The 115,343-nt window shown below is 34.4% G+C and carries 95 protein-coding genes, 1 tRNA gene and 4 pseudogenes (2 of these 100 running past the window's edge); 46 read left to right on the plus strand and 54 right to left on the minus strand.

Translation table 11 applies throughout. The annotated features are described in order from the left end of the window. The 9 genes from M9897_01015 to M9897_01055 all read right to left on the minus strand — a co-directional run. On the minus strand, positions 1-635 hold the 5' portion of the coding sequence (locus tag M9897_01015) for a trypsin-like peptidase domain-containing protein (GenBank protein ID MCO5267460.1). It extends 487 nt beyond the left edge of the window; 635 of the gene's 1,122 nt are visible here — the first part of the coding sequence; its start codon is at positions 633-635; its stop codon lies beyond the left edge, outside the window. Continuing rightward, the gene (locus tag M9897_01020; GenBank protein ID MCO5267461.1) at positions 632-2,125 is read right to left on the minus strand and encodes a hypothetical protein; all 1,494 of its coding nucleotides are present in this window, start codon (positions 2,123-2,125) and stop codon (positions 632-634) included. Before M9897_01020 ends, M9897_01015 begins: the two co-directional genes overlap by 4 nt. An 11-nt stretch (positions 2,126-2,136) precedes the next feature. Then, on the minus strand, positions 2,137-3,246 hold the full coding sequence (locus tag M9897_01025; protein ID MCO5267462.1) for a trypsin-like peptidase domain-containing protein: 1,110 nt from the start codon (positions 3,244-3,246) through the stop codon (positions 2,137-2,139). Between the two features lie 9 nt (positions 3,247-3,255). Continuing rightward, on the minus strand, positions 3,256-4,557 hold the full coding sequence (locus M9897_01030) for a hypothetical protein (protein ID MCO5267463.1): 1,302 nt from the start codon (positions 4,555-4,557) through the stop codon (positions 3,256-3,258). 49 nt (positions 4,558-4,606) lie between these two features. Next, positions 4,607-4,945 carry a hypothetical protein gene (locus M9897_01035; protein MCO5267464.1) on the minus strand — a complete coding sequence of 113 codons (339 nt, stop codon included), beginning with the start codon at positions 4,943-4,945 and terminating at the stop codon, positions 4,607-4,609. A gap of 241 nt (positions 4,946-5,186) precedes the next feature. Then, positions 5,187-7,301: an OmpA family protein gene (locus M9897_01040; protein MCO5267465.1), complete on the minus strand. Its 2,115-nt coding sequence runs from the start codon at positions 7,299-7,301 to the stop codon at positions 5,187-5,189. Positions 7,302-7,492: 191 nt separating this feature from the next. Then, positions 7,493-9,223, minus strand: coding sequence for a single-stranded-DNA-specific exonuclease RecJ (gene recJ, locus M9897_01045; protein MCO5267466.1), 1,731 nt, complete (start codon positions 9,221-9,223; stop codon positions 7,493-7,495). Between the two features lie 54 nt (positions 9,224-9,277). Continuing rightward, positions 9,278-9,754 (minus strand): ribonuclease HI, encoded by a 477-nt coding sequence (rnhA, locus tag M9897_01050; protein ID MCO5267467.1) that lies wholly within the window; start codon positions 9,752-9,754, stop codon positions 9,278-9,280. A 10-nt stretch (positions 9,755-9,764) separates the two neighbouring features. Continuing rightward, the gene (locus tag M9897_01055; protein ID MCO5267468.1) at positions 9,765-10,889 is read right to left on the minus strand and encodes a glycosyltransferase family 4 protein; all 1,125 of its coding nucleotides are present in this window, start codon (positions 10,887-10,889) and stop codon (positions 9,765-9,767) included. Positions 10,890-11,144: 255 nt separating this feature from the next. Between M9897_01055 and M9897_01060 the strand changes: the two genes are divergently transcribed. Both M9897_01060 and M9897_01065 read left to right on the plus strand, forming a co-directional pair. Next, entirely contained in the window at positions 11,145-11,999 is an 855-nt protein-coding gene (locus tag M9897_01060; GenBank protein ID MCO5267469.1) for a T9SS type A sorting domain-containing protein, read from the plus strand. A gap of 193 nt (positions 12,000-12,192) precedes the next feature. Further along, positions 12,193-13,668 (plus strand): oligosaccharide flippase family protein, encoded by a 1,476-nt coding sequence (locus M9897_01065; protein ID MCO5267470.1) that lies wholly within the window; start codon positions 12,193-12,195, stop codon positions 13,666-13,668. Between the two features lie 12 nt (positions 13,669-13,680). Here M9897_01065 and pth read toward each other — a convergent pair whose 3' ends face one another. The 6 genes from pth to M9897_01095 form a co-directional block, all read right to left on the minus strand. Continuing rightward, on the minus strand, positions 13,681-14,301 hold the full coding sequence (gene pth / locus M9897_01070; protein MCO5267471.1) for an aminoacyl-tRNA hydrolase: 621 nt from the start codon (positions 14,299-14,301) through the stop codon (positions 13,681-13,683). Continuing rightward, on the minus strand, positions 14,301-15,470 hold the full coding sequence (locus M9897_01075) for a sigma-54 dependent transcriptional regulator (protein MCO5267472.1): 1,170 nt from the start codon (positions 15,468-15,470) through the stop codon (positions 14,301-14,303). Before M9897_01075 ends, pth begins: the two co-directional genes overlap by 1 nt. Positions 15,471-15,610: 140 nt before the next feature. Continuing rightward, complete coding sequence (locus tag M9897_01080) at positions 15,611-17,770, minus strand: tetratricopeptide repeat protein (GenBank protein ID MCO5267473.1); 2,160 nt, start codon at positions 17,768-17,770, stop codon at positions 15,611-15,613. Positions 17,771-17,971: 201 nt separating this feature from the next. Further along, a complete protein-coding gene (locus M9897_01085) occupies positions 17,972-20,491 on the minus strand; it encodes a tetratricopeptide repeat protein (GenBank protein ID MCO5267474.1) in 2,520 nt (839 codons plus the stop codon). 137 nt (positions 20,492-20,628) lie between these two features. Next, complete coding sequence (locus tag M9897_01090; GenBank protein ID MCO5267475.1) at positions 20,629-22,884, minus strand: tetratricopeptide repeat protein; 2,256 nt, start codon at positions 22,882-22,884, stop codon at positions 20,629-20,631. Between the two features lie 67 nt (positions 22,885-22,951). Further along, complete coding sequence (locus M9897_01095) at positions 22,952-23,620, minus strand: uracil-DNA glycosylase family protein (protein MCO5267476.1); 669 nt, start codon at positions 23,618-23,620, stop codon at positions 22,952-22,954. A gap of 123 nt (positions 23,621-23,743) precedes the next feature. Here M9897_01095 and M9897_01100 point away from each other — a divergent pair, with 123 nt between their 5' ends. Then, positions 23,744-27,100, plus strand: coding sequence for a lamin tail domain-containing protein (locus tag M9897_01100; GenBank protein MCO5267477.1), 3,357 nt, complete (start codon positions 23,744-23,746; stop codon positions 27,098-27,100). 58 nt (positions 27,101-27,158) lie between these two features. On the opposite strand, the gene gcvP is transcribed toward M9897_01100, so the two are convergent. Continuing rightward, complete coding sequence (gcvP, locus tag M9897_01105) at positions 27,159-30,038, minus strand: aminomethyl-transferring glycine dehydrogenase (protein ID MCO5267478.1); 2,880 nt, start codon at positions 30,036-30,038, stop codon at positions 27,159-27,161. A 163-nt stretch (positions 30,039-30,201) separates the two neighbouring features. Between gcvP and M9897_01110 the strand changes: the two genes are divergently transcribed. Both M9897_01110 and M9897_01115 read left to right on the plus strand, forming a co-directional pair. Next, positions 30,202-32,337: a histidine kinase gene (locus tag M9897_01110; protein MCO5267479.1), complete on the plus strand. Its 2,136-nt coding sequence runs from the start codon at positions 30,202-30,204 to the stop codon at positions 32,335-32,337. 7 nt (positions 32,338-32,344) lie between these two features. Then, positions 32,345-33,091, plus strand: coding sequence for a LytTR family DNA-binding domain-containing protein (locus M9897_01115; protein ID MCO5267480.1), 747 nt, complete (start codon positions 32,345-32,347; stop codon positions 33,089-33,091). A gap of 100 nt (positions 33,092-33,191) precedes the next feature. On the opposite strand, the gene ssb (M9897_01120) is transcribed toward M9897_01115, so the two are convergent. From ssb (M9897_01120) to M9897_01150, 7 genes are all read right to left on the minus strand, one after another. Continuing rightward, positions 33,192-33,512, minus strand: coding sequence for a single-stranded DNA-binding protein (gene ssb, locus M9897_01120; GenBank protein MCO5267481.1), 321 nt, complete (start codon positions 33,510-33,512; stop codon positions 33,192-33,194). 44 nt (positions 33,513-33,556) lie between these two features. Further along, a complete protein-coding gene (ssb, locus tag M9897_01125) occupies positions 33,557-33,883 on the minus strand; it encodes a single-stranded DNA-binding protein (GenBank protein MCO5267482.1) in 327 nt (108 codons plus the stop codon). 64 nt (positions 33,884-33,947) lie between these two features. Further along, entirely contained in the window at positions 33,948-34,313 is a 366-nt protein-coding gene (ssb, locus tag M9897_01130) for a single-stranded DNA-binding protein (GenBank protein ID MCO5267483.1), read from the minus strand. A 263-nt stretch (positions 34,314-34,576) separates the two neighbouring features. Further along, the gene (locus tag M9897_01135) at positions 34,577-36,406 is read right to left on the minus strand and encodes a T9SS type A sorting domain-containing protein (protein MCO5267484.1); all 1,830 of its coding nucleotides are present in this window, start codon (positions 36,404-36,406) and stop codon (positions 34,577-34,579) included. A 311-nt stretch (positions 36,407-36,717) separates the two neighbouring features. Further along, the gene (locus M9897_01140) at positions 36,718-37,650 is read right to left on the minus strand and encodes a T9SS type A sorting domain-containing protein (protein MCO5267485.1); all 933 of its coding nucleotides are present in this window, start codon (positions 37,648-37,650) and stop codon (positions 36,718-36,720) included. 60 nt (positions 37,651-37,710) lie between these two features. Next, positions 37,711-38,226: a hypothetical protein gene (locus tag M9897_01145; protein ID MCO5267486.1), complete on the minus strand. Its 516-nt coding sequence runs from the start codon at positions 38,224-38,226 to the stop codon at positions 37,711-37,713. Between the two features lie 200 nt (positions 38,227-38,426). Continuing rightward, entirely contained in the window at positions 38,427-39,188 is a 762-nt protein-coding gene (locus M9897_01150) for a hypothetical protein (protein ID MCO5267487.1), read from the minus strand. Between the two features lie 252 nt (positions 39,189-39,440). Here M9897_01150 and M9897_01155 point away from each other — a divergent pair. Together M9897_01155 and M9897_01160 are read left to right on the plus strand one after the other, a co-directional pair. After that, positions 39,441-39,740, plus strand: a pseudogene (locus M9897_01155) (hypothetical protein). A gap of 214 nt (positions 39,741-39,954) precedes the next feature. Beyond that, on the plus strand, positions 39,955-41,466 hold the full coding sequence (locus M9897_01160) for a C10 family peptidase (GenBank protein MCO5267488.1): 1,512 nt from the start codon (positions 39,955-39,957) through the stop codon (positions 41,464-41,466). Between the two features lie 8 nt (positions 41,467-41,474). Here the strand turns inward: M9897_01160 and M9897_01165 are convergent, their stop codons facing one another. Both M9897_01165 and M9897_01170 read right to left on the minus strand, forming a co-directional pair. Continuing rightward, on the minus strand, positions 41,475-42,290 hold the full coding sequence (locus M9897_01165) for a cyclase family protein (protein MCO5267489.1): 816 nt from the start codon (positions 42,288-42,290) through the stop codon (positions 41,475-41,477). A 595-nt stretch (positions 42,291-42,885) separates the two neighbouring features. Beyond that, a complete protein-coding gene (locus M9897_01170; GenBank protein ID MCO5267490.1) occupies positions 42,886-43,440 on the minus strand; it encodes a hypothetical protein in 555 nt (184 codons plus the stop codon). A gap of 939 nt (positions 43,441-44,379) precedes the next feature. On the opposite strand from M9897_01170, the gene M9897_01175 reads away from it, so the two are divergent. From M9897_01175 to M9897_01190, 4 genes are all read left to right on the plus strand, one after another. Continuing rightward, entirely contained in the window at positions 44,380-45,078 is a 699-nt protein-coding gene (locus M9897_01175) for a reverse transcriptase domain-containing protein (protein MCO5267491.1), read from the plus strand. A gap of 130 nt (positions 45,079-45,208) precedes the next feature. Then, positions 45,209-45,607: a hypothetical protein gene (locus M9897_01180; protein ID MCO5267492.1), complete on the plus strand. Its 399-nt coding sequence runs from the start codon at positions 45,209-45,211 to the stop codon at positions 45,605-45,607. A gap of 125 nt (positions 45,608-45,732) precedes the next feature. Further along, positions 45,733-46,257, plus strand: a complete 525-nt coding sequence (locus tag M9897_01185; GenBank protein MCO5267493.1) for a hypothetical protein — start codon at positions 45,733-45,735, stop codon at positions 46,255-46,257. A 283-nt stretch (positions 46,258-46,540) separates the two neighbouring features. Then, entirely contained in the window at positions 46,541-46,801 is a 261-nt protein-coding gene (locus M9897_01190) for a DDE-type integrase/transposase/recombinase (protein ID MCO5267494.1), read from the plus strand. A 744-nt stretch (positions 46,802-47,545) separates the two neighbouring features. Here the strand turns inward: M9897_01190 and M9897_01195 are convergent. From M9897_01195 to M9897_01205, 3 genes are read right to left on the minus strand one after another with little or no spacing between them, the layout of a single operon-like run. After that, positions 47,546-48,352 carry an ImmA/IrrE family metallo-endopeptidase gene (locus tag M9897_01195; protein ID MCO5267495.1) on the minus strand — a complete coding sequence of 269 codons (807 nt, stop codon included), beginning with the start codon at positions 48,350-48,352 and terminating at the stop codon, positions 47,546-47,548. Continuing rightward, complete coding sequence (locus tag M9897_01200) at positions 48,336-48,731, minus strand: hypothetical protein (GenBank protein MCO5267496.1); 396 nt, start codon at positions 48,729-48,731, stop codon at positions 48,336-48,338. Before M9897_01200 ends, M9897_01195 begins: the two co-directional genes overlap by 17 nt. Beyond that, positions 48,728-49,252: a sigma-70 family RNA polymerase sigma factor gene (locus M9897_01205; GenBank protein ID MCO5267497.1), complete on the minus strand. Its 525-nt coding sequence runs from the start codon at positions 49,250-49,252 to the stop codon at positions 48,728-48,730. The genes M9897_01200 and M9897_01205 overlap by 4 nt, the downstream gene beginning before the upstream one ends. 137 nt (positions 49,253-49,389) lie before the next feature. Here M9897_01205 and M9897_01210 point away from each other — a divergent pair, with 137 nt between their 5' ends. From M9897_01210 to M9897_01230, 5 genes are read left to right on the plus strand one after another with little or no spacing between them, the layout of a single operon-like run. After that, positions 49,390-49,872 carry a multiubiquitin domain-containing protein gene (locus M9897_01210; GenBank protein ID MCO5267498.1) on the plus strand — a complete coding sequence of 161 codons (483 nt, stop codon included), beginning with the start codon at positions 49,390-49,392 and terminating at the stop codon, positions 49,870-49,872. Beyond that, positions 49,847-50,311 (plus strand): hypothetical protein, encoded by a 465-nt coding sequence (locus tag M9897_01215; GenBank protein MCO5267499.1) that lies wholly within the window; start codon positions 49,847-49,849, stop codon positions 50,309-50,311. The genes M9897_01210 and M9897_01215 overlap by 26 nt, the downstream gene beginning before the upstream one ends. Next, positions 50,304-51,044 carry a ThiF family adenylyltransferase gene (locus M9897_01220; protein MCO5267500.1) on the plus strand — a complete coding sequence of 247 codons (741 nt, stop codon included), beginning with the start codon at positions 50,304-50,306 and terminating at the stop codon, positions 51,042-51,044. Before M9897_01215 ends, M9897_01220 begins: the two co-directional genes overlap by 8 nt. After that, complete coding sequence (locus tag M9897_01225) at positions 51,025-51,387, plus strand: DUF6527 family protein (protein MCO5267501.1); 363 nt, start codon at positions 51,025-51,027, stop codon at positions 51,385-51,387. The genes M9897_01220 and M9897_01225 overlap by 20 nt, the downstream gene beginning before the upstream one ends. Positions 51,388-51,440: 53 nt before the next feature. After that, a complete protein-coding gene (locus M9897_01230; protein MCO5267502.1) occupies positions 51,441-52,415 on the plus strand; it encodes a hypothetical protein in 975 nt (324 codons plus the stop codon). Here M9897_01230 and M9897_01235 read toward each other — a convergent pair whose 3' ends face one another. From M9897_01235 to M9897_01245, 3 genes are all read right to left on the minus strand, one after another. Beyond that, positions 52,416-55,085 (minus strand): site-specific DNA-methyltransferase, encoded by a 2,670-nt coding sequence (locus M9897_01235; GenBank protein ID MCO5267503.1) that lies wholly within the window; start codon positions 55,083-55,085, stop codon positions 52,416-52,418. It abuts the gene before it with no gap. 499 nt (positions 55,086-55,584) lie between these two features. Then, a complete protein-coding gene (locus tag M9897_01240) occupies positions 55,585-57,240 on the minus strand; it encodes a T9SS type A sorting domain-containing protein (protein MCO5267504.1) in 1,656 nt (551 codons plus the stop codon). A 23-nt stretch (positions 57,241-57,263) separates the two neighbouring features. Then, positions 57,264-57,710, minus strand: coding sequence for a hypothetical protein (locus tag M9897_01245; protein MCO5267505.1), 447 nt, complete (start codon positions 57,708-57,710; stop codon positions 57,264-57,266). A gap of 465 nt (positions 57,711-58,175) precedes the next feature. On the opposite strand from M9897_01245, the gene M9897_01250 reads away from it, so the two are divergent. Next, positions 58,176-59,159: an IS110 family transposase gene (locus M9897_01250; protein ID MCO5267506.1), complete on the plus strand. Its 984-nt coding sequence runs from the start codon at positions 58,176-58,178 to the stop codon at positions 59,157-59,159. A 27-nt stretch (positions 59,160-59,186) separates the two neighbouring features. Here M9897_01250 and M9897_01255 read toward each other — a convergent pair whose 3' ends face one another. Next, positions 59,187-60,176 (minus strand): hypothetical protein, encoded by a 990-nt coding sequence (locus tag M9897_01255; protein ID MCO5267507.1) that lies wholly within the window; start codon positions 60,174-60,176, stop codon positions 59,187-59,189. 755 nt (positions 60,177-60,931) lie between these two features. On the opposite strand from M9897_01255, the gene ltrA reads away from it, so the two are divergent. After that, positions 60,932-62,227, plus strand: a complete 1,296-nt coding sequence (gene ltrA, locus M9897_01260) for a group II intron reverse transcriptase/maturase (protein MCO5267508.1) — start codon at positions 60,932-60,934, stop codon at positions 62,225-62,227. Between the two features lie 78 nt (positions 62,228-62,305). Here the strand turns inward: ltrA and M9897_01265 are convergent, their stop codons facing one another. From M9897_01265 to M9897_01300, 8 genes and pseudogenes are all read right to left on the minus strand, one after another. Beyond that, a complete protein-coding gene (locus tag M9897_01265) occupies positions 62,306-62,911 on the minus strand; it encodes a hypothetical protein (protein MCO5267509.1) in 606 nt (201 codons plus the stop codon). Between the two features lie 29 nt (positions 62,912-62,940). Next, on the minus strand, positions 62,941-64,044 hold the full coding sequence (locus M9897_01270) for an AAA family ATPase (protein MCO5267510.1): 1,104 nt from the start codon (positions 64,042-64,044) through the stop codon (positions 62,941-62,943). A gap of 426 nt (positions 64,045-64,470) precedes the next feature. Next, positions 64,471-64,689, minus strand: a pseudogene (locus M9897_01275) (hypothetical protein). Positions 64,690-65,784: 1,095 nt separating this feature from the next. Then, positions 65,785-66,129, minus strand: a pseudogene (locus tag M9897_01280) (DUF4236 domain-containing protein). Between the two features lie 90 nt (positions 66,130-66,219). Continuing rightward, positions 66,220-66,459, minus strand: a complete 240-nt coding sequence (locus tag M9897_01285; protein MCO5267511.1) for a hypothetical protein — start codon at positions 66,457-66,459, stop codon at positions 66,220-66,222. 117 nt (positions 66,460-66,576) lie between these two features. Further along, positions 66,577-67,737, minus strand: a complete 1,161-nt coding sequence (locus M9897_01290; GenBank protein MCO5267512.1) for an IS91 family transposase — start codon at positions 67,735-67,737, stop codon at positions 66,577-66,579. Continuing rightward, complete coding sequence (locus M9897_01295; protein MCO5267513.1) at positions 67,734-68,585, minus strand: site-specific integrase; 852 nt, start codon at positions 68,583-68,585, stop codon at positions 67,734-67,736. The genes M9897_01290 and M9897_01295 overlap by 4 nt, the downstream gene beginning before the upstream one ends. 154 nt (positions 68,586-68,739) lie before the next feature. Then, positions 68,740-69,477 (minus strand): 1-acyl-sn-glycerol-3-phosphate acyltransferase, encoded by a 738-nt coding sequence (locus tag M9897_01300; GenBank protein MCO5267514.1) that lies wholly within the window; start codon positions 69,475-69,477, stop codon positions 68,740-68,742. Between the two features lie 150 nt (positions 69,478-69,627). Between M9897_01300 and M9897_01305 the strand changes: the two genes are divergently transcribed. Together M9897_01305 and M9897_01310 are read left to right on the plus strand one after the other, a co-directional pair. Beyond that, complete coding sequence (locus M9897_01305; GenBank protein MCO5267515.1) at positions 69,628-70,599, plus strand: polyprenyl synthetase family protein; 972 nt, start codon at positions 69,628-69,630, stop codon at positions 70,597-70,599. Position 70,600: 1 nt separating this feature from the next. Then, on the plus strand, positions 70,601-71,365 hold the full coding sequence (locus M9897_01310) for a methylated-DNA--[protein]-cysteine S-methyltransferase (GenBank protein MCO5267516.1): 765 nt from the start codon (positions 70,601-70,603) through the stop codon (positions 71,363-71,365). A gap of 65 nt (positions 71,366-71,430) precedes the next feature. On the opposite strand, the gene M9897_01315 is transcribed toward M9897_01310, so the two are convergent. Beyond that, positions 71,431-71,778 (minus strand): hypothetical protein, encoded by a 348-nt coding sequence (locus M9897_01315; protein ID MCO5267517.1) that lies wholly within the window; start codon positions 71,776-71,778, stop codon positions 71,431-71,433. 215 nt (positions 71,779-71,993) lie between these two features. Here M9897_01315 and M9897_01320 point away from each other — a divergent pair, with 215 nt between their 5' ends. From M9897_01320 to M9897_01375, 12 genes are all read left to right on the plus strand, one after another. Continuing rightward, positions 71,994-72,473 carry a MarR family winged helix-turn-helix transcriptional regulator gene (locus tag M9897_01320; protein MCO5267518.1) on the plus strand — a complete coding sequence of 160 codons (480 nt, stop codon included), beginning with the start codon at positions 71,994-71,996 and terminating at the stop codon, positions 72,471-72,473. A 10-nt stretch (positions 72,474-72,483) separates the two neighbouring features. Beyond that, the gene (locus tag M9897_01325) at positions 72,484-73,836 is read left to right on the plus strand and encodes a TolC family protein (GenBank protein MCO5267519.1); all 1,353 of its coding nucleotides are present in this window, start codon (positions 72,484-72,486) and stop codon (positions 73,834-73,836) included. 21 nt (positions 73,837-73,857) lie between these two features. Beyond that, entirely contained in the window at positions 73,858-74,919 is a 1,062-nt protein-coding gene (locus M9897_01330; GenBank protein MCO5267520.1) for an efflux RND transporter periplasmic adaptor subunit, read from the plus strand. Positions 74,920-74,994: 75 nt separating this feature from the next. Then, complete coding sequence (locus M9897_01335; GenBank protein MCO5267521.1) at positions 74,995-78,153, plus strand: efflux RND transporter permease subunit; 3,159 nt, start codon at positions 74,995-74,997, stop codon at positions 78,151-78,153. 284 nt (positions 78,154-78,437) lie between these two features. Continuing rightward, complete coding sequence (locus tag M9897_01340; GenBank protein MCO5267522.1) at positions 78,438-79,616, plus strand: DNA cytosine methyltransferase; 1,179 nt, start codon at positions 78,438-78,440, stop codon at positions 79,614-79,616. A 10-nt stretch (positions 79,617-79,626) separates the two neighbouring features. After that, positions 79,627-79,878: a hypothetical protein gene (locus M9897_01345; GenBank protein ID MCO5267523.1), complete on the plus strand. Its 252-nt coding sequence runs from the start codon at positions 79,627-79,629 to the stop codon at positions 79,876-79,878. Then, positions 79,875-80,648 carry an HNH endonuclease gene (locus M9897_01350; protein MCO5267524.1) on the plus strand — a complete coding sequence of 258 codons (774 nt, stop codon included), beginning with the start codon at positions 79,875-79,877 and terminating at the stop codon, positions 80,646-80,648. The genes M9897_01345 and M9897_01350 overlap by 4 nt, the downstream gene beginning before the upstream one ends. A gap of 139 nt (positions 80,649-80,787) precedes the next feature. Continuing rightward, the gene (locus tag M9897_01355; GenBank protein ID MCO5267525.1) at positions 80,788-83,076 is read left to right on the plus strand and encodes a Z1 domain-containing protein; all 2,289 of its coding nucleotides are present in this window, start codon (positions 80,788-80,790) and stop codon (positions 83,074-83,076) included. Continuing rightward, a complete protein-coding gene (locus M9897_01360; protein MCO5267526.1) occupies positions 83,063-84,058 on the plus strand; it encodes a PD-(D/E)XK motif protein in 996 nt (331 codons plus the stop codon). Before M9897_01355 ends, M9897_01360 begins: the two co-directional genes overlap by 14 nt. Positions 84,059-84,065: 7 nt before the next feature. Continuing rightward, positions 84,066-84,317 carry a hypothetical protein gene (locus M9897_01365; GenBank protein ID MCO5267527.1) on the plus strand — a complete coding sequence of 84 codons (252 nt, stop codon included), beginning with the start codon at positions 84,066-84,068 and terminating at the stop codon, positions 84,315-84,317. Then, positions 84,308-86,386 (plus strand): AIPR family protein, encoded by a 2,079-nt coding sequence (locus M9897_01370; GenBank protein ID MCO5267528.1) that lies wholly within the window; start codon positions 84,308-84,310, stop codon positions 86,384-86,386. The genes M9897_01365 and M9897_01370 overlap by 10 nt, the downstream gene beginning before the upstream one ends. Positions 86,387-86,772: 386 nt before the next feature. Continuing rightward, positions 86,773-87,183, plus strand: a complete 411-nt coding sequence (locus tag M9897_01375; protein MCO5267529.1) for a hypothetical protein — start codon at positions 86,773-86,775, stop codon at positions 87,181-87,183. A gap of 1 nt (position 87,184) precedes the next feature. On the opposite strand, the gene M9897_01380 is transcribed toward M9897_01375, so the two are convergent. From M9897_01380 to M9897_01400, 5 genes are all read right to left on the minus strand, one after another. Next, on the minus strand, positions 87,185-88,171 hold the full coding sequence (locus tag M9897_01380) for an acyl transferase (protein ID MCO5267530.1): 987 nt from the start codon (positions 88,169-88,171) through the stop codon (positions 87,185-87,187). A gap of 431 nt (positions 88,172-88,602) precedes the next feature. Further along, positions 88,603-89,880 (minus strand): M28 family peptidase, encoded by a 1,278-nt coding sequence (locus M9897_01385; protein ID MCO5267531.1) that lies wholly within the window; start codon positions 89,878-89,880, stop codon positions 88,603-88,605. After that, positions 89,870-90,589 (minus strand): hypothetical protein, encoded by a 720-nt coding sequence (locus M9897_01390; GenBank protein ID MCO5267532.1) that lies wholly within the window; start codon positions 90,587-90,589, stop codon positions 89,870-89,872. Before M9897_01390 ends, M9897_01385 begins: the two co-directional genes overlap by 11 nt. Positions 90,590-90,681: 92 nt before the next feature. Beyond that, positions 90,682-91,836 (minus strand): 4-hydroxyphenylpyruvate dioxygenase, encoded by a 1,155-nt coding sequence (gene hppD / locus M9897_01395; GenBank protein MCO5267533.1) that lies wholly within the window; start codon positions 91,834-91,836, stop codon positions 90,682-90,684. A 37-nt stretch (positions 91,837-91,873) separates the two neighbouring features. Further along, a complete protein-coding gene (locus tag M9897_01400) occupies positions 91,874-93,034 on the minus strand; it encodes a homogentisate 1,2-dioxygenase (protein ID MCO5267534.1) in 1,161 nt (386 codons plus the stop codon). Positions 93,035-93,375: 341 nt separating this feature from the next. Between M9897_01400 and M9897_01405 the strand changes: the two genes are divergently transcribed. From M9897_01405 to M9897_01435, 7 genes are all read left to right on the plus strand, one after another. After that, on the plus strand, positions 93,376-94,335 hold the full coding sequence (locus M9897_01405) for an NAD-dependent epimerase/dehydratase family protein (GenBank protein MCO5267535.1): 960 nt from the start codon (positions 93,376-93,378) through the stop codon (positions 94,333-94,335). A gap of 99 nt (positions 94,336-94,434) precedes the next feature. Then, the gene (locus M9897_01410; protein ID MCO5267536.1) at positions 94,435-95,331 is read left to right on the plus strand and encodes a hypothetical protein; all 897 of its coding nucleotides are present in this window, start codon (positions 94,435-94,437) and stop codon (positions 95,329-95,331) included. A gap of 90 nt (positions 95,332-95,421) precedes the next feature. Then, a complete protein-coding gene (cysS, locus tag M9897_01415; GenBank protein MCO5267537.1) occupies positions 95,422-96,900 on the plus strand; it encodes a cysteine--tRNA ligase in 1,479 nt (492 codons plus the stop codon). Then, the gene (locus M9897_01420) at positions 96,885-98,315 is read left to right on the plus strand and encodes an aminotransferase class I/II-fold pyridoxal phosphate-dependent enzyme (GenBank protein MCO5267538.1); all 1,431 of its coding nucleotides are present in this window, start codon (positions 96,885-96,887) and stop codon (positions 98,313-98,315) included. The genes cysS and M9897_01420 overlap by 16 nt, the downstream gene beginning before the upstream one ends. Before the next feature lie 116 nt (positions 98,316-98,431). Next, positions 98,432-98,845, plus strand: a complete 414-nt coding sequence (locus M9897_01425; GenBank protein MCO5267539.1) for a hypothetical protein — start codon at positions 98,432-98,434, stop codon at positions 98,843-98,845. Position 98,846: 1 nt separating this feature from the next. After that, complete coding sequence (locus M9897_01430; protein ID MCO5267540.1) at positions 98,847-99,284, plus strand: hypothetical protein; 438 nt, start codon at positions 98,847-98,849, stop codon at positions 99,282-99,284. Continuing rightward, positions 99,239-102,571, plus strand: a complete 3,333-nt coding sequence (locus M9897_01435) for a PKD domain-containing protein (protein ID MCO5267541.1) — start codon at positions 99,239-99,241, stop codon at positions 102,569-102,571. The genes M9897_01430 and M9897_01435 overlap by 46 nt, the downstream gene beginning before the upstream one ends. Before the next feature lie 52 nt (positions 102,572-102,623). On the opposite strand, the gene M9897_01440 is transcribed toward M9897_01435, so the two are convergent. Together M9897_01440 and M9897_01445 are read right to left on the minus strand one after the other, a co-directional pair. Beyond that, positions 102,624-105,119, minus strand: a complete 2,496-nt coding sequence (locus M9897_01440) for a tetratricopeptide repeat protein (GenBank protein MCO5267542.1) — start codon at positions 105,117-105,119, stop codon at positions 102,624-102,626. Then, positions 105,120-105,290: a hypothetical protein gene (locus M9897_01445; GenBank protein ID MCO5267543.1), complete on the minus strand. Its 171-nt coding sequence runs from the start codon at positions 105,288-105,290 to the stop codon at positions 105,120-105,122. It abuts the gene before it with no gap. Between the two features lie 77 nt (positions 105,291-105,367). Here M9897_01445 and M9897_01450 point away from each other — a divergent pair, with 77 nt between their 5' ends. Further along, entirely contained in the window at positions 105,368-106,210 is an 843-nt protein-coding gene (locus tag M9897_01450) for a 1,4-dihydroxy-2-naphthoyl-CoA synthase (protein MCO5267544.1), read from the plus strand. Positions 106,211-106,216: 6 nt separating this feature from the next. Continuing rightward, on the plus strand, positions 106,217-106,837 hold the full coding sequence (locus M9897_01455; GenBank protein ID MCO5267545.1) for a suppressor of fused domain protein: 621 nt from the start codon (positions 106,217-106,219) through the stop codon (positions 106,835-106,837). On the opposite strand, the gene M9897_01460 is transcribed toward M9897_01455, so the two are convergent. After that, positions 106,827-107,033: a hypothetical protein gene (locus tag M9897_01460; protein MCO5267546.1), complete on the minus strand. Its 207-nt coding sequence runs from the start codon at positions 107,031-107,033 to the stop codon at positions 106,827-106,829. The two genes, M9897_01455 and M9897_01460, sit on opposite strands and share 11 nt — an antisense overlap. Positions 107,034-107,153: 120 nt before the next feature. On the opposite strand from M9897_01460, the gene M9897_01465 reads away from it, so the two are divergent. Continuing rightward, positions 107,154-107,738 (plus strand): YdcF family protein, encoded by a 585-nt coding sequence (locus tag M9897_01465; protein ID MCO5267547.1) that lies wholly within the window; start codon positions 107,154-107,156, stop codon positions 107,736-107,738. Between the two features lie 35 nt (positions 107,739-107,773). Here the strand turns inward: M9897_01465 and M9897_01470 are convergent. Both M9897_01470 and M9897_01475 read right to left on the minus strand, forming a co-directional pair. Then, a tRNA-Leu gene (locus M9897_01470) sits at positions 107,774-107,858 on the minus strand. 74 nt (positions 107,859-107,932) lie between these two features. After that, a pseudogene (locus M9897_01475) lies at positions 107,933-108,921 on the minus strand (IS30 family transposase). 178 nt (positions 108,922-109,099) lie between these two features. Between M9897_01475 and M9897_01480 the strand changes: the two are divergent. Both M9897_01480 and M9897_01485 read left to right on the plus strand, forming a co-directional pair. Next, positions 109,100-109,414, plus strand: a complete 315-nt coding sequence (locus M9897_01480) for a hypothetical protein (protein ID MCO5267548.1) — start codon at positions 109,100-109,102, stop codon at positions 109,412-109,414. Between the two features lie 347 nt (positions 109,415-109,761). After that, positions 109,762-109,986: a hypothetical protein gene (locus M9897_01485; protein ID MCO5267549.1), complete on the plus strand. Its 225-nt coding sequence runs from the start codon at positions 109,762-109,764 to the stop codon at positions 109,984-109,986. Positions 109,987-110,034: 48 nt separating this feature from the next. Here M9897_01485 and M9897_01490 read toward each other — a convergent pair whose 3' ends face one another. Further along, positions 110,035-110,664 (minus strand): class I SAM-dependent methyltransferase, encoded by a 630-nt coding sequence (locus tag M9897_01490; GenBank protein MCO5267550.1) that lies wholly within the window; start codon positions 110,662-110,664, stop codon positions 110,035-110,037. 192 nt (positions 110,665-110,856) lie between these two features. On the opposite strand from M9897_01490, the gene M9897_01495 reads away from it, so the two are divergent. Continuing rightward, positions 110,857-112,272 (plus strand): DUF4301 family protein, encoded by a 1,416-nt coding sequence (locus tag M9897_01495; GenBank protein ID MCO5267551.1) that lies wholly within the window; start codon positions 110,857-110,859, stop codon positions 112,270-112,272. 38 nt (positions 112,273-112,310) lie between these two features. After that, positions 112,311-112,862: a hypothetical protein gene (locus M9897_01500; GenBank protein ID MCO5267552.1), complete on the plus strand. Its 552-nt coding sequence runs from the start codon at positions 112,311-112,313 to the stop codon at positions 112,860-112,862. Here the strand turns inward: M9897_01500 and M9897_01505 are convergent, their stop codons facing one another. Further along, positions 112,863-114,488: a glycosyltransferase gene (locus M9897_01505; GenBank protein ID MCO5267553.1), complete on the minus strand. Its 1,626-nt coding sequence runs from the start codon at positions 114,486-114,488 to the stop codon at positions 112,863-112,865. 206 nt (positions 114,489-114,694) lie between these two features. After that, positions 114,695-115,343 carry the 3' portion of a hypothetical protein gene (locus M9897_01510; protein ID MCO5267554.1) on the minus strand. It continues 200 nt past the right edge of the window, so only the last 649 of its 849 coding nucleotides appear in the window; its start codon lies beyond the right edge, outside the window — the gene reads right to left on this strand; the stop codon is at positions 114,695-114,697.

Consider the following 115,343-nt stretch of genomic DNA (forward strand, 5'->3'; position numbering starts at 1 on the left):
TTAAAATCGTCTATAAAATTACGATGAACTGGTGTATGACAACCTGGACATGCGATAACTGCTTTATATAGATTTTCATACGTATATGCCACATTTATAGTACCTACAATGTAATTCAACCAAATAGCATAGCCATAATCATCTTCATTATTCTCCATAAATACATTCATTCCAATAATGACACCGTTAGCGTCTATCAAAGGACCACCACTGTTTTCCGGAGTAATTTTTGCACTTGTTCTAATATAAGCTATTCCATTCCGTAAGCGATTTTTTTTAGACAGTGTCCCCACAGAAGCAGTAAATTCTTCTCCATAGGCATATCCAAGAGCTATGGAAGGAGCCTTTTCCACAATAATTGAATTGATACTACCTACAGGATAATTTAATGGTTTTATACTTTGAGATAATTTGATAACAGCAATATTCCAAACAGGGTCTATATAAAGTACTCTTGCCGCTTGATTTTCAATATAAGAACCTTCTACAGTAACAACCCAGTAATCTTCAACTAAATCATGAGTAGTTATAACATATTCATATTCATGGTAATAAAATCCTGAACCTCGTTTTTCACCTGCTAGGATTTGAACCACAAACTTTTTAGCAAACTGTATAGCCTCAGCTGTATTCATGATTGTTTATTTTTTTGTAGTGAAATAGTTAAGGGTAACATTAATTCACAAAGACTCATACAAAAGTCGTAAACTGAATTATAGTTTAAATCTGAAATAGTATAATCAATCAATTCTGAAGAAGTATCTTTATTATTTTCATGGATTGCATGAAAATAATTCTTTACATAAACTTCTTGAGGAATACCGTTTTCATTTAAAGCATTATCTGGCAAAATCCCAAGCTCTTTAAAGTAATCGGCATGGATTACCATAAGTTCTAAATGACAAATACCTCTTAGGAAATAAGAAATTTGAAAGTTATGGAGCAAATAAATCATGGCAGATTCTAGTAGATATAGGCTGTAATCAACTTGTCCTCGTTTTGATGCATTTTTTGCAGCATTCACAATAAAATCATATCCGAATCCTTCAGATGCCTCTTCGTAAGAGAATTTCTTATATACTTGAAATGTTGAGGTTACACGTACGAAAGATGCTTTTAACTGCTCATCAGAGATAACCTTTATTGCCTCCATTTCCTTCATGGACAGTTTATAAAGTTCGTCCACACTATATCCTTTTCTAATCTCTACTCTATATAACGGATTATCTACCTTATACAAAAGAGATCTCAACGGATCAATGGGTCCGCACAAATACATGATTCGTCGGATTAACAACCCCGGCAAATAAGTATTCATATTTTTAAAATCCTTTTGTTGGTGAGCATCCAAGAAACTGGTTATTTCTCCAATCCATTTTCTAGTGTAAAAACACTTTGTTTCAACCTCTTTCTCAGGTAAGGAGATTCTGAGTGACTCATCGAAAGGTAGTACATCCTTTTTAAACTCTTTTTGTAGAAGATATTGAACATCCTCTACACCATATACAAGTTCTATAAATGCTTCTATCAATGTTTCTGGACTAATAGCCGTAGTACGTAGGTTCAGTACATTCACAATTTCATCCTCATTTTGTATAGCTATACGACAATATCTCATACCGTCGTTTCGATATATAAGCCGTTTCATTAAATAGGGATCATTCTCTTTTTTACGGGCAATAAGTGTGGATGCATGCAACACTTTTCCATCAAAGAAACCTTCAACTTTACAGAGTTCGTGTATGATCTCAAAAGACAAGGTTTCATCCTCTCTAACGGTGTATTTTACATTAGTTTTCTCTTTATTTTGGAGAAAAAACAATATTCCTTCAAGGGCCGAATTATAATTTTCTAAATCTGCAAAAGTCCAAAAGAGTCCATACGCTGTATTTTGTTTCTCTGATTTAAGATATGCGGGATAAGATCCAAGCTGAATACCTGTTAATTCTGGAAGCGGAAGGTACTCGAATTCACTTGGAGAAGTATCTAAAATAGGACCTTTGTAAAGATTTTGATTCTTGCTTGTATCATTATGGTTTTCCCCTTGCTGGATTTTATCAGACGTCTCAACTAAAAAGCCTTTAGTAGTATCTTCTTCCTTACTAAATAGTGATTTCCATTTCATAATTACCTCTTTTATGTGTCAAGAAACACCGTTGGTTCAACTCCAAAATGGTCTCTGAGTATTTGAAAATAATCATCACATTTCTCAAAAATATGTCTAAAAATATCGTGACATTCTTGTGCTGTTATTTCCATATTTGGAATAGCAGCCGAGATATATACGTTTCCTTGTACGGTAAAGAAGTAATACAAATCATCATTATCATTCTCACGCAACATATATTCGTATAAATCTCCAATATTCTCCTTAGGAATTTCTCCCATAGTTCCATCAACATAGATTGTATATTTGTGTGGCTGGTAGAAGATGTTGATAGTTGTATCTCCAAACGTCAATGTCCATCGATTTTCTCCGTTCCTACACTCTATTGGTGAACATCTCATCAATTCTAAGGCCTTTTCAATAACAGATGCTACATCTCCTTTAACCTCTGTGATAGTCTCTTGTTGATTACCAGGTAATTCTACTTCAGTACCACAATTCATACAATACTTTTCCATATCTACACAGCCTTCAAAAACAGGAACTAGACATGAAGGACAGACAGTTGTAGTTGCTCCTCTGAACTGTAAACAGGTGTTTAATGCTTCATTAATATAGCTATATGGTAGTGCAAATCCAATATTATTCGCATGATCAATAATAAAGGTATTCATTCCTATAATTTTACCATTCAAATTAATTAAAGGTCCTCCGCTATTTCCAGGATTTATTGGCGTATCAGTCTGAAAATAAGTCATACCTTCGTACTTGCGGTTATTTCTACTAATTACTCCTTGTGTAGCTGAGTAAGTAAGCCCAAATGGATGTCCAATAGCGATCACAGAATCACCCTCTCTAACTAATATCTCTTGTTTCGTTAATAAACTTTCTTGAACTCCAATTGGCGTTTCTATCTGAAGAAATGCAATATCCCAACGAGGATGCGTGAAAATTACTTTAGCAGATTGACTATCTATTAATTCGCCTCTTACAGTTACCACCCAATTTCCTTTAATAACATGATAATTGGTTGCAATTAATTGGTGCTCGGCAATAAAGAATCCTGTTCCTGTTGAGCTCCCTGTGGCAATTTGTACCACATACGAGCGGTATTTTTCAATAATATCTTGTGCGTTCATATAAAAAGTTTATTCGTAAATAGATAACATCTTAGAAGTTGAAGTACAAAGACTCATGCAGAAAGTCAACTTATTTGTATAATCGATACTTGAATAATCAAAAACTATTGGATCTGGGGATAATTCTTTATGCTTGTCCACCACTTCTTTGATATAAGATTCTACAAAATCTTTTTTGAAAACCCCATTATTATCTATTAACTCAGGAGAGATTATATCCAATTCTTGAAAGAAATCTTCGTGTATTAACATCATCTCTAAATGGTAAATTTTATTGATTATATTGAGTGTGTTATAATCAAATAACAAACAGCCGAAGGTATATTCTGTGAGATATAAAGCGTGACTATGGAAATTATTATTTTGTAAATATTTGATCATATCTATTCCCCAATCTAAGCTCTCTTTGATACTTTTAAAATTCATGACATTTCCTTTATGAAAAGAATCTCGTGTACGATAGAGACATGCTTTAAATTCTTGCTCAGGAATATTTTGAATTTCATGAATTTTTTGAATCATTTGACTCATAAGAGTTGATTGTGGCTGTGTTCCATCTTGAGAATTAATCCAATATGAACTTGAAATCTCTATCAGTTTTTCTTCTAGAAATGACTTAGGTGCACATAAATAAGAAATTCTTGTAACCAGCGTTAAGAGAATATACACGTTATAATTAGCAAGATCAGGTCTATTAAAGGTATTCAGATATTGAAGTGTTTCTGTTATCCATTTTTGTGCATACTTGTATTTTAAATCTATCTCTTGTTCAGGAATTTGTAGTTTTAATGAGCTATCGGCTTCAGATACAGCATTTCCAAAATTTAAAATAAGGAAATCGTCTAATTCATCAGCTAATAATAATAATTCTCTCAAGCCATAATAGATAACATCTGGTTTAAGCATTTGCACGGTATAGCTCATAATGGCTGATAGAGTTTTATCAGTTTTTAAAGCAATACGAGAAAACAACAATCCTTGATTCCTATCTAGTAGTTTACGCATTACAATGGAACTAGCTTTCTCTAATTTAGTAATAACAGCTGATGCATAAAATCGATTTCCATCAAAGCTTCCTGTTAATTTAGCTGAACCTTGATACATTTCAAAAGAAAGTGAACCATTCTCATTTGAGATTATTTGTAAGTTACCTTCGTTTTCATCCTTTAAATAAAAAAGGATATTTTCTACACCTTGGAAATAATTCTGTGCATCAAAATCCTCCCACGCTTGATTATACGCTTCAAGTTGTTTTCTGTTCTTGTTGTTGTCACAATATGCACCAAATTTTAGGGCTGACACATCACTCATTATCATATATTTATAACAAATTAATTGGATTTATACTTTTATTCGCTCCCTAATAATCATCATCATCTTCTAAAGCTGCTTCATCTATCTCTCGTATAAGTTCGTCATCTTTATCGAATAATTTTTTGGTTTCCATTTCTTTAATTTCTTCCTCAGTAAAGAAGGGATTATCAGGATTTAGTTCGCTTATTGTGCCATCTTGATATAATTTTAATGTAATATATCTCCCTACTATAAAAATTACTGTAAGAACTAAGGAGAATAGAAAAGCATAGTCTTGAAATATTCTCACATCAGTAAAAAATCTAAATAAAAGATAAAGTACAATAAACAATACGAAACCAATCCCAATGTTCTTAATTAATGGTTTTTTAAAGAATTCATTCATAAGCAATTATTTTTTTGTAAAGGTAGGGGATGTATAGTATTACACAATCCCCAAAAAAGGGGAGAGCCTTGCTCATAATCTAAGCTTGATTATTGAAATTATGTGTAAAAAGAACTTAGGTTAAAATGATTGAATGAGATTTCTCATTCTGATATTCGTGTTACAAAATTACCTATCCCAATAAGGGATATAAATAAAAAAGGGACTATTTCTAGTCCCTTTTCAATTCTATTTATAAGATTTATTTATTCTCAGTTTTCTCAGTTGGAGTCTCATTTGATTGACCTGGCTTATAATCCATTCTCACTACATCTGCTTCCGTTCTACGGTTAAACTGGTGGAGTTTCTCAAATAATTCCTTATCTGATTTTTGGAATTTATTAATATAAGCTTCAGTTAATTTAATTGGTTCATAGTCACCTACTGGTTTCTTAGCATAATAAACCCCATCTTTTAAATAAACTGTACGAGGAGCATTCTCACCCATACCAACAGCAACTAATCTATTTGGATCAACACCTTTTTCTTTCACTAAGTAATCTACACAAGACTGAGCTCTTCGTTTTGCAAGATCTTCGTTAGATTTAGCAGAACCACGAGAGTCTGTGTGAGAAAGTAGCTTCAACACCATTCCAGGATACTCGTTTAATAGTTCAACTACATAATTTAAAGAGTCTTTAGAATTAATAACTCCGTCGATTACTTGTAGTACTGCTGAACCTAAATCGTAACGAACCTCTGGAAGAACGATTGGAGTTTTTGGAAGTAAACTCATCTCTAAGATAAAGTTTTGGTCGTATTCCAATCCTTTGGTAGAAAAAGATTCTACGTTATCACTTTCGTGGAATCCTTCTTTAGGTAATACTTTTACAGTATATTCAGATTCTTCATTGATAAATCTATCTCCATCTGGTTTTTTGTCCCAGAAAATAACTCCATCTTTATTAGTAACTCCAGTAAATTTACCACCACCAACGGTAGTCACCTCTACTGTTGCTCCAGCAATTTTAGTATCTTCTCCTACTTCGGAAACGATTACTTTTAAATCAAATAAGTTTGGAGGTAATTTATAAGACCATATATCAGGAAGGTTATTATTTCCTTTTGAACCAGTTCTGTTAGATGTAAAGAAACCATTTTTAGAATCAATTTCTGTCAAATGATAATCATCAGCATCTGAGTTAAGCGGTGTTCCTAAGTTCTTAACATCTGTAAATTTCTTTGGATCATCCGTTTTTGTTGCACGATACAAATCTAAACCACCTAATCCTTGGCGACCATTTGAAGAGAATAGTAAATCTCCATTTAATGCATACGTTGGGAATAACTCATCGCCTGGGGTGTTAATCTCTGCACCTAAGTTAACTGGAGCACTCCATGATTTACCTCTTTTATCATATTGAGTAAACCAAAGATCTTTTCCACCAAAACCACCTGGTAAATCAGAAGCAAAAATTAAGGTTGTACCATCTTCGTTTGGAAGTGGATGACCTACACTAATAGTATCACTTGATGCCAACATAATTCTTTCAGGCATAGAAAATTTTTGTCCTTTTTTCTCTGCCGTCCAAATTTGGCAACCTAAATCTTTTTTCTTAATGGTTGGACATCTTGTGAAATATACATTTCTAAATCTTCCATCAAATACGAGTGTACCTTCACTCCAATTTGTGTTTAAGCTATCCATTTCAAATAACTTAGGAGCTTGCCAATTACCACTTCTGTCTTTTTCTACTTCCCAAATATTGAAGAAACCTTCGCCAGTAATTGGATCTTTCCCATTTGTTGTTGGAGCTGGTCGAGTAGAACCAAAAACAATAGCATCACCTCTACGACTTGCAATAGCTGGTGCCATGTCCATACCAACATCATTAATTTTTGTTTCAGATTGAACAGTATAACGAGTTCTGTTTTCCTTCATTACTACTGCTTTTTGAAGAGCTGCTAATGCATTCTTTGCTTGCTCATCTCCAGGCACCAATTTCAAGAAACTCTCATAATTTTCTTTTGCCTTATCATATTTTGCCTGCTGTTTATATTGTTCAGCTAATCTAAAATATACATACGGATTCTTGTCAGCATACTTTAAATCAATTGCTCTTTGATACCACTCAATCGCTTTATCTATATTAAAGGCTCTATCATAAGAATACCCAGCCTCATACGCTAGTTTTGATTTCAAGGCTAATGCTTTATCATTCTTTGGAGAAGTCTTATTGTATGCTGCTACTGCGAGTTCTGCAGCTTCAAAATATTTTCCACTCTCATAAGATGCTTCTGCTTTTGCAACAGAAGATGACTGTGCAAAAGTCAAAGTTGTAAAAAGAAGAGATACTAATAGTAATTTACCTTTCATTATAAGTATTTTTTAAAGTTAGTATAAATGGTAAAGTGCTTATAATCAATGATTAATGTGATTTATTAAGCATAGTTTACACATTTAGCACGTAAAAATAGACTTTTTTTTATTAATCGATACATTTTTGATAAAAATGTTTTGATTTTCATTGTATTAAAAATAATTATAAAACCTCATAATCAAAAAATTTATAATAATGGGCGTATATCTTTAACCATTAACTGAGGAGTAGATTTTCCTCTAAATTGATTTTCTTCCAACGTAAAAACCATATCAAATGGGGTGTCCCGAATAGCTTCGTATATGGATGAATTATTAAAAAATATAGCATCTATGGGCTTTTGAAAATCAGGTTGAAAGACCTCCATTTTTAAATGTTCATCTTTCAATATTTTGATATTTCGGGCATATACATTTTTGGCTAAGAATAGCGGACGCATATTGTCGGGCCCATAGGGTTCAAACTGACTTAAAACTCGCATTAATCGAGGGATTTGGGTTACAGATTCGCCCATTGTGAATAGCTCATTAAATTTTAACTCTCGTTCGATGAGTTGCTCTTCAATCAAATCATCATCACCCACTATTTTGGATACTTCTTGTTCGAATTTTTCCAGAAAATGGGGTAAATTTTTGGCTGTGAGTGTTAGTCCTGCTGCATGAAAGTGACCTCCAAATTGCTCCAGGGTTTCTTTACATTTATCGAGCACTTCATAAATATTAATTTCATCAATACTTCGTGCAGAACCTGTCCAAAAGTTTCCATCTTCTGATTGAGTTAACACAATGGTCGGACGGTAATAATTTTCAATGAGGCGAGAGGCTACAATTCCGATTACTCCTTTGTGCCAATCTTCTTTGTAAACAACGGTTGTTACTTTATTATCAAAATCTTTTTGTTCCTTAATAATTTCAAGAGCTTCTTGCGTTGTGACTTTATCTAAACTACGACGTTCATCATTTAAATCCTGAATTTTTTGGGCGATATCTTTGATTTTTTCTTCATCATTGGATGAAAGCAATTCTACAACACTTTTTGCGTCTTCCAGTCGTCCTGCTGCATTGATTCGTGGCGCAATTGTAAAAACCACATCTGTCAACGTCAAAGGCTTTTCTTTTTTAGCCAATTTTAACATCCAATCTATGCTCAAACGAGTGTTTTGATTGAGTGTTTTCAGTCCATGTTGAGCTAACAATCTATTTTCACCTGTCACAGGCACAATATCAGCACCTATACTGATTGCTAATAAATCGAGATAGGAAAATAACTCTTTCATATCCCATTTATTCTCCATGCTCAAGGCTTGTAATAACTTAAATCCGACACCACAACCAGAGAGTTCTTTATAGGGATATTCGCAATTTTTTTGCTTTGGATCCAGTACAATAGCAGCTGGTAAAACTTCTCCGGGTGTATGGTGGTCACACACAATCATATCTATACCAAGAGATTTGGCTAAATCTGCTTGTTCGTTGGCTTTTATCCCACAGTCAAGCGTAATAATCAGAGAAAAACCATTGTCTTTTGCAAAATGAATACCTTGCTCACTTACGCCATATCCTTCTTTGTATCTATCTGGAATATAATAATCAAGGTTTGAAGTATGTTTGGAAAGAAAGCTATACATCATCGTCACAGCAGTAGTGCCATCTACGTCATAATCACCATAAATCAGGATTTTCTCCTTATTGAGAAGTGCTTTATTTACGCGTTGAACTGCTTCTTTCATGTGGAGCATTAAGAAAGGATCGTGCAATTCTTGAAGTGTACCTCGGAAGAAAACACGCATATTTTCATAATCAGTTATACCACGTTGTATGAGTAAATAAGCGATTACTTCTTCTAATTTTAATTCATTTTTAAGTTTCTGAACCTGCTGTAAATCAGGTGCTTCTTTGATAAGCCATTTCTTTTTCATAGGGATGATTTTAATTTAGGTTTGACTTAAGTTATGAAAATAATTGATATCATCCTACTCAAAAAGTGAATTTTCTGCGTCATTTTCTTCAAATCCTTTATCTATCAATAGGGTTGACTGCTCTGCTGCTTGAACCGCTAATTGGTCACAACGCTCGTTTTCAGGATGGCCTGCATGACCTTTTACCCATACAAAAGTGGGATTATATAATTGATGTAATTTTAGATAGCGCTGCCATAAATCGGGATTCTTTTTACCCTTAAATCCTTTTTTTTGCCAACCAAAAACCCATCCTTGTTGTACAGCATCAACTACATATTTGGAATCGGAATAAACTGTAACTTTATATTTATCGGTCTTGAGATTTTCAAGTGCTACGATAACAGCTAATAATTCCATTCGGTTATTAGTCGTTTTGCGGAAACCTTCCGATAATTCTTTTTCTTTTCCCTTAAAACGTAAGATGGCACCGTAACCTCCAGGTCCCGGGTTACCTTTGGATGCTCCGTCTGTAAAAATCTCTACCCCCATAGCAACAAAACTAATCCTTTTTAGGTAAAATCCGTACGATTCCTTTCCATAATTCTTCAGCGGTTCTATCCCACGTAAATTGTGTTGCACGGTCAAGTCCTTTAGCAGTTAAAGTCTTCTGTAATTCTTTATCCGATACTAATTTCTCTAATTGAGTCTGAATATTATCAACAGAAAAAGGATCGCAATAGAGTACCGCGTCTCCACCAATTTCAGGGAGAGATGTCAAATTTCCAGCTAAGACAGGTGTTCCTGCCCGCATGGCTTCCACTAATGGAATTCCAAATCCTTCAAAATAACTGATAAAGGCTAAACATTCTGCACTGCCGACAATACTTGCAAGCTCTTCCAAGGACAAATGTCCGGTGAAATGAATATATTGTTTGTCTGCTTCACTTACTTGAATAGCCTGACTCTTCCACATAGGTTCTCCGACAAGCAATAAATGAAAAGGAAAATCTGGATTCTTTTTTAGCTTTTTATATGCTTCAATGAGTCGCCCAACATTTTTGCGTTTGTGAATAGCACCCACAAACACAATAAAGGGTTTCCCTGCAGTGAATTTATCACGAACAGTTTGTTTTTCTGTTTCTTCAATGGGTTTAAAAACAGGTGAAGCTCCGTTGTGGGTAACACTTATCTTATCAGCAGGAATTTTGTAGGTCTGTATCAAATCATCTTTAGAAAATTGAGAAACCGTGCAAATATGCGTTGCTTTTTGAGCAAATAAGGGGAAACGTTTTCTTAAAAATTTAAGGAGATATGGCGGTAAATCTTCTGGATGGTGTTCAAAATTGAGGTCGTGGATAACCGCTAATTGTGGCATATCTGAAGTTAAGGACAGGTATCCATCGGGCGACACAAAAGCATCGCATTTATACTTCTTAAGTGCTTTTTTAACTGAAAAATCAAACCAGATTACTTGTAAAATAGGATGTCTCGCCTGTGGGGCTAATACCACCGGGGTAATATTTTCTGAAAAGAGAAATTTTGTATCGTAGGCTCTATCAAAAAAGAAAATAAATTCGTGTTCCGGATGATTTTTGGTAATTCGAGAAAGGGTTTCATAGCTGTACCAACCAAAACCCTCCATCTTTTTGGTCAGTAAAAATCGTGCATTAACTCCAATTCTCATGATGATGCAAAGATAGGATTTAACTGATTAACCGCAAGTTTAAGCGCAAAGATCGCTAAGGTTGGCGCAAAGATCACAAAGTTCTGCCCCCTTCGCGGCTAATTCGTTCTCTACAAAAAAAACTTTGTGCCCTCTGCGAGAAAAACTTTGCGCTCTTTACGGTTAATTGATTTAGACCCAAGAATCTCAAAGTATATTCCATTATTTGAACATATTATCGTATATTTACAAGAGATAACCTTAAACAGAACTATGATGAAACACGTATATCTTTTATTGTTTATGCTGATAGGGGCAAACAGTTTCTCCCAAATCCCTGAATTTGAATTCCAGCTGTATTTTGAAGATGCGGCAGGGAATAAGGATACTATTACTTTAGGTTATGACCCAAGTGCTTTAGAAACAATTAATCCTCAGTTTGGTGAAGTAAATATTAAAACTACTCCAATAGATACAGCTTCCTTAGATGTACGCGCCACGGAGGGATTAATTTCGCCTGGGGATGACCAATTTAATTTCAAAAAAAGAATAATACCTTATGATTGTGCTGTGGAAAAGCTTGGATCCCCAATCCCTATACAAATATTTACAAACCACTGGCCTGTTAATATTAGCTGGAATAAGGGAACAGAATTTTGGGATACTTGTAGGCAGTCATCTATTTTTACAAGTTACCATCCTGGTGGATGGTGGGACGTTGGTGCTCCAAGCCATTTAAAACTTTATATGAATAATATTACTAATCAACCAATCACGTTCTATGATAACTCTTTTGTACCTGATTACGGCTATATAGACGAAGAGGGAAATAAGATTACTATGTTTTGGTTTGCTTTTGTGAAGGATTTTTCACAATTTGTAGGCTCATTATCCTCTTTCAATCCTGAAGGAAATAAGATAGGTCCTTACCCAAATCCTTTTGAAAATTCTTTTAACTTACCAGAAGATATTTCCCCCTCTAAAATACAAATTAGAGATATAAGAGGAAGTAAGATTGAATTTGAACAAAAAGGAAACTCAATTAATCTAATCAATTGTAATCCTGGTATTTATTTTTTATCCTTTATAGCAAATAAACAGCTGTACAATTTTAAAATCATTAAACAATAAAAAAGAATCAGTCATTCTATTCTTTGAAATTTCAGCTGTATAATCACTAAGGTTAGCGCAAAGATCACAAAGCTTTGCAACCTTCGCGAGAAAAATTTTGTTCTCTTTACGGTTAATTCTTAAATTCAAGTTTACAAAGAAACTATTTTATAACTTTGTAATATAAATTAGGATAGTATCGTATTTGAAAAACATGAGTAATCCCATTCAAAAATTAGCTGGTCAGACTGCCATTTATGGTTTGTCTAGCATTGTAGGGCGACTCTTAAATTATCTTTTAGTACCCCTTTACGTAGTAGTTTTTCTGCATACTTCTGATTATGGAGTGGTATCCGAATTATACGCATGGGTGGCATTTTTGATGGTGTTACTCACTTTTGGAATGGAAACAGCATTTTTTAAGTTTCTTTCAGATAAGCCTGAAGATAAAGAACGCATCTTCCGAAATTCTATGTTAATCATACTCTCGGTTAATCTTGTTTTTATTGTTCTCATAGCTGTTTTTTATCAAGCTATTGCAAATAAGATGCTTTATCCGGATAACCCGGAATATATTTTATTATTAGCAGGGGTGGTGGTTGTAGATGCGATAACTGCTATTCCGTTGGCAAAACTAAGAGCAGAAGAAAGAGCCTTAAAATTTGCAGGAGTTCAGTTAACAGGTATAGGAATAAATATCGCCTTGAATCTTATTTTAATGTTGTTGGTGTTTCAACCACTTACCCAACCAGCAGCAGTAGGTGTACGCTTTATTTTAATCGCTAATTTGATTGCTTCGTTTAGTAAAACTATCCTATTATATAAAGACTTTTTTCAGCTTAGATGGAAGTGGGATGGGCAACTCATCAAAAGGATGGTTAAATACAGCTTCCCTTTAGCTTTAGCTGGTTTTGCTTACATCGTAAATGAAACTGTAGATAGGATTATGCTGAAATATTTGAGTTACCACAGTTCCTTAGAAGGAATGTCGGCTAGCGAAGCGCTTACATTTGCAGAATCCCAAGTCGGTATCTATAGTGCCAGTTATAAATTAGCTATGATTATCACTATTTTCTTACAAGCATTTCGCTATGCTGCAGAACCTTTCTTTTTTGCACATGCTAAAAAAGAGAATAGAAATGATATCTATGTAAAGGTGATGAATTACCTAGTGGGAGTCCTGTTCTTCAGTTTCTTAGTAGTCACTTTAAACATCGATATTTTTAAATACTTTATTCCTAATCAAGCTTATTGGGAGGGATTAAAAGTGGTTCCGATATTACTTTTAGCTAATGTTTGGTCTGGTATATATATCAACCAAAGTATTTGGTATAAGTTAAGTGGTCAAACTAAATATGGAGCATATATCGCATTGGGTGGCGCAACGATTACCATTACGCTGAATTTCATATTCATTCCTATTTATGGTTACATGGCGTGTGCATGGGCTACTTTTATTGTTTATTTTGGTCAGATGCTGGTATCTTATCTCTTAGGAAGTAAGCTCTACCCCATACCATATAATATCCCTAAGTTCATATTATACAGCATGATAGCTGTTGTTATCTATTTTGTTTATATAAATATAGAAGTAAATCCGGGTATTTTCCCCTTCTTGATTAGAAACCTCATCATTCTAGCTTTTGGTGGTTTTATATTTTGGAATGAGAGAAAGCAAAAAGTGAATTAACTTTTAGCTCATCTATTTATTATTCCATGCTGACATAGTACGGTTAAGCCCTATTGTTGAAAAGCTCTTTATGATATCAACTGCAACTTTAATTCGATCATCCATCTGCTTGATTTCCTGTTCGTTCCATTCACCCAACACATAATCAACTTGGTGCCCTTTACTGAATTCATTACCGACACCAAAACGTAGTCGTGCATAATTTTGAGAATTGAGTTTCTCTTGAATATCTTTCAATCCGTTATGGCCCCCATCACTTCCCTTCCCACGTAATCTGAGCTTTCCAAAAGGTAGGGCTAAATCATCTACAACGACTAGTATATTCTCGATATCAATCTTTTCAGATTGCATATAATAATTTACCGCCTTTCCACTCAGATTCATATAGGTATTGGGTTTAAGAAGAATCATTGTTCTTCCTTTCCATTTGACAGTAGCTACATCTCCTAATTTAGCGGTGTCGAAGGTGGCATCCTTTTCTTTTGCTATTGCTTCTACTACTTTAAAACCAATATTATGGCGGGTGTTTTCGTATTTCTCACCAGGATTTCCGAGGCCGACGATTAAGTATTTCATATCTGTGGGTACGTCTTGTGTTAAAGAAGTTTTTCTAAACCAAGAAAACAACTTCATTACTTTCGAGGGTTTGAGAATGTATTCACATCAAAGCCTGTAATTTTTTCATCACAAAGAATCACCATACGTTCGATAATATTACGTAATTCACGGATATTACCAGTCCAGTCGGTATTCTTTAAGGCTTCTAAAGCATCATCTGTAAATTTCTTACGAGGAATACCATGTTCAGCACATACCATAGTCATAAAATGTTCTGCCAACAATGGAATATCATTTTTTCTGTCGTTCAAAGATGGAACATGAATGAGAATAACACTCAAACGGTGATATAAATCTTCTCTAAAGTTACCTTTATCAATTTCTTGACGTAAATTTTTATTCGTTGCAGCGATGACACGTGGATTTACCTTAATATTACTCTCACCGCCTACACGTTGAATAATATTTTCTTGTAGAGCACGCAAAACTTTTGCTTGAGCGGATAAGCTCATATCTCCAATTTCATCTAAGAAAAGCGTTCCTTTTGTGGCTAACTCAAATTTTCCTTTACGTTGTTTTACAGCTGAAGTAAAAGCCCCTTTCTCATGTCCAAATAATTCACTTTCAATTAATTCAGCAGGAATAGCAGCACAATTCACTTCAATAAATGCTTCTTCTTTTCTCGGGCTATTGTCATGTAAAGACCTAGCCACTAATTCTTTACCCGTTCCATTTTGACCTGTAACCAATACGCGGGCTTCACTAGGTCCCACTTTTTCTATCATCTCTTTGATGCGATTGATTTCATCAGACTCTCCTATAATGGAAGATCCTTTAAAACGTTGAACTGTTTTCTTTAGGATTTTAGTTTCTTCCACTAAATTACTTTTCTCACCGGCATTACGAACAGTTACTAAAATTCTATTCAGATCTAAAGGCTTTTCAATAAAATCAAAAGCTCCTTTCTTGATTGCTTCTACTGCTGTATCTATTGTTCCATGGCCAGATATCATAATCACTGGACTACCTACTTTCTCTTTTTGCAAAGCTGTAAGTAATTCCATCCCATCCATTTTAGGCATCTTGATATCACTAAAGATAATGTCATAGAATTGGGCAGTTGCTTTTTCGAGCCCCTCTTTTCCGTCTTCAGCCTCATCTACCTCAAATTCTTCAAATTCAAGAATTTCTCGTAAAGCTTTACGAATACTCTTTTCATCATCGACGATTAAAATTTTGCTCATGAAATTAAATTTTAGAAAGCTCAAAAATAAGAAAGAAAAATGAGATTAAGAATTTACTAAAGAAGCTTTTATAGTGGAGTACCGATAGCTATCGGTATGAAAATTGAAAGTTGAGAGTGATAACTTTCAATTTTAACTAACTAAATCCTCACTCCAATCACGCACACATCATCTACCTGCTCATGGTCCATCTTCCACTCTTCAAAAGCTGTATCAATAGCCTCACGTTGATTATCCATGGGCTGGTTTTGAAGAGAGAAAATTAATTCTCGCATGTTCTTTGCCTTGAATTTTTTCCCTTTTTCTCCTCCAAATTGGTCTTGGTACCCATCGGTAAAGATGTAAATAGAATCTCCTTTTTCAAGTTGGATGGTATGTGTATCAAATGGCTCTGGGGCTACATATTTTCCAATTGGTTGTTTATTTGCTTTGATTTCCTCTACTTCTGTATCTCCCTTTTTAATTACCCAAAGTGGGTTATTAGCACCTGACCAAGTTAAGGTATTCGTTTTTAGATTTAGACCACAAAGAGAGATATCCATTCCATCTTTTACTTCATCTTCACTCTTTTCAAATTCTTCGATGACAAGTTCTCTGGTTTTGTCTAGAATTTTTCCTGGCTCGTGAAGGTCGTACTCTCGTACACTACGGTTGAGGGCATGATTACACACAACACTTACCATTGCTCCTGGAACTCCATGACCTGTGCAATCGGCAGCAGCAAACAAGAGAGTGTCTCCTTTCTGCTCCATCCAGTAAAAATCTCCTGCTACAATGTCTTTTGGTTTATAAAGAATAAAAGATGTGGGCAAGTATTCTTTTACAAGTTTTTGAGGAGGTAATATTGCTGATTGAATACGTTTGGCATAGGTGATGGAATCTAGTATTTCTCTGTTTTTTTCAGCTAACTCATCGTGGGCTTTTTCTACCTTGTCTTTTTGTTGTTCTACTTCCTTTTTTTGTTGACTAATGATATCGTTTGCTTTTTTCTTATTACGATAATTGCGATAAACAACTACTGTTAGTGCAAGCATCAATATAAATCCTCCAATAAAACCATTACGCTGCATTCTTTGCTTAGCCAGTTCTTCTTTGGCTAGGGCATCTTTCTTTTCTTGTTCTGCTTGTTGAAGGGCTTCTTTCTTATCAAACTCAAATTGCATTTCTTTTTGTACTGCTGCTTTTTGATTCTCTTCACTAAATACGCTATCACGATACATAATGTGTTTTTGATAAGCTTCAAACGCACCCTTGTAATTACCGGTAAGATAATATACCGATGTTTGATATTGATAAAAATTCTTTAAATGATATATTATTCCCAATTCTTCTCCTAAATCTATGGCTTGTTGAATATATTGACCTGCTTCTTTATATTTGTGTTGTCGGATATAAACTTTTCCGATATTTCCTAAACTAATCGCTTGACTACTTTTATTCCCAGTCTCTTCATTTATTTTTAAGGATTTAAAATAGTATTTCGAAGCTTCGGAATAATTCTTCTGATTTTCATAAATAGCGCCAATATTTCCAAGATTAATCGCTTGAGTATATTTATCCCCAATCTCTTCAGTAATTTCTAATGCTTTAAGATAATTGTCTAATGCATTGGAGTTGTCTCCTTGTTTTTTATAAATAACTCCTATATTTCCCAAAATAGCAGCTTGATACTGTTTGTTGCCAATCTCTTCATTTATTTTCAAAGCTTTAAAATAATATTCTAATGCTTTGGAGTCATCATCTTGATTGGAATAAACAAGTCCAATATTTGAAAGATTAACGGCTTGATACTGTTTATTTCCTAATTCTTCATTTATTTTTAATGCTTTAAAATAATTGTCTAGTGCTTTGGAGTAATCTCCTTTATTGTGATAAACAGTTCCGATATTTATAATGGTTGCTGCTTGTAATTGTTTAACTTTTTCTTTTTTTCTTTCTTTACCATCTTCTACTTCTACAATAGTCAGCACTTGATTATAATATTGAATTGCTTTTTCAGAATTACCTTTTATATAAAAACACCAGCCTTGATTTCTAATACTTTCCCCCTCTTTTAGCTTATCGTTTTGTTGTTTTGCATATACAATGCTTTTATCTAAATAATAAATAGCTGTGTCAGGATTGGAATTTTGAAAAATTTTCCCTAATTGATAATAGATATTATACAAATTAGTATCTGCAGCAACTCCAGTCTTTTTTTGCCATTTATTTATTTCTTTAAATAAAGAATCGACCTTATCTTGAGAAAATAATGGGGTAAACCCGAAAAGGAAAATAAAAAATGAGATGTATTTTTTCATCGGGTTTTAAATTAAAATTCAATCGTAAGTTTTAAGGGTATAAATATAGGAAAAAAGTGGAAAGTGGAAAGTGGAAAGTTGTTTCTCGCTGCGTTTGAGATTGAAAGTTGGAAAGTTGCTTCTCACTGCGTTCGAAGCTTAAAGTTGAAAGTACCTTACTTTTAACTTTCATACCGATAGCTATCGGTATTCAACTTCCAACTAAACCCTCACTCCAATCACACACACATCATCCACCTGCTCATGGTTTTGTTTCCATTCTTCAAAAGCTGTATCAATAGCCTCTCGCTGATGATCCATGGGTTGATTTTGAATAGAAAGAACTAATTCTCGCATGTTCTTTGCCTTGAATTTTTTCCCTTTTTCTCCTCCGAATTGGTCTTGGTAGCCATCGGTAAAGATGTAAAGAGAATCTCCTTTTTCAAGTTGGATGGTATGTGTATCAAATGGCTCTGGGGCTACATATTTTCCAATTGGTTGTTTATTTGCTTTTATTTCTTCTACTTCAGTATCTCCCTTTTTAATTACCCAAAGTGGGTTATTAGCTCCTGACCAAGTTAAGGTATTCGTTTTTAGATTAAGTCCACAAAGAGAAATATCCATTCCGTCTTTTACGCCTTCCTCACTCTTTTCAAATTCTTCGATTACAAGTTCTCTAGTTTTATCTAAAATCTTTCCAGGTTCTGAAAGGTTGTACTCTCGTACACTTCGGTTTAGCGCATGATTACACACCACACTTACCATTGCTCCCGGAACTCCATGACCTGTACAATCTGCTGCGGCAAATAGAAGTAAATCTCCTTTCTGCTCCATCCAGTAAAAGTCTCCTGCTACAATGTCTTTGGGTTTGTAGAGAATAAAGGATGTAGGCAAGTATTCTTTTACAAGTTTTGTTGGAGGGAGAATGGCGGACTGGATACGTTTTGCGTAGGTGATAGAATCTAGTATTTCTCTGTTTTTTTCAGCTAACTCATCGTGGGCTTTTTCTACTTTGTCCTTTTGTTGTTCAACTTCCTTTTTTTGTTGACTAATGATCTCGTTTGCTTTTTTCTTATTGCGGTAGTTACGGTATACAACTCCTGTTAGTGCAAGCATTAATATAAATCCTCCAATAAAGCCATTACGCTGCAATCTTTGCTTAGCCAGTTCTTCTTTAGCTATAGCATCCTTTTTTTCTTGTTCTGCTTGTTGAAGGGCTTCTTTCTTATCAAACTCAAATTGCATTTCTTTTTGTACTGCTGCTTTTTGATTCTCTTCACTAAATACGCTATCACGATACATAATGTGTTTTTGATATGACTCCAATGCTCCTTTATAATTGCCAGTATTAAAATATAGTTCTGATTGAGAATCATAAAGATCCTTTAAAGAATTAATTATCCCTAATTCTTCTCCTATTTCTATTGCTTGTTGAATATACTGATCTGCTTCTTTATACTTTTTTTGTTTGATATAGACTTTTCCAATATATCCAAGATTAACAGCTTGATATTGTTTATCTCCAATTTCTTCAAAAATTTTTAAGCCTTTAAAATAATAGTCTAAGGATTTGGTGTAATCATCTTGTACGAAATAAAAATTTCCAATATTTGAAAGAGCACTAGCTTGTCCTTGTTTGTCTCCAATCTCTTCATTAATTTCTAAAGCTTTGACGAAATAGTCAAATGCTTGAGAAAAATATTTTTGATGGTAATAAACACTTCCTATACTCATTAAATCAAGGGCTTGGCCGTATTTGGATCCAATCTCTTCATTAATTTTTAAAGCTTTGAAATGATAATCCAAGGATTTAGAGTAATCTTCTTGATCAAAATAAACTCTTCCAATATTCCCAAGATTTATGGCTTGATTATTTTTATTTCCAATCTCTTCATTGATTTTTAAGGCTTTAAAGAAATAGTCTAAAGCTTTAGAGTAATCCCCTTGATCTACATAAACACCACCGATATTTCCATAATTAGAAGCTTGATTCCATTTATCTCCTATTTCTTCACCTATTTTTAAAGCTTTAAAATAAAAGTCTAAAGCTTTTGGAAAATCTCCCTGATTTTTATAAGTAATTCCGATATTCATAAGATTACTAGCTTGACTATTCTTATTTCCAATCTCTTCATTGATTTTTAAAGCTTTAAAATAATAGCTTAAAGCTTTGGAGTATTCGCCTAGTCTGTCATAAACAATTCCGAGATTTATACTAATAGCAGCTTGACCTCGTATATTTCCAACTTCTTCATAAAGAGCTATACCTTTAAAATAATTATCTAAAGCTTTAGAGTAATCCCCTTGATAATCGTAAACAACTCCGAGATTTCCAATAGTTCCTGCTCGTATCCTTTTAACTTTATCTTCTTTAATAGACTTATCATCTACTTTGTCTATAATAGTTAGAACTTGATTGTAATATTGGATTGCTTTGGGGTAATCTCCTTTTAGAAAAAGGCACCAACCTTGGTCTTGAATACTTTTTGCTTCTTTTAGTTCATCTTTTTGCTTTTTTGCATATACAATGCTTTTATCAAAATAGTAAATGGCTGTGTCAGGATTGGAATATTGAAAAGTTATTCCTAATTGATAATAGATATTATACAAGTTAGTATCTGCAGCAACTCCAGATTTTTTTTGCCATTTATTTAGTTCTTTGAATAAAGAATCCGCCTGATCTTGTGAAAATAAAGGGGATAGCCCAAAAAGAAAAATAAAAAATAAAATGTGTTTTTTCATTAATTTACATTAGAGAGTTAGATTTTATGGTACAAATATAGGGAAAGAATTGAAAGTGGAAAGTGGAATACTGATAGTTATCGGTATGAAAGCTTTCAGATTTTAAAATCTCGAATGGAATGAGAGATAACTTTCAACTAAATCCTCACCCCAATCACACACACATCATCCACCTGCTCATGGTTTTGTTTCCATTCTTCAAAAGCTGTATCAATGGCTTCACGCTGATTATCCATTGGCTGGTTTTGAAGAGAGAGAATTAATTCTCGCATGTTCTTTGCCTTGAATTTCTTTCCTTTTTCTCCTCCAAATTGGTCTTGGTAGCCATCGGTAAAGATATAAATTGAGTCCCCAGTCTCTAGTTGGATAGTATGTGTATCAAATGGTTCTGGAGCTACATATTTTCCAATTGGTTGTTTGTTTGCTTTTAGCTCATTTACGTCAGGAGAGTCTTTACGAACTATCCAAAGTGGATTATTAGCTCCTGACCAGGTCAACGTATTCGTTTTTAGGTTAATTCCACAAAGAGAAATATCCATTCCGTCTTTTACCCCTTCCTCACTCTTTTCAAATTCCTCAATTACAAGTTCTCTGGTTCTATCTAAAATTTCTCCTGGATTCGTGAGATTGAATTCTCGAACACTTCTATTTAAGGCATGATTACATACTACACTTACCATTGCTCCCGGCACTCCGTGTCCCGTACAATCAGCAGCAGCAAATAGGAGGATGTCTCCTTTCTGCTCCATCCAGTAAAAATCTCCAGCTACAATGTCTTTGGGTTTGTAGAGAATAAATGAATCAGGGAGATGTTTTCTTACTAATTCTTCAGGAGGTAGAATGGCAGATTGAATACGTCGTGCATAGGTGATACTATCAATAATTTCTCGATTTTTTTCTTCTACGAGATCTTTTTGATTTTCTACTTCTTCTTTCTGTCGTGATATAATTTGATTATCCTTTCTTTTATTTCGATAGCTTCTTAATGCAACTATAGCAAGTCCTAGCATCAATATAAATCCAACAATAACACTATTTCTCTGGAACACTTGTTTTTTTGATATTTCTGAAGCAATTGCATCCTTTTTATCTTGCTCTGCTTGTTGAAGGACTTCTTTTTTATCAAACTCGTATTGCATTTCTTTCTCAATAGAGGCTTTTTGATTTTCTGCACGATTTAGACTATCACGTAGTGTGATATGTTTTTTATAGAATTTTAAAGCTTCTTCATAATTATTTGTCTGTCTATATAATTCGGATTGATTAAGATAAAGATCTTTAAGATCATTGATGATACCTAACTCTTCACCTAAATGGATTGCCTGACTTAAATACTTATTTGCTTCCACATGTTTATGTTGTTTTAAATAAACTAATCCAATTCTACCTAGACTAAAAGCTATACTTCTTTTACTCTCAATCTCTTCATTTATATATAAAGCTTTAAAATAATATTCTAATGCTTTAGAATAATCATTTTGTGCATTATAGACATCTCCAATATTTAAAAAATTAGTTGCTAAATCTCTCCTATTCCCTAATTCTATAAATAAGTTTTGTGCTTTCATATAGAATATTAATGCATTTGAATAATCTTGTTGATTGTGATAAATTAGGCCAATATTTCCAAGATTAGTAGCTTGATTATCTTTATTTCCAGTCTCTTCATTAATCTTTTGCGCTTTTAGGTAATATTCTTTTGCCTTCATATAATCATCCTGTCTAAAATAAATAGATCCTATATTTGCTAAATTATTAGATTGACCTTTTTTATCTTGAATTTCTTCATAAATTTTTAAAGCTCTAAAATAATACTCTAAGGCACCTGAAAAATCTCCTTGTGTTTTATAGATTAAACCAATATTCCCATAATTTGCTGCTTGATTACGTTTATTCCCAATCTCTTCAGCAAGTTGTAATGCTTTATGATAATAATCTAAAGCTTCCGTGTAATTACCTTGCATATAATGTAGAATGCCCATATTACCTAAATTGGTTGATTTCAATAATTTTGCACGATTTTTAAGCTGGGTTGACTGTTGATGTTTTTCTGCAATACTCAAAGATTTCTGATAGTATACGAGGGATTTAGTGTTATCACTTTTGATGTAGTAACACCAACCTTGTCGATTTAAACTTTCCCCTTCTTTAAGCGCATCTTTTAAATTTTTAGCGAAAAAAATACTCTTCTGTAGGTAATAAATAGCTGTATCTGGTTCTATAGAAATGTATTCTTTTCCAAGGTTAAAATAGATATTATACAAATTACTATCTGCCTCAATTCCTACTTTTTTATCCCATCGTTTAAGTTCAGTAAGTAGTGAATCGATCTTAGTCTGTCCAAACAAAGAACAAGAAAGAATAACAAAAAATAGAAGTAGTATTCGTTTCATGGATTTTAAATCAATTTCGAAAATAAAGAAAAATTTTATACTAAGGTTCCTCAAAATGAATATTCTATCATAAAAAATAGGGCTTATATTGCATGATTCGAAAATCAATAGTGGTAAACTGTGGGTTTTTATCTTTTATCTCCTTATAAGCCTGCATGCTACCAATAGCTCTATTAGCAGAACCTGAGGGTGCGGTGAGGGATACGGTTTGTATGGTTCGATTATCAAGTTTGAATTCATAAATTCGAGGAACTTGTTCTTGAATAGATTTTAATGCTATTTCGGGGTATTCTTTGAGATGTTTGCGAAAAAAATATTCTGGACCATTTTTAGAGTTACCTCCAGTAAACAAAAGTGTATCAACACTTTTATGTTCTTGTAAAATAGAAATGATAGGGCGAAAAACAGGATCCTGAATTCCTAAATCGGAGGCGTCTATTTTTTCACGGTAACAGTATTCTACCATATCACAAATCCCTATCTTATGTTGAATAAGCAATCTCTCACGTTGAATTTTAGCTTTCTCAATATCATTTACCTCCAATTCAATATCAAAAACACCTGCCAAAATCTTCCATAATTGACCATCTACGCTTCCATAACAAAAATCAACGTCTCCCTCTTTTAATAAACCCTGACTAAATCGAGGAGGTGGCAAAGTGCCTACAATGAGTTTGGTTGCACCATCTGGGATATAAGGTGGGTATGGATGATGATGTTTAAAACGTTTTGCCATAAGCTCAAAAGTAAAGTGTTCAATCTCTATTTGCAATAAAACTTAACTTTCTTTTATGCGTACTGCCTCACTTTATTTATATTTGTTGTGATTTAAACAAAAACACACTGATAAACTTGTTAGATGAAACAGTTCCTTTTTATAATTTTAACATTCTCCCTATCTTTTTCGCTTTGGTCTCAAATGAATGATTCCTTTGATGATGGAGATTTTACAAATAATCCAACTTGGACTGGTAACACAACAGATTTTATTGTAAATACAAACCATGAGTTACAGTTAAATGCAAGTGGAGCAGGTCAAAGCTATCTTGTTACACCACATAATCTCACCCAGTTGGAAGACATGGAATGGAGATTTAAAATAAAATATGCCTTCCCACCATCTAACCAAAATAAAGGTGAAACATATCTAACAGCTGTAAATGCTGATTTAAGTACAAATCCAGATGGTATTTTTATTCATATTGGAGAAACAGGAACAAATGATCCCATACAGTTATTCGAAAGAAATGGAGGAGTTGAAACACTTATTCTTTCTAGCACCTCAGGAATTGTAGCCAATGCATTTGATATAAATGTTAAAATCATTTATAGAAACAATGGTGATTGGGAACTCTATACAGATCTCACTGGAGGAACAAATTTCTTGTTAGATGTATCTGCTAATTATTCAGCGTCCATTTTAGGGCTATATCTTGGAATGGACTTAACTTACACTTTAGGTAACATCACCAAGTTTTATTACGATGATTTTTATGCAGGTCCAATTATAGTTGACAATATCCCACCCAACATCTTATCAGCTGCGGCTACATCAAATAATACTTTGGAAGTTATATTTAACGAGCCTATTGATCAAGTTACGGGAGAATTAATAACGAACTATTCTGTTTCTTCAGGGATAGGTAACCCAACATCAGTTATACAAGATGGTGGAAATCCACAAAAATTTACACTCACATTTGCTAGCAACTTTACCATTGGCACACCCTATACGCTAACAGCAGAAAATGTGGAAGATCTTGCAGGAAATGCGATGACTAGTCAGAATACAACTTTTACTTATTTCGAGGCTCAAACTCCAGTTTTTGGTGATATTGTAATTAATGAATTCATGCCAAAACCAACACCTACAATTGGATTACCTGATGTGCAATTTGTAGAATTATACAACCGAAGCAATAAATATTTCAACTTGAACGGTTGGAAACTTAGTGACAATAATTCATCAGGAACTATCCAAAACGTATGGTTGTCACCCGGAGAATATTTGATTTTAGTTCCAACAAGCGGTTTAACAAGTTATCCCACAGCAACCAATGTTACGAATTGGGCTCAATTAAATATTGCTGGAGATGAAATCCATTTAACAAGTGATTTAGGAGTTGTTGTAGATGAATTAACATATACTAATGCTTGGTATCAAGATGAAATTAAGAAAAATGGAGGTTGGTCTATTGAACGAATTAATCCAGAAACACCATGTTCAACAGCAGATAATTGGCGTGCAAGTGACGACCCAAATGGCGGAACACCGGGAATACAAAATAGCATTTATAACAATACTCCAGATACGCAAAAACCTACTGTTATCAATAGAGAAGTTACCCTTCCAAGTACATTGACATTTACTTTTTCAGAACGAGTAGATTCATTGAGTCTGGTTAATGCAGTATTTGCTTCAAATCCTTCTTTAACAATTAATACGAGAGTTATTTCAGGAGCGTATCCAACATCTTTTTCTATTCTCTTCAACGAAGTAATTAACGATGGGATTCTATACGAATATACGCTTGAAAATTTCTATGATTGTAGTGGAAATGCCAATTCGGATACAGGGACTTTTGTGCTTCCTCAAATCCCTGATTTTGGAGATGTGATTATCAATGAATTCATGGTGAAACCATCCCCGTCTTTTGGATTGCCGGAGATACAATATGTGGAGTTATACAATCGAAGTAATAAGTACTTGAATGTGAATACTTGGTTACTAAAAGACAACAGCTCTTATGGAAAAATTCAAAACGGGTGGTTATATCCTGGTGAGTACCTTGTCTTAGTTCCAACTGGAGGAAAAGCAGATTACCCGAATGCAACGGAAGTAACTTCTTGGGCGCAATTAAATATTACTGGAGATGAAATCCATTTGATGCGTTCTGACAGTTTAATATTAGATGAGTTAACTTATACAGATGCTTGGTATAAGAATGATTTAAAAAAGAGTGGTGGATGGAGTATAGAGCGCATAAATCCTGAATTACCTTGTTCGACTTCTGATAATTGGGCCGCTAGTTATTATTATATGGGTGGAACACCGGGTGCTCAAAACAGTATTTATAATAATACACCAGATACACAAATGCCTACCGTTTTAAATTCTTTTGCAGAATCACCAAATCTCTTAACGATTACATTCTCTGAAGGAATGGATAGAAATAGTTTAGAAAATATTACTTTTTCTTCAACTAGTCAACTCAGTATAGATTCCATTATTTTAAATGGGAATTACCCTACAGAGATAACTATAATTTTCAATGAAACACTTGTGGATGGAGTAGTTTATAATTTCTCTATTCAAAATTTTTCTGATTGTTCTGGAAATAGCGGAGATTATACAGGAACTTTTGTTATTCCACAAAAACCTGAAAAAGGAGATATACTTATTAATGAGATATTATTTAATCCTCTCACGGGAGGTTCTGATTTTATTGAGGTCTACAACACGTCTACAAAATATATAAATCTAAAAGATTTTATGTTAGCTAATTATAAAGACGGGGGAATAGCCAATGTAAAGCAAGTGGGGTATAACTACCTTCTTAATCCACACGATTATGCGGTTTTCACAAAAGATTCTAATTTTCAAATTATGAATTATCCAGTAGCTGTTCCCGGGAAATTTGTAAAAATTGATTTACCTAGTTACAATAACGACTCTTCAACAGTTTACCTCATCTATAATGATACCGTTTTAGACAAAGTTTCCTATCAAGAAAAATGGCATTTTGCTTTATTGCAAGATAAGAAAGGTGTTAGTTTAGAGCGATTATCTGCGGAGCTTCCATCTAATTCTTCAGCTAATTGGCATAGTGCATCTGAAACAATTGGATTTGCAACCCCAGGTAGAAAAAACTCTCAGTTTACGCAAACAACAGGAAATGGTGTTTTAACTCTTTCTTCTCAGACATTTTCTCCAGATGAAGATGGATTTGAGGATGTTTTACTTATTACCTATGAAGTTGATTCACCTGATTTGACGGGTAACATGGTAATATATGATGATAAAGGAAGAAAAGTGAGAGTTTTAATGGAAAACCATCTACTAGGAGCAGAAGGCACTATTCAGTGGGATGGATTAAAAGATGATGGGCGTAAAGCAGTCATTGGACCGTATATTATACTTTTTGAAATATTCGATTTGAATGCGGCAAAATTACAGACTATTCGGAAGGTTGTTACTGTTGCTGGAAGATTATAAACATAAAAAAATGAGGTATTTTACACCTCATTTTTAAACATTTATTTTGAATAATCTATTACACTAATTCTTTCTGTGCCTCTGTATCATATTCAGATACTGAAGGGCAAGAACAAATTAAGTTTCTGTCTCCATATGCATTATCTACTCTTCTAACAGAAACCCAGTATTTATTTTTTACCAAATAATCTAATGGGAACGCTGCTTCTTTTGGAGAATATGGATAATTCCATTCACGATAAATCATACACTCAGCTGTATGAGGAGCATTTTTTAATACATTATTTTCTCTATCTGCTTTTCCTTCCTCAATCGCTTTGATTTCTTTACGGATATTAATTAATGCATCACAGAATCTATCTAATTCATCTTTACTTTCAGATTCAGTTGGCTCAATCATTAAGGTTCCAGCAACTGGGAAAGATACGGTTGGCGCATGGAAATTATAGTCCATTAAACGTTTTGCAATATCTTCTACTTCGATTCCAGCAGTTTGTTTAAATCCGCGACAGTCTGCAATCATTTCGTGGGCAACTGTACCGTTCACGCCTGAGAATAATACATGATAGTAATCTTTCAATCTAGCTTTTAGGTAATTCGCACCTAAGATTGCAGCTTCAGTAGAATCTTTTAAACCTTTAGCTCCTAACATTTTGATATAACCATAGGAAATTAATAAGATTAAAGCACTACCGTAAGGTGATCCTGCAACGGGATAAATTGCTTTTTCACCTCCAGCAGAAGGCACCATAGGGTTTCCTGGTAAGAAAGGAGCTAAGTGTTTAGCTACTCCAATAGGTCCCATTCCAGGTCCACCACCTCCGTGAGGGATAGCGAATGTTTTATGTAGATTCAAGTGACAAACATCGGCACCAATAGTTCCCGGATTTGTTAATCCAACCTGAGCATTCATATTTGCACCATCCATATATACTTGTCCACCGTTGTCGTGAATAATCTGAATCATTTCTTTGATTCCAGGCTCAAAAATTCCGTAAGTAGATGGATAAGTAATCATTACTGCACCCAAGTTATCTTTGTGTTTTTCAGCATTTTGTCTTAAATCTTCAATATTGATGCTTCCATCCTCATCACATTTTGTTACCACTACAGTAAACCCAGCCATAACAGCAGAAGCAGGATTGGTTCCATGAGCAGAAGAAGGGATCAAACAAATGTTTCTATGTGTTTCTCCATTCGCTTCATGAAAAGCCTTAATCACCATCAAACCAGCATATTCTCCGTTAGCACCGGAGTTTGGTTGCATAGACATAGCATGAAAACCGGTTATTTCGCATAAGTCAGATGCTAGTGTGTTTATTGCTTCACGCATACCGATTGTTTGAGATTCTGGCGCAAATGGATGCAAGTTTGCAAATGCAGGCATAGTGATAGGCATCAACTCAGAAACAGCATTTAATTTCATTGTACAAGAGCCTAAAGGAATCATTGAATGAACTAGAGATAAATCTCTATTTTCCAATAACTTGATATAGCGCATCATCAATGTCTCAGAATGAAATTTATTAAAAACTTCGTGTGTTAAAATAGGTGAAGTTCTTGCTAATTCTGTAGATATTTTGCCTTCTATCATTTCTACAGTAGCAGTTGCTCCAGCAGCATGTGCTAATACCCCAACTACATCTTGAATATCGCTATTCTCTGTTCCTTCTCCCACACTCAACGTAAATTCAGTATCGTTGATATAACGGAAGTTGATGTGATTTGCTTCAGCAATTTCTCTCACTTTGGTTGTACTTACACCAACTGGAGTTTGAATCCAGAGAGTATCAAAATATTCTTTATGAAGTACAGTATATCCTGCATTTTCAATAGCTTTATGAATACTTGCTGCACCATTGTGGATGGTTTGTGCAATTTCCTTCATTCCCTGCGGCCCGTGATATACTGTGTACATACCTGCCATAACAGCTAATAATGCTTGTGCAGTACAAATATTGGAAGTTGCTTTATCTCTTTTGATATGTTGTTCACGAGTTTGAAGAGCCATACGAAATGCAATATCTCCATCTGCATCTTTGGAAACTCCAATAATTCTTCCCGGGATATGACGTTTGTACTCTTCGTTAGTTGCAAAATACGCTGCGTGTGGCCCACCAAATCCCATTGGAACACCAAAACGTTGTGTTGAGCCTACTACCGCATCAACTCCAAATTTTCCTGGTCCTTCTAACAATACTAATGACATAATATCAGCTGCCACAGCTACCTTTATATTACTATCTTTAAATTTCTTAACTGCTCCACGTATATCTCTAACGCGACCAAGCGCATCAGGATATTGAATAATCGCACCAAAAACCTTAGTGTCGGCTTGGTATGTCATAGGATCACCTGTAACAATCTCAATATCTAAATGTTTTGCTCTACCTTTGATTACATCAATAGTTTGTGGAAAGCAGAAGTCAGAAACAAAGAACTTATTTTTTCCTTCTTTTACATCGTTTCTTTCACGTGCATTGTAAAACATAATCATTGCTTCAGCAGCAGCTGTTGACTCATCCAATAAAGAAGCGTTGGCAAGTTGCATACCTGTTAAATCCAATACCATGGTTTGGAAATTTAACAATGCCTCCAATCGTCCTTGAGAAATTTCAGCCTGATATGGAGTATATGCTGTGTACCATCCTGGATTTTCTAAAATATTTCTCAAAATTACAGGAGGTACAATTGTTTCATTATATCCTAAACCGATATATGATTTAAACACTTGATTTTTTGCAGCCAACGATGAAATATGGTTCAAATATTGATTCTCAGAAAATGCTTCTGAGATATTTAATTCATGTTTTAATCGGATATTTTCGGGAACGGTTAAATTGATTAATTCATCCACAGATTTTACTCCAATTTTGGCCAACATCGCTGATTTTTCTATATCAGAAGGACCAATATGTCTATCGGCAAATTTTCTCATTTTTTTTGTTGTTATTTTAGGGTGCGAAGATACATTTTTTATATCATAAATAGAAATATTTTTAGGGTAGAATTAGAAATGAGTGCTATACTTTTGGTTAAAAAAATAATATGTTTATAAAACAAATAAATATTTCTTTATTTTGTATCTGAATAGCATCGATATGCAGAAACTTTGGTTACTTCTATTTTTATTCTCTTGTTCATTTATTTTTGGACAAGAATTACTGGTGCAAAAGATACAGGAAGCTAAAAATCAGCATGATAAAGAAACTGTTTTTATAGATTGGGTAAGTTCTTTATCTCAAGTGAATAGTTCTCAATTTGATTCTTTGATTTATCAACGGAACCAATTTATTTCATCCTTTTCAGATGATGCTGAATTTAATTTATTAATTATTTACTTAGCAAATCGACTTTTAGAAGGTTCCCTAGAAAAGCCCAAAACCAATCTTTTTAAATTAAATGCTTCAGATCAGAAGTTAATGATGGGTCTTTTAAAATGTTATTATAGAACTGAGAAAGTTAGCATATCAGAGTATAATAATATCTTAAAGGATAGTTTAAAATATACTACAAATACGAAAAAGTCTATTTTATGGGCTGTATCAACTTGTGTTGAAGGAAAATCAGAATCTGCAGTTAAAGAGTATTTTGCAAAAGCACTATCTTTTGCAAAATTAAGTCGAGTAAAGACTCTGACCTCCTCTTTATTAGATGTTTCAACTCGTTTTCATCTTAGCTTAGAATATTATGATAAAGCATTAGAATTACAGCAGCTGGCTATTAAATATTCCGAACAAAATAATTTAACTGGAAATCTAATTAACCATTGGATAACCGTTGGGAATATCCATTTTGCAATGGGAAATTACAAGCGAGCAGAAGAATCCTTCTTTAAGGCAGAGGTATTAAGTACGAAAACAAAACAGAATTACCTTATGGGTGAATTGTATAATTGTATTGGAAAACTATATAGTCAACAAAAGAAATATACACAGGCAATTGATTATTACCAAAAATCCTTATTAAAGTTTTATACAATTAATGACTTTTCTGGTTTAGCAATTGTTTATAGAAATATGGGTAAGACCTATTATATTGACAAGGATTATACCTTAGCTCAGCATAATTATATCTTAAGCGAGCAATTTTTTAATAAAACAGATCTCTCGACCGAAAAAGCGGAATTGTATTACGAGATGGCTAAGTTGAATCATGTAAGAAGGGAATTTAATGAAGCAGAAAAAAATGTGGGTAAGGCTATTGAAATGTGGAAAGAATTATCTCTTTTTATTTCCTTAAAGAAAGCCCTACTACTTGCAGCTCAAATTAATTATAGCAGAGGTAATTATAAAATGGCAAGTCAATATTATGAACAATATATTCATTATAATGATAGTATTGGAGAGGTAGAGATAAATAAGAAGATTACTGAGTTAAGTGAATTATTTCAATCTGAGCAGAAGGAACATAAAATTGCAGAGCAAGAAAGAGTAATAAAGGAAGAAGCAAATCAAAAAATATTTATAAAGAATCAATTAGAATCTGAGCAATTAAGAAATAGATTTATTGTCACTCTTCTTATCTCTATTGTATTATTCTCTATAGGTATTATTCTTGTTATACGATTTAAGAATAATAAACAAAAATTAATTTTGCGCCATAAAGAATTGGAATTGCAACAGGCATTACTTCGGACTCAAATGAATCCACATTTTATTTTCAATACAATATCTGTTATTCAGAGCCATATTTATAATCAAGACAATTCAACTGCACTCCGATTTTTAATGGAATTTTCTAAATTGATGCGTCTAGTGTTAGAGAATAGTGCCAAAGAATTTATTCCTCTAGATAAGGAACTAGAAATAAATCAGCATTATTTGGAACTTCAGAAATTGCGTTTTGGAGATCGTTTTGAGTTTATAATTGAAAATAAAATCGAGGACTTTGGTATTATGGTTCCCCCTATGATTGTCCAACCATTTATTGAGAATGCGATTGAGCATGCAGAATTAGGAAAGGTTGAACATGGAAAAATTTATTTGCAATATGCAATTATAGATCATTATTTAACCATTATTATCTCTGATAATGGGATTGGTAGAAAAAATGCTGCTAAAACATTGAAAAAACAAGATCATACGAGTATGGCAATTGATTTAACCAATAATCGAATATCTCTTCTTAATAAGAAATATAAGAGAAATGGTTATCTTACCTTCGATGATTTGAATAAAGAAAAAGAAACCGGTACTGTTGTTACAATTACAACTCATTACATAACAAATATATAATAGCTATATGACATATAAAGTAGTAATTATCGATGATGAATTAGCCACTCGTAAATTGATAGCAAACATGCTTAAAAACTCTGATGCACCTATTGAAGTGGTTGGAGAAGCGGGGAGTATTGAAAGTGGATTGCTTTTGATTAAGGAAGAACAACCACATATTGTTTTGCTTGATATTCAAATGCCAGATGGGTCTGGTTTTGACTTATTAAAGAAAATAAAAGAACGTAATTTTGAAGTGATTTTCATCACAGCCCATGAGGAATACGCTATACGAGCTATTAAATTCTCTGCATTAGATTATATACTCAAACCTATAGAAGAAAAAGAATTGCTACATGGAATAACGAATGCATTGGAGGTTATAGAGTTTAAGATGGATACAAGTGAACATTATAACACCTTATTGAATAATATTAAAAATGAAAATAAGAAACTTGTTATTCGTACCAAGACATCTGTTTATGTTATTGACATAAAGGATATTGTCTATTGTCAATCCGATCGTAATTATACTTTTTTCTATTTGATGGATGGGAAGAAAATTTTGACTTCGCGATTATTAAAGGATTATGAAGATATATTAGTTCAAAGTAATTTTATTCGTTGTCATCGCTCATATATTATTAATCTGAATCATCTGGATAGATATGACCGCAGGGATGGAGGAATTGTGGTTATGAAAGATGGTTCTGAAATTCCAATATCTCGCTCGATTAAAGATAAATTTATTGAAATTCTAGAGTCATTATAAAAAAACAGGTACATGATTCATGTACCTGTAATCTATCAAACACCTAAAGCTATTACATATCGTGATTTGGTGGTGTGGTGTTTGGTCGAATAGCGAGAGATTAACTCAATGCAACTGCATTTTTTACTTCGATAGAGGTAAATGCACGTTGTTTACCTTCTTTTGATTGATAATTGTGCGTAACTATCTTTCCGGTAATAGCGATTTGCGTTCCTTTCTTACTGGATTTTGCGATGTAGCTGGCAGTTGGACCCCAAGCATGTAGATGATGCCAAAAGGTTTTGGTGTGTTCTTGCCCTTCCTTATCCGTATATTTTTCATTGGTTGCTAATGTGAAACGTACTTTCTTTTTTCCGCTTTCAAAATTGGTGATTTCTGGATCTATACCAACATTTCCGATTAATTGAACTTGATTTTTCATGACTTGTGATTTTAATAGTTGAACATTTATTTTATAAGTTGATTTTAGAGTATGACCATGTCGTTAACTTCTATCTCTGTAAAGGATTTGTTTCTGCCATTCATTTTGTAAAAATGAGATTTCAATCTTCCCTCAATAGCGAGCGATAATCCTTTCGAGCCAAGCTCTTCTAAGACAGGTACCCATCTCCCCCAAGCGGTTATTTGATGCCAATTGGTATTGTTTTTTGTTGAACCATCCTTATCCAGATAGGTTTCTTTAGTCGACATTGAAAATTTAGCCATTCTTCTTCCATCTTCAAAATGTATGATGGTTGGATCTGAACACATTTGTCCGATTAAATTTACGTGATTCATTTGTTGTACTCTCATGTTTATTTGATTTAGTGATAAAAAAGAGCGGATAAACTTTGCAGAGCTTATCCGCTATGTAGTTTTACTTTTTAGAATCTTTTAATTGATCCTGATTTTCTTTGTTTAAAAGCATAAATTCACGAATTGAAATCTCAGTTTTATAGCGCTTTTCACCTTCCTTCGTTTCGTAGGTGTCATTCACTAATTTTCCTTCTAAAGCAATTTCTTTTCCTTTTTTTAATAACTTCTCACACAGTTCTGCTGTTTTTCCCCAGGCAACTATGCTATGCCATGTGGTAGTGTCCACCCATTCGCCCTTTTTGTCTTTATAAGAATCACTTGTGGCCACACTGAAACGTGCAAGTTTTCTGTTTTCCCCAAAAGTGGTGATTGTAGGATCTTGTCCTAAGCGTCCGATTAAATTAACTGAATTTTTTAACGTTAACATGTCTGTAAATTTTAATTAATAATAGTTTGTAAATTTTGTCCTAATGCTGTTTTTGAATCAGCGACGATGCAAAGGTGGGGCAACTTAAAAACCGTATCTGGTTATTAAATAATTACTGTCGAATATTAGTCGTTTGTAACCGATTAAAACCGACAATAGACTGATGAATAGGGAAAACACCTCGAATAAAAAAAGTAAAAGATTTATGAAAATTTTATGAGTCAGGAAGGTAATTGACTCGGATTTTTGAGTTAGGGGATACGCTATTCTTTGATTATTTTACTTATCTGAATAGTATCTCCTTGCTTCAATTTCAAAAAGTAAACACCTTTTTTTAAGTTGCGAATATCCACTTTATATTGATTGCTGTTAATTTTCGTATTCAAAATGGTTTGACCCAAATTGTTTGTTATTTCTACATCCAAATCATCATTTTTCAAGTTGGATATAGTAAGAAAATCTTTTGCTGGGTTTGGATAGATTTTTACAATTTCCTTTTGTGGTATTTCGATATTCAATATAGGATTAGCTGAGATTTCCCAAACAACAAGCCTTCCGCTATTGCTTACAGCTGAATAGGAAAAAGAGTTAGAAACATTATTACCAGTTCCGGAATTGCTGTAAGTAAGGTTATATTTTATGCCATCAATGTATGATTGCTCTGTCAATTCATAGCGATAGATATAATATTCTGCGCTGTTCCACGGTAAATTATTTACAGTTAAATTTAAGGTATTCATCCCGCTTTCTGGCATTTCTGCTGGAAATATTATAACAATTTTATCATTGGCATTAGACTTTCCTGCCAATGCAAACATCCCGCTATTGATAGTGAGAGGAAGTCTGTTAAGAGCATTGTTCATTTTGTTTAAATTATAAAAAACATACGCTGATGGCTTGGGTACTATGGATCCAACCCTGAACAACCCCAACTGATCAAAATTATTATTTGATGAGGCTGCATCGAATAGGCAAACGTCATGTGACATGACAACGCCTCTATTAAGCATATCAATAATATGTCTGAATTTATTTAATCCATAATCTAAATCTCCCCAAACCGTTGAATTCGGATCTATTCTTCCCCATTCAGCATTTATTAGCTCGGCAGTGGGCACATAAGTGTCTCTCCATTGAATCGCTAATTTCATTTTTGTAGTGTCATAACCAGCTCCAAATTGAGTATCAGAATAGGGATGAAAAGACAAAAAGTCAAATTTTTTATTGTTGATTTTAACGGAATTCAAAAAAGATGTGGGTATCGTGTTTAACAGTGAATAAAATGCAAAACTACATCCGCCAAGTTTAATATTATTTGCCAGACTTATATCAGCTGAAACTTCATCAGCAATGGCGGCGTACGCATTATAAAGTTCATGTTCGTCTCCCTTCCAAAAAAACTTTACCATTATCGGATTGGTCCATTGCTGGTCTGGTTCATTCCAATGTTCAAAGTATTTTGCACCATAGGTTTGGTAACAATGTTTAATAAAATGGTACATCACTCTACCATAAACAGCATTATTTTGAGGTGGCGAATTACGAATGGAATTGTCATAGGCCAAATTATATATCAAACCCATTGCAGCCTGGTATTCTGGAGTAGTATCACGACTAAGGGTAAAAGGCATATAGTCCATTGTAATGAATGGCTCTGCACCAATAGATTTAATTTTTGCAATTGCTGAATCAATATAGGAGAAGTCGTAATTAGCTAAGTTGTTGGCATCTGCCATGCTATTACCTCCTTTATAAAATTCATATCTTAAATTGCGTAGGATATTTGTTTTCTTTGAGTAGTAACTCGTATCCGGTGGGTTATCCATCCTCCCTATGGAAATCCTGATAAACCGTGGCTTTAATTCTGCCATAACTGAATTAAATGCTGGGTCGGTAGTATAAAGAGTGTGTGGTTCAGAGATGGATGGATTTCCACCATAGCCATCCATCATGTGACATTCATAATGATCTCTCCAGATGGGTGGTATTACTGTTGTGGTAGCACTTGCATCAACAGTAATGTTCACATTTGTTTGAGCATAAGTATTACTGAAAAATAGCACAAAGGCTACTATGCTTATGATATTTTTCATTGTATTAGTTTTTATAAGGTACACTTTCATTTGCTTTCAATTAGATTTTTGAACAGTTTTTTTATTTTGAATGAAATAATTGCAACAGTTTATTTTGTTTATAGTAGTACTGGTATCGGTATGAGGTTTTGCATCCGGCTCATGATTTTCATCATTAAACTTAGACACGAAGATAAGACTTTTTCCTTTATGAAATCTCGATAGCTATCTGAATTAAAGCAGTTTATATTGTGCTAGCTTGTACTGAATTTATTGAAGTGAAATAAAGCGATTAACCTAGCTAGCGAACGAACGAACTCCTATGGCAAGTACTATTCTTTGATTATTTTACTTATCTGAATAGTATCTCCTTGCTTCAATTTCAAAAAGTAAACCCCATTTTTTAAGTTGCGAATATCCACTTTATATTGATTGCTGTTAATTTTCGTATTCAAAATGGTTTGACCCAAATTGTTTGTTATTTCTACATCCATATCATCATTTTGCATGTTGGATATAGTAAGAAAATCTTTTGCTGGATTTGGATATATTTTTACAAGTTCCTTTTGAAGGTTTTTAACATCAAGTACATCATAGACAAAGCATTCAGTATAATAGCTAGCAAAATGATAGTAGTGTGTTTCGTTGGAAAAAGAACAAGTTAAATCAATACGTTGACCCCACTCTAAGCCTAAAGGCATTGGATACATCGGAGAAAGCGGCCCATGAACACTACCTATTCCCTCAATCCATACTTCTTTAATAATGTTAAAAGGTTGATAGGGTATGTCTGGTTCTGTGAAATGGAATCTTCGGTATGGTTCACCATTAATGTCAATGGTGTCTATCTGATTCACATATATCCATGAAGGAATGGTATCAAATGCGACACTTATGGTATATAAAGTACTATCACCTACATCTAAGGAAAAATCATAAATTAAATGACTTTGGGATGTGGCATCGCTTTTATAATAAACCTTTGAACCTTCACTTCTAAGAAATCCGCTTGATAGAATATTATTCTGAAAAAGAGAATCTTGACTAGAGTATAATTTCAACCAATTCGAATTATCGATAATTGTATCTCCAATAGTACTATGAATCCATGTTTTCACCCCTAAATGTGAAGGATTTTCTTGATTAGCATTTATGAAATTTCTTGCTACAAACCATTGTGAATTTGTATTTTCAAAATGATTCACCACTTGATTAAATCCGATTACAGGAAGAAAAATCAAAAAATAAAGGAATAATTTTTTCATAGGAGTTTGTTTTGAATGTTTTAGTAGGCATTTGACACACCGTGAATAGCTGTATGTTGTTTATTTTCTGTCACGTTTCAATTTTTTCAATTTTTTTGTCTCTCTGATACTAATAGCACCTTCTTGTCTTGGTTGAAATGAAGTTAACCAAATGAGATGTTTATTGTCACATTCTGGAATAGGATAAGGTCCTAAATATACATTTAAAAAACATCCAGCACGATCTGCAATTATTTCGTAACAAGTGTTATTCGCATTCGTGTCAAGAGTTACAGTCCATTTGTCATAATACATAAGTCTTACCGCCTCAATATTTTTAAATTTAAAATTTCTGTCTTTGTAAATCAAATTGAAGTCAACCAAACTGTCAACATTATGAAATTGAAAGCAATTTAAACTATCATTTATTGTTGGTCTAAATTCTTTGTTTCCGCTTATCAAATAAAAGTCAAAGTTGTTATTTAAAGTGTCTTTGTTGTCAACTAAACTTATTTTAAAAGGTATCCAATCTGTTCCACGTTGTCCAAAAGTAAGCAACGATGCTAGAATGAAAAATATACTCGTTAATGTCTTCATATGATTATCGTTAACGTTTTTGGCGCTCGGCGTCCGGCCGGCTCTTTACATTAATCTTAGACACGAAGTTAATAATTTTTTCCTTACGAAATCCCGATAGCTATCGGGATTAAAACAGCTTGTATTGAGCTAGCTTGTACTGAGTTTACTGAAGTGAAGCACTTCTGGCACTTTGGATAAACCTGTTTAGGTATATTTTTTTACTTGTAGTACAATTTAAATTTCTCAAAAGTATTTTGACCGGGAATATTTACTGTCATATAATAATATCCATCCTCTTTAGATAAAATCTGATAAATATATTTATCTCCTTTTAAACTAAAGTTATATCTTATTTCATTGTTGCTTTCTATGAATATTAATTCAAATTCTGCTTTGTTAACCCAATTATATGTTAGCTTAGAAGTAGTTTCGTCAGAAAAAAAGTCTGTCCATCTACCGCCTTCCATTATAACATTGGTTGTGTCTCCTGACCACTCAAGATAATAGAACTCTTTTTGGCTTTTAAATTCCTCCAGTTGTTTTTTGGAAATTTTAGGTTTTGGTTTTTTTGTAATTCTTATTAGCTCGTCTTTTGGAGGGTCTAATCTGTCTAATAAAATTCGAAACTCTACGCAATTTCTTTGTAGTCTATAATAAATTCGTTTTTCTATTTCTTGACTTTGAGATTGTTCTATTTTGTTTAAATATGGATTAATTTGATATTCAATTAAAAAATGCATTTTTATGGTGTCATTTTTAGTTACTAATTCATTTAAATAATCACATACTAAACTTGCTACAGAGTCAATTTCTGTTATCGTTTGAGAAAATGATATATTAGAAATTCCAATTAATAAAATTATCAGTGCTTTTTTCATCTTATTTAAATTCTGACTAACGTTTCCTCGGCTCAGCGTCCGGCCTGCTTTTACATTAAACTTAGATCCGAAGTTAATACTTTTTTCTTTATGAAGTCTCAATCGTTATCGTGATTAAAATAGCTTGTATTGAGCTAGCTTGTACTGAATTTATTGAAGTGAAATAAAGCGTTACGCCCGCCTTGCGTGCAGAGGGTAGATTACCCACGTTTGAGTAATGAATGTACGCATCAAATTCCATTCTCCCGTTATCCACGATGTCACAAACAGCCCGAAAAAGTTATAAACAATTAACGAAAAAATAATTAACAGACAGATTCCTGCCAACTGTAATCCCGAAAATTCGGCTGTAAAAAAATCGAGCGGTACGACGTTATTCAACAACTGAATGTTTTGAAAAAACAAGATAGAACAAACCCACAAATTTCAATGGCAAAACGAAACAGTTGTTAGATTGCTCTCAACATTGCTCGTGAAGCACGTCAAATACACGGTGGAATGGGAATCACAAGCGAATATTCCATTATGCGCCACATGGCAAACTTAGAATCGGTTGTAACGTATGAGGGCACACACGACATTCACTTGCTGATTACAGGAATGGATGTTACAGGGTTCTCTGCATTTACAAGAGAAATGCCGGATTTGAAGTAATAACCTGAGTTCGATTAAAAAATAGAAAAACAAATGCCCCTCAATTCAACATCAAGGGGCATTTGTTTTTGTTTGAAGATACAATTGTTGTATTTGCAGTTTTTCACAATAGCAGAAACCCCAATAGAAAAAATCGATAATGCCGTAATACACCTAAAAGCAACTTAGCTCACTTGTATTTCGTCCTGTAAACAACAAATAATACTATATTTCTATGAAACGTTTTTTTATTCTTTTTTTCGGATTACAAGTCCATTTTTTGTTTGGTCAAGTTAATCCATTGCTAAGTACAACTTGGAATCAGACGTGCTATTACAACGCCGACTGTCCGACGGTTGGTAGTGGAGGTGCTTGTGGAAAAGCATATACAGGATGTAATGCAACTGCGATTGCTCAGATTTTCAAGTATTACAGTTATCCGGAAAGTGGTATGGAAAGCCATTGCAACACGAATAATGTAACGCATTGCGTTGACTTTGATGCACAAACTTACGACTATACCTTGATGCCGAACACTGTTACATCAGCCAATCCGGAAGTTGCAAAATTGATGTATCATTTGGGAATTGCTGTGGATATGCAATGGAGTGGCACAAGTTCCGATTCGTTTTTTGGTATCATTCCACTCAAAAAATATTTCAAGTATTCGCCAAAAATGTATGCAACGGCTACTTTTATGTTCGATACAACCCAAGATTTAATTGAGGGAATAAAATCAGAATTGGATGCAGGAAGACCTGTATTTGCCAAAGGAGGAAGTCATTTCTACTTAATAGACGGATACAATTTATCCGATGAATTTCATATGAATTTCGGATGGGGAGGTGTTTACGATAACTACTACAGCATAACAAGTGTTGTAAATGCAGGAGGAACGTTTACGCCAACCAACTTCATATTCAACATAATGCCGATAAACGGAGATTTGGAAACTGCAAAAGATACAATTGTTGTTCCCGCAAATGCAGGTGTAAACAATGCAATTGAATTTACTTCTCTCCACGATTGGACAATGAGTACCGACGATTCGTGGATACATCTGAACCTTACTTCGGGAAATAGCGGGTATTATAATTTAGGTGGCGCAACATTTAATTACGAAATCAACAACGGTGGAGTACGATATGGCTATGTACTCATCGACAATGGAAACGATATTGATACCGTTGTGATAAAACAAGAGGCTTCCCCATTGGCTGTCAACCCAAACAACCTTTCTTACGATGCTTTAGGAGGAACACAGACCGTTTCGTTGTCCTATTACAGTTGGGGTACTTGGAACGCTACTGCTTCGGATACATGGATAACACTTAGCTCTGCTTCGGGAACAGGAAACGGTGGTTTTGATGTAATTGTTGCCACCAATCCCGATGCTTTTTCACGAAACGGAACAGTCGTTGTTTCCGGAGGAAGTTTTACAGATACGATTGTCGTGGAACAAGAAGCCAATGGAACAGCATCTGTCCTAGCATTTGATGATGAAAGTGCATTTACCGTTTTTCCAAATCCATTTACAAGTGAAGCAATCGTGCAATTTTCCAAACCTGTAAACGACGCCACACTTGAACTCTATAACCAATTGGGACAAAAAATATACACAAGAGAACACATTACGGGAAGTTCTGTTGTATTGGAAAGAAATCAGTTAGAAGACGGTGTGTATTACCTTTGGCTGTACAATTCCGATTATCAAATGGGTGTATTGAAATTGGTGGTAAAAGATTGATTTTTCAACTATTTTACAGCGTACAGTACCGGTCTGCTCGGGCTTGCATCATTTTCAAAAGGTGCAACCTGCAACGACAAAAGATAATTTCCGTCGGGCACTTCGTTTGGAACAAAAATCAATTCTGTTATCGTCTTGTGAAACTGTGGATTTTCGGGAACTTGCCAAAATGCGTGATGCATCGCAAGAACACCATTGTCGGATTCTCTATCGACAGACGGTAAATCCAACAGCAAGTGTTCCACTCCTGCTTCGTTTAAGACATCAATGCACTGTACATCCATATACGGCGGATTGGTTGAAGAATAATCAACCGTCAATTTTTCTGTACTGTTTGGCAATGTACGAATAATCAATGCCTTTGTCGTTTTGTCGCAATCAAAAGCAATTTTCAGTTGGAGATTATTAATTTGGTTTTTGTTTTCAATTTTATCTAAAGACCATAATTGATATTCGTTGATATATTTGTTATAAGTGTCTTGAGAATTTTCAGTGTTTATAAGAATATCTGGTGAAAACTCTGAGCAATCGTTAGTAAGAAGACTGTTTTTAATTTTTACAGCGTATCTATCCTCGTTGTTGTAACAAAAATAAAGTGTCCCCCGAATTTTAGGATCTTTGTCAAAATTTTTCCAAGGAGCAAATAACTTGATGTCAGAATTTGGAATATCACCTATAAGAATCTTTTCATCTCCATCAATTATCAATTTGTTTTGGTAATCGTAAATTGCCAATTCGTCTTCTGAACCGCAACATCCATATACTATTGTCTTGTAAGTATATACATCTAGTATTAAGTCATCACAATCCTTTTCAATAGTCAAGTCTATTTGTTGAGGATTGTCAAACGGGTGAAGTTCTACTTTAATTTTTCTTTGTTGTCCTTCGCAACCTGTACACGTTTTTGAAATAGATGTGTATTTAGCAAAGTATTGTTTTAAGTCACTGTGATTACCGCTAATAGAGATGTGCTCTAATTTATAGTTTGTTTCAACTATCTGAAGATCGTAACCTGAATTTGCATCCCCCGCTGTGATAATGAATGATGATTGTCCTGAGTCACTATAAATAAAATTTGTAGTATCTTTTTTATTGTCAGCTGAAACAGAAACATCAACTTCTGGAACAGAAATATCAACTTCGTTTTGCTCTTGTTTGTTTGAACAAGCACAAAGTAAGTTTGCAAATAGTGTTAGATATAATAGTCGTTTTATAATGGTTGTATTATATTGTAGGTACCGTTTCAGACACCTGCCGCAGGGCGGATTTATCGGTAAATGTTAGAACGAATATAAAGCTTTTTTTTAGAATAAATGTAAAAAACGGCCTATATTGAGCTAGCTAGCACTGAATTTATTGAAGTGAAATAAAGCGTTTCGCCCGCTTTGCGAGTAGATGGCAAGTTACGCCTTCGTGCTTTCATCTTTTCAAGATAATGTAGTCAAGCTGTTTTCCACAGTCTAAGGGTGATAAGCTGTTTCCTATGAATACCCACTTTGTCCAAGTTAATGTTGGTGGAGAAATATATATTGGATAATTCGTTAATGTCATTATAAAATAATTGCTATTTGAGTCTTTGATTGAATATCTGTCGTAGTCAAATGAAATTGTCCTAATTTTTTTCTTCACAAATTTTATTCTCCCAAATTTATCTGTCAGCTGAGGGGTATTGCATTCGTCGTTAACCCAAATCTTGAAGTCAGTAACCACATCCCTTTTTGTTCTTGAGTTGTATTTTACTTTTGTTAATTGTCCATCAATATAAATACGATGGTCGCCACGAATATGAATTGCATTGGTGTCATTAATGATTACCTCCACAACTGAATTATCACCAAGTGTGTCAAGAACGAATTCTTCAACTTGCTTTATAGTCCAAGGTTTTTTATAGTCTGTAAGAATCAATGTGTCCTTGCTAAGTATCCATTTTCCAGTAGAGGAAGTTGTCCCAAGTTTAAAAGATTCTTGATACATAAATGTCGAATCCCTTTTTAATTCGAGTTTGTAATAAAATCTACCGTCAGAATAAGAATAGGTCCCAATAATACTGTTAGAACTTGTCTGTCCAAAAGTGAAAATAGGCAACAATATCAATATGAATATCAAAACTCTCATTATTGTTGTCATCATAGCATAAGGCATAACGGGTTGGAAAATTGGCGAGGGTGGCATTTTATCCTAATCCCGATAGCTATCGGGATTCAATCGAAGCAGAAACTTTGATTTTACTTAAATGTTCAATCAAAGATGTTTCTGCCACTCTTGCCAATTTTTTTGTGTGCGTCCTGCATGAGCAGGAGCGCACCAGCTGCAAGCTCGTTGAAAATTTCAAAAATGCAAATTTAAAACGACAAAAGCAAGTTGGTGTGCAAAATTATGTCCAGAGGGTGCGAATCCTTTAGGTGCAAGGGTAACGCCTTGAAGCCTTAGCAAGTCGCAAGGTTGCTAACCGTGAGGTTAGGACTAAAGGAAGCGAGACTGCAAAATCCGGTACTGACGAACAGAAAGTACATAAGAGGCATTATGAAAAGGATGAGTATCCACAGCAATACGACGTCCAACATCAGCAATCGAACGCTGACTCATCGCAGAGATGATTTTCATGATGTAGATGTACCAGGGATTGGATGAAGGAAAATGCTCTTACCAGAGGAGGTCTTGGAATAGATTCGGTTTCTATATGCCAAGAAGTCAGCAGAGGTCATAGTACTTTGTAGCAACGAGCTAAATGAAAAGTGAAGAAAAGTTTAGAGGTCTCACAAACAAAGGAAGGACTGAACGCAAGTTGGTTCACAATTCGGAATGGAATTGAAAGATAGCCACCCGAAACGTGAACAGGTTAAATAAAATGTAAATTAAGAATGGTCGAACAAGTAGTACATCCTTACAACCTGCAAAAAGCCTTACGACAAGTTGTTGTCAATAAGGAGTGCAGGTATTGACGGCATGAAAATCTCTGAACTTTCGGAAGTATTCCGAAAGGAAAAGATCACTATTATCCGCTCAATAAAAGACGAAAACTACTTGTCTCAACCCATTCTTGGAGTAGAAATTCCGAAAGGAAATGGAAAAACACGTCTGTTAGGAGTTCCAACGGTAAAGGATAGATTACTCCAACAAACAGTATCACAGGCTTTAATGCAACATTGGGAAGAGGATTTCAATGAAAATAGTTTTGGTTTTAGACCTAACAATGCCCGCCAAGCCGTAGGCAAAGCGATGCAATACATTCACGAGGGCAGAACTTATATTGTGGACATTGACTTAAAAACCTTTTTCGATGAAGTTGACCACTGCTTACTCTTAAACCTACTGTACCAAAAGGTAAAATGCCCTAAAACACCAAAACTTGTACGTCAATGGTTACGAGCACCGATTAAAATCAAGGGTAAATTACAAAGAGAAGAAGGAGTTCCACAAGGTTCACCTTTAAGCCCATTGTTATCTAATATCTTACTCAACGAGTTGGATAAAGAATTAACAAGACGGAAACTCAAATTTGTACGTTATGCCGATGATTTTAGCATTTACTACATCACGAATACAAGCAATAATGACAATGAAAGCAATTTCAAGTTTTCTGAAAACCAAACTAAAACTCACGCTGAATGAGAAAGAGGGAATACGAAAACCTGTTCAGTTTGTAATACTTGGGTTCGGCTTCGTACCAACTTACAAGAAAGGAGACAAAGGAAATACCAATTAGTAGTAGGGGAGAAAGTATGGAACGTTAAAACAAACCTTGAAAACGATTACAAGGAAAACAACGCCGATGAGCTTCGATGAGCGAATTACGAAGATAAAAGAAGTACAACGAGGATGGTTAACCTATTTTCGAGGTACGAGTATCCAAGGTAAGCTCCGAGACTTAGACGGTTGGTTACGTAATCGTTTAAGGTATTGTATTTGGCACGACTGGAAAAAGTGGCGAAGAAAACGAGCTAATCTTATTAAATTAGGAGCAAGCGAAAGAGATGCCACACGCTGGAGCATGACACGAAAAGGAGGTTGGACGATAGCTCAAAGCCCTATTTTAGGTACAACCATTACCTTGGAACGATTACGAAGACGTGGTTATGTTTCACTATCAGAAGTTTACATTGCATTGAACCCATCAACTTGCGAACCGCCGAGTACGTGAACCGTATGCTCGGTGGTGTGAGAGGCGCACTCCGTTCCATTTTGGGCGGAGCCGTCTACTCGATTGTAAGCTTGTCTTGTCCTGAAATAGGTTTACACATTTATTAACCATAAAAAGTGTAAACAATGCAAAAAAGTAAAGTCAATTTAGGACTAAAATCTTCGGGAGAATTTAATTTAGAAGAACGGAGGCAAATCATTGAAGAATATCTTCAATCAGATTGTACTAAAAGAGAAATCTGGTATAAATATACCGGTCAAGAACATGAAAAAGGTTATCTTTTAAATTGGATGCGTCAACTAGGTTACCAAGTTCCAGAGAAAAGAGTTAAATTTGTTTCGACTAAAACACTAGCTATGAGCAACAAAGCCAAAGAATCGGTAGAAGTAACTCAATTAAAGGAAAAAATTAAACAGCTAGAAAAGGCACTAGTCAGCTCTGAACTAAGAGCCACTGCGTATGAAACAATGATTGAAATTGCAGAAAAGGAGCTAAAAATAAGTATTAAAAAAAAGTCCAATACCAAAACAATCTTTACGATAAAAATGCGTCAACCTAAAATAGGATTAAGCAAATTATGCTGGTTGTTTGGTGTTACTCGTCAGGCATATTATCAGAGTTTTTATAGAGCAGAATTTCCAAGAAATTGAACAAACTTTAGTATTAAAAGAAGTCATTTCTATTAGAAATAATCATCCAAGAATAGGAACTAGGAATGCGTACATTATGTTGGAAAGTTTTCTGCTAGAGCACCAAATAAAAATGGGGAGAGATGCTTTGTTTGACTTGCTTTCCTACATACTTTATTGATTAGAAGGAGAAAAAGAGTCATCAGAACAACCCAGTCTAATCACTGGATGAGAAAATACCCCAACTTAATAAGAGCATTTATTCCAACTGCTCTAACCAGTTATGGGTAAGTGATATAACTTATTGGAAAGCAAGTTTGGTGTTTTGTATATTTCTTTAATTACAGATGCTTTTAGTCATAAAATAATTGGTTATAACCTAGCTCAATCTCTTGAAGCCATTGAGAGTTTAAAGGCTCTTAAAATGGCATTAAAGCAGGATATATTGTCGCAAAATCTTATTCATCATTCTGACAGAGGGAGTCAGTATTGCAGCTATAAATATGTAAATCTCTTAAATAGTTATGATGTTCAAATAAGTATGACTGAATCTGGAATCCGTTAGAAAATGCCGTTGCAAGAAAGGGTTAATGGAATACTAAAGAAAGAATATTTAGAGTATTATAAAGTAAAGAACTTTTAAGCAGGCTAAGAGGTTATTTGACAAGGTGGTTGTTCTGTATAATGAACATAGACCTCCTACATGAGTATTGGGAATCAAACTCCTAATAAGGTTCATTTAGGAGAGGTGGAAAAGGGCGAAAGGAAATGGAAAACATATTATAGAAAAGTAAATCAAGAACAAAAAAGTGAAGAGTGTGTATAGGTTTTTTTTAGGCATTAAGACCTCTAAAGTATTTAGAAAAGGGCTAACAAAAGTTAGCCCCATAACAAAGTTTAATACTTCGTCGGTCGTCGATTTATCCCTGATAAGTTGCTCCTCAGCAGAGCTTATTTCCGTTTCCATCGATAATGCAAAAATAAATAAAATGTAAATGAATTTTAGGATTAAAATAAAATGTAAATTTATAACAGGATTAAAGAGAAAAAGTGTAAACTTTTTTTAGGACGAGACAGCTGGCCTTCTGTCCACCGTCATTGTAAATTCGTTGATTTTCTGTATTTTTACCATCATTTTTTGTTTTCTGTCTGTCGGGCTTTTGTGTTGGCTGTTTTAAAAATTTTAGAGGGAAGGGATTTTAAAAAATAATTTTTCCTTCGGGTGGCAAAGGTGAAAGCTCTTTTGTAATTTTTGGTCTGTGCGTTGGCTTGTGCGAATTGCAAATGTGCTTACACCTGTGGGTTGTATTTAGTCTTCCCATATGATACTTAAAATTGTTTTATACCTTTTGGTTGGGATACAATACTCATAGAAATCGCTATCTACATCATAAACTCCTAAATTAAACCAAGTTGATTTAGATATTAATTGAGCTTTTTCTTCAAGCTTATATAAAAAGTCGTAATCCTTTTCTATGTATTCTGCTGCAACAGAATCAGAAGGCGGAGCTAATCGGGTGAAGTCACCAAACCAAATCTTCAAGTCATCTGATTTTTTCCAATACTTTACTATTCCATTTTCAATAAAAACAAGACAAATAGGGTGTAATTGCTTAAATTGTAAATAGCGAAAAACTGTTGCTGTTAAACTGGTTTTAAACCGTTCTGAAAGTTGTTTTATAAGTAGCGGAGAAAACTTTTTTCCTTTAGCTTCTTTTAAAAATAATTTTTCGGGCATTAAAAGTTCACAAGCAAATTCGTTGGCTTCTAATTCTTGTTTGCCATTTTTCAGGGCATTTTCCATTCCTGCAATGATGTTGAAATTGGAAAATGTGTCGTCTGGAAGTTGAATATTTTTATGCATAATTAAATGACCAATTTCGTGTGCTATTACAAAGCGTTTTCTTTGTTCAAATTGAATATTAGAATTTACTTTAATTACGGCTTTGGTATTTCCGAAAATGATTTTGCCATCACAATTTGGTAAAGCTTCTTCAATGAGCATTGCATCTAATCCTGAAACAAATAAATTCATTTCAAGATCAGTAATTTCATCTAATCCACAGCTATTCAACAGCTCCTGTGCCTGAATATGTGCGTTAGTGGCTCTTGTCATTATTTTCTAATTGTTCCAATAATTCAACTAGATTCTTATCCTTAATGATTTCGATAATATCTTCTTTTGATAATTTGTCAAGATTGCGATACAATGCGAGTGAGGCATTCCCTTGAATTAGTTGCTTTAAAATTGCAACAGGTTTTTCAATGTTTTGTAAAACAGCTTCTTGAAACTTATTCGCTAGTGCTAACAAATATTCATTATGTTTTTGTTTGGCCTTAGCCTGTGCTAAAAAGATTATTTGTTTTTTCTTTTTGTTATATTCATCAAGATTTTGAATATCACTTTTTAGCGAATCTTTTATAATGTCTTTATCTGCTTCCAAGTAGAAGTCGTATAAAGCATCATTGATTTTATTATTGATTTCTTTGCTCATATGATATTTTTTACTTGTGTTTGAATTTTTGGTAGCCGTCTTTCAAGTCGTTTGGTTATATTATAAACTTCCTTCACGTTTATACCCAAATCCTTTGCTATTTCTGAGGGTTTTGTTATACCGTCTACCCAATACTCGAAAACCGTTAACTCATCATCATCCGCACCTTCTATTTTTAACATCTCAGAAATGGAATTTCTAAGATGTTCTTCACTAAAAGACTGGTCAGTTGAGGGAATTTCAGGCAATTCATTATCGTAGATATTCTTATTAGTTTTGAAGAAGTTAGAAATTTCACTTTTAAGGCATCCAAAGAGAAATTCAGTAAAAGAGCAATTCGCTTTAGTCCAGTCTCGTTGACCCTCCATCACTTTTAAAATTACTTCACCAACGAAATCAATAGGTTCTTTTCCGTTGAAGTTTTTAACTCCAACAGATTTCAATATGCTGATAGCATAGGCATTCATCCTATCAATCACTTCATCCATATCTACCGACTGTATTGCTTCTGTTAAATTCATTTGCTTTTCTATGATAGTATGCTAAGGTTAAGAAAAAAATTGCCACGAATGGCAAAAAAATGTAAAACCATAGCATACATATTTGAAAGGGTCAAAATAACCCTGTAAAAGTAATTAATAATATAAATTTTAAGTCTATGCAAAATGAAAAAAATCCTGCAGGTGAAAAAGGTAAACCTGAATTTCAACTTTCAATCAATGGTAAGTTGTATGAGTGGAATCATCCGAACATTTCGGGTGCAGAAATCAGAAGGCTTGGGAATATTCCAATAGAAGATGAAATCTTTCTGGAAAATCCTAAGCCCAAGGAAGATGAATTAATTCCAGATGATAAGAAAGTAAATCTTGCTCGTCCCGGTATTGAACGTTTTTACTCCAAAGCTAAGGAAGTAACCATTTTAGTGAACGGAACGCAGCACAAATGGATAAAGGAAAAAATTAGTTTTAAAGAGGTTATTATTCTTGCGTTTGGGCAGTTTATAGATAAGCCGACAATGGTTTATACTGTAGCATACGAAGATGGCCCAAGACAAAATCCCGAGGGTTCAATGTTTGCAAGTCAAGAGGTTTTTGTTAAACATAAAATGATTTTCAATGCAACAGCAACTGATAAGTCTTAATCCAGACCTGAATCGTCTGCAAGAAGAAGGTTATGATATAGAGGTAAAGGGCGGACACTTGGTTGTCCGCCAAATACCCTATGTGACTCCTTCTAAAAATGTAGCCTACGGTACGTTGGTTTGTGTATTAAACTATGCAACACCAACAAAAATATCAACGCCACCAGATCACACCATTTTTTTCTGTGGGGAAACGCCTTGTAATACTGATGGTCAACCACTAGTCGCAATTATTAATAATTCTAATAGGCAACAACTAACTAATAAATTATTGGTAACACATTATTTTTCTAGTAAACCAGTGTCAGGAAACTACCCAAATTACTTTGAAAAAATCAGGACTTATGCCGAAATACTTAGTATTAATGCAAAAGCTATTGATGGTACAGTAACAACAAAACCATTTAAAAATTCTAATCAAAATGGAAGTGATGAGTGATAAAAATATTTTTAATTATCCTGATACGAATTCTTCACGTGCAGGCATAGAGTTTCTAAATCGCAAATTTGAAAATCAAAAAATCGCAATTATCGGACTAGGTGGAACTGGTTCATATATTCTTGACCAAGTTGCCAAAACGCCTGTCAAAGAAATACACATTTTTGATGCTGATGTTTTTCAACTACACAACGCTTTCCGTTCTCCTGGTGCGGTTTCAAGTGAAAAATTGGAAGCAGAAAACGGAATAATGAAAGTAGATTACTACTATGGAATTTATTCCAATATGCACGCAGGAATAACGGCACATTCGAATTATGTAACGCTTGAAAACGTAAGTGAACTAAAGGATTTTAGCTATGTCTTTATAAGCATTGACAAAAATGAAGTTCGCTACAATCTTACTAAGGCGTTTTTGAATATGGGCGTAACATTTATTGATGTCGGTATTGGTGTTAACAAATCCGATGATTGTCTGAATGGTGCTGTTCGTGTTACAGTTGGAACGACTGAGAAAAGCGACCATTTGGATTTTCGAATTGGTTCATCTGAATCGGAAGAAAACGAATATTCAAACAACATTCAAATAGCAGACTTGAATTGTCTCAATGCTATGCTAGCCGTCTTGAAATGGAAAAAGCTAAGTGGCTTTTATCAGGATGTGAAGCAGGAACATAATAGTTTGTTTTTAATCAATACAAATAAATTGCTTAATGAAGACAATCCAGCATAAATTTGTTGAGTTCATACCGAATTCTCCAGAACAAGGCATTCTTTATATTTCCGTTGAATATCGAACGGCTGTTCATTTGTGTGTCTGTGGGTGTGGGAATAAGGTTGTAACCCCAATCTCACCAACAGACTGGGAAATTCGTTTTAATGGAAAAACCGTTTCTCTTTACCCATCTATTGGCAACTGGAATTTTGAGTGTAAGTCTCACTATTTCATCACACGAAATGAAATATTCATTGCTAGAAAATGGGAAGATTGGGAAATTGAAGAGGGACGGGTTGAGGACAAGACCAACAAGGAAAATTATTTCAAAAAACAAAATAAGAGTAAGAGAAAAGATTAACTTAATTGAAATTCATACCTTTGTCGATTGTGAAAAATCTTTTAAAGAAGTTAATGGCAAGAAGAAAAACGGTAAATAATACAGGAATTCTAAGAGTAGGTGGTATTCCTTATCACGATGCTTGGGTGGCATATAAATGTGTAAGTTGCCAAGAAATGAACTATGTCCAAGTAGGGCAAAAGTTGCTTACACCACAAGAAGCAATTGAAACGGCTGTTTGGAAATGCGAACATTGTGGCTTTATTCATTCAAAAGAAACCGATTTACCCTTTGAGAACTGGGAAGAAGAATATAATAGTGCTGATTCCACTACTGCTTTGAGATTTTGGGAAGGATTTTTTCGTATTGCCACTGAACATCCTGAGTCGTACTGGAAACAATGTAATGTCTGTACACGTATTTTACCTTTCAACGCTTTTAGTAAACACTCTGGTTGGGGTCCTTTAGAGAAGCAAATGGAGTGTAGAAGTTGTAAAGGAGCCATAAATGCCGTTTTAAACCCCAAAAGAACTAAGGAGCAATTACACGAGTCTGCCGTAAGAAGAAGAATAGCCGATTTATTTTTGGAAGAAGAAAATGAGCCGATAGATTTCCAAGACTTATTTGATAGATTCGATAGTCGCTGTTTTAAAACTAAAGAACCATTGGACATTAATAAACGTGATACTTGGGCTATTGACCATATTTTGCCTTCGAAGTACCTGTATCCGCTAAAAAGAGAAAACGCTGCATTACTTTCAAAAAATGCAAACGAGAATAAAAGGGATAAATGGCCAAGTAAATTCTATACGAATAATGAGTTAATTGAACTTGCAAGAATTACGGGAGCTAATATTGATTTGATTTCGAATAAACTTCCGATAATGAACCACAATATCGATGTAAATAAAGGAGTTGAGCGTTATTTGCAAGTCCGAGAGAAATCAGACCTTCCAAAACGCATTAAAGAAATCAAAAAGATTTTGCTCGTATATGAATTGGTAGATAATCTTTCTCTCGAAAACAAAAAATTACTTGGGTTCGAATAGCTAAACAAGAACGAGATATTGATGCGAGGTTACTGTTCCTTTATCTCTTATCCCGTGTGATTCACAATGTTCAACACTTTCATCAAATAAGTCAGCGGATTTAAACCAACGCTTGCTGATTTTTTGAAGTTCTAATGCCATATCACATTTATTGCTTTTTCCTAAATGTAGGACAAAAGCTCCATCTTTTTTCATTCGCTCTCTAGCTTGTCTAAATATGGATTCGTAAATAGCGAAGTCAATTTTTTGTCTTTCATCTACAAATGATTTAGGCTGATGCTTAAAATCAATTTCAGACCATCCTGTAAACCAAATTCTAATCCAATTAGCCAAATAAAATCTAGTGCTATCAAAGAATGGTGGTGATGTAATAATGGCATCAAGGTCATTAATTTCTTGTGGCCAAACTATTGTGGTATCTTGATTGAATATTTTACCATTTTTAAAATTAAGCGGTAATTCTTCATTGATTACCCTGTTCACTTTTTCGCAAAGCTTTTCAATAAGACTTTTGTAAATAAAATCTCCTGTCGGTGCATAAGGAACAATTGGGTGTGAACGTCTGCTCAAAGCATAAGGTCTATTGCCGTGAAGGATATGAAGCAATGAAGCAACTACTAACATCTCGCTTGGGGTGGATGGATAATTTTCCTTTACAAATCTACGGGCAAGCAATATTTCTTTTAGCGTATTTTCTTCGTAGTACTCAGATAACTTTTTGTTGAATCCGAAATTTTTAACTTCATCAATTTCTTTTTTAGTACACTTATTGGCTTTAATAAAATTATCTAATGCTTCAATATAAGAAAATGATTCAGAAGAAATTGGAGCATTTACTTTAGCATAAGAAATAAAGTAAGCTGGCAAACTAATGTCAATACCGTAAGATAATTTTCCTGCTAATGCTGCTTCAAAAGGAATTGTTCCCACACCTGAAAAAGGGTCAAGTACAGAGCCATTTTCAGGCACAAAAGTCTTAACAAGATGATGTGCAATTGCTGGCTTTAATTTGCCTTGGTAAGAGCAAAGGGAGTGATTGTTATGTCCCCAGTTTCTGCTTGAATATGGCTCTTGTTGATGTGGGATTTCATTTCTGAAACTGTCCCAATTTTTTTTCCATTGAAATTTTATTTTTCCGTTTAAAGAATTTGGTTGTTTCTCCTTGTATTCAAAAACCAATAATGATTGGGTAAGTATTTCTTGGTTTCGAGAACGTCTTTTCCTTAAAATCTTGTTTTCAACGAATTCATATCCCAATCCTTGCATTAACTCAATTAATATGTCATCTGTATTAATATGTACGCCACTAAAAATCGAATCCCCAATATCAATAAGAACTTTAGCATTTTGAGCTAGTAATGGTTTTACATCATTAAAGATTGTGTACATTTCTTTAAAGTAGCTCTGTGCCATTACTGGAATTCTAGAATCATAAGCATTTTTATTTAGTTCAATAAGTGTCGCTTTAAGCAAACTACTTTTTGAAGTTATATCAAGTACATTGACATAGGCATATTCCTTTTTAACATCATTAATTCCGCTTGTTAATGCTTGGTCTCTAAAAAACCGCAAATCATTTTCAAACTGTAAATACCTTAAGAACCAAAGCTCTACTTTTGTGTTTCTGAAATAGTTTGTGCCATTTAGATAGGGTGGACTTGTAATGATTGCTCCAATTTTTAAATCATTTACCCGACCAATGTTCTTTGCATTTGAAAGAATAAATTCAGGTTTACCTTTTAGCTTATAGTCAAGATTTAAAACATCTTCTGCAATATTTCCAATTTTTTCAGGTAAAATCTCATTGAATGTTTTTAGGTCTTTTTCAATTTCCTTCGCTGTTTTAAATCTGACATCGCCAACCTTCTTAAGAAATGACACAGGAAGTAAACAAGAAATAACCGCTACGGTTAAAGTGTCTGCTAATAGCTCGTCTTCTAGTTTAACTATATCAATGTATGACCTTAGTTTTAAAACTTGCTCAAGAGTTTCATCTGGGAAATATTTCTTATCAGAGAATAGGGATTTATAGGATTCTCTCAAAGATTTATCTTCTTCAAACTTATTAAGGTTCTTCAGCACCACTTTTTGAATATCCTTTAAGTCTTTGGACAGCTTTTTTCTTTGAGATTCTTTCGCTTTTAATACATTTAGTTTCGTTTGAATTAAAAACTGCAATAAAGGATTTACTTCTGAATATACTGTTGGTAATCCACAATCGTCAGCCGCAAGGAGTGTTGTGCCTGTTCCTGCGAAAGGTTCATAAATTAGAGTATCTGTTATTCCATAGTTTTTTATTAATGATTTTACAAAGTCAGGAGAATAGCCTTCAATGTAAGGATACCATCTTTGAAATGGGATGTCTTTACTTTTTACAAATGTTACATCCTTTTCTGTAACGCCTTCAACTTTGTCTATTTCAGGAAGTTTTTGCTTGATAAGTCTTTTTACAACTTGGTTAATTGAACGCTCTTGTTTCTCGGCAAAAAGTGCAAGCTGTTTATATGTTTCAATGCCAATCAGTTCTTTTATTTCTTGAGTTGTCAAGTCTTTTACTTTGGAATAGTATGGTTCTTCTGGCTCACTAAACGCCAGTGTTACAGACTTATCTTTTGAATCTTCCGAAGGGTAATCGCTGAAATAGACAGCTTTATAAAATTGTTTTGCCATTTTGAAACAAGTATCAGTTTATGATAGTTACTTCGCAAAAGTAAAAACAATTTTTGAACATCACATTGCTTGATAAGATTTTTTTGAATTTAATTTTCAACAGTCTTGTTGAGCGTTGGGAAATTGGCTCTTTTGCAAAACTTGGGTCGTGTGTCGGCTTGTGCGGTTTTGCAAATGTGCCAATGTGCGGTTGGCTAAAATTATTTTTTAAAATGTGCGGTGGGAAAATATTTAAAACATTCGTGTCGGCTTGTGTGTTGCCAAAGTCAGTCCGTAAGTTTATGTTAAGATGTCAAAGTTCGATTTTCAGATGTCTGTTTTTTCAGAGTACGGTCGTTCTTTAGGCTTGCTTACAACGTTTTGCGGCTTGGCGTAGTGGGGGATTTACAGGCACAACGTTTCGCTAACCCTAAAATAAAAAAAGAGGAGTAACTTCCTAATAAGCAAGTTACCCCCCATTACGCCAAACCGATGTTGGCGGATGCCCTTCTTCTTGTTTCTATTGTTTAATTATTTTTTTTATGCTTGTAAATCCATTTTTGTCAGTAAAGTGAACAAAATAAACCCCATTTATTAGCAAGTCTGTATTTAAAGTTGCATTGTTATCGTTTAGATTTTTTTGAATAATGAGTTTGCCCTCTAAGTTATACAATGTCAACAGTCCTGAATTTTTAGTATTGATGTGTAATACGTCATTTACAGGATTAGGATATAAATTAAAATCGTATTGAAATTTAAGATTTTCAATGCTGACCCAATCAGATTTCCCATAGTATCTTGCCATAATGTAATTGTAATGTAATCGTCCAGTATTTTCTAATGGTGCAATATTGTAATTTGGGCTAAATCCATTTAGAATAATTTTACTGTCCGACTGAATCAATACGTTCCATAAACAATTTATGCTATCGTTCTCCTGAAACATTTCAGTAACAACCACACCATTAGTGCCAAACGTGCTGTCTATATCTCCAGACACCAAAAATTGACACATGGCAAACATAGCATAGCCACTTATAGTGTCTATAACATTGCCTGCAATTGTAAAATCACCGTTTTCATGGACAATAAGTGACCGAATATATTGTAATCCAATATTTTCTTTTGCAGTTCTTAAATCAACAAATAAAAAACCATCATTTGCAAATGATGTGTCTATATCTCCATTGGGCATATATCGCTCAATAACACCTAAACCAGCATAGCTCGAATAATGTGATGCCTTACTTGCGATAAGAATTTTATCATCGGGCTGAACCTGAACTGTTAAAAAATTTCTTAAAGGAGGTTTGTCTTCAGGTTGATGAGTTTCTTTAGCATAGTGAGGTTGTAAATAACCATTATTTGCAAAAGTAGGGTCTAATTGTCCAGTAGGTAAGAAACGAAACACAAGGTCCTTAAATGTAACTAATATTTTGTTGTCAGATTGAATAAAAATATCTCTTGGAGGAGCAGCTGTTGATGTTATGTATTCAAAGTTATGTTTAACCACACTATTGTTTCCCCAAGTGTAGTAAGGAACACCATTTGTTAAATGATATGCTTGTATTCTTAGGTTCATAATTGAATCCATGCCAATTGCAAGTATTTTGTCTTGCATAATTGCTAATTTGTAACCAAACACATTTTGAAATATTGGCACTTGAATATTGCTGTTTGTTTGAGTAACAAAACCATTGTTTCCAAAGCTATTGTCAATCATCCCATTAGGTAAATACCTAATCAAAAGGCCCATTTGTAAAAAATTGCTGCCTGACCACAAAGAATCTCGAGTTCCTATTAGTAAAATTTTTCCATCAGGCTGAATTATAATGTCGCTGACTCTAAGATTTGACACGCCTGAAATTGAAGTGGATACCAAGCCATTCTGCCCCCAACTGTTATCTATATTGCCATTAGAAAGGTAACGAAAGATATTTATGTATGGCGGCAATGTATCCTGATGGACTACTGTTGCAGTTACAACCTTATTATCAGCTGTTAAAGTTGAAACAGGAATGTATGCATATAAATCAGGTTGAAAATGAGTGATTACTTTACCACCTACACCAAATGCGGGGTCTAAAGTTCCATTGATTTGTGAGATTGCGTTATTTGATAAAAATAACGTAACTAATAAACACAAATGTATTGAGCTGTTTTTTAACGTTTTCATAACTAAAAAATTTTTGCGATTTGTTAATCAATTATGATGGTAATCGTATTAAATGGACTATTGATAAACCAAGTTATATTAGCAGGCGTGTTCCCACTTTGGTCAATTTCTCCTGAAATGACATCAGAACCGAAAATTGAAGGAGTTGACGAAACACAAAAAGCAATTGGATATGTTGCTCCAGTTCCTTGACCAGGGCTTGTCAGTGCCCACAACGAAATACCTGTTATATCCGATACACTACTAATGTTGTTCCCGTTTTCATCTACCGGTGTCCCTGAATAATTATGGTTGTTCGGGACATCCATGTAAAAGGTAGTTAAAACAGTTGACGGACAACTACCGCTCACTGACGATGTATGAAAGGTTGCTCCATAATATACATCAGTCGCATTTGAAAATTGAACTGTCTGAGCGAGACAAATGCTTGCTACAAAAGTTGAAATGATGAGGGAAATTAACTTTTTCATAACGTATAATTTTAATGTTAACAATACCCGAATATAATTATAAAAATTAGATTTCCAAACAAAATGAACAATTTTTCTTGTAGTAGTCGCTGATAGGGTTTCCGCCAACGTTTCCTCGGCTCGGCGTTCGGCCAACTTTTTGCGTTAATCCTAGATACGAAGATAAAACTTTTTCTTAGCAAAAATGTTAAATCGAAGCGATTAACTTGGCTGACGCTGAACCGAGTCCTATGTTTGTAAAAGTATTAAATTAGTTACTTTATAAACCAGAGATATTTGAAAGAACAAGGAGGTAGAATAAGGTAGACGAACCGAGTAAGCTTCGAGCTTGACTAACATGATTACCCCTACCTCCTTCTTATCCAAAAGTCGAACAGTTTTATTGAACCTTTTAGAGTTCGTATTAGGATCGCAGACTTCCGATAAGATTGTTCTCTCTTTTTTCTCTTAAACAAAAATAATAAAATGAAGGAAGAATCAAGAAAAAAGTATTGCGGAATTGATGTTTCAGCTGATACACTGGATGTTTGCTATCAAGCAGAAGGAGATTCATTATTGAGTTTTCAGGTTACAAATGATAAAAAGGGTTTCCAGAAGATTATTAAAACCTGTGGGAAAGACTACCATTATGTAATGGAAAGTACCGGTGTTTATCATGTTGGATTAATGTTTTATTTACATGATGAAAAAATCACTTTTACAGTTGAGAATGCCCTAAAGATTAAGCGTTTTATTCAAATGCAACTAGACCAAAGTAAGTCGGATAAGAAAGATGCGAGATGGATTTGTCTATACGGCATTAATCAAAAACCTACAGCTACACATCGACCTGAAAGTGAATACTTTGAATGTAGGGCTTTGAATGGAGCTATTCATGATATCACCAAGGAAATTAATCAAATAGGCAATCGAATTCATGCTTTGGAAAAGTGCCCTTATGATGTTAAATCCATAATAAAGAGTTACCGTTCCATGCTTACAAAACTTCGCTCAGAGAAATCAAAATTAGAGAAAGAATTACACGAAAAATTAAAAGTATGGCAACCTGAATTATTAACAATTGTAAGTAGTGTAAAAGGAATAGGAAAGAGAGCTGCAGCAGAGTTAATCATTTTTACTAAAGCGTTTAGTGAAATGACCAATTATAGACAACTAGTCAGCTATGCAGGCTTAAATCCTACCGAGCATAGTAGTGGAACAAGTATTCGTGGGAGAGTTCGAATAAGTAAACGGGGTGGTTACCAATTACGGCATATTCTGTATATGTGTGCGATGAACGCAATGCAAAATAATCGAGCCTGCAAGGAACTTTATCAACGGTTAATTTCCAAAGGAAAGAATGGAAAAGTAGCAATAATTGCTGTTTGTAATAAACTTTTAAAACAGGTTTTTGGGTGTGTAAAAAATGGAATTCCGTTTGATGATAATTATGGAAAAAGTTTTGTGTAAAATGTTTGGTTTTTTACACAGTTCATGTTAGCGGTTCGGGCTATTTCTACTTTTATCAATTTCGTCAGCTTGCTTTAGTGAACCGAAATATCTTTTATTCATTATTTCAATATAACTTTCAATACTAATGAGCCCAACACTCGCACGTCTTTCATTTAGTTTCTCTGGAGCCATTACATTTAAAGGAATATATGAAGTTTGCTCTTTGTTGAGTTCCATTTGAGTTCCGTAAACTTGCTGTTTTCCTGTGTTTATTTTCACTCTATCCACTAAATAAGCGTAATTCACGCTGGATGCTTTGTTATTGTTGACTTCAATTTTCATTTTTGTTAGAACACTATCTTGAAAATTTGGATAACTGTCTTGATGTTGAACTAATAACCAAAAGTTATTTGAGCCTTCCTGACCAACCAAATCGTAGTTGGGAAATCCGTATTTATAAAATATATCTTTGAGTAAAAAATAATTTAAACTATCAGTTAACGAGATATGGAGATTAATCGTTTCTTTGGAAATCGTATCATTGTGTAATTCTCCATTGATGAATCTTGTCATATAATTCCGCCATCTTTGATCTTCCATTTTCATACTATCCAAGAGGTATAAAAGCGGTTTATTATATTTTTCTTCGATTTTTTCTTTGTTATGCTTAATCTGCGAAATTAAAGTTGTCCAACGCTTGTCGGTATGCAAGAAGTTTAAGTCTGTGTCAGAAATTATATGTTTGTAATTGGAATAACCCGCTTTGTCAACAATACGTTGTAAGTTTATAAAAGCACTATCTGCATTTTCTGCTAATGCCCACGAACAAGCTGCATTGTATATATCATCTGGGTAGCCTAAGCCACCAAAAGATTGAAACGCAGCCGAATATTTCTGTCCGGAGTCTAAATAATTCTTTGCTCTGTATAGTGAATCTGCCTGCCCGATTAAGTTATTATATTCAGGTGGTGCTATCTGTCCAAATGACAGCGTTATTATCAAACAAAGTTTAAATACTATAAAATATTTTTTCATTATCTATTTCTAACTTTATTTTAATGTTGTCTAAACCTGACCGCTAACGGTTCTCGGCTACACGTAGAGGGGGCATTAAAAGCACCAACTTTTCAGCCGTACACAAAGATAGCAAAAAAAGGACTAACCTGCCGTTTAGCCTGTTAGCCCCCATTACGTGTAGCCGATGTGTGTGCTCTGCATGAGCAGAAGCACACGCTAGTGTAAGCTATCATAAAAATTCAAAAATACAAATTTATTTTGTGATAACAAACATTAGTGTGATGCTTCAAATTTCCAGAGGGTGAAAGTCCCTACCACGCGGAGTAACGACCCGAAGTGTAGCAAGTCGCAAGGTTGCTAACCGTGAGGTTAGGACTAAAGGAAGCGAGACTGCAAAATCCGGTACTGACGAACAGAAAGTACATAAGAGGCATTATGAAAAGGATGAGTATCCACAGCAATACGACGTCCAACATCAGCAATCGAACGCTGACTCATCGCAGAGATGATTTTCATGATGTAGATGTACCAGGGATTGGATGAAGGAAAATGCTCTTACCAGAGGAGGTCTTGGAATAGATTCGGTTTCTATATGCCAAGAAGTCAGCAGAGGTCATAGTACTTTGTAGCAACGAGCTAAATGAAAAGTGAAGAAAAGTTTAGAGGTCTCACAAACAAAGGAAGGACTGAACGCAAGTTGGTTCACAATTCGGAATGGAATTGAAAGATAGCCACCCGAAACGTGAACAGGTTAAATAAAATGTAAATTAAGAATGGTCGAACAAGTAGTACATCCTTACAACCTGCAAAAAGCCTTACGACAAGTTGTTGTCAATAAGGGGAGTGCAGGTATTGACGGCATGAAAATCTCTGAACTTTCGGAAGTATTCCGAAAGGAAAAGGATGCTATTATCCGCTCAATAAAAGACGAAAACTACTTGTCTCAACCCATTCTTGGAGTAGAAATTCCGAAAGGAAATGGAAAAACACGTCTGTTAGGAGTTCCAACGGTAAAGGATAGATTACTCCAACAAGCAGTATCACAGGCTTTAATGCAACATTGGGAAAGGGATTTCAATGAAAATAGTTTTGGTTTTAGACCCAACAAGAATGCCCGCCAAGCCGTAGGCAAAGCGATGCAATACATTCACGAGGGCAGAACTTATATTGTGGACATTGACTTAAAAACCTTTTTCGATGAAGTTGACCACTGCTTACTCTTAAACCTACTGTACCAAAAGGTAAAATGCCCTAAAACACTAAAACTTGTACGTCAATGGTTACGAGCACCGATTAAAATCAAGGGTAAATTACAAAAGAGAAGAAGAGGAGTTCCACAAGGTTCACCTTTAAGCCCATTGTTATCTAATATCTTACTCAACGAGTTGGATAAAGAATTAACAAGACGGAAACTCAAATTTGTACGTTATGCCGATGATTTTAGCATTTACTGCACATCACGAATACAAGCAATAATGACAATGAAAGCAATTTCAAGTTTTCTGAAAACCAAACTAAAACTCACGCTGAATGAGGAAAAGAGTGGAATACGAAAACCTGTTCAGTTTGTAATACTTGGGTTCGGCTTCGTACCAACTTACAAGAAAGGAGACAAAGGGAAATACCAATTAGTAGTAGGGGAGAAAGCATGGAAACGCTTAAAACAAACCTTGAAAACGATTACAAGGAAAACAACGCCGATGAGCTTCGATGAGCGAATTACGAAGATAAAAGAAGTACAACGAGGATGGTTAACCTATTTTCGAGGTACGAGTATCCAAGGTAAGCTCCGAGACTTAGACGGTTGGTTACGTAATCGTTTAAGGTATTGTATTTGGCACGACTGGAAAAAGTGGCGAAGAAAACGAGCTAATCTTATTAAATTAGGAGCAAGCGAAAGAGATGCCACACGCTGGAGCATGACACGAAAAGGAGGTTGGACGATAGCTCAAAGCCCTATTTTAGGTACAACCATTACCTTGGAACGATTACGAAGACGTGGTTATGTTTCACTATCAGAAGTTTACATTGCATTGAACCCATCAACTTGCGAACCGCCGAGTACGTGAACCGTATGCTCGGTGGTGTGAGAGGCGCACTCCGTTCCATTTTGGGCGGAGCCGTCTACTCGATTGTGCGGTCGCCCTTTATTTGGGGTTGTCTTTCTTGTTTGTGTTAAATTGTTTTATATCATCATACGTTGGTTTGTTCTTGGACTGAGGAAACGTGGTTGTATCAAGATTGGATATGTCTGCACCTCGGTCTAAAGCCTGAGAGATTTCTTTCTGCTTGAAGATTTCGAATTGGTCATAACTTAGGTCGAAAAGTTCTTGAAGAGCGACTTTGTGAATAGCTTCCTCTCTACTTACATCGTTGTCCGAATAAATTATTTCAAATTGACGGTGAAGGATATTTTCTACTTCAGAATAGCGGTAGGTAAAAAAATCCCCTTCCTTGATTCTAAAATATTTTTTCAAAATTTCTATGTTAAACCGTTCCTTTTCAGAAACGATATGGTCGTCTAAAATCACAATAGCATAAGTAATTAAGAGGTCTAAAAGTTCTAATTTCAGGTCGGTTATCTTTTCTATTTGGTACTTATTCAGCACATTTTGAATACTTTCACGAGAAAGTTCACAAGTGGATATAAGTTGGGAAATCGCCAAAACAGGGTCGCTTAGCTGTTTGATAGTCGGGATGGTTTCAAATGCCTTGCGTAGTTCGGAATCGTTTTTGGGTAAAGCGGACTTCATAATGTGTTGTTTTTCAATTAATTTTGATGTTAATTCGTTTGTACATAAACACCTGATACATCATCTTCCGTTATCGTTGTCAGAATTTCTTTAGTCAAGGTGGCTTCTTTTGCTATTCGGTTGGCTTGTTGTTCTAATGTTTTTTCAAAAATATTGCGTACAAATCGTCCATTACCGAATGATTTATCTCTTGATGAATAAGCGTTTTCAAAAGTTGATTTCAGTTTTGTTTTTGCTTCTTCGGTTAAATGGTAATCTAACCTATTACACTTGCTTTCAAAAATATCAAACAATTCATTCGGTGTATAATCAGGGAATGTGATGTATCGGTTAAATCTTGATTTAAGGCCAGGATTTGTATCAATAAAATCTGTCATTTCTTTGGTGTAGCCCGCCAAAACCAAAACTAATTTATCTCGGTCGTCTTCCATTCTTTTTATCAAAGTGGCAACGGCTTCTTTCCCAAAATCGTCTTTGTTTTCGCCAACCAAAGAATATGCTTCATCAATAAACAAAATCCCGTTCAATGCTGAATTTACAGTCTTGTTCACTTTTACGGCTGTTTGTCCGACATATTCTGCAACTAATCCCGAACGGTCTGTTTCTACTAATTGTCCTTCGGTTAAAATGCCAAGATGTTTGTAGATTTTAGCTACAATTCTTGCAACGGTTGTTTTTCCTGTTCCGGGGTTTCCTGTAAAGACGATGTGATAAGAAAGCGAAGAAGATTTTAATCCTGATTCTTCTCGTGCTTTCTGAACTTTAATGAAGTTGATAAGTGTATTTATTTCTGCTTTTACGTCATTTAAGCCAATTAGAGAATTGAGTTCATTGAGTACATCGTCAAGCGATTCATTTTTGTTTCCTTTGGAAATGTGCAAAGCCTCGTTTTTCTTTTCAGGAATTGGATTGTGAGTAATTTGGTAAATGTCTTTTAGTAGCTTTTCTTCGGTTTTTGTAACGATATTATCTGCCTTAGAAATAATGGTTGCATAACGATAAAGTATTGTAGCGTATTCCTCAAATAAAGGATTGTCAGAAATTTTTAAAAATGTGGGAAATGCAAGATTATTTTTCTGCTCCGTTGATGAAATTACTTTTTCATCTTGCTTTTCTTGAATGGTTACCTGCATAGGGTTTTCCATATTGCCTATATCAAGTAGTAGTTGTTTAGCAATATTTTGATAAAGTCCTTGCTGATGTGCGAAAATAAGTGTATCGAAATCCATGTCTAACATATTTTCACTATTGTTAAGCAATAATTGGTTGGTTACCAAAACCAACCCTGTTGCTTCCAAACTTTTGGTAGAAAGTTTACCCTTAGCAAGAATGTTTGAAATTTGTATCATATCATAAATAACACAGTTGACAATAAATACACTTGTTTCTGATTGTATTTGCCCACCATTTATGCGTTCTAAAATTGCTTCGTTAGTTTGCAATTTTTGTACTATTTGTGATAATAATTTTGAAAAATCTTTTAATAATGAATAGTAATTAAATGAGAAGTCATTCTGAGAAAGCCCATTATTACTGAATATTCCCTTCTCGTCTCTGTGAAGAAGGATGTTTAACTCATCTAAATTTTTGATTAAAACCTTTCTTGGAGAACTTCCATTAAATTTACCTACAATCCCTAATTCTTCTAACTGGTCAATAATTTCACCAGCTCTATAATAATCTAATTTTAATTTCCGTTGAATTAGCGATGCACTTCCCTGTTGTGCCATAATAATTATATAAGCGGCATCCATAAAAAGAGGGTCTAAATCTTCAATCTTTTTGTTGTCTTCTGGGAGTTGATTGAAAGAATCCTCATAATCTTGCTTTTTATGAGGTCTTGTTTCTAATGGAGTTAAGAACGAAAGATATTTTTTGAATTCATTGGCAAAGTTTTCTGCCAACTGTAAATTGCTGACGTAATAGATTTCTTTTAATCCACTACTGGTCAAAAATTCAAATGCTCCATATTCAACTACTGGAATTTGATAATTGCCTGAAAAACGTTTATCAGGGCTTCCGTCCTTATTTACTTTTGCCCAAGTATAATCAACGACTTGTGTATCACTTGGTATTGTAGATTTTTCTTCCAAGAAACGCTGTCTGTGAAAACGGAAATTCAATTCGTGTAAATCTATTAACGTGATGGCTCCCGAATTGTTGAGCTGTAGAATGAATGCAGGATAGATATACAAATTGTCTCCGTCTGCATTTTCCAAATGAAAAGCGGAATGTTCGGAGGAAATAAAATCAATATCATCAAAAGTAAAGTGAATTTCTTTTCTGTCAATAGAACTTTTTGCTGCCGATTTTGTTTCGGTAGTTGCTCTTTCCGAAACAATGTCCCAAATTTTGTTTGATTTTGAAAGGTCAATGTAAGCGTCTTTCAGTTTCAAGTATTGCTCTTGAAATTCTTTGTCGCTTTCAATGTTAATATCTGCCTGACTTTCTTCATATTGACTGTAAAGGTCGGTCAAGTATTCGTTAGCTTCTTTTACTTGGGTTTCAAGTTGCGTTACGTTTTTTTTCTTTGCAAACATTTTACCAATGCCGCTTTGTTTGCTTTTGAGATTACTTTCTAATCGTCTTGTCGCAACTTGTTGTTGTTTAATTTCTGCTTCTAACTCCTGTCTTTCTTGCCTTGCTTCTTCAATGTGTTTTTTCAATTCTTCTAAGCTTTGGCTTGTCGGAATTGATGTTGTTGTAAAGTGCTTTGTTGTTGTAGATAGATTATTAGGTTTTTTTTGAATGGGTATTATATTGATGCCATTATATTTTTCGTCAAATTTGTCTTGCGACATTACTCCAAAAATGATGACATCAATCCAAGAAATAAATGTAGGTATCCAAGTCCAGAAAAATAAAACATAAAAAATACCTCTCCAGTATTGTCCGAGATAAAAACGATGTACTCCAAATGTGCCTAAAAATAGAGCCAATAGAATTGTGGCTGTTTTGGTTTTATGCGCTTTTATTGTGTTTGGATTTGATGTGAAATTATTAGTAGGCGTAAAATTGGGATTGTTACCATTTCCTCCTCCGATTTTTTTTCGGGAATAAAGTCCAGTCCCGGGTATTCCTGTATTCAGATACGCTCCTTTTTTGCCAAAGTTGATATTTGCACCTCTTGGTCCAACCGTTGTGCTGATTCCTTTTTTGCTAAAATTGAGATAAACTCCGGGTAATACTTTTTTTCTTTTTCTAAAGTTTATTGCCATTTCTGTCTTTTAGTTATTCAGTTTGTTTTGAAACCGTCCGTTCAAATAGGGTGTCGCACAACTCTATACGATTGTATCGTTATTTTTCTTTCAAATATACATAAAATCAGGAACAAAAAATACCCATCCCCATTTTTTTGAAAATGAAGCCAATAAAGCTAAAATAAAGAAAATTGATGATACAATGAAGTTGAACGAAGCCTGAGTAATAATTGAGCTTGAGATGGTTTTAGGAGCTATGGGCATGGTATTCTCTCGAATAATATTTCGATGATGAAAAAGCGTTTTTAATTGCTTTTTTGGGCTCTGAAAAGAATAAACCCCATTCATTCATATCGTTTATTTTTACAATATGTTACCGATAAGACATACCTATCCCGTTACGGTTTTGTCCCGTTTTAAAAAAAAAACTATCTTGAGTCAAAGAGCGTTTCACTAAATATACTGTCACGAAGGCGCCCTTTCTATCGGCTTTCGAATGACCATGTGCCCCTTCTTACACTTCGGGCATAGCAAAGGATCTTGCTGTTTGATTTCTCGATATACCTCATAGGCATTTAAGCCTTCATACTTCGGAAAGAAACGTTCACTTTTGTTTATGGTGGCACATAACTCTACGTTTTCTTTTAGATGTCGCAAAGCTAAAAAACCAATGTACCTTACCTTGCAAAGACCTGAAGGCAGAATGTGCTGTAAAAATCGTCGGACAAATTCTGATTCATCCAATGTCATTACACTTTTAAGTCCTGCTTTCTTGTAGTTTTTGTAATAAAAAGTGACTTTCCCATTTTTATGACTGATAATTCGTTGATTGGAAATCGCAACTCGATGTGTGTAATTGCCAAGATATTTGATGATGTTATCAGGAGTAGTAAAAGGTTTTTCACTGTAAACAACCCACTTTTTCTGATAACAAGTATCTTTAATTTGCTTAAAATTTTGAATATCATCCGGCAGCTTTAATTTGCCGATAGCATACTCTTTTTCTAACGTTTTCATCAATAGTCCTCGAAAAATAGCACTTAAAACTTTCACTGGCAGAAAGAACTTTTTATGGGATGGCACCCATTCAAAGCCGTCTTCTGTTAAACCTCCCGAGGGAACAATCATGTGAATGTGTGGGTGGTAGGACATAGTTTGTCCCCAGGTGTGTAGCACTGCTACGCCTCCCATTTTAGCACCAAGATACTCGTTGTTTTCTCCGCATTGCATAAGTGCTTGACTGGCAGCCTTAAACAAACTATCATAAGCAATGCGCTGATTGATGTAAAACAACTTGTTGAGTGATTCTGGAATGGTAAAAACCAAATGAAAATGCTTCACTTCTGGTAAATTGCTTTTCAGTTTATCCACCCACTGTATTTTTCGTGTCATTTGACACTTCGGGCAATGTCTGTCTCTACATGAGTTGTAGGCGTTTCTGTAATGATGACAGTGATTGCACTCTGCAACATGTCCTCCTAGTTTTACTGTTCGACAAGCTAAAATAGCCTGAAATGCTTTTTCTTGAAAAGGATGCAAGTCATTCAGATTCAGTCCTTTGTTGAGTACTTCACTAAAAATATCGGACAACTCTACTTTTTGTCGTTTATTTTGCTTTGTTTTCATAAGCGAAGATCATCAAAAGGTGAGACAATGTTTTTTAAGCTAGCATTTGAAAGATGCAGGTAAATCGAAGTAGTTCGGATAGAACTATGCCCCATAAAAGATTGAATAATCTTTAGGTTAATTCCTTTGTCCAAGAGATGGGTAGCAAAACTATGTCGTAGCAAATGAGGGGTTACTCTTCTTTTGATGCCCGCTCTTTGTGCAGCATCATGAATTACTTTATCAAAAGTTCGGACACTCATCTTCTTCCCTGGATGCCCATTTGGTTCAAACAAGTAAACTTTTGGTCTAAAACACTTGTAATAATAGCGTAATTCCTCTAGGGTTTGCTTTGAAAGAATCGTTCTTCGGTCTTTCTTTCCTTTACCTTGACGCACGATAATAAAACCGTTTTCTGAGTCAATGTCCTTCGGTTTTAACTGCAATAATTCCATTTTGCGCAATCCTGCCGTGTACATGGTCATAATCATCACCCGATGTTTGATGTTTTGAGTACGCTCAATCATCAATTTAACTTCTTCCAAGGAAATAATTTCGGGTAGTTCTCGCGGCAATCTAGGACGTTTTATTGCAATGGGTTCCCATTCTTTTTTTAATACATCTTCGGTGTAGATTTTAAACGCACTAATCTTTTGATTGATATAAGATGGCGAAACTTTTTTTGACTTTACTAAATGATGCAAGTATTGTTTCAAATCCTCGCTGGTCAGTTTATCCAAGGTCTTGTTTGCATACGACTCGAAGACCTGCATCGTCTCACAGTAGCTTCTCACAGAGCAATCGCTGTAATTGCGTATCTCCATTTCTCGTTTTAACAGCGCTATGGCTGGGGAAAATTTATTCTCCATAACTTTTTGATTTTTAAAATGAAATCTAAAAGTTATGGAATGTTTTGGGAATTACCGACTTGGTCGGTTTAGTTCAACTTATTTATATGTTATACCAAAAGTAATCCAATTTACAACCCATTTGTTACATCAAGTTACTTTTAGTCACTTCCCCTCAATCTCTCAATTTTAATCGTATCGCGTTCTCTACTTCTTGAATTAATTCTTCAATATCTCTACCTTCTGCAGAAACAGGTTGTAATACTTCCCAGCTTAGCTTATGAAAGGGAATTAACGGAAACTGTCCTTTGCTTATCATTTTAAATGAACCATTGATACAAATTGGAACAATTGTAATATCGGGAATGACAGAAATGATGGAAGCAATTCCTCCGACTTTAAATTCTTTCATTTTACCAGTTTTGGTTCGCGTACCTTCAGGGAAAATAAAGGCTGACCAATTTCTTTCCTTCATGCGTTCGGCAAATCGATGAATTTCGTTTTTAGATTGTTCAGGGTCTTTACGATCGATATTCGCTCCACCACCATGACGAAGATTAAACGAGATGCTTGGTATTTTTGCCTTTAATAATTCAATTTTAGAAATAAATTTCCCATGATATTTTCTAAAAAAATAGATTAACCCAGGTATATCGAATAGACTCTGATGGTTAGAAACAAAAATAACAGGCTTGTTTTTTGGAATCTCAAAGTTGTTCTTTACTACAGGAAAATTGAATAAAGCAACTGTCGAATAGGTTAAACAAAAATTTAATGCATCCACACTCGCCTTATGGGCTTTGTAACCAAATAATTTGAGACATATCCATTGTATAGGATGAAAGACTAAAAGACTGAGTCCAATTAATAGATAGTAGATAGGGGTTAATAATATACCGAAAAAAATACGCATGGTTTTGGTTTAAATACTAATACAGGGTAAAAATAATCTTTTATAGCTACAAAACATAATGAAATGATAGATTGTAATTAAAATTGTCAACCCAAATGTTTTTCGATAGAAAATCGTAGGGAGGGCTGACATTATTTCTATATTTGTACTATGATAAAGGTAAGCGACATCAAAGCTCCTGTTACTGAGGAACTCGAAAAATTTGAAGCACATTTCAAAGAGAGTATGCGCTCTAAGGTGCCGCTTTTAGATAAAATCACGCATTATATTATCAAGCGAAAAGGGAAGCAAATGCGCCCGATGTTTGTATTCCTCACAGCAAAAATGCTTGGGAATGTGAATGAAAGTACTTACGTTTCTGCTTCCTTGATTGAGTTATTGCATACGGCCACCTTAGTACATGATGATGTAGTGGATGATGCCGATGAACGAAGAGGATTCTTTTCTATCAATGCTATTTGGAAAAATAAAATTGCTGTGCTTGTAGGTGATTTCTTACTTTCTAAGGTTCTATTATTAAGCATTGAACAAGGGAAATATAGATCGCTGGAAATTGTTGCCCGTGCAGTGCGTGAAATGAGTGAAGGAGAACTTTTACAAATTGAAAAAGCACGTAAATTAGATATAGATGAAGCCACCTATTTTGAAGTGATTCGTCAAAAAACGGCTTCTTTGATTGCTACTTGTTGTGAAGCAGGTGCGGTATCAGTAGATAGAGAAGATGAAGCAGAACGCATGCGTGCATTTGGTGAGAAGGTGGGCTTAGCTTTTCAGATTAAAGATGATATTTTTGATTATGGTTCTCCCGATAAAATTGGAAAACCAACCGGAAACGATATCCGTGAACAAAAAATGACTTTACCACTTATCTATACGCTCAATCACGTGGATGCTAAAACGAGAGCTGAACTCATTAATATTGTAAAACGTTACAACGAAAATCCTCGAAAAGTTAAACGTGCAATTCAGTTGGTTATCGAAAATGGTGGAATCCAATATGCATACGAGCAAATGATGAAACTAAAGGAAGAAGCCATGGAATTATTAGCGCCTATTCCTGATTCTCCGAGTAAACAATCCTTAATTATGCTTGTAGAATACACCACAAGCAGAGAAAAATAGAATGAATCACTCTATCCATCTCTATAAACAAGTTTTCCATCTTATTGAGAGGTATCAAGAACAACATTTTTCGCTGAGTTCAGAAGAAAAAGCAATTCTTCATCAATGGGCGAATGTCTCTGCCGATGACTTCTTTTATAGCATGAGTAAAGGTAGAATTCTAAGCGAACTCAAAGGAGAAACTCCCAACTTATTCCAAACGACTCCTCAACCAGCGCTTCTTTTTAATGTAAATATCCAGCGATTAACTCCAGAAGAGATGCATCAATCGGACTTTCAAATAGCCTATTCTTTTGCCAAATGTCTATTTGGAGAATTACTTTTAGCATCGACATCTAAAGGACTGTGTTACATGGTGTTTATAGACGACAAAGAAGAAGGTCTAACAGCCTTAAAAGAAGAATTTCCGAGTGCAATAATCAGCGAACAAACAACTTCCTTCCAAACCCAAGCGATGGCGTGTTTTGACCCGCAACGAATCTCTGAAGAATCTATCTATTTACACATCAAAGGAACCGATTTTCAATTGGCTGTTTGGAAAGAATTGGTGAAAATTCCCTTTGGTAAATTAAGTTCCTATCAAACTATTGCCAATGCACTTCATAAACCGTCGGCTGCTCGTCCAGTAGGGACAGCCATCGGTGATAATCCCGTAACGTATATTATTCCATGCCATCGCGTATTCCAATCAGGCGGTGGGATTGGTGGTTATATGTGGGGAACAACACGGAAGTTAGCAATGATAGGCTGGGAGTTTATTAGTTGAAAATTGAGAGTTGAAAGTTGAGAGTTAATTTTAACTTTCAACTCTCAATTTTACACTCTCCACTATCAAACTCCCGGTTGTAGAATACATTCCGCCGTTTTATTTTGAGATCCTCCTCCTAATAAGTCTCCGAGTCCGTCCATTCCTAGACTATCGCTCATCCCACCACCGAAATTTCCAAATAAATCTCCTAAATCGCCAAATGGAGAAGAGGATGTTGTTTTGGATTGTTCTCCAAATTCATCGCATGCTGACTTAGCATCTTTCTTTTTACTGTCTTTAATTATTTTAACATGACTCTGATTGGATGAACCTATACCACCAGAAACAACACATTCATACCTCCAATCTTTCGTGCAAGAAAATAATCCTACAAATAAAAGAGAGCAAGCAACTAAAACAAATCTTCTCATAACGGATATTAATTTTTTTAAAAGTATGCATTGAATGACAGAATATCAAGCCTAGCCGAGAATAATTGAATGAAAATCAGCATTATTTTATAAATGGTTGTAGCACTTTACCAATGGCAGAATGGGTCAAGAGTTAGAATTTTCAAAAAATTTAACAAATTATATAGTTGATATGTCAACTAATATATATCTTTGCCCCAAAATTTTTGAAAATTATGCCCAAATGTAAAGAAATAAATAAGGAAGTATTGAATAATATTACGGATAATTCCTTGATATTTCATATGCGTCAGACGCACATGGCTATTTTTAGATTGGCTAATAAACGTATCGATGATTATTCCATACCTATTAAGATGGAGCAGATGCCTGTCCTAATGTCGCTTTATGTATATGGAGATCTAACTCAGCAGGAAATTGCTGAATTTATAAAACGCGATAAATCTTCTGTTCATAGAACAACTACTTTTTTGGAGAGTAAAGGGCTTATCTTCTATAAAAAAGATCCAACAGATTCTCGAAAAAAACTAGTTAGCTTAAGTGATACAGGGAATTTTGTTGCTCTACAAATCGTAGATTCAGTTAAAGTGATTGAAGATGAAATAGCAAAAGCCATCACTGATGCACCTAAAGAAGAATTAATTGCGGCATTAAAAAATGCCACCGAAAAGTTAGAAGAAATTGCAAATAGTTGATATGTCAATCATGAAAAAAATTAAGTTTATAGTAGTAGTGTTTGCTTCCTCTTTTCTTACAATAAGTTATAGTCAAGAGAAAGCTCCTTCATCATTCTCCTTAAAGTCGAGTATTGAATATGGTTTATCTCATCATATATCTGCTGAGGTATATGCCAATATGGTTGATCAATCCAAGTACGAGGTGCGTGAGTATTTATCCAATTATCTCCCTCAAGTTAGCTTAAATGCTAGTTTGGATGATAACATTAAATTGCAACAAACCGTAATTCCCGAAGGAACTTTCTTCCCAGGAAGCCCTGAGCAACGTGTAGCTTTTGGTTCTAAATGGAACTCGGCTGTTACCGCAACTGCTACGCAGGTCATTTATAATCAATCCATGATTTCAGGTATTGATGGTGTTAAAAAGAAAAAGAATTTAACCATCATGCAAGGAGAGCAAAATAATGAAACGATTATTTATAATGTTGCTTCTTCGTACTTTCAATTACTCGTAGCTCAAAAGAGTTTAGAGTTGTTGCAAAGCAATAAAGAGCGTTTAGAAGAGATACTCCGCATTGTAGAATTACAATCAAACCAAGGAGTTGCCAAAAAAGTAGACGTATCCCAAGTACGCGTTAATCTCAATAATGTACTTTCTCAAATCTCTAATTTGGAAAATAACATTGCCATTGCTGAAAGTTCACTCAAAGTTAATATGGGATTGGACATCAATGCGCCTATTGAGCTGACAGATATCAATACTTGGATTGAGAATAAACCTACTTTGCAAGAATATGCTGCATTTAATTATGAGAATACCTTAGAAGGAAAAATGCAACAACTTCAAATGGAGTTATTGGACATCAATCGAAAATCTATTCGTTACCAAATTATTCCTACTTTGTCTTTGTACGCACGTTATGGTGCAAACACCATGGCTCAGAAATTTCCAGATTTGTATAATCCAATTCTAGATTATTCCGCAATGGGACTCCAATTATCTTGGAATATTTTTACAGGATTACGTCGTAATTCCCAATATAAACAAGCCAGCATAGAACTCACCAACACCAAATTAAATTATGAATTGAATGGTTCTTTGATGCAGTTACAATACAAGAATGCAGAATCACAATCCAATGAGGCGCAACGTATGATGCTTACAAACAAAGAAAACTTAGAATTAGCACAAGAAGTTTATGACAATACAACACTCCAATATCAACAAGGTGTTGCAACGTTGAGTGACTTATTAAATGCAGAACTTTCCTATAAGGAGGCACATAACAACTATATTAACTCCTTGTTGAAATACTACATCGCCGATTTATCGGTACATAAAGCAAATGGAACACTCCAAGAATATTATAAATCTCTATAAAACAGAAAATACCCTTTCAAGATGAAAAATAAAATTATCCTTATCGTATTTATTAGTTTAGTTGCTGCTGGAATAACAATCAAATTAGTAGCAAATAAAAAGAAAATTGATTCCAAGAAACAAATGGTAGACAATACAGATGTTGCTATTCCTGTAAATATCATTACCACTAAACTGACTGTTCCAGATAATAATTTGGTGAAGAGCGGAACGCTTTTACCTTTCAAAAGCGCTGATATTTCAGCTGTTGGTGGAGGAAAATTAGCTTCTGTTAATTTCGAATTAGGAGATATCGTACAACAAGGTGCTGTATTAGCAACGGTAGATGTAGAGTTGATGCAAATTCATTTAGAAGCTGCTGAGATTGCAAGAAATCAAGCGCAAACCGAATATAATCGCTTTAAGGCTTTATACGAAGGAAAGGCTGTAACTGAACAGGATTATCAAAATGTGAAACTGAATTACGAAAATTCCGAGAATCAAATTAAACAGCTCCAAAAACAAATTGCGGATAATCAAGTAAAAGCTCCAATTAGCGGACAAATTATCTTAAAGCTTAAAGAAGCTGGTGAGTTTGTTGGACCAGGTTCTGTGTTGGGACAAATGGTGCAGGTAAATCGCCTTAAGGTAGGTGTTATGGTTAGCGAAAGTGAAGTGTATAGTTTAAAAAAGGACGCCCCTGTAACGATTACTACGGATGTATATCCAGGTGTTCAATTTGATGGAAAAATTAGTTTTATCAGTAGCAGTGGAGATGCCGTACACAATTATAAAGTGGAAGTAACACTTGAAAACAAGGATGATCATTTGTTGAAAGCAGGAAGTTTTGCCTATGTAGATTTCCAACGTCATACTGAAAAAGAGATTTTATTGATACCTAAATCTGCTTTAATTGAAAGTCTAGATAAACCTATGGTTTATGTTGTAAAAGATAATCATGCTGAACAACGTACAATTACTGTAGGTTCTTCCTATGGAAATGATATAGAAGTTATCGAAGGAATTCAAGTGGGTGAAAAAGTAGTGGTTAGTGGATTGGTAAATATTTCCAACGGGACACTTCTAAATCCAATTGAGAAATAAATTGAGAATAAACGCATTGATAAATAGTAGATTCTGACAAATTAATACGGTTAGCAATTACAATAAAACTTTAAGATGAAACAATTAACGGAACTCGCATTAAAAAGACCTTTACTCATCGTAGTAATGTTCCTAGTATTAATCTTCTTTGGATTATTTAGTTATAATAATTTAAATTATAACTTACTACCAAAGATGGATTTTCCAGTTATTACTGTGGTAACTTCATATCGTGGAGCTTCTCCAGATGAGATTGAAAATAACGTTACCAAACGAATTGAAGATGCTGTTTCTTCTTTGGAAGGAATTAGCAAGATTCACTCAAGTTCTATGGAGAGCGCTTCAATCGTGGTAGTAGAGTTTAAAAATGGAATTGATGCGGATAAATCACAAACTGACGCGCAACGTAAAATTAGTCAGATTGCACCTTTGTTACCCGATGGAATTGATGCACCAATTATCAATAAATTCTCTTCGGATGATATCCCAGTATTGCGATTGAGTGTAACGGCAGATGCGGATGGTGTAGATTTATTTGATATTGTTGACCAGCAGATTAAACCACAACTATCCAATATTAAAGGAGTTGGTCAGGTTACACTGATTGGTGGGAATGAACGTCAAATTAAGGTTAGAGTAGATAAAGATAGATTAGAGTTTTATGGACTTTCTATTTCTCAAGTAAGCAATCTTATCATGGCTGCTAGCATGTCCACTCCTGCCGGTAGCGTGAAAACATTAAAGGATGAATTCTCCATTGATTTTGACTCGAAATATACTTCAGCAGCACAATTACAGGATTTAATAATCATGCAAACTCCTCAAGGAAGTAAAATCTATCTTAAAGATGTTGCTTCTGTGGTGGAGGGCAGTGTGGAACCAACCAAATTAAACCATATTAATGGACTACCAGCCATTGGAGTTCAAGTACAAAAACAAACCGATGCCAATGCCGTTGAGGTAAGTAATCTAACCAAAGAGCGAATTGCTTCTTTGACGGAACAATATAAACAAATTGGACTTGAATTTAAAATTGCATCCGATCAATCTACCTATACGTTGAAGTCGGCGAATGAGGTAATGAAAGACTTGATGTTAGCCATCCTAATTGTCTCAATAGTAATGCTTTTCTTCTTACATAGTTTAAGAAATGCAGCCTTCGTATTAGTGGCATTACCCGCTTCCATTATTCCAACTTTTATTGGAATGTATTTATTTGGAATGTCGCTTAACTTGATGACTTTGATGGCGATGTCATTAGTGGTTGGTATCTTGGTGGACGACTCCATTGTAATTTTGGAAAATATCATGCGCCACATGGAGATGGGTAAAAATCGTCGAAAAGCTACAGTGGACGGACGTTATGAAATTGGTTGGACAGCTATTTCCATTACAATGGTTGACTTAGTTGTTTTCCTTCCAATGTCAATGGTTTCAGGAATGATTGGAGGAGTAATTCGTGAGTTTTCCATGACTGTTGTATTCTCCACTTTTATGAGTTTGATTGTATGTTTTACATTGACTCCACTTCTTTCATCTCGTTGGGGAAGACTTCCAGATTTAAGTAAAGTAGGTTGGTGGAGCTCTATGAATAAAGGTTTTGAGAATATCATCAACAAAGCAAGAGATGGATATACCCAAATCTTAAAATGGGCATTATCTCATAAAAAATGGGTTTTCTTGGGCACTTTTGCCTTGATGGTAGGAGCAATTAGCTTACCTATGACTGGATTTATCGGAGGAGCATTTATTAGTCAGGGAGATAGAGGTGAATTTATTGTGAGTTTGGAACTCGACCCATCGGCCACTTTATATCAGACCAATGAAGTGACACAAAAAGCCGAAAAAATCATCATGAAATACCCGGATGTAATTACAGTATTCTCTAACGTGGGTGTTTCCACAGGAAGTGAAGTTTCGTCCAGCAGTAGTGGGAATGCATCTGAAATCACGGTTAAATTAACTGATAAACTAGAGCGTAAACTAACGGATATTGAGATTGGAGAACAAATCAAAGATGAAATTGCGCAGATTCCGGGGGTTAAAGTAACGGTAGCACCTATCAGTATGATTGGTGGTGCGGGTCGTGCAGCTCTTCAGCTCATCCTTAAAGGAACGGATCGAGATAGCGTTCGTGTAGCAGCCAATCAAGTAATGGACGTATTTAAAAATACGGCAGGAGTTGTGTATCCTAAGTTTAGTACCAAGGATCCAAAACCTCAAATCAAGGTGAGTTTGGACAGAGAAAAAATGGCCGCTTTTGGTGTACGTTCCAGTGATGTAGGTATGGCTTTAGGAATCTCTTTTAGAGGAAATGACCAAGCTAAATACAGATATCGTGGTCAGGAATATGACATCATGGTTGAAAACAGTGAATCCAACAAGAAAAGTATTGAGGATGTTAAAAATCTGATATTTACCGACGACCAAGGAAACAAATTCACACTCGGTCAATTTGCAGATATTCGTGAAACCATGGGAGAAACTGTGTTGGAACGAAACGACCGCTTATCTTCGATTACTGTACAAGGAAACGTACAAGGACGTTCTACCGGAACCGTAGGAGGTGAAATCTCCGATGTCTTGGAAGAGATGCATTTCCCAGCAGGTGTTACTTGGAAATTTACAGGAGAGGTAGAAGACCAGGGCGATGCTTTTAAGAGTTTATTACAAGCTCTCTTAATAGGTGTTTTGCTAGTATATCTGATTATGGTAGCACTGTATGAAAATGCGATATATCCATTCGTAGTTATGATGGCGATGCCTTTGGCAGTGGTGGGCGCTTTCTTAGCACTTGCTCTAACCATGAACGAATTAACTATTTTCTCCATGATTGGTATGATTATGTTGGTCGGCTTGGTAACGAAAAACGGTATTTTATTAGTCGATTTTACCAATCAGCGTAAATCGGAAGGAGCAGGACTTATTGAAGCCATCATCGACGGAGGTAGAGAGCGTTTCCGTCCCATCTTAATGACTACCATCGCCATGATATTGGGAATGATGCCTATGGCCTTAGCCAAAGGATCTGGAGCTGAGGTAAAGTCCGGCATGGCTTGGGTATTAATTGGTGGTCTAACCAGTTCTTTAATCATGACCTTAGTGGTTGTTCCTTGTTTTTATTACGTCGTTGATAGTTTCTTAAACATTTTCAGAAGAAAACGCCGTAAAAAACTCAAAGCCAAAGTCAGAGAGAGGCAACTCCAAGCTCAATTAGTAGAGCAGTTGAATTAAAAGACTCATAAACAATTCATTATATTTTAACTCCTTGGATTTGAATAATTCAAGGAGTTTTTTATATTTGGGAGAGGGAAGTGGGGTGGGTGTGTTGGAGGGATGGGAGGAAGTTACCGCCCAGCATAAAAAACAACGACTGTAAATAAAATTCCAACTTCACATTTGAGCACTTTTTGCTTGTTACAATTCACGGACGACCACTTCGCAATCAAAAGAGTCTATTTTTTTTTTGTAAACGTATAGTATAAACATGTATATTTGAACCAAAGAAAAAAATTACAATGACATACAATTTCATAGACTTATTTGCAGGAGCAGGAGGACTTTCAGAAGGATTTATCCAAGCTGGTTTTGAGCCTATTGCTCACGTTGAAATTGAAAATTCTGCTTGTAATACTCTAAGAACAAGAGCAGCTTACCATTACTTAAAAGCTACCAACAACTATAAAATTTACATTTCTTATCTTAAAGGAGAAATAACTCGTGAGCAATTATATTTAAGTGTGCCAAAAGACATTTTGGACTCTGTTATTAACCTTCCAATTGGAGATGAACACAATGAAACTATACACCAGCAAATAAAGAAAAGCCTAGGAAAAAGAAAGGTTGATTTAATTATTGGCGGACCTCCTTGCCAGGCATATTCATTGGTTGGACGGTCACGGTCTAAAACTAAAATGGAAGGTGACCCAAGAAATTATCTCTTTATTCAATATGCTGGATATTTAGAAAGATATAAACCTAAAATGTTCGTTTTCGAAAATGTATTGGGCTTAAAGTCTGCTAAAGGTGGTCACTATCTTCAAGAGATGGAAAAGATTTTTAACAAAAAAGGCTATCAAATAAAACTGTACACGCTAGAAGCTAGAAACTTTGGAGTATTGCAAAACAGAAAACGAATTATCATACTAGGTTGGCAAAAAAATAAAAAGATTAGTATACCAAATCTGGAAGAAATTGCAATTAAAAATAATTATTTAGTTAAAGATTTATTGGAAGATTTGCCTGTGATAAAAGCTGGTGAAGGTGTAGACAGATTTTTAAAATACAAAACTAAAACAACGGAATACTTAAAATCTCACGCTTTACGCAATGGTATTGATATTTTAACCCAACATATTGCAAGACCGCATAGAGAGCAAGATAAAGAAATTTATAAAATTGCCGTTCAGAAATGGGATAAAAAGCAAGAACGATTAAACTACAATGATTTACCAGAAAGATTAAAGACCCATCAAAATCGGACTTCATTTTTTGACAGATTTAAAGTGGTAGCTTCTGACTTACCCTACTCGCAAACAGTAGTTGCTCATATTGCCAAAGACGGTCATTATTACATTCATCCTGATAGTAAGCAAAATAGATCAATCAGCGTAAGAGAAGCTGCACGACTACAATCTTTTCCAGATGACTATTATTTTGAAGGAGAAAAGGAAGGGATTAATAGAACAGCTGCATAATAATTTACAAATGGATTATAGAATTACACATATCGACCATTTACTAATAAATGATTTTCCTGTTGATTTCATTTTAAATCAGAAAAAAGAAGTCTCATACAAGTTCAAATACAAGTTTAGATTACTTGATGGGGATAGAAATATCTATTTTGAAGGTTTATCTACCAGAAATGATTCTTTCGAACCTTTAGACTTTTTTGGAAGCGAATTTGGATGTACTGATTTGCAATATTTTGAAAACGGGAAATTTGTAAGTTTATGAAAAGACAAAATTGGACTCGGGAAGAATTAATACTCGCCTTGAATTTATATCTGAAGTTGCCTTTTGGAAAAATGCATTCCAGAACACCAGAAGTAATTCATTTAGCAAATCTAATTGGTAGAACACCTAGTTCAATTGCTATGCGTTTGGTGAATTTTGCAAGTGTTGACCCTTATCATCAAAATAGAGGTATTGGAGGATTGCCCGGGGGCAAAAAACAGGTTGAACCAATATGGCAAGAATTCATAGATAATAAGGACGAATTACTTTTTGAAAGTGAAAATATTCTAGCCGAAAGAGAGTTAAACCCAATTGATAATAAGTATGCTGAAATACTTATTGGTACTGAAAACCTAGTTGGAGAATCAAAAATAAGAGAGGTTAAAGTTAGAGTTAATCAAAATGTTTTCCGTCAAATTGTTCTTGCAAATTATTCCAGTAAATGTGCAATTTCAGGTATTGATATACCTGAATTGCTAGTTGCAAGTCATATAGTTCCTTGGTCTAAAAATGAAAAGGAAAGATTAAATCCTGAAAACGGAATTTGTCTGTCTTCATTATATGATAGGACCTTTGATAAAGGTCTAATTGGATTGAATTTGGATTATAAAATAATTGTTTCCGATAAACTTAAACAGAATATAGCAAAGCCATACTATCAGCAATATTTTTCACATCTTGAAAATAAGGCGATAATACTTCCACCCAAATATTATCCCAAAAAAGATTTTATTGAATTTCATTTAGATTCAATATTCCAGCATTCTTGATAATTTATTTGATCCAGCACTAAAAATCACGATAAATAAGAAAGGTTTAGTTGTTGGCCAAGTTCAATCAGGAAAAACAGCAAATTATACTGGTCTCGTATGTAAAGCTGCCGATTCTGGATTCAAATTAATAATTATTATGGCAGGAATTCATAATAATTTAAGAAGCCAAACGCAACTTAGAATTGACGAAAGTTTTTTAGGATTTGATACGCAACATACAAGAGCTTTTGACCAAAGAAGTATTCAAATAGGTGTTGGTGACCCCTACTTTGGTTCGCCTATTGTTGCTCATTCTTTAACTTCTAGCATTGAAAAAGGTGATTTTACTCAAGGTGCGGCAAATGCCCTAGGTTTAAACTTCAATACTTCTGAACCAATTGTTGCAGTAATAAAGAAAAATCCTCACGTACTCAGAAGAATATATCAATGGCTTGCAGCTCAAGCAAATGAAGACAATGAATTAGGACGTGTAATTCGTAATAAATCACTCTTACTTATAGATGACGAAGCAGACAATGCTTCAATTAACATTTCAAATGACCCTGAAAGACAAAGTTCTATCAATGGCTGGATTACACAAATACTAAATCTATTTGGGAAGAATGCTTATGTTGGTTATACAGCTACTCCTTTTGCCAACATTTTTATTCCGCTGGATGACCAAAATTTATTCCCAAGGAACTTTATAAAAAATATCCCAGCTCCTTCTAACTATATAGGGCCAGAAAAAGTATTTGGATTTAGTCCGTTGGAAGAAGATGAGGCTTCAAATACAGTTTTACCTATAGTAAACAGGATAAATGACTACAGTGGATTTGTTCCTGATAGACATAAAAAGGATGATCAATTACCATCAACTTTACCTGAATCTTTAAAAAGGGCTATTCGCTGTTTTATAATCACTTGTGCAATAAGAAGATTAAGAGGGCAAACAACGGTTCATAACTCAATGCTTATCCACGTTTCCCGTTTTATGCGTTGGCAAGACCATATCGCAGAATTAGTTTCCAATCAATTCATTTATTACCGAAGAGGAATCGACCAAAATGATGCAGTAATATTGGATGAATTAAAATCAACATTTGAACAAGACGATAATGGTTTCAAGTCTTATGTATCGGTTTCAAAGCAAATACTAGATTCAGAACTCAAAAATTTAGATTCTCAAATTCAGGTTCATAAATGGAGTGAAGTTCTACAGCATTTGAATGATGCTGCATCACGTATTGAAGTTAAAGCTATTCACGGAGGTTCAGGAGAAGCATTAGACTATTTCGACCACAAAAATGGACTGTCAGTAATTGCAGTTGGTGGTAATAAACTTTCAAGAGGTTTGACTTTAGAAGGACTTTCAATTAGTTACTATTTAAGAGCCTCTAGAATGTATGATACACTTATGCAAATGGGACGTTGGTTTGGTTATAGGGGTGGATATGTTGACTTATGCAGGCTTTTTACAAGTCGAGAATTGAATGAGTGGTTCTGCCATATAACACAAGCCTCTGAAGAACTAAGAGAAGAGTTTGATTATATGTCTGATGTAGCAGGTTCAACGCCAGAACAATATGCTCTAAAAGTTAGAACACACCCTGGAGTTCTTCAAATCTCAGCAACTAATAAAATGCGTTCGGCAATTACGGTTCAAATTTCCTGGGCAGGTAGATTGGTCGAATCTTACGAGTTTAAAAAAGATATTTCGACTATTGACAATAACCTTAGGAACACTCAAAAATTTATATCAGGGTTACCAGCTAATTTTGTTCCTAAACCAAATGCTTTTGTTTGGTATGATATCCCAGCTGAACAAGTCATCAACTTTTTTGATGGAATTCAATCCGTTGAAAACCTTAAAAAAGCAGAACCTAGGAAAATAATTCAGTTTATTACTACTCAATTGCGAAATGGAGAACTAACCGATTGGAGAGTTGCCTTAATGTCAAAACCAAATGCTAAAAACAACTCCCATTTTATCGTTAGTAATAATACTGTTTCAATCGGTCAATGGAAAAGGACAGAAGATGATAAGAATTCAAGTGAACAAATTTACTATTTGAAGAAATCTCATATCATAAGTCCATCAGATGAATTCATTGATTTAAATGAAGATGAGTATAATTCGGCTATGGAATTAACAATTAAGAAGAGAAAGAAACCCGGAGAGCCTCAATACCCTAATGGTCTTGAAGTAAGGAATAATATAAGAGATCCTAAAAAGCCACTTTTACTTATCTATCTTCTCGACCCGGATGAAAGTCTTGAGGAATATCGTTTACCAAAAGGTACAAATCCTTTTGTGGGCTATGCAATAAGTTTCCCAAAAAGTAATTTTAACGCACCAGTATCTTATGCTGTCAATGAGGAGTTACTAGACAGATTTGATGTGGTTGAAGAAGATTTTGAAGATTATGGAGATGACGAAGATTGAAAATATTTGGGTTGGATTAGAGAGTGATACTTCCAATCATTCAGGTTTACTTTATAAGAGGTATTCGGCAGAGGTACTGCCTGATGTTTTTGTTGCATTAAAAGCTCCAGAAAAATTAAGGTGCATTGCATTTAGAATAAGTGCAGCATTCCCATTTGATGAAAACCAATGGAATAAACTCAAAGACATCAAGATTGAAACGCTACCAGATGAAAGAGATAAATCGAAGAAATTTTTATTAATTCTTTTACTAAACAAACAGCACAAAGATATTTTCTCTACGCTTTGCGAAGATTTGATATTTGGAGTATCAGACGTGTCCACAGAACAAACCTTAGTAGAAAAACTATTGGAGCGTTTGGCTAAATGGCAGTCTTTGTTTGAAAAGGTTGGTAAACAAGGTTTATCAGACGAAGCACAAAGGGGGCTTTACGGTGAAATTTATTTTTTACGATTTTTCTTGACTAATAATTCGGATAAAAACTATTGTATTAAATCTTGGCTTGGCCCAGAAAAGTCTATTCAAGATTTTCAATACTCAAACTGGGCAGTTGAAGTAAAAACTACACACGGTAACAATCATCAAAAAATTCATATCACGAGTGAAAGACAGTTAGACGATTCCATCATTGAAAAAATATTTTTATTTCATCTTTCGCTAGATGTAAGAGTGGGAAACGGTGAATCATTGAATATACTAATTGACGCTGTTTCGGAATTATTGAATGATAACACAATGGCTTCCAACTTATTTAAGCTGAAATTATTGGAATCTGGATATTATGATATTCACAAACCTCTTTATGATGAGAGAGGTTACACTATTCGTCAAGAAAATATATACCGAGTTACGGGTAATTTCCCAAGAATAACTGAAAATCAAATCCCTATCGGTGTTGGAGATGTGAGATATTCTATTGTTCTATCGGAATCAGAGGAATGGAGAATTAACCACCAAACTCTTTTGGGAGAAATACAATAACATTTTTATGGAAAACAAAGAATTACAAAAGTTCTATATAGACATTCAGGAAGAAATTAACGCAAGTCTTATCTCTGAGGAAGAAGGAACAAATCCAGAACAGATTTTTACAGAGTTAGCACTATCGTATTTATCCGAAGCAGGGAAACAGAAAATTATCGTGTTTGCTTTGATGAAAAGATTAGTAAAAGAGGTGTTGAACATAAAATTAATGGCTACTCTCTTTATGAAAATTACGAAACACTTGATTTGTTTGTAACTATATACAATGGTGATTCCACCATTCAAAGTGTTACAAAGGGTGATGCAGACAAAACAATTGAAAGAGCAGTTAATTTCTTTAGAAATGCAATTTACAAGGATTATGTGAACGAAATAGAGGAAAGTTCTGAAATATTTGATCTTGCTCAAACTCTAGCGAATGTTCCAGAGGTTAAAGAATATCTAACCAGAGTAAATATATTTTTAATAACAAATGGTGAGGTAAAATCAGATGTGAAAATTTCTGATACAATAGCTGGTTATACTATTTTTTACAGAACAATTGATATAAACTACCTTTTCAATCTTTCTGATAAATCCAGAGTACCTATTGAAATTAACTTTGAACTAGCTGGATATAAAGTGCCTTGTATTGTCAATGAAAGCGAAAATTCTGATTATCAATCTTGGCTTGCGATTATCCCAGGTCTTGCCTTAGCAGATATTTATGAACAATATGGGGCGAGACTTCTAGAGCAAAATGTTCGTTCATTTCTTCAATTCACAGGTAAAATAAATAAAGGAATTCGAAATACTATTCTGAAAGAGCAGCATATGTTTATGGCATTTAATAATGGTATCGCAGCTACTGCCGAAGAAGTTACCATTACAGATTTGCCAAACAATCAAGGTAAAGCTATTGCCCAAGTAAAGGATTTTCAAATTGTAAATGGTGGTCAAACTACAGCGTCAGTTTATCATACTTGGAAAAAAGATAAAGTCGATATAAGCAATGTGTTTGTTCCTGTTAAACTTACTATTGTAAAAAACAGAGAGAATTTTTCTGAAATAGTTGGTCGTATTGCAGAATATGCTAACACTCAAAATAGAGTTTCTGCTTCTGATTTAAGTTCTAACAAAGAAAATCACGTTTTAATTGAAAAACTTTCACGGACTATTTGGGCACCGCCAATTTCAGGAGAAACTACTCAAACACGTTGGTTTTTTGAGCGTTCAAGAGGTCAGTACAAAAATGAAAGAATTCGATTTGGTATTACACCATCAAAGCGAAAACAATTTGACAAGCAGAATCCAAGAAGTCAGATGTTCACTAAAGAATCTTTGGCAAAGTTTATCAACTCATACGAGGAAGTATATAATGGTAAAAAGTTAGTAATTGGACCTCATATTGTTGTTAGAGGAAGTCAGAAAAATTACGCTCAATTTCTGAATTATAATTTCAGTTTTAAGCCAGACAATATTTGGTTTGAAGATGCTATTGCAAAAGCTATTTTATTTTCATCTGCTGAAAAGGTATATGGTGTAAAACCGAACGCAATTGGAGATATGCGTTATATAACAGTTCCTTATTCATTAGCTTGGTTAGGTTATAAATTGAACTACAAACTTGATTTATACAAAATCTGGAAACATCAATCGCTAAGTGATACTTTAAAGTCTAAATTACACGAGGTAATGTCTAAAATAGAGGATTACATCAAAACTAAAGCCCCTGGCTCTTTATATGGAGAGTGGGCAAAAAAAGAGGAATGTTGGAATACAATTAAAAATGAAAGTTTTGAGATTGACCTTGAAAGTTTAAAATCCGACTTGGAAAATAAATTGACTGAAAAAAGAAAAAAGCTAACTGAGGATGAAACTCAAAAAGCTGAAAATGAAGCTTCATTGAATAGATTAAAATCAATACACGTAAAAACTTGGAAGAAAATAGAAGACTGGGGAAGAGAGACTCAAAATCTTTCCCAATATCAGTATGATATGGCTTCTACTTTAAGCAGTAAAATTAGAAACAATAGAACAATTACAGACATAGAAAGAAATCAAGGAGAGACCATTCTTAATATTGTTGCAGAGATTAATCCAGAGTTATTTTTTGACATGGATGGTTTCTTTATTGAGGACGAGAATAAAAAAAGCGAAGAAGTTGAAATAACGATTGACCTGATTGAAAGAATCGTACAATGGGACAAAAAAAATAAAAGACTTGATGCGTATAAATATCGTTTTATGGTTGACCTTTTAGAAGGCAAGATGACCCTAACAGATAGAAACAAGTATTTAGCGAAACTTAACTTAAAAACAGTAGAGAAGTATGGATTTAGATAATATCCTAGCTAACAACCATATATTACCAATAGATTTGATATTTTATGCCTTTGCTGTTTTCGAAGGGTACCGCTTCTCATTTAGAAAAATTGATAGTAACAGGTTTAGTTAGAATAATAAATCAATCCACGCACTTTGCGTTCCCCTATGTTCCCTATGTGCCTATGTGTTTCAAAATCTTTCCCCTCCTGTGTGCTTACCAAATAATCAAACACATAGACCTGCATTGAACTTGTTGAAATGAACATAGAACACATAGCAAAGTACCCTATGTTCGCTATATGCCAATGTGTTTCACAAAACCTCCCCGCCCTCCGCAGTTAAATTAGAATCTCCTTTTCATTCAAATAAAAATACATTCTCCTAAGAATATGTAAATTTGCAATATGAAAAGTAAATTAGGGCATGATTATGCCATCGAAATAAAATTTAAAGAACTCCTTAAAAAATTGGAAGAGCAATTTGGAGGAGGGTTGGATTTACAGGGAGTAGTCTTCCTGATTGGGGTACAAGAACTTGGCAAAGGCTGGGATAAATTTTCTAAAAGACAAAAACTCGAACTCATGCACATTGGTGTTTGTTCGGTGTTGGAGCCTTATGGGTTTTATAAATTCATTGGACGAGATAAAGATAATTGGCCTCACTTTGAGTTTGTGGGTGAATTACCTCCTTTGGATGAAGGTCAACAGCAACATTTAATGAAAGAAGCTATCATTAATTACTTTAAGAATGCTGAGACAGAATCTTTAGCCAATATTGATTTAAGCCAATTTATTGGAAAATTAGAAAAGGAATAGCTTATCCAATCAATAAATTACAGCCTCGGATATCGCTGTTATCAAATCTTCCCAGGACTTTAAATTGAGCTCCGTTCGTTTGACCTAAATCATCGGTCGCAATAAAGGAGCAGCTATAATAATTAGCTAAATCTATCACATTAATTCCTCCTGTTTTGTGATCATCTATAACTTGAAGTGGGTCATTAATATCACGAATAAGAATCCTCATCCAAGGTGGAGTATGAAAATAAGATTCAACTGTTAAATAAGCCTGAGAAAGTAGTTCGGTCATTCCATATTCAGAATAGATATGCTTTACATTAAACCCCTTTTTAAGCGTATCATGAAGTTCATCCTTGGTCATTTCTTTTCGTCGCCCCTTCATGCCTCCAGTTTCTATAATTTTAATATCCCTTAAATCAGCCTGTAAATCTATTAAGTCAAGTAAGGCATACGAAACTCCAAAAAGTATGATTTCTTTATCTAATTGTTTCGCTTCTTGAATAGCTTGTAGCAAATCACTGTAATTATTTAAATAGAAACCTGATAATGGGTGCTTTGTCTGTTTAATTAGAAAATCTACCATATAGACTAAGGATGAATTTCCTTGTTCTAAGTAATTTGGTAACAGCGCAAAAATAATAGCGTTTGAGGGAGAAGCAATTTGACTTGTAAACGTGGGTACAAAAGAAGCCTCATATAATTCTGGGTAGGTTATATAATGTTGACTCCGTTGCCCGCTTTGTGTTGTTCCGGAACTCTTAAAAACAAGCGAAGGCTGCTTCAATGTATCTGGATAAATAGCATGTGTCTTAAAGAAAGAAATAGGTAAAAAAGGAATCTCGGTATAATGCTGTGGATTTGTCTTGTGAAGCGATACACAAAATTGATGATATATTGGAATATGATTGAATTGAAAATGGAAAGTATCAAGCGCTTGTTGATTGAAATCTTCCTCTGATTGGATTCCAAGAATAGTTTGCTTGATTTGGGATATGTTTTTCATAAATCTTATTTCACCTGAGAAACAAAAGTAGTGAAAATCTCGTGTTTATATGGGATTAAAAAGTAGATAAAAAAATAAGAGCTCGAAACGGGCGTTTCAAGCTCTTATCACACTAATCAACCTAACCTACTACTACTTGATACAAATGTAGAGTTAATTTCTAGATCACAAAAACTTTTTAAGATATAATTTGAGCGGGTGAAAATGGTCCGTATAAGAATGATAGAATCTTAAAAAAAACTATTTTATTTTTCATCTATTCAAAATAGATATTCATCGAAGAAAATCCAACTAAAATTAAAATTCACGCTTAAAAGTATCGACGAACATTTTTTAAAATACAGGATAGGAATCCAATAATTAACTATTCTTTTGGGAAAATTTTAGCTATTGTAAATGGAAGAAGAAATTAGTAAGAGCTTTTTGACTTTTTATAACTTACCAACGAAATCGATTAAGAGTTGCACAATGTTATTATATGCTGCAAAAGATAGGGCATCGTATGTATCGAAAACATCGTGATAATTCTTGTTTGGCCCCATGGTATAGATAAAAATAGAAGGAACACCTGCTTTATAGAAATAATAATGGTCACTATTAGCGGCTTCTCCTCTCGATTTAATCTGTGTGAGGTACTTTTTCTCGTTATTGATACTCACTAATTTATTAAATTCATCTTGATATATGCTCCCATTAACAACAGTTACACCTTCTTCTCCACTTCCCATAATATCTAAATTAATTAAGAATTTAATCGTGGACAGATCGATATCTTTGCTATTAACCATATTTACGGAGCCAAATAATCCCGCTTCCTCTCCTGCAAAAGCCATAAAGATGATATTGTAATCTGAAGGATTCTTGGTAAAATAATCAGCCATAGTAATTAGCATAGAAGTTCCACTAGCATTATCATTTCCCCCTGGGAAAATTGTTTTTTCAGGATAGGTTCCCATCATCCCTAAGTGATCAAAATGTGCTGAAAATACAAGTGTATCAGCATTCTCTTTTTGTGATGGTAGGAATCCTATAACGTTTTTAGTTATAAACTGTGGGTTTAATGTAGCATTCACTTGAAGATAAAGATTTGAGTTCCTGTCTATTAATCCTGGCTTTACGTAGATTATCGGATAATCAAACTGTTCACCAGCTACCGACCAAGTAAATTTTGCAGTTTGAATAAAGATGACTGGCGCTTGTTTACTTAATACTCTTAATTGATGCATCATTTGAGGACGCTCTTTTTCGTCCACACTTTCTAAATCAACGAAAAAAGCATTTTTATTGCCGGATACTATTTCATTATATGCTTCTGTAAAGAGTTTCTTCTTAGTAAAATGTACTGGTCCTATAAAAACAGGTAAAAGCTCTCCTTGAAATGAACCAGAAGCTTCATCTATTAAAAAGTCAACACCTGGTTTTAAATGTTTATCATTCACTTTAAATTCTAGCGTATCAGGAAACACATTCACTGGATAGCTAAAAGTTTGAAAATATGAAGTGTCATTTACAAATGGTTTAAGACCAATTTCCTTAAATTCATCTCTAACGAAGTTAGCCGCGATGTTCATCCCATCATTTACATAACCACGACCATAAAATGCATCACTACAAAGTGTTTCTACAATCTTTCTAGCTTTTTCTTCTTGACTAAAAGAAGTAAGGGAAGCAAAACATAAAAACCCTATTACAAAAATTTTACCCCACATATTTTCTTGAAATGATATGAATAAATTCGTTCGTACTGTCGGCTTCTTTATCCCAATTATGTTGTACAGCGATTTTACTAATAACTGAAAAAGCAGATTCATGTTCCGTAAACTGATCTAATTCCTCCATGGTTTGATTAAATAAATCCGAATTTCCATTAAAAAGTTCACGAATAAATAACATTCTGTCGTTTAATCCAAACGCACTTTTTAGGGAAGATAGTTTAGCATTATTGATTTTGTCTTTGGCTACTTCTTGATAAGTCAACGTAAATTGTTTTAAGAATCCCTTTTCTGTATCGTTTAGCTCTGAGGAATTTATGGATTTTGCCATAGGAGCTATTTTCTCTTCTATTTTTTCGTCAATAGTTTCTGTTTTAGGTTCTTCGGTTGTAAAAGCCATGTCTCCAGAAAAATCAAATTGAATTTCTCCCGTATTTTCTTGTGGAGTTTCATTTTTAGTTTCTTCTTTCACCACTATCTCTTCCTGACTTACAGGGATTTCTTCTTTCACATCATCTGCTTTATGCTTTCCTTCCTTTTGATATACTTTTTCTTCCTTCGCTTTATAATTAAGGATAATGGATCTTTCGTAAAGTTTTTGTGCAAGTTGCTCTAATTCCATTAATTCCTCTTCCGATAATTTAGAAGAAGACATATTTGAAATTAGTTCGTTGATGCGCTTATTTATTTCCTGAAGTGAATTCATAGTATCTATTGTTCCAAAAATTTGACCAAAAATACACAAAAAAAGACTGTCTATAAAATAGGCAGTCTTAATATTAACTAAAAGAACAATGTTTATAAAGTTCCTCTTTTTTCTTGCTCTCTTTCGATAGATTCAAAAAGTGCTTTAAAGTTCCCAGCACCAAAACCTTTAGCCCCCATTCGTTGAATAATTTCAAAGAATAAAGTTGGTCTATCTTGAAGTGGCTTTGTAAAGATTTGTAAAAGATAACCATCCTCATCAGCATCAATCAGAATTCCAAGACTTTGTAATTTTTTTACATCTTCTCTTAATTCATGATTAAATTGAGATAAACGGTGTGGTGCATCTTCATAATATGCTTCAGGAGGTGCAGATAAGAATTCTACTCCTCTTCTTCTCATATCAGTAACCGTTTCGATAATGTTATCTGTTGTCAAAGCCAAATGCTGTACTCCTTCTCCTTCATAGAAATCTAAATACTCTTCAATTTGAGATTTTTTAGTTCCTTCAGCTGGCTCATTAATAGGGAATTTAATTCTTCCGTTACCATTAGCCATTACCTTTGACATCAATGCAGAGTATTCAGTTGTAATCTGTGTATCATCAAATGAAAGGAAGTTTACAAAGCCCATTACTTCTTCATAGAATTTCACCCAAGTATTCATTTGATTCCAACCTACGTTTCCTACGGTATGGTCAACATATTTTAATCCTGTTGATGGAGGATTATATTCAGACTCCAACTTCTGGTAGCCAGGTAGGAAAAGTCCTTTATAATTTTTACGCTCCACAAACATGTGCACTGTCTCACCGTAGGTATAAATACCTGCGCGAATCACTTCTCCAAATTCGTCTTTTTCAACTGTTGGTTCCATAAAAGATTTTGCACCTCTCTTAATCGTCTCCTCATAAGAATAACGAGCATCTTCAACCCATAATGCTAGAACTTTTACACCATCACCATGTTTTTTAACATGTTCTCCAATTGAAGTATTGCTATTCATAGGTGCGGTAATTACAAAACGAATCTTGTCTTGTACCAATACGTATGAAGTTCTATCTCTTACTCCAGTTTCTAATCCTGCATAAGCGAGTGTTTGGAATCCAAATGCAGATTTATAAAAATGTGCAGCTTGTTTGGCATTGCTCACATAAAATTCTACATAGTCAGTTCCTAAAATAGGTAAGAAGTCTTCACCTCCTTTAAATACCTTTTCTAGTTCTGATGCTTTAATATTGTCTGCCATTGTTTTAAATTTAATTAATAATTAGTTTCTTATTTTTTTAATCTTCTAACCAAGATTTATAGTAATCAGGATCTGCAATTTTAAGCGTTTCTTCTGTTATCATCAAAGGATCGAATGTATCTACCATTACAGCATATTCTTCAGTTCCTTTTTTACCTATACTTGCCTCAGCAGCTCCTGGCTGTGGTCCATGAGTAAAGCCTGCAGGGTGCAGTGTGATATTTCCTAATCCTACATCTGGTCTAGACATAAAATTTCCTTCTACATAATATAATAACTCATCAGAATCAATATTAGAGTGGTTATATGGTGCAGGAATCGCTAAAGGATGGTAATCATATAAACGTGGAACGAATGAGCAAATTACAGAAGATTCTGTCTCAAATTGCTGGTGAATAGTTGGAGGCATGTGTAATCTTCCAGTAATAGGTTCAAAATCTTTGATGTTAAATGCATACGGATAATTATAGCCATCGTAACCAATTACATCGAACGGATGCGCAGCAAATTCAACCTCTATGATTTCATCATTCTTTTTAGTCTTCATTAAGAAACTTCCTTTCTCATCGTGAGATTCTAATTCTTGAGGAAGTCGAACATCTCTTTCACAGAAAGGAGAATGTTCCAATAGCTGACCAAAATTATTGCGATAACGTTTAGGAGTAAAGAATGGATCTCTAGATTCTACAATAAACAATCTATTGTCTTCCGTATCAAATTCTATCTGATAGATAGTACCTCTTGGAACAACTAAATAATCACCATATCCAAAATCTAAGTTTCCTAAGAAAGTTCTTAATTTACCTGAACCTTTATGGATAAAAATCAATTCATCAGCTTCGGTGTTTTTATAGAAATAATCCATCTTTTTACCTGATGGTGCTGCTAAAATCACATAGGTTCTAGCATTTGCAAATACGATCTTTCTTGACTCTAAATAGTCTTTTTCAGGAGCCACTTTAAATCCTTCTAATCTAAATGGCTTTACATTATTCTGATCTACAATTTTTGGAGCAACCGAATATCTCTTACCATAAGATCTAACCATTGTTGGACGATGTATATGATACATATTCGTATACACACCAGCAAATCCTGCTGTACAGTATAATTCTTCATAATATAACCCTCCGTCTTCTTTTCTAAATTGTGTATGACGCTTTGGAGGTATCTTTCCTAATTTGTGATATATAGGCATAATTCTATAATTTTAATAGTTTAACAATTAGTTAGAATAAGAATCCAGTGAGAAACATGAGTAAACGATAGGTCATGCGAGTATCTATCATTTTATGTTGTTGGTCATCAGTCTTATTTTCAACAAATATAAAAATTTTATTAATTGAAAGTGGAATACCGATAGTTATCGGTATGAAAATTGAAAGTTAGTTATCAGTACATCATTTTCGCTTTCCACTTTCCACTTTCCACTTTCCATTTCTACAAGAGCTTGTATTTTGTCAGTTTCTAATAAAAATTCTAAGAATTCTAACTAAAAAGATATTCAAGTGATTATATTCGCAATAAAATATTCGGAATATGAAAAGAGTACTAATTATTGGAGCAGGGGGTCAAATTGGAACTGAGCTTACTCAACTCTTAAAGCATAAATATTCAAAAGAAAATGTATTTGCATCTGACATTAAAGAAGAAAAACCTGTCGCATTGGAGGATGTTAATTACATTCCTTTAAATGTATTAGATGCAAAAGCACTGGAAGATTGTGTAAAGAAAAATAATATTACAGATATTTATCTACTTGCTGCACTCCTATCAGCAACTGCAGAAAAGAATCCTATGTTTGCATGGGAGCTGAATATGAATGGGCTATTCAATGTATTGGAATTGGCAAAAAACGGATTGATTAAACAAGTTTTTTGGCCTAGTTCTATTGCTGCTTTTGGTACTACAACGCCTAAAAGAGATGTGCCACAGCATACGATCATGGAACCAAGTACAGTATATGGTATTTCAAAACAAACTGGAGAACAGTGGTGCGCATACTACCATGACAAATATGGTGTTGATGTACGAAGTATTCGTTATCCCGGATTAATTTCATATACTTCCTTACCTGGAGGAGGGACGACAGATTACGCAGTGGATATTTTTTATCATGCAAAAGAACATCAAGCATATACAAGTTTCTTAAATGAAGACACAGCCCTTCCAATGATGTATATGGAAGATGCCGTACGTGCTACTGTTGAATTAATGGAGGCCCCCCAAAGTAACCTTACTATTCATACCTCGTATAATATCGCAGGAATAAGTTTTACACCGAAAGAATTAGCAGCAGAGATAAAAAAGCATATTCCTACTTTTAAGATGAGCTATGAGCCTGATTTTAGACAGCAAATTGCTGATTCTTGGCCGCAGTCTTTGAATGATATGCAAGCTCAGAAGGATTGGAATTGGAAACATACATATGATTTAAAAAGAATGGTAGAAACGATGTTGAAAGAAGTAAAACCTGAGCTTTATTTTAAAAAGGCATGAAATTAGCTATTCGTCTATGAAAAAATACAATTGGTCTAAATTATTTATGAATATTAATTTTTAATTCAGATATTTATTCTGTGTGTAATGTGCAAAATTATGAACCGACAAGATAAAATACTAATAAAACTTACAATATTACTTGCTTTTTCATTAGGCATGGTCTTTACAAATGCTTCTTATGGAGCTATGAGAGATGACCAAGAAAATCCTAATGTCAACCAAAAAGATGAGCAAGGAAGAAAGCAAGGCAAGTGGGTCTTTTTGGGAAAAGACCAACCAGAAAAGGGTTATCCAGCAGATGGAAAAATTTCAGAAGGTCCTTTTAAGGACGACCGAAAAAATGGTCGCTGGTATATGTACTATAATGACGGTGTTACTGTAAAAACTGAAGGAGAATATATCGATAATAGACCGAATGGTGCTTTTATTAAATATCATCCGAATGGTAAAGTAAAAGAAGAAGGAACTTTTAATTCACGTAACTATACGAATGATTTAAAAAGATTTAATGAAGAAGGAACTTTAGTATATTCAAGTAGTTTTGACGATGCAGGAAATGAAGAAGGAGCTGTGAAATATTTCTATGATAATGGTCAAGTAGAGTTTGAATATGAGGCTAAAGACGGTAAACCAACAGGAACAGCTACACGTTATTGGCCAAATGGTGATGTGAAAGAAAAATTAACTTTCAATTCTGATGGTTCTTTAAAAGAGACTTCTGGGGAAATAGCTATGGTGAAACCAAAAGTAGAAGTGAAAGAAGTAGGAAAAGTAGCTGATAAGTTACCACCAAAACCAGTTATAAAAGATCCTAAGTTTAAACCAAATGCGTATAATAAGGTATATAATGACAACCTTGAATTATGGATGGAAGGAGACTTTAAGGATGGAAGATTATTCGATGGACGTTTATATATCTATGATTCAGATGGACTTCTTTTAAAAGTTGAAGTTTATAAAAAAGGTAAATACTTCTCTGATGGTCAGATATAAGAATTAAGTTATCTTAAGAAGAGGGAACTGAAAAGTTCCCTTTTTTCTTTTATTTATTGTATTTTCGCACCAATTAAATCAATGCTTTGTATGAGATATAAAGAAAATGAATTGAAAATTAGCAATAGTCTAACGGGTGATAAAGAAGTTTTTAAACCCATACACGAAGGGTTTGTTGGTATGTATGTATGTGGACCAACTGTATATAGCTTTGTACACTTAGGAAATTGTCGAACTTTTATCTCGTTTGATGTTATTTATCGTTATTTGCTCCATTTAGGATATAAGGTGAGATATGTTCGAAATATCACAGATGCTGGCCATCTTGAGAATGATGCAGATCAAGGAGAAGATAAAATTGCAAAAAAAGCACGTTTGGAACAAGTGGAGCCAATGGAAGTTGTACAAAGGTATTCCTTAAATTTTCATGATGTTTTGAAGCAATTTAATAACCTTCCACCAAATATCGAACCTACTGCAACTGGTCATATTATTGAGCAAATTACTATGATTCAAGAAATCCTGAAAAAGGGTTATGCATACGAATCCAATGGATCTGTCTATTTTGATGTAGATAAATATAATAAGGAATATAACTATGGTATTCTTTCTAAAAGGAAGATAGAGGATTTAATTTCGGGAACACGTGACTTGGATGGGCAAGATGAGAAAAGATCTCCCTTAGATTTCGCATTATGGAAAAAAGCATTGCCCGAACACATTATGCGTTGGCCTTCTCCTTGGAGTGATGGTTTTCCAGGTTGGCATTTGGAATGTTCTGCAATGAGTACAAAATACTTGGGCGAATCCTTTGATATCCATGGGGGAGGAATGGATTTGAAATTTCCACATCATGAATGTGAAATTGCTCAAGGAACGGCAGCCAATAACCATGCTCCTGTGCACTATTGGATGCATGCGAATATGCTTACCTTAAATGGTAAAAAGATGAGTAAATCTACTGGAAATACGCTATTGCCTGAAGAACTATTTTCGGGGCATAATGATATTCTAGGAAAACCTTATCATCCTATTATAGTACGATTCTTTATGATGCAGGCGCATTATGCGAGTGTATTAGATTTTAGTGGCGATGCTTTGAATGCAGCAGAAAAAGGTTTTCAAAAATTAATGGAAGCTGTGGAATTATTGACATCGCTTCCCACTTCAGCAACCTCTTCTTTTGACGTTAAAAAATTGGTAGAAAAATTCTATGCTGCCATGAATGATGATTTTAACACACCTATTTTGGTGGCACATTTGTTTGATGCAGTTAAAAAGATTCAGCAGATTAAGTTAGGAAACGAAACGATTACTAGTACTGATTTAGAATTGCTATCAGAAGAAATAAATTCATTTGTATTTAATGTGTTGGGTTTACAAAATATAATGGAAGAAAAAGGAGGAGGGGAGGAACTACATACCGTGATGGAATTGATAATCCAAATTCGCCAGCAAGCCCGTGAAAATAAAGATTGGGCAACATCAGATGCAATTCGAGACAAACTAAAAGAGGCAAATATTGTTATAAATGACAGTAAAGAAGGCGCCACATGGGAAATTCAATAGAGGAAAGGTTAGCTCAATTGGAAGAGCAAGGGAAGATGTTAGAACCTTCTCATCAAGAAAGAGTTGATTTATTTAATCAATATCATCAGGTTGCTGAACATTTTTTAGAAGGATTAAGAGAGAATAATACATTTAACAACGGTGCATCAACTCCGAATAGATATACTTTGGATGGACAACCTGAAGATATACAAAAAACTATTGATACCATAGAGAACGATTTATTTGTTTATGGAATAAATGCGGCTTCAGGTGGACATTTAGGGTATATACCGGGAGGTGGAATCTATGCTTCTTCCATTGGAGATTACTTAGCTGCTATAAGTAATGCATATAGCGGTGTATATTATGCTTCTCCTGGTGCCGTTGAAATGGAACATGCTTGTCTAAATTGGGTAAAATCTATTTTTGGATTTCCTTCTAATGCAGTTGGTAATCTAACTTCTGGAGGTTCAATCGCAAATATGATTGGTTTATGCGCTGCACGAGATTATCAAAGAATTCTCGAGAACGGGGTGGAGAAAAATGTTATTTATCTAACAGAGCACACGCACCATTCAGTTAAGAAATCACTCAAAATTCTGGGACTAAAGCAGGTAATTGTTAGAGAAATTAAAGTGGATAGTTCCAATCAGATGGATATAACTTCTTTGGAGTACCAAATCATTCAAGATAATAAGAATGGCTTACATCCTGCTATCATTGTAGCTAGTGCAGGTACTACAGATACAGGTGCTGTGGATCCTCTAAATAGTATTGCAGATATTGCTGAGAAATATAAAGTTTGGTTTCATGTTGATGCCGCTTATGGAGGTTTTTTTATTCTTGCAGATAGCGTTAAAGATAAATTTAAAGGAATAGAGCGTGCAGATTCAATGATTTGTGATCCTCACAAAAGTTTGTTTCTTCCGTATGGCTCAGGATGTGTACTTATAAAGAATAAAGAAGCTGTATTTACGTCACATAAAGTATCTGCTCATTATATGCAAGATACAGTTGAGGAAGAACTCCCCATCGATCCATCTGATGTTTCACCAGAGTTAACAAAACATTTCCGAGCCTTACGCATGTGGTTACCATTAAAAACCTATGGTATAGCGCCATTCAAGAGTTTACTTGAAGAAAAACTTTTGCTAACTGAATACTTCAGGCAAAAGGTAGTAACGTTGGGATTTAATGTAGGTCCAACTCCCAATCTGTCTGTAACTTACTTCTGGTATCCTAAAGTAGAAGATGAAGATTCTTTTAATCATAAATTGATGCAACTATGCCACCAAGACGGGAGTGTGTTTTTATCATCTTCTCGTATTGATAATCGTTTTGTGATTCGTATGGCAATTTTATCTTTCAGAACGCATAAGTATGAGATAGATAAATGCATAGCCATGTTGCAACGTAATCTTCAACTTATTTAACAAAGAGAAGTTTATATTTTTTATAAGAATATGTTGATTTTCAGTCTAATTTAATATAAATTTAGGCAACTATTTAAGACGAAATTCGTTTTTAAATTATCTAAAACTATTAAATTATGCAACAACTAGCACTCGTTTGCTGTTTTGTTTTGAGTGTATTGGCTACATCTCTGAATGCGCAGCAAAATACCTACACCTCTGATGCGCAGAAATACTTAAAAGAAATTTACGGATCATACTACGAACACTACTTTTCAACACCTGAGAGTATTGAGTTTTATGCCAATTTAATTAGTCGTATTGAATATTTACCTGTAGCTAATTCTCCTGCTAACTTGATGAATCTTTCCGAGTTAGTGCTAAAAAGTAAATACAATCCTGAGGTTATCATACATGACAACCTCACTACTTTTGATCCTTCTCATTTTAATCCAATAAAATATTTTTACAACTACGAAAGTAATGAAGATCAATATTTTAGGATTTATAATACAGAATGGGTTCTGAAAATCCATAAAAAAACACACTAAAATGAAACCACTAATCAATTATCTTACTAATAAGAGTAGAGGATTATTTTATGTTCTCTTACTTCTTGGATTATCAAGTATAGGAAGTTTATCACATGCACAGTTTGGAGTCCCTACAACGCCTACTTGCTTCAATGGTTCTGCACCTTGTACAAATACTAACCCATTACCTTGCTCTACGGCAAATCCTTTTTGCTCCGATCAGAATTATAACTTCCCAAATGAATATGGTGGAAGTGGAAATGGAGCTCCTTGTGGTCCAAATTACTGTTGTTTGGGGTCAACTCCTAATCCTGTCTGGTATTATATGGAAATCGCACAAAGCGGTATTATTGAATTAACAGTATCTCAAACTACTTCAGGAGGTAGTCCTTTGGATATTGATTTTACCTTATGGGGCCATTTACCGATTTGGCTTCTGGATGTACACAAATCATGAATGGTGTAACACCTATCCAATGTAGTTATAGTGGAGATGAAACTGAAACAATTGGCATAGGAACTCCTGGTGGAGATTTAGATGATGATCCTTTCTATTGGTCTGGTGGTTCAAATCCACCAGCTGCACAAGCTGGAGAAGTATATATTGTCATTTTAACAAATTATAGTGGACAATCAGGTAATATTAGTTTCTATCAATCAAACTATGGGACTGCAGGAGCTGGTTCAACAGACTGCTCTATTGTTGTTCCTTGTAAGATTACGCAAGTAACCGTTAATCCATCAGCTTGTGATCCAAACACTAATACACACTCAGTTTCAGGGCAAATCACTTTTAATGATGCACCTACTACAGGAACTCTTATCGTGGAAGATTGCCATGGAAATTCTACAACTTTAAATCCTCCCTTTAATAGTCCAATGAGTTATACGATTAATAATATTACTTCAGATGGTGCTTCTTGTGATATAACTGCTCATTTCTCTGATGAGGCGGTGTGTTTAAAAACTCAAGCATATACTGCACCTTCTTGTCCTTCTTCTCCTTGTAATATAAGCAATTTTGAAGCAAACATAGCTGCTTGTGATGGCCCTTCTAATACATTTACAATTTCTGGAACTGTTACGTTTTCCGATGCCCCAACAACAGGACAACTTATTGTGTCTGATTGTAACGGTCACCAACAAACATTCAACGCACCATTTACTAGTCCAATCAGCTACTCTATCTCTGGAATTCCCGCAGATGGTGCAAACTGTAGTATCACCGCTCAATTTTCTGCTGATCCTACTTGTACATCAACTATTTCCTATACCAATCCTTCCGATTGTTCTTGTATTGTTAATATCGGAACCTTTGATATTAACTTAATTGGTGATGGCCAACAAAATTATAAGCTTTGCTATGGAGATATCTTAACCATTGATCCTAATGGTGGATTTGTTCCTTCGGCAGATTTAGGAGGAGATCCTATGCTTCCTGCTGTATATCTTCCGGGTGTTGGTTATATGGTATATTCTTGTCCTCCAACTGTCTTTCCTCCTGCTGATTTGCTTACAGATCCATGTTTTGTGGGGTGGGTTGCTTCCAGTGGCGGAAATGCCGGAGACCCTGGAATCTTTATTCCAAACCAAACTGGTACACCACCTAATTTTGGTACTCCTTTTACTAATAACACACTTTATATAGTTCCTATTACCATGTATGATACCTTAAATGGATGGTATTCATACACAAACAGTGGAGATAACTGTTACGATATGGGAGCTGCTATTGCTATTCAATATTTGCCACAAGTGATTAGCTCTAACCCGGTTGAAGATTGTGCCGCTGGTACTTTCTCTGTTTCTGTTTCTGGCGGATTACCTCAAATAGACGGCTCAAACTTTACAGCAAGCAACTTATTACCAGCAACAGCATCATTTAGTACAGCTACTTGTGCTAATGGAGGAACAATTACCGTAACTGGACTACAAAATGGGGATATGTATAGTTTTGAAATAACAGATGATAACGGATGCCCTATTACCATTTCAGGTGGACCTTTTGTAGGTGGACCAACAGCAGATGCTGGTTCTGATGCAACTGCAGCATGTGGAGTGATGACATATACATTAGCAGGAAGCATGAGCGCTGGAGCAACAGGTACGTGGACTGGACCAAGTGGGGTAACATTTAGCAACGCTAGTTCTCCAACTTCTACAATAACGGCATCGGCAGCAGGAACATACACATTAACCTGGACAGTATCAAACGGCTCTGGTTGTAATACGGTAAAAACGGTAACGATTACTTTTATTGAAAACCCAACATATACTTCTTCAACAAACCCTGCACTGTGCGGCAGTAATGACGGAGAAATTATATTAACAGCTAGCAATGGAGTTTCACCCTACCAGTATTCTATTGATAATGGAGCAAATTATCAAACAACGGGAACTTTTAACAATTTACCCGCAGGATCTTATTCGATAATTGTAAAAGATGATAATAATTGTCAGGCTACAGGAACTATAAATATTAATAATACAGGAGGAGTAACTATAGATCAAGTTACACCTACCAATCCTTCATGTAATGGAATTTGTGATGGTTCTATCCAAGTAACAGCATCAAATGGAACAACACCTTATACATATACTTGGAAGGATAACAATGGAAATACAGTAGGAGGAAATAGTAATAGTGTTTCTGGATTATGTAGTGGCAATTATACAATTACGATAACTGATGCCAATAACTGTGTTTCTAATCAGAATACTACCTTAGTGGAACCAGCACCTGTTACTGTTACTGCTCCTAGTGATAAAACAATTTGTGCAGGCGAATCCATCACCTTAAGTGCAAGTAATTATGGTGGTGCTACAATATCATGGGATAATAGTATTACTAATGGTGTTCCATTTACCCCTACAGCTACAACAACATTCACTGTAACAGCATCAGTGGGAGCTTGTCAGGCAACAGATCAGGTGATAATAACAGTAATACCTATTCCTCAGCCTAATTTTATAGGTGATAATTTAACGGGATGTGAACCTCATACGGTTACATTTACAGATAGTTATTTAGCACCTTCAGGATCAACTTGTACGTGGAGTTTTGGGGATGGTACTAGCGCAAATGGATGTGGTTCTGTTTCTCATACATATAACACAAGTGGAACATATTCAGTAACATTAACAGTTGAGACAGCGCAAGGATGTATAGGAACGCAAACTCAAACCAATTATATTGAAGTTACTCCTCAACCAATTGCTGAATTTACTGCTGATCCAATGACTACTTCTATTAGTAATCCTACGATTAATTTTACTAATCACTCAACTAATGCAAGTGATTATTATTGGACATTTGGGGATTATTCTCCTGGGTCAACTGAAACAAATCCAGCACATACTTATCCTGAAACCCAAAATAGTTATATAGTTACACTGGTTGCATCTAATGCAGGTGGTTGTGTTGACACAATGCGTATGGTAATTAAGATTAGAGATGAATTGATATTTTATATTCCTAATACATTCACTCCAGATGCAGATGGATTTAATGATGTATTTAAACCTGTATTCTATTCAGGTTTTGACCCACAAACATATACACTGTGGATTTATAATCGATGGGGTGAAGTATTGTTTGAATCACATAACGCTGAGGTTGGATGGAATGGTACTTACGGGGGAAAAATCGTAAAAGATGGAACTTATATCTGGAAAATTGAATTCAAGGAAACCATGTCCGACCAGCATCATACAGAGGTTGGACATGTGAATATTCTAAGATAAACTCGAATTGTGAAGAAAGGAACGCCCGACGGGTTATGTTATCCAATACGAATTATATTCGCACACCGATAACACACACATCATCCACCTGCTCATGACCCTTCTTCCATTCTTCAAAAGCTATATCAATAGCCTCTCGCTGATGATCCATTGATTGGTCTTGAATAGAAAGAACTAATTCTCGCATATTCTTCGCCTTGAATTTCTTTCCTTTGTCTCCTCCAAATTGGTCTGCATACCCATCGGTAAAGATATAAATAGAGTCCCCAGTTTCTAGTTGGATAGTATGTGTATCAAATGGTTCTGGAGATACATATTTTCCAATTGGTTGTTTGTTTGCTTTTAGCTCCTCAACTTCTGTATCTTTTTTTCTGATTATCCATAGGGGATTATTAGCACCTGACCAGGTTAAGGTATTTGTTTTTAGATTCAGCCCACAAAGAGAGATATCCATTCCATCTTTTACACCTTCCTCGCTTTTTTCAAATTCTTCGATTACAAGTTCTCTAGTTTTATCTAAAATCTTCCCAGGTTCTGAAAGGTTATACTCTCGCACACTACGGTTAAGAGCATGATTACACACTACACTTACCATAGCTCCTGGAACTCCGTGCCCAGTACAATCTGCTGCGGCAAATAGGAGGAGGTCTCCTTTCTGCTCCATCCAGTAAAAGTCTCCTGCTACAATGTCTTTAGGTTTATATAGAATAAAGGAGTCTGGGAGATATTTCTTTACTAATCTTTCAGGTGGAAGAATTGCGGATTGAATACGTCTCGCATAGGCAATACTGTCGAGAATTTCTTGATTTTTTTCTTCCACAAGGTGTTTTTGCTGTTCCACTTCCTGCTTCTGCTTAGAAATAATAACGTTGTCCCTTCGTTTGTTATGGTAACTACGAAAGGCCATGAAAGCAAGTCCAAGCATCAAAATAAAACCAACCACAAAACTGTTTCGCTGAAAGACTTGTTTTCTAGACTTTTCTGCAGCTACGGCATCTTTTTTATCCTGAGCTGCTTTTTGTAAGGCTTCTTTTTTATCAAATTCATATTGCATTTCTTTTTGAACAGTAGCCTTTTGGTTTTCTTCGCTTAATACACTATCTCGATACATAATGTGTTTTTTATAAGCTTCGTAAGCTTCTTTGTAATTGCTAGTTTGATAATACAACTCTGATTGAGCTTGATAAAAATTCTTTAATTCAATAATTATTCCTAATTCTTTACTGATTTCAATAGCTTGAGAAAGGTGTTTTTCAGCTTCTTTGTATTTCTTTTGTTTGATCAAAATATAACCAATTTCTCCTAATGCTTCCGCTTCACATTGTTTAAAACCAATTTCTCTTGCTAGGATTAACGATTTATAAAGGTATTCGAGTGCTTTATCAGGTTTGTTTAATGAGAAATACACTTGACCGATAACAGTATGAGTAGAAGCTATTCCTCTTTTTGAACCGATGTTTTCTTGTATCTGCAATGCTTTATTTAAATACTCTAATGATTTTTGATAATCTTTATTATTAAAATAAACACCTCCTATGCTCGATAATAAGCTCGCTTGAGATTCTTTATCTCCTATTTCTTCACAAATTTTCAAGGACTTCTTGTAGTAAGTTATTGCTTTTGTGCTGTTGTTTTGACTTTCAAAGGCAAGGCCAATGTTTGCAAGATTTGCAAGTTGAAATCTTTTTTGACCTAATTCTTCATTTACTTTTAAAGCCTTAAAATAGTAATCTAATGCTTTTTTGTAATTTCCTTGGTAAGCATATATTAATCCAATATTTCCAAGATTGATTCCTTCTCCAGACTTATTATTTATTTCCTGGTTGATAGATAATGCTTCCAAAAAATATATTAATGCTTTTGGATATTCTCCTTTATTGAGGTAGCACGCACCAATATTACTTAAGTCATTGGTTTGCATTTTCTTTAAACCTATACTTTTACTTAATTGTAGTGCACGAGAAAAATAGGTTATAGCTTCGTCAAAGTTCCCCTGGTACATGTTTATTAATCCAATGTTTCCAATACAAGCACTTTGACCTTCAATTTCATTTATCTCTTTGAATTTTTGTAGTGCTTGATTAGCGAGTTCTATTGCTTTAGGATAATTTCCTTGATAAATTTCAATTCCTCCAATATTTTGTAGAATAGATGCTAGTAATTTTTTAGCTTTTTTGCTTTCATGAGAATGAAGACGTTTTTTCGCTAATGTATCCGCTTGATTAAGATATTTATATGCACTTTGATATTCACCTTTAGTAGTAAGCAACCATCCTTTTAATCGTAAACTCTCTCCCAATTTTAGAGTAGCTCCTTGTTTCTTTGCAAATACGATACTTTTATTAAAAAAATAGATTGCAGTATCAATTTTTGTAGCTTGAAAGTTTTTGCCGAGTTCGTAATAAATATTATACAAATTAGTATCAGCTGCAATTCCAGATTTACCTTCCCATTTTTTTAATTCACGAAAAAGCGAATCCGACTTGTCTTGACCAAAGGATACAGCTGCAAAAAATACAACTATTATGATATTTAATATGACCTTCATTTAAATTCTAATTCCAAAAATGCAAATATCTTCAATTTGTTCCAAGGCAGCAATATTGGGGTTAAGAACCTCATAAACAGTGAATTTAAGGCTAATATATTTAAAAATATTTGAATTTGGATAGACTATTGAAATAAATTTAACCTTAAAGAATTTTTCTGCTTTTTCCATCCTTTTGCTAGATTATTAAAATATGAATTATTCCAGTTTAATAATAAATTCTGTACCTTCACAGCAAAATTAGAAGTATGTCAAAAGTCAATTGGAAAACGGTTAAAGAATACGAAGACATTACCTACAAAAAGGCAGATGGAGTAGCCCGTATAGCTTTTAATCGTCCGAATATTCGTAATGCATTTAGACCCAAAACAGTAGGCGAGTTATTTGAAGCATTTTTAGATGCTAGAGAAGACACCTCTATTGGTGTTGTGCTACTTTCTGCTGAGGGTCCTTCTACGAAAGATGGAGTTTGGTCGTTTTGTAGTGGAGGAGATCAAAATGCTAGAGGACATCAAGGTTATGTGGATGAAGATGGAATGCCCCGCTTAAATATACTCGAAGTACAACGCTTGATTCGTTTTATGCCCAAGGTTGTAATTGCTGTAGTTCCGGGTTGGGCTGTAGGAGGTGGACATAGTTTACATACCGTTTGTGATTTAACATTGGCGAGTAAGGAGCATGCAATTTTCAAACAAACAGATGCGGATGTAACTAGTTTTGACGGAGGTTATGGTTCAGCTTATTTAGCAAAAATGGTAGGACAAAAGAAAGCTCGAGAAATATTCTTCCTAGGTAGAAATTATTCCGCACAAGATGCTGCGGATATGGGAATGGTGAATGCAGTAATTCCACATGCAGAATTAGAAGACACAGCATACGAGTGGGCACAAGAAATATTAGCCAAATCCCCTACTTCTATTAAAATGTTAAAGTTTGCAATGAACCTGACAGATGATGGTATGGTTGGGCAACAAGTTTTTGCCGGAGAGGCAACACGTTTAGCCTATATGACAGATGAAGCAAAAGAAGGAAGAAAAGCATTTTTGGAAAAAAGAAAGCCAGATTTCAAGGATATTAAGTGGATACCTTAAATAACTATGAGCGAACTTGAAAAAGCATTAAAAGAAAAATTTGGAGAGCATCGGGTAAAGGAATTTATTACCGAAGACGAAATGTATATTCCTTTATTGGAAATTACAATCCAAACAAATTTAACTTTCCGTGTAATCGTTACAAATGGGATGTCTGATTACAAAATGCCTATTCCGAATCATTTAAAAACTGTAAACGAGCGAGTTTATAATGAATTGTTCATTTGTTTACCGGAATATTGGGACTTTACTGATGAAAATAGGAAGTGGCCTATCGAAACTTTGCAAAAACTTGCTAAAAATGTCATTGAGAAAGAAACTTGGTATGGACCAGGACATACCATTGCAAATGGAAATCCTACGAAACCTATTTCTAATTTAATGGAACAAGAATATTTTCTTTTAGCAGACCCAATTTATCTAGAAGAGTTTATGAAACCACTTCAATTAAATGATAAAAAGATTTATTTTTTAGCTGTTATCCCTTTACTTATGAGTGAATATGACCTTCTAGTTTATAAGGCTTATCCTAAATGGCTGCAAAAATTTAAGAGCGGTAGAGGAAATGAAATTATAGATGAATATAAAAAGACATCTTCTTTACGTAGGCGAATCTTTAATTTTTAGCTTCCTTCACTTTGACGCCAAAAGTACAAGGCCCGTATGTTTTTCCCCAATCTTCGCAAGCTCTTTTGGCTACTTGTTTGGTAGATTTTTGAATTGGATAAACCTTTTCATTGCATGTACATGTATAATCCTTTTTACAAGAAGCGAATGTTAGCATCAACACCCCGAGTATAAATAAAAATAGTTTCTGCTGCATTGTCTTTACATTTGGCAATAAGTGCTACGAATTTATAGAAATTAATGAGATATGTGTATGTGTTTTCAGAACAAAATAACTGCATAATTGTATATTTGGTATAAAATTTAAAAAGAAGTGATGAAAAGAAGCATTATTCTGATTCTATTTTCTATATTGATAGTATCTTCTTGTTCCCTTGACAGAGTGGTGCATAGGAAGAATAAGAAAGGCTATAAACATGCTCCTTATGACGTGATGGTAGTCCCAGGATATCCGTATGATGCTCCGAGTAATAAAGAACTGTTTGCAACACGTTTGCATTGGGCAAAAACGTTATATGATCGAGGCATTGCTAAAAATATCATTTTCTCAGGAGATGCAGTGCATACACCTTATTATGAAGGTAAATTGATGAAATTATTTGCCATCCAACTTGGAATACCAGCAGAACATGTTTTTTCAGAGGATGAGGCTTTACATACTACAGAAAATATAAAATACAGTAAAAAATTGGCTGATAAATTAGGGTTTAAGAAGATAGTTTTTGCAACCGATCCGTATCAGTTTTCTTATATGACAAGTTTAGTTAATTTTTTAGCTCCTGGAACACCTCTGTTAACCTTTCCAACGGATTCAATGGCTTATTATTCTACATATCAATTGCCTGAAGTGGATATCCAGCCGGCCTTTATGGAGAATTGGAAGGATAAGACGATAAAATAAGTGAAAATAAGTCGAAAAGCGATTGTTTTAGACTTTGGTACCCGGGGTGGGAATCGAACCCACACGCCTCGCGGCATCGGATTTTGAATCCGACGTGTCTACCAGTTCCACCACCCGGGCAATTGGAGTGTGCGAATTTAAGTAAATTCTATTTACAAACAAATAAATGATTTACTTTTTGTATTTAGGCAGATTCAAGTCTCAAATGCGACACTACCATAATTTCTGTTTATAAAGTTATAAAATATATCCTTAGGAGATTTAAAATTCAGTTTTTTTCTCGGTCTTTTATTTATTACATGTTGTATTTCAGTCAATTGTTGTTGAGAATATTTTGTCAAATCAGCTTCTTTTGGAATAAATTGTCTTATCAATTTATTTGCATGTTCAATCGCACCTTTTTCCCAAGAACAATATGGATGTGCAAAATAAATAGGTATTTTTAGCTTTTTTGTAACTTTCAAATGGTCAGCAAATTCCGCCCCATTATCAGTAGTTATAGTGTGTACAAAATTCTTATATGGAATTAATTGATTAATTAGAATTTTTGCTAGGTCTTTAGCGTTTTTCCCATTAGGAAGTCGCTTTATAAATACAAAATTAGTCTTTCTTTCAGTCAATGTTAATATAGCCCCTTGTTGGTTAGCTCCTATAATGGTGTCCATTTCCCTACCGATAGCTATCGGTACCCAAATCGACTTTTATTATCTACAACTACTGGTCTTTCCTCAATAGAAACACGATTAGCAATGGGATAATGCCTGCCTACTGGTCGTTTTCGGTGTTTAAGTCGATGCCGTGTAAACTTATATAAGTCTCCTCCATTCTCTTTGTTAGACCGTATATATTGATATATTCTTTCCGCACTAACCATCGGTAAACCATTGGCTTTACAATAACCAACAATTTGCTCTGGAGACCAATATTCTTCCATATATTTCTCAATAAGTCTTTTACAGTTTTCATCGAATTTTCGATTTGCTGTAAACCGATCTTTTCTATCACAAGCATATTCATGTGCTAGTTTTGAAGAATATCTCCCTGTATTCGTACTATTCCTTTTAATTTCTCGAAAAACAGTAGAACGATGGATGTTTAAAGTTTTAGCTATAAAATCTTTTGACTTTTTAATCTTTAGATATGCTTCAATAACATATCTTTGTTCTAAGGTAAGATGACTCATAATTTTGCAACTTTTGGTCGAGGACACAAAATAGTGATTTTTACCATTTCAGGTGAGAGGGCTTTATGCCCTTTCATTTGAAAAAATCAATTATTGTATGACCAAATGTCGCATTTACTATTTGAACTTACTTTATTATTGAAATAAATTAATTTAGATTCATATTTAATAATTACTTATGAAAAAGATCATTTTAAACTCTCTTTTGATTGTTGCCACTGTTTTTATAGTTTCTTCTTGTAAAAAGGATTATACGTGTACTTGTGCTGTTCAAGGCGTTGCCGTTCAGGGAGCAAGCACAACAATAAAAAATTCAACAAAGAAAAATGCACAATCAGCTTGTGATGAGTATGGGGACACGCATGTTTCTGTGAATGGGGAAATGTTTCAATTGGTTCAGGTGGCAGCAATGTCAATGTGGATGAAAATGGGAATGTTTCTATCCAAAATGTTTCTTGTAGTATCGATTAGTATTAACCCGTTATACATTTAGAATGAGACATAGGTTATAATCTTAGACCCCGACACTCCTTCGTCCGTCGGGGTGACAATCCCTAGGGAGAATCAGGCGGTCGGCTTTGCCGACCGATAGCCTTCTCTCACAATTGTCACCCCGAGAGCCTTGGTTCTTGGGGTCTATTTTTTAATAAATTCTATTTTTTACATTTTTACAAATTCAATACAATCCACATACAGTAGAAATTATTGATTGTATTTATTTTTTGTGAATGCACAATGGATTAGTATTAATATTTTAAGAATAATCATTTGTATTTGATTGTTTTTTGTAAAAAAATAATTAATTTAGGTTTATTATTAATTTATTAATTCATTAAAAACATGAAAAGAACTATATTAACTACACTAGCTATCATCGCTATTTCATTTGCGTTCACTTCTTGCAAAAAAGACTGGAAATGTACTTGTAAAACAGGAACAGGTATTATTATTGAAGAAGCTTCACAAACTTATACAAATGTTTCTAAGAAAGATGCTAAAGCTTCTTGTGATGTATTTAGCACTACATATGCTGCACCTTTCGGAGGATCTTGTAGCATAGATTAATAACCATAAATAATGCATATAAAAAGGGATTCCAGAGGAATCCCTTTTTTAGTATCTAATAATAAAATGTTCTTTTTGTTGGTGTTTTCGTTTGAGTATAATTCCAATTCGAAAAAGATCTATCGTGAGATGATAGTCCGAATTGTTTTGGAGAGATTTCCATCCTTCGAGCATATCAGAAGTCCAGCGAATATCATCCAATACGAAGATAGTTTCGTCATGGGTGAGTGGTTCTAATAACTCTAATTGGCGTAATAAACTCCTTTTACTGTGGTCTCCATCAATAAAAACTAAATCGAATTTTGTTTCTTGATTATATGCCATTAAGAAATTTTCAAAGGAATCATTTATGAATTGGACTCTGTGTTTCTGAGTAAGAGGAAAATTTTCCATAGCAAATTTACTGGTATTTGGACAGCCTTCTACGGTGATTGTGTTTACTGTATCTTTAGCGGATGTCAAAAGAAAAGTACCTAACCCTAACGATGTCCCTAGTTCTAATATATGTTGAATAGGGTAGTATTTAACTAACTTATAAAGTAACTTTCCATATTTATGATTTATCCCTGATATACTTGCAATATCTTTGACTTTACGGACTTTATTTAATTTTTTGGAACCAGAGCCAAGATCTGTAACCTCAATGGTTTGTGTGGAAGTACGGAAGTTTCTTTGCATTGTCAGAAATTCTTCCCAAATATCTTTTTGAATTGGTTGGCGCAAACATTTGTCACTAAGCTCGTATATAAATGGAGAATGTACTCCATGTCTTTTTTTAGAATATAGACAATATTTTAGGTATTCAGTAACTAAATTTATCATAATCAGTATAAATCAACGTTAAAGATACTTTAAAGCTATATACTAGATATGGAAATTAAAGAAAATTCTGCTGTGATAGAAAAATATAGAGCGCTGACCTTTGGGGAACAACCTGAGGTGATATTAGAAAGACCTTGTAAAATGGATGATGGGATTATTCATCATGCAGATTTTGAGAAGAATAAGTTTCGTTTTATTTTTAGCAGTTCTGAACAAGAAATCACTTTCTTTATTCCAGCATCTGGCTCTGGTTCGCGAATGTTTAATTTTTTGTATGATTTCTTAGATAATCCAACGGAAGAATCTAGAGGGAATACAGAAAAATTTCTTAATTCTATTTCGGATTTTGCTTTCTTTGAGTTATTGCCCTATGCATTAAAGAAAAAAGTAAAAAATTACGATGTAAACCTAGATGAATTTATTTCTTATTTGCTGAAGTCATCTGGTCTTGGTTTAGGAGATTTACCTAAAGGACTCATTCCTTTTCATCGCTCTCGGAGTTTTATTTTAAATGCCTTTCAAGAGCAGTTATTGCAAGGATTACGCGTTAAAGATGATGATATTTCTTTCCATTTTACAATCAATAAGGAATATGAAGGGAAGATAAAAGATGCGCTTTTAGCTATTCAACATTTAACAGGTCGTAGATGCAATATAACTTGGTCAGAACAGAATATATCGACTAATTCCATTGCTTTTGACGATAGTCAACAAGTTGTATATGCCAATAACGAAGAGATTCTTACCCGGCCATCTGGACACGGTGCCTTATTGAACAATTTGGATGCAATTAATAGTGATATCATCTTTATAAAGAATATTGATAATGTACAACATGAAATTTATTCACAAGATTCTATAGATTTATTCAAATATTTAGGTGGATTATTGATTGAATTTAAAAAAGAACTCAAAGCTGCATACTTAAGTGATAACCAACGAGATGAACTGACTATGCTAAACGAAAGATATCAATTTATTAGTCCAGATATGTCGTTTATAAACATGAGTAAAGATCAATTAGATGCTATTGTTTTACGACCTATACGAATCTGTGGTATGGTTAAAAATGAGGGTCAACCTGGTGGTGGACCATTTTGGGTGAATGAAGGAGGGATAATATCTAAACAAATTGTAGAAAAGGCTCAAATCAATAATAAAGGAGAACAATATAAGATTATGGTTCAGAGTCAATACTTTAACCCTGTCTTGATGGCTGTTTCCACGACGGATATTTTTGGAAATAAACTCTCTTTAACTAATTTCTCTGATCCTAATAAATATTTTAAGGTAGAAAAAACACATTTAAATAAAACTATTCATTTCATTGAATTACCAGGACTATGGAATGGAAGTATGGCTAATTGGACAAGTGTTTTTGTAGATGCTCCTTCCACTGCTTTTACACCTGTAAAGACAGTATTGGATTTATTAACTAATGCACATACTGAATCTAAACCATAGTTATTTAGATTTGTTTTACCTTTTATGGTTATAAAGTAATGAGCAGGTTTATTGGATTTATAGGATTGTGCTTTATTCTGCTGATTTTATCTAGCTCTACACCCTCTTATTCATATCGTGTTTCTTTTGGCGTAAAAATAGGTTTATTGCCTACGGGGAGTTTAACTGAATACTCCATCATTTATTATAGAGATAACAAACAAATTTCTTCTGCTCCCATTGATTTATATCAACTTGACAAAATTTGCTTAGGAGAGTGGCCTATTCCAAAGACCCAAACCTTTTTTAATTATTATGAAAATTTTGGTTTACATGATGATACTTTAGTAGATGGAACAATTGTGGATTTTAGATCTGCGTACGACTCCCTTTGGAAAATCCGCTTTGATTTCCATCCATTTAATTTTCAATCGGGGAAAGGGTGGAGTAATGGTGAAATTCGTCCTAGTTTAAAACAGCAAGCCTATTTATATCAGCGATATGGAGTGAGAGGATATGACCAAGATTCATTCTCAGATTCCGCTTTTTTTCAATTATTAAAAGATGTTTGTGATCCGATATGGATTGCAGACTATAAATCTTTATATTAGTTAAGCGTTTACGTTGCTTGTTTTAGCATTTAATTTTGGAACTATAGCAAAGGAAGAATCATGTACTTCTGCGATGGAGTGATAGAATACTGTGCCATATCCTATAGCGAGCATAGCATGAAAAGGAACCATTCCTATATCACCATAAGCTAATCTGTTAATTGCTGTTATTCCAAAAAGTAAACAAAGTATCCCTTCAAAAATAGTGACTAGTGAAATATCTTTTTTGTCATATTTATTTTCAATCTTTCCATCCTTAATAGTAGAAACATTAAACTTTGGAGTTCTAACAAATGAACTCTTTATTCCCATATAACCTTCAATTACAGCAACCGCATTATTAAGAGACAATCCCATAGATACAGTTAAGAATTGGAAGAAACGCACAAAGAATTGCCATCTAGTTTTTCTTTTATCTGCTGTTTTCTCACGATATGAATTCCAATAATAATACATAAGGAATAGAGTGGAGAGTATAAATATACTACCAAATTGGATAATGAAATTAAGATCCTCAAAACTATCTTTAATATGAAGAATGGGAAGACTTAATAAACTCATAATCACGATAAATATAAAGATAGAAGAGTTGAATAGGTGAGATAAACCATGAATCCTATCTGAGAATTTTATTCCTTTTGCAGTTAATAAACGTTTTCCCATTTTTCTAAAACATTCAGCACCTCCCTTCATCCATCTGTGTTGTTGCCCCTTTAAAGCACTCATTGTAATAGGTAGCTCTGCCGGTGCAATTACATCTTCGAGATAAATAAATTTCCACCCTTTCATTTGTGCACGGTAACTCAAATCTAGATCTTCAGTTAAGGTATCGTGTTGCCATCCACCCGCATCTTCGATGCAAGCTTTTCTCCAAATCCCTCCAGTACCATTAAAGTTGATAAAGTGTCCAACTGAATTTCTACCTACTTGCTCGATTGCAAAGTGACCATCTAATCCGAATGCTTGCAATTCCGTTAGGATAGAAAAATGTTTATTGATATGGCCCCATCTTGTTTGAACTACTCCAATATTTTCAGCCTCAAATTCTGTAATAGTTTTCTGAAGAAAGTCTGTATCGGGTAAGAAGTCAACATCGAAAATAGCAACAAATTCTCCCTTAGCTGCTGGTAGTGCTGCAGCTAATGCTCCTGCTTTATATCCGATTCGATTTGTTCTGTGAATATGCTCAATATTCACTCCGTATTTTTCTCGTACTTCAATAACTTTTTTAGCTATAACATCAACTGTCTCATCGGTTGAGTCATCTAATACTTGAATTTCAAATTTATCCAATGGATAATCCATTTGTGCTACCTGCTCAATGATTCGTTCCGCTACGTAAAGTTCATTAAACATCGGAAGTTGAATGGTTACAAAAGGGGCTTTCTCTGGGTTAAAATCAAGAGGCTTTCTTTTATCTTTTATTTGATTCTTCTTATAGTTTACAGCCAATGATAGCTGAAGAACACTATATAAAAAGATAAGGACTAAACAAAGTCCATAAATTACTAGTATGATTTTAGCTAGGAGATGTGAAAAATAATTTTCACGTCCAAAAGCATCTCCCCAATTAAACATCCATGTTGGTTCACCTAAGACGGTATCAACTAATTCAATAATATTCATTCAAATATATATATTCTCTCTGTGTGCAAATATACGTCTATTTCTAAGTTTATATAATAGAATTAGAAAAAAATAGATTATAAGTATGCTATTTTCTATATGGAGAATTTTTTAATTTAATAGCTAAAATGTAATTACTTGACTAATAGTTATTTATATAAAGTTTATTTTAAATAAACTTCATTTATTGTTTTAACATTTTTATGTTACCTTTTCTGAATATAGAGAAAATTTCCTTTGAAGATTCCTAAACTATTTTCATCTGTTAGATAGAAATTCTCATTATCGACATACATGCCTTCTTTCTGTGTCCATTCCGAATGTTCTATCACTTTTTTAATTTGCCAGTGATTATCTATCGACTGTAATGTATATATCTTTGTATATGTGAGAAGGAATATTTCTTCTTCATGTATAGATGCATCGGTAACGCTATCAATTTTCCAATTGCTTGCTGGTAATTGAATCTCTCCGATTAATCTTGCATAAGATACTTCTGAGTTAGTTGGTATTTCATATATCTTGACTATACCATCAAAGGGAATCGTTCTATTTTTTGTAAATATGAGTAAATTCCCATCTTTTATTATCATTCCTTCAGCATCATAATATAGACTTGATTTTTCGGGTGGAAAATTAATTTGTTCGGGATAACTGAATTCGATTTTTTCAGCAAATACGGTATCTTCCTCTAATATTTTTGTAATGGGAACTTTATAGATACATAGATCTTTTCGTTTGTTTGAATTGTTTCCAATATCTCCAATAAATAGATATTCCTTTCCATCAAATGCCATTGCTTCCCAATCGATATTTTTCGCATTCGTCAGGTAAGCAGTATGTATGATCTCACCT

Source organism: Brumimicrobium sp., assembly GCA_023957385.1.
GTDB lineage: Bacteria > Bacteroidota > Bacteroidia > Flavobacteriales_D > Crocinitomicaceae > Brumimicrobium.

Coding starts and splice junctions, on each gene's coding strand:
- M9897_01020 (MCO5267461.1), bottom strand. CDS start 2,125: ATGAAATGGAAATCACTATTTAGTAAGGAAGAAGATACTACTAAAGGC.
- M9897_01025 (MCO5267462.1), bottom strand. CDS start 3,246: ATGAACGCACAAGATATTATTGAAAAATACCGCTCGTATGTGGTACAA.
- M9897_01030 (MCO5267463.1), bottom strand. CDS start 4,557: ATGAGTGATGTGTCAGCCCTAAAATTTGGTGCATATTGTGACAACAAC.
- M9897_01035 (MCO5267464.1), bottom strand. CDS start 4,945: ATGAATGAATTCTTTAAAAAACCATTAATTAAGAACATTGGGATTGGT.
- M9897_01040 (MCO5267465.1), bottom strand. CDS start 7,301: ATGAAAGGTAAATTACTATTAGTATCTCTTCTTTTTACAACTTTGACT.
- recJ (MCO5267466.1), bottom strand. CDS start 9,223: ATGAAAAAGAAATGGCTTATCAAAGAAGCACCTGATTTACAGCAGGTT.
- rnhA (MCO5267467.1), bottom strand. CDS start 9,754: ATGGGGGTAGAGATTTTTACAGACGGAGCATCCAAAGGTAACCCGGGA.
- M9897_01055 (MCO5267468.1), bottom strand. CDS start 10,889: ATGAGAATTGGAGTTAATGCACGATTTTTACTGACCAAAAAGATGGAG.
- M9897_01060 (MCO5267469.1), top strand. CDS start 11,145: ATGAAACACGTATATCTTTTATTGTTTATGCTGATAGGGGCAAACAGT.
- M9897_01065 (MCO5267470.1), top strand. CDS start 12,193: ATGAGTAATCCCATTCAAAAATTAGCTGGTCAGACTGCCATTTATGGT.
- pth (MCO5267471.1), bottom strand. CDS start 14,301: ATGAAGTTGTTTTCTTGGTTTAGAAAAACTTCTTTAACACAAGACGTA.
- M9897_01075 (MCO5267472.1), bottom strand. CDS start 15,470: ATGAGCAAAATTTTAATCGTCGATGATGAAAAGAGTATTCGTAAAGCT.
- M9897_01080 (MCO5267473.1), bottom strand. CDS start 17,770: ATGAAAAAATACATCTCATTTTTTATTTTCCTTTTCGGGTTTACCCCA.
- M9897_01085 (MCO5267474.1), bottom strand. CDS start 20,491: ATGAAAAAACACATTTTATTTTTTATTTTTCTTTTTGGGCTATCCCCT.
- M9897_01090 (MCO5267475.1), bottom strand. CDS start 22,884: ATGAAACGAATACTACTTCTATTTTTTGTTATTCTTTCTTGTTCTTTG.
- M9897_01095 (MCO5267476.1), bottom strand. CDS start 23,620: ATGGCAAAACGTTTTAAACATCATCATCCATACCCACCTTATATCCCA.
- M9897_01100 (MCO5267477.1), top strand. CDS start 23,744: ATGAAACAGTTCCTTTTTATAATTTTAACATTCTCCCTATCTTTTTCG.
- gcvP (MCO5267478.1), bottom strand. CDS start 30,038: ATGAGAAAATTTGCCGATAGACATATTGGTCCTTCTGATATAGAAAAA.
- M9897_01110 (MCO5267479.1), top strand. CDS start 30,202: ATGCAGAAACTTTGGTTACTTCTATTTTTATTCTCTTGTTCATTTATT.
- M9897_01115 (MCO5267480.1), top strand. CDS start 32,345: ATGACATATAAAGTAGTAATTATCGATGATGAATTAGCCACTCGTAAA.
- ssb (MCO5267481.1), bottom strand. CDS start 33,512: ATGAAAAATCAAGTTCAATTAATCGGAAATGTTGGTATAGATCCAGAA.
- ssb (MCO5267482.1), bottom strand. CDS start 33,883: ATGAGAGTACAACAAATGAATCACGTAAATTTAATCGGACAAATGTGT.
- ssb (MCO5267483.1), bottom strand. CDS start 34,313: ATGTTAACGTTAAAAAATTCAGTTAATTTAATCGGACGCTTAGGACAA.
- M9897_01135 (MCO5267484.1), bottom strand. CDS start 36,406: ATGAAAAATATCATAAGCATAGTAGCCTTTGTGCTATTTTTCAGTAAT.
- M9897_01140 (MCO5267485.1), bottom strand. CDS start 37,650: ATGAAAAAATTATTCCTTTATTTTTTGATTTTTCTTCCTGTAATCGGA.
- M9897_01145 (MCO5267486.1), bottom strand. CDS start 38,226: ATGAAGACATTAACGAGTATATTTTTCATTCTAGCATCGTTGCTTACT.
- M9897_01160 (MCO5267488.1), top strand. CDS start 39,955: ATGAAACGTTTTTTTATTCTTTTTTTCGGATTACAAGTCCATTTTTTG.
- M9897_01170 (MCO5267490.1), bottom strand. CDS start 43,440: ATGTATCAAGAATCTTTTAAACTTGGGACAACTTCCTCTACTGGAAAA.
- M9897_01185 (MCO5267493.1), top strand. CDS start 45,733: ATGCAAAAAAGTAAAGTCAATTTAGGACTAAAATCTTCGGGAGAATTT.
- M9897_01195 (MCO5267495.1), bottom strand. CDS start 48,352: ATGACAAGAGCCACTAACGCACATATTCAGGCACAGGAGCTGTTGAAT.
- M9897_01200 (MCO5267496.1), bottom strand. CDS start 48,731: ATGAGCAAAGAAATCAATAATAAAATCAATGATGCTTTATACGACTTC.
- M9897_01205 (MCO5267497.1), bottom strand. CDS start 49,252: ATGAATTTAACAGAAGCAATACAGTCGGTAGATATGGATGAAGTGATT.
- M9897_01210 (MCO5267498.1), top strand. CDS start 49,390: ATGCAAAATGAAAAAAATCCTGCAGGTGAAAAAGGTAAACCTGAATTT.
- M9897_01215 (MCO5267499.1), top strand. CDS start 49,847: ATGCAACAGCAACTGATAAGTCTTAATCCAGACCTGAATCGTCTGCAA.
- M9897_01220 (MCO5267500.1), top strand. CDS start 50,304: ATGAGTGATAAAAATATTTTTAATTATCCTGATACGAATTCTTCACGT.
- M9897_01225 (MCO5267501.1), top strand. CDS start 51,025: ATGAAGACAATCCAGCATAAATTTGTTGAGTTCATACCGAATTCTCCA.
- M9897_01230 (MCO5267502.1), top strand. CDS start 51,441: ATGGCAAGAAGAAAAACGGTAAATAATACAGGAATTCTAAGAGTAGGT.
- M9897_01235 (MCO5267503.1), bottom strand. CDS start 55,085: ATGGCAAAACAATTTTATAAAGCTGTCTATTTCAGCGATTACCCTTCG.
- M9897_01240 (MCO5267504.1), bottom strand. CDS start 57,240: ATGAAAACGTTAAAAAACAGCTCAATACATTTGTGTTTATTAGTTACG.
- M9897_01245 (MCO5267505.1), bottom strand. CDS start 57,710: ATGAAAAAGTTAATTTCCCTCATCATTTCAACTTTTGTAGCAAGCATT.
- M9897_01250 (MCO5267506.1), top strand. CDS start 58,176: ATGAAGGAAGAATCAAGAAAAAAGTATTGCGGAATTGATGTTTCAGCT.
- M9897_01255 (MCO5267507.1), bottom strand. CDS start 60,176: ATGAAAAAATATTTTATAGTATTTAAACTTTGTTTGATAATAACGCTG.
- ltrA (MCO5267508.1), top strand. CDS start 60,932: ATGGTCGAACAAGTAGTACATCCTTACAACCTGCAAAAAGCCTTACGA.
- M9897_01265 (MCO5267509.1), bottom strand. CDS start 62,911: ATGAAGTCCGCTTTACCCAAAAACGATTCCGAACTACGCAAGGCATTT.
- M9897_01270 (MCO5267510.1), bottom strand. CDS start 64,044: ATGCAGGTAACCATTCAAGAAAAGCAAGATGAAAAAGTAATTTCATCA.
- M9897_01285 (MCO5267511.1), bottom strand. CDS start 66,459: ATGAATGGGGTTTATTCTTTTCAGAGCCCAAAAAAGCAATTAAAAACG.
- M9897_01290 (MCO5267512.1), bottom strand. CDS start 67,737: ATGAAAACAAAGCAAAATAAACGACAAAAAGTAGAGTTGTCCGATATT.
- M9897_01295 (MCO5267513.1), bottom strand. CDS start 68,585: ATGGAGAATAAATTTTCCCCAGCCATAGCGCTGTTAAAACGAGAAATG.
- M9897_01300 (MCO5267514.1), bottom strand. CDS start 69,477: ATGCGTATTTTTTTCGGTATATTATTAACCCCTATCTACTATCTATTA.
- M9897_01305 (MCO5267515.1), top strand. CDS start 69,628: ATGATAAAGGTAAGCGACATCAAAGCTCCTGTTACTGAGGAACTCGAA.
- M9897_01310 (MCO5267516.1), top strand. CDS start 70,601: ATGAATCACTCTATCCATCTCTATAAACAAGTTTTCCATCTTATTGAG.
- M9897_01315 (MCO5267517.1), bottom strand. CDS start 71,778: ATGAGAAGATTTGTTTTAGTTGCTTGCTCTCTTTTATTTGTAGGATTA.
- M9897_01320 (MCO5267518.1), top strand. CDS start 71,994: ATGCCCAAATGTAAAGAAATAAATAAGGAAGTATTGAATAATATTACG.
- M9897_01325 (MCO5267519.1), top strand. CDS start 72,484: ATGAAAAAAATTAAGTTTATAGTAGTAGTGTTTGCTTCCTCTTTTCTT.
- M9897_01330 (MCO5267520.1), top strand. CDS start 73,858: ATGAAAAATAAAATTATCCTTATCGTATTTATTAGTTTAGTTGCTGCT.
- M9897_01335 (MCO5267521.1), top strand. CDS start 74,995: ATGAAACAATTAACGGAACTCGCATTAAAAAGACCTTTACTCATCGTA.
- M9897_01340 (MCO5267522.1), top strand. CDS start 78,438: ATGACATACAATTTCATAGACTTATTTGCAGGAGCAGGAGGACTTTCA.
- M9897_01345 (MCO5267523.1), top strand. CDS start 79,627: ATGGATTATAGAATTACACATATCGACCATTTACTAATAAATGATTTT.
- M9897_01350 (MCO5267524.1), top strand. CDS start 79,875: ATGAAAAGACAAAATTGGACTCGGGAAGAATTAATACTCGCCTTGAAT.
- M9897_01355 (MCO5267525.1), top strand. CDS start 80,788: ATGGCAGGAATTCATAATAATTTAAGAAGCCAAACGCAACTTAGAATT.
- M9897_01360 (MCO5267526.1), top strand. CDS start 83,063: ATGACGAAGATTGAAAATATTTGGGTTGGATTAGAGAGTGATACTTCC.
- M9897_01365 (MCO5267527.1), top strand. CDS start 84,066: ATGGAAAACAAAGAATTACAAAAGTTCTATATAGACATTCAGGAAGAA.
- M9897_01375 (MCO5267529.1), top strand. CDS start 86,773: ATGAAAAGTAAATTAGGGCATGATTATGCCATCGAAATAAAATTTAAA.
- M9897_01380 (MCO5267530.1), bottom strand. CDS start 88,171: ATGAAAAACATATCCCAAATCAAGCAAACTATTCTTGGAATCCAATCA.
- M9897_01385 (MCO5267531.1), bottom strand. CDS start 89,880: ATGTGGGGTAAAATTTTTGTAATAGGGTTTTTATGTTTTGCTTCCCTT.
- M9897_01390 (MCO5267532.1), bottom strand. CDS start 90,589: ATGAATTCACTTCAGGAAATAAATAAGCGCATCAACGAACTAATTTCA.
- hppD (MCO5267533.1), bottom strand. CDS start 91,836: ATGGCAGACAATATTAAAGCATCAGAACTAGAAAAGGTATTTAAAGGA.
- M9897_01400 (MCO5267534.1), bottom strand. CDS start 93,034: ATGCCTATATATCACAAATTAGGAAAGATACCTCCAAAGCGTCATACA.
- M9897_01405 (MCO5267535.1), top strand. CDS start 93,376: ATGAAAAGAGTACTAATTATTGGAGCAGGGGGTCAAATTGGAACTGAG.
- M9897_01410 (MCO5267536.1), top strand. CDS start 94,435: ATGAACCGACAAGATAAAATACTAATAAAACTTACAATATTACTTGCT.
- cysS (MCO5267537.1), top strand. CDS start 95,422: ATGAGATATAAAGAAAATGAATTGAAAATTAGCAATAGTCTAACGGGT.
- M9897_01420 (MCO5267538.1), top strand. CDS start 96,885: ATGGGAAATTCAATAGAGGAAAGGTTAGCTCAATTGGAAGAGCAAGGG.
- M9897_01425 (MCO5267539.1), top strand. CDS start 98,432: ATGCAACAACTAGCACTCGTTTGCTGTTTTGTTTTGAGTGTATTGGCT.
- M9897_01430 (MCO5267540.1), top strand. CDS start 98,847: ATGAAACCACTAATCAATTATCTTACTAATAAGAGTAGAGGATTATTT.
- M9897_01435 (MCO5267541.1), top strand. CDS start 99,239: ATGGGGCCATTTACCGATTTGGCTTCTGGATGTACACAAATCATGAAT.
- M9897_01440 (MCO5267542.1), bottom strand. CDS start 105,119: ATGAAGGTCATATTAAATATCATAATAGTTGTATTTTTTGCAGCTGTA.
- M9897_01445 (MCO5267543.1), bottom strand. CDS start 105,290: ATGGAAAAAGCAGAAAAATTCTTTAAGGTTAAATTTATTTCAATAGTC.
- M9897_01450 (MCO5267544.1), top strand. CDS start 105,368: ATGTCAAAAGTCAATTGGAAAACGGTTAAAGAATACGAAGACATTACC.
- M9897_01455 (MCO5267545.1), top strand. CDS start 106,217: ATGAGCGAACTTGAAAAAGCATTAAAAGAAAAATTTGGAGAGCATCGG.
- M9897_01460 (MCO5267546.1), bottom strand. CDS start 107,033: ATGCAGCAGAAACTATTTTTATTTATACTCGGGGTGTTGATGCTAACA.
- M9897_01465 (MCO5267547.1), top strand. CDS start 107,154: ATGAAAAGAAGCATTATTCTGATTCTATTTTCTATATTGATAGTATCT.
- M9897_01480 (MCO5267548.1), top strand. CDS start 109,100: ATGAAAAAGATCATTTTAAACTCTCTTTTGATTGTTGCCACTGTTTTT.
- M9897_01485 (MCO5267549.1), top strand. CDS start 109,762: ATGAAAAGAACTATATTAACTACACTAGCTATCATCGCTATTTCATTT.
- M9897_01490 (MCO5267550.1), bottom strand. CDS start 110,664: ATGCAAAGAAACTTCCGTACTTCCACACAAACCATTGAGGTTACAGAT.
- M9897_01495 (MCO5267551.1), top strand. CDS start 110,857: ATGGAAATTAAAGAAAATTCTGCTGTGATAGAAAAATATAGAGCGCTG.
- M9897_01500 (MCO5267552.1), top strand. CDS start 112,311: ATGAGCAGGTTTATTGGATTTATAGGATTGTGCTTTATTCTGCTGATT.
- M9897_01505 (MCO5267553.1), bottom strand. CDS start 114,488: ATGAATATTATTGAATTAGTTGATACCGTCTTAGGTGAACCAACATGG.